The sequence below is a fragment of the Citrobacter sp. Ct235 genome, assembly GCF_030332305.1.
GTDB classification, from domain to species: domain Bacteria; phylum Pseudomonadota; class Gammaproteobacteria; order Enterobacterales; family Enterobacteriaceae; genus Citrobacter_A; species Citrobacter_A telavivensis.
Genome location: NZ_JAOWIC010000049.1, coordinates 306,578 through 421,920, shown reverse-complemented (window position 1 = coordinate 421,920; position 115,343 = coordinate 306,578). Strand labels below are relative to the sequence as shown.

Genomic DNA, 115,343 nt, shown 5'->3' with positions numbered 1-115,343 from the left:
GACCCGGATAAAATCACCCCGGTCTTCGTGCGTTTCTCCACCGTTCAGGGCGGCGCAGGCTCGGCGGATACGGTGCGTGATATCCGTGGTTTTGCCACCAAGTTTTACACTGAAGAAGGGATTTTTGACCTGGTCGGCAATAACACCCCTGTCTTTTTTATTCAGGACGCGCACAAGTTTCCTGATTTCGTCCACGCAGTGAAACCGGAACCGCACTGGGCAATCCCCCAGGGACAAAGTGCGCATGACACCTTCTGGGATTATGTTTCGCTACAGCCAGAAACCTTGCATAACGTCATGTGGGCGATGTCCGATCGCGGCATTCCACGCAGTTATCGCACGATGGAAGGGTTTGGCATCCACACGTTTCGCCTGATCAACGCAGCAGGCAAGGCCACCTTCGTTCGTTTTCACTGGAAACCCCTGGCAGGCAAAGCCTCACTGGTATGGGATGAAGCGCAGAAGCTGACCGGCCGTGACCCGGACTTCCATCGTCGGGAACTGTGGGAAGCCATTGAAGCGGGCGATTTCCCGGAATATGAGCTGGGGCTACAACTTATCCCGGAAGAGGACGAGTCGAAATTCGATTTCGACTTACTGGATCCCACTAAGCTGATCCCCGAAGAGTTGGTTCCGGTGCAGCGTGTCGGTAAAATGGTACTGAACCGCAACCCCGATAATTTCTTCGCCGAAAACGAACAGGTCGCCTTTCATCCCGGCCATATTGTTCCCGGCATAGATTTCACGAACGATCCACTTCTTCAGGGCCGCCTGTTCTCCTATACCGATACGCAAATTAGCCGCCTGGGAGGAGCTAACTTCCACGAAATCCCGATCAACCGTCCGACCTGCCCTTATCACAACTTCCAGCGTGACGGGATGCATCGAATGAGTATCGACACCAATCCGGCAAACTATGAGCCCAATTCCATCAATGATAACTGGCCACGTGAAACGCCGCCGGGGCCGAAACGCGGCGGCTTTGAGTCCTATCAGGAACGCATCGAGGGTGACAAAATCCGTGAGCGTAGCCCTTCATTTGGCGAATACTACGCCCATCCGCGCCTGTTCTGGTCAAGCCAGACGCCCGTCGAGCAGTTGCATATTGTCGATGCCTTTAGCTTTGAGTTGAGTAAAGTCGTTCGTACCTGGATCCGTGAGCGGGTGGTCGACCAGTTGGCGCATATCGACATTAACCTCGCACAGGCGGTTGGGAAGAATCTGGGTATTGCACTAACCGATGAGCAGACGCAAATTGCACCACCGCCGGAGGTGAACGGACTGAAGAAAGATCCTTCGCTCAGCCTGTATGCCGTACCGGACGGCGATATTAAAGGCCGCGTCGTCGGAATTTTGCTCAACGGCAAGGTGAAATCAGCCGACCTGATGTCCATCCTGCAGGCACTTAAAGCGAAGGGCGTACATGCAAAACTGCTCTACTCGCGGATGGGCGACGTTGTCGCCGATGACGGTTCACGACTGACCATCGCCGCCACCTTCGCCGGTGCGCCGTCTCTCACCGTGGATGCGGTGATTGTACCGTGCGGCGATATCGCCGATATCGAGGACAATGGCGATGCACAATATTACCTGCTGGAAGCGTATAAGCATCTCAAACCCATCGCGCTCGCAGGTGAAGCGCGGCGCTTTAAAGCGCAGTTGAATATCGACAATCAGGGTGAGGAAGGCGTTGTGGAAGGTAGTGACGCAGATAGCCGTTTTATGGATGAGCTGTTTACGCTGATGGCAGCCCACCGCGTCTGGTCGCGAACGGCTAAAATCCCGGCCATACCGGCCTGAGACAAATTGCAGGCAAAAAAAGCGGCGCACCACGCGCCGCAAACTCAGGAGTCAGACATCAAGAAAACTGCCCAGACGGTAGCCGCGTTCCGCAATCGCATACTTGAGCGATGCCGAGGTCAGTACGTCCAGCTCAGTCAAACGGGGGTAACAATAGGCGCTCTGACGGATGATATCGTCGATAAACGCCGGGTGACACATCACTTCCAGTGAGGATTCTCCACGCCTTGCGGATTCGTCGAGAACATGCAGAAACAGCGCTTCAGTAATTTCTTCCCCATAAAACTCGCTGCTGAATCCCTGTGAACTGCGCAACGTCGCCGGAAGATCCCCTGCCTGAAACACCGGCTGGCGATCGATGCGTAGCGCAATATTGTGCTCTGCGGCAAAACGCGCAACGAGGGGGAAGATCTGCGGGAACATATGCACATGGTGATGGCTATCCAGATGCGTAGGCTCCCGCCCGAACAGGTCGATGAAACGCTGATACTGACAGGCAAGCTCACGGGCGATTTCGTCCAGTGGCAACGTATCTTCCTCTGCCATCTGCCAGATCCATTTTCCCAGACGCCCTTCACGGGTTAATCCCGGCATCTCTGTCAGGGATTTTCCCAGCGTCAGAACAAAGTGCATACCCACCGCCAGCGTTGGCAGATCGCGACTTAACGTGACCGCATGCTCAATGGCATCACCGTTCACCAGCGCCGTGGTAGAGGTCACCACACCGTGGCGACAGGCCTCCACGATGCCGTAGTTTTGCCCTTTGCTCAGGCCAAAATCGTCCGCGTTTACAATCAATAAGCGTTCCATAGCCAACCTCTTTAGTGTTGTGCGCCTTTCAGCTTCGCAATGCACCCGGCAAAGTTTGGCAACCACTTTTCGTGTGCCAGTATCAGTTCACGCGCCAGACCTTCTGCGTCGTGATCCGAATGCACCAGCGGACTCAGGTTCAGCGCCAGCAGCACATCGTTAAACTCACCGCTCAGCGCCGCGTTGCTGGCAGCCACTTCAAAGCCTTTGATGGTATAAATCAATCCCAACACTTTCTCGTCAAAATGGGTGATGCGTGGCGTCGGCGTCGCCCCGTCGCGGCCCAGCGTGCAGGTCATCTCAACCGCCCAGTCAGCCGGAATATTATCAACATGACCGTGATGCGGAATGTTGACGTAATGCTCGGTCTGCTTGTCATTGAAAATCGCATTAATAACTTCACAGGCAGCGTCAGAGTAGTACGCACCACCACGCTGTTCCAGTTCCTTCGGCTTAACGTTCAGTTCCGGGTTCTTATACAGATCGAACAGCTGTTTCTCGACCTGCTGCACGACCTGTGCCCGCGCACCGCCCTTGTAGTATTCCCCCATCTCGATCGCCAGCATCTCTTTTTGCTTGAAGTAGTACAGCAGATACGAGCATGGCAGCAGATTCAGGGAGCGAATCAGCCCTTCGCTGAACGGCAGATCAAAAATGTTTTTCACCGTAGATGCTTTAAGCTGGCCCGAGGCTACGCCATCCAACAGTTCGGCAAAGCGTGACTGGCCATTAACGATCACATCTTTGATGAACACCATATGGTTGAGGCCGAACAGGTCGATAGACAGGTCGTCACTCTCTTTCAGCGCCAACACATCGTGGATGAACATCTTCATCCCTACCGGAATGTTGCACACACCAATAAAGCGTTTGAAGCTCGTATGGCGATAGACCGCCTCAGTCACCATGCCAGCCGGGTTAGTAAAGTTAATCACCCATGCATTCGGACACAGCGCTTCCACATCTTTAATGATGTCAAAAATCACCGGGATGGTGCGCAGTCCTTTAAACAGGCCACCAGCACCGTTGGTCTCCTGACCCAGATAACCGTGGCTCAGCGGAATACGCTCATCCAGTTCACGCGCTTTCAATTGTCCTACACGCAGTTGCGTGGTTACGAAATCGGCATCTTTCAGCGCTTCGCGGCGATCCAGCGTCTTAAACACCTTCATCGGTACGCCTGCTTTTTCAATCATGCGCTGGCAAAGTTGGTAAATAATATCCAGTTTTTCTTCGCCGCCTTCGACGTCAACCAGCCACAATTCGGAAACTGGCAATTCGTGGTAGCGCTTAATAAAACCTTCCAGCAATTCCGGGGTGTAACTGCTCCCGCCACCAATGGTGACGACTTTTAATTTCTGGCTCATCGTATCTCCCTTCAGTGCTTAACACTGGCGTGAATGATGCTCTGCCCTCTGTCAGGTATGACGCAAGCGTCCCGCGTCAATAATGGGCAAGCGTAAACCTGGTTATTGAGTAAAATAATTACTGATTATATTGCGTGAGTTTTTTTCTGTAGCTATTAGGCGTAAATGACGTCATTTTTTTAAACGTTTTAATAAACAGGCTTGGACTACTGTATCCCGCTTCATAGGCAATATCCGTTACGGAGTAGTTCGTCATCTCCAGCTGTTTCTTGGCAAAGTTGATGCGAATTTCATTAATCAATTGCATCGGCGTTTTGCTGTAATAACGCTGGGTCGCTCGCGTCAGGTATTCCTGAGATTTTGCGGACAGGGAAACCATATTTTCCAGAGCATTTTCACCAAACTGCGCTTTATTGTGCATGGTTTCCACGGTGGCTTTCAGCCACTGTGGAATATCATCAAGAACCTGTTCTTCACGATAATGACGCAGACGGTTGATAATGTAGAAGGTGACCACTTCGACAAACTCTTCCAGTCCGGTATCACGAAAGTTGAGCGACGCGATAACCGTCTCGACATAGGTTAAAAATGCGCTGTTGGTGCGATAGACCTGCGATGCCACAAAACAGAACGGCATGAGCGGGCTGTAGTGCTGTTCAAAAAAACGTTTACTGATGCCAACGTTGAGAATACGCGTCGCGCCGAACTCGTAGAAGCTCTGATGGTGCGAACCGAGCGGGACAAACACAAAATCACCCCGTTCCAGCAGCACGCGTTTACCGTTGATCTCCTGGTAATAGCGCCCCGTGAGCACTAGCGTAAATTCATAGTAATCGTGCTGATGCAGACCGCAGGCGCTCTCTGTCTTGTTGTAGATAAAGACATGGAAATTTTTACCGTTAAACAACTGCTGTTCGCGGGCAATGGTGATTTCCGGTGCGGTAGCCTGTAGTTGCATCGTCAACTCCTTACTATTTCAGCTTCTCGTGAAGCTCAATCAACTCTGCCACCAGTTCGCGTGCCAGCATTGACGTCATCAGGTGATCCTGCGCGTGAACCAGAACCAGACTGACTTTCATTTTACCTTCGCCCTGATCGCCTTCAATCAGTTTCGTCTGCACCAGATGCGCTTCATTCAGCGCCATGCGCGACTGTTCCATCATCGTTTTCGCCACGTCGAAGTCGCCCTGCTTCGCCTGCTTTAACGCCGCGTAGGCCAGGCTGCGCGCCTGCCCGGAGTTGATGATAAGCCCCATCACCACTTCTTCGAGCTCTTCGGCTTCGGCCTGCGTATCGGTAATATTATCGAGATCCATCATAAATCATTCCTCTTTGACGACCCGGCATGCGTCGCCACATGCCGGGTTAAACTTAAAATTTCAGTGCATTAGCGATATCTTCTTCGCTCTCTTCCTTGTCGATAGCGTTCTGCGCTTTGTTCGCAACCACTACGAACGGCAGGTAAATCAGCGTCGCTATCCCTAAGTTGAACAAGGCGACCAGCAGAGCAGCAACGCTGCCGTTGGTGTTAAAGAAGGCCCCCAGCCCGGTTGGCATGGTCCACGGCGCGATGTTAGTAATCGGCGGGATGATACCCAGGTAGTAAGCTATCAGCGTAATCGCGGCCAGAATCGGTTGGACCAGAATGAACGGGATGAACATCACCGGGTTCATGATGATCGGCAGACCAAACAGAATCGGTTCGTTAATCTGGAAGAGACCAGAAGGTAACGCCAGCTTCGCCACCTGGCGATAATCCGCACGGCGAGAGGCGATGAAAATCGCGATGATCAGACCCAGCGTTGCGCCGCTGCCGCCGAGGAAAATATAGGAGTCCAGCATCGGTTTGGCCCAGACGTGGAACGTCTTACCGGCAGCCAGCGCGGCATCCACTGAACCGTACTGCTGATAGATAGAGATGTTTTCCAGCGCCCACGGCGTCATGATGCCGCTGTCGAGCGCCGTCAGCGCAAGTGAACCGTGGATACCGAAGAACCACAGCAGCGGAACAAAGAGCACGTACGCCCAGCCAACCACACTGCCCAGCGATGCCAGCGGTGTAGAGATGGTGTCCATAATGATCTGGTGGAAGTTGGTTCCCCAGGTCGTCAGCGCCCAGGCAATGATCCCCATCACCGAGAGGATAATAAAGCCCGGAATCAATGCAGAGAATGAACGGGAGACGGATGCCGGTACGCTATCAGGTAATTTGATGACCCAGTTGCGATGAACAATAAAGGTAAACATTTCCGCGACGACCAGACCGATAATAATACCGGAAATGATATTCGCGCCGCCCAGCCAGTTCGCCCCTACCGCATAGGCTTCGCCCACGCTATAAGGCGTTACGGTCATAAAGGCCGCAACCGATAACAGACCGGCCGCCAGGGCGTCGACTTTGCGTTCTTCCGCCAGCGCCATGCCGATAAAGAATGGCGCCATCAGTGACATAATGCCCAGCGTACCGTTATAAACGTTTCCGCCGATGCCTTTCAGACTATTGAGGTTTTCAATGGTTGAAGCATCCAGCCGAACGCCGAGGGAATAAAAAAACGACCCCTCCCCAAAGCTCAGGAAAACGTTATTAATTAATACAAACATGGCCCCCGCGAGGGTTAATGGCATTAAGCGAATAAAGCCGTTTTTGATTGCATTAACGTGTGGCTGCTTTCCTATTTTGACAGCAAAAGGAAGGAGTACCTTTTCAAGTGAAGCAATGACGTTACTCATAGAAAAATACCCTTAAAGACCGCAATTAATTATTGCGGTATATGTAAATGAAATAACTCTTTGACGGGAAAATTTAAAATATTAATTTGCAGCGGCTTTTTTAATTGCTGCAACAGCAGCCTTAAGCACGCCTAAACCATCGACTTTGCCATACAGCAGCGAGTCAATCACTTCTACAGGTTTGTTCGGTAACAAACGCTGAATTTCGGGCAACATATAAGCAATTTGCGGACCTAATAATACCACGTCGGCGTTGGGTCCTTTTTCACCGGCAAGCGTTTCCGGGAATGCATCAATAATAACCGGGACTTCATACTTTTCCGCCTGCGCGCGCATCTTTGACACTAACAAAGAGGTAGACATACCCGCAGAGCAAAACAGATAAATGTGTTTCTTTTCCATTTAGACCTTCCTCATGTGCGATTATCTGTCAACCAGACACGCCGCAAGTCTCAACCTGCATCCATGCTCTGGACAACCTGCGTAACCGAAAAACTTATTTCTGTGTCTGAAATGAGTATACGGCATCGCACCCGCTGATGGTATTTCCTTGACCAACTAAATTGTCTCTCATTGACCTGGCGTTATGACCCCCCTCACACTTCGGGTAAATAATTCGCATCAATAAATAAGATCATCTTCGTTACAAAAAAACCGGCGCAGTGGCCGGTTTGTTGAGTTGTTCAGGCAGTAGACAGTTATGACTACTTCGCCGCCTGCGGGTCGGTGTCGTACTCAGCGCAGCTCTGGTAGCCTGAGTTGACAACATGACCGGTATCATCCAGCGCCACGAAATAGGTTTCAGCTTTACCATCACGTTGACCCAGGATGTAGGTCTGACAGGTACCGCGAGCATGGATCATGCTCACTTCAGACGACGGTTTCCCGGCAATCTGTGCAACCTGCGCGCGACTCATACCTTTTTTCACATCTTTGACCACAGGCTGGACAAATTGGTCTTTGGTACGATCGTACGCCGTACACCCTGCAAGCATGGTTAATACCGCCGCTGCACTGAAAACTCCTGCAATAGTCCTGTTCATTTTTCGTCCTCTTTTTAATCAGCATGTTATATAAGCCTGGAATAGAATCTGTTATTTTTCAAGCTAACGCTTAGCACGCGAATATTTCGCCAGATTCCGTTCAGGCGGCAGGATGTCGTTTTAAGCGCCACTCAGCCTGTGTTCTCTTGTCGTTTACACAGCAAAGGGTTAGCTTAAACACGGTCTGATTTTATTCTTTTATAGTGGGAGGGGGTAAATGACTCTGCAACAAGAGATCATCAAAGCGCTTGGCGCAAAACCGCACATTAATCCAGAAGAGGAAATTCGCCGCAGCGTGGATTTCCTGAAAGCGTATCTGCAACGCTATCCCTTCCTGAAAAGCCTGGTGCTGGGCATCAGCGGCGGGCAAGACTCGACGCTGGCAGGTAAACTGTGCCAGACCGCCATCAGCGAACTTCGTGCTGAGACCGGTAACGACGCGCTGCAATTTATCGCCGTTCGTCTGCCGTATGGCATTCAGGTTGATGAGCAGGATTGTCAGGACGCCATTGACTTTATCCAGCCGGACCGCGTGTTGACCGTGAATATCAAAGGTGCGGTGCTGGCGAGCGAACAGGCCCTTCGGGAAGCGGGTATTGAACTGAGCGATTTTGTCCGTGGCAATGAAAAAGCCCGTGAGCGCATGAAGGCGCAGTACAGTATCGCGGGCATGACCAGCGGCGTGGTGGTTGGCACCGATCATGCAGCAGAGGCCATCACCGGTTTCTTCACCAAGTACGGCGATGGTGGTACGGATATTAACCCGCTATTTCGCCTCAACAAGCGCCAGGGGAAACAGCTGCTGGCGGCATTAGGTTGTCCGGAGCATCTTTATAAGAAAGCGCCCACCGCCGATCTCGAAGACGATCGCCCTTCTCTGCCGGATGAAGCCGCGCTGGGCGTGACTTATGAAAACATCGATGACTATCTGGAAGGAAAAGCGGTGGATGCCGCCATCGCGAAAATCATTGAAGGCTGGTATTTGAAGACGGAGCATAAGCGTCGTCCGCCGATTACCGTGTTTGATGACTTCTGGAAGTAATAAGGCTGAACCAGCCAGAGGGCGCGTCCCTCTGGCCTGCACAAGGACGTCAGCCACGCGTCGTCATGATCATTGAACGGCGTCCGGGGAGTGCCCCTGCAGCCAGGTTATCTCACTAAACAACAGTTTCCCCTCCGCTTTCAGCAGCCGGAGCGTATGTTTTCCATCATGCCAGCAGGCGCCCTGATCGGCAGTCAATAATTTATCGCCCAGTTGCCAGGCACCGCTAATGACAAACACCACGCCGCCGCGCGAGCCAAACGTCGTGAAGGTGCGATCGGCCACCCGAACCTTCGCCTGGCAGGCGTCACGCCGGGTCATGATATTAAAATCCATCGACATCTGTCCTTCCGTGAGTTTGGCTTTCACCACGCGCTCGCCGGCAAAGGTAAACGGCTGATGCTGCTTGAGGGTGTGGCTGAACGCGCCCTGACTCTCCAGCGTCACTTCACTGCCTTCCAGTAGAGTGATCACCCGCTCAATACCGGGAAAGAGCGAAAACTCACCATTACCGGCGATAGAAGCAATGCTGGCTCGCCAGTGAAAGTCGCGGGTCGCCGGAGGAAAACAGCAAATTTCACGCGTTTCACCGGCACCGTTGCGCCAGAGATTGACCGGCATCTTGCGGATATCAAAGTATTCCATCATCGCTCCTGATAAACATCATGCAGCATAATAAGGCACAACGTCGTTATCGGCAGCCACGATGATTTTCCTTAGGGTCTGAAAAAGAAAAAACCGCCGATCCTGCCCATCGCCTCAGTGGAGGGGATGGACAAGACCGGCGGTCTTCGAATAGGTCTGCTCAGTGATTACTCAACAGGTACAGGCATTTTACCGTCACGCGCCGGACGTTCTGTCAGACGCTTCTCAAAATTGGCATTAAACTGCTTTTTCTGTTCCGGGGTCAGAATGTTGTAGATCTTATTCTGCGTTTCCATGTGCGCCAGCATGTTGGCTTTACGCTGTTCTTCCATTTTCGCAATCTGCGCTTCGGCCTTCGCTTTATCGAAGGTGTCGCTGGCGATGATGTCGTGCATTGCGCGGCGTTCTTCAACTGGTGGACGCTTCATCTGGTCACGTTTGTCCTTCATGATGTCGCGGATCTGCTGCTTCTGAGCATCGGTCAGATTCAGGTCTTTAAACATCATGTCATGATGTGGACCAAATTTGCCTTTATGCTGCATCATCGGTTTGGCGTCTGCCGGGGCGGCGGTAGTATCCGCTGCATGAGCCAGGTTCGCAGCGCCCAGCGCCAGGGTAGAAGCAACAAACAGTGCAGTTAATTTACGCATAATCTTTATCCTTCCTTTCAGTTATTTTACGGCTTTCTTGTCACCTCCGAAGAAGTACAGTGCCGTGTTGACGAGATTAACTTTAACGACTTAATCGTCAATTAGTCAGAGCATCGGTAAAACAATGAAAGTGTAAAAAACATTTTTTCGCCAATTGTGGAGAAAAAAAGAAATTAAGGTGAAAAGTTGAAAGGAAAAATGACAACAGCATGATTTTTCAGGGAATATGAAGAACCATACCTGATTACTGATGATAAATAAAGCTGTTCTCCAGGAATAATCCGGATTAATTCTCCGACGCACAAAAAAATAAAGCCCACAGGCCCTCGCCTGCGGGAAATACGTTAGTTCATTTTCTCCAGCATCAGACCTGCACGTAATCCCAGCGCCACGCCGGGATTAGGGAATAGAACGTACTCTACGTCATGTGTGACGACAAAACGCTCGGCGCCATCTTCCGCCAGTAGCGTCCCTGCGGCAAACGGCGTGAAGTTGAGCGTCTGGCTGTCCATGTGCAGCACAAACGCGTCGCTGCGCCGGGTTATCTGTGACGCGACCTGATAGCGGACCGGCGGAGTGCCGTCGGCCTGGTCAATTTGTCCCGTCAGTAAACAGGTCAGCGCGGCAGACGTCGGGGCAAACTGGCGAAGATCGTTGTGACCGAACGGCAACGCTTTGCCCAACTCCAGCGTGCAGGCGAGCGCGCCGAAGTGTTCAGCGCTGAAATGGGTAAAGGTGCCCCCCGGCGTTTGATGGAACACCAGCGCTTCCAGTCCTGCGGCACCCAGCCAGCCAAGAAACGCCTCATCCCAGGGGATGGGGCGTTGGGGCAACACGCCAAAGCGCAAATGGTGAGAGCCACGAATGGCGGTGTGCAGATCCAGATGCCAGCGAATCGACTCCGCGCCCGTCGTAAAGAAATCTTCCAGACACTGCTCAAGTTGACGTGCACGCTGTGTCTCGACGCTTTCGGCAAACAGTTGCCAGCGCCCGCCAAACATCCGGTTCATATCGCTGTGGCAGTAGCGCTGGCCGTCTGCCAGCGCCTGCGGATTGCCGAGGATCACCAGCAGTCGCCAGTGCAGCGTAATTTCCCCCGCCGACAGCGCCAGCAGCAAGGCATTAAGTATCTCGACTGGCGCGGTTTCGTTGCCGTGAATACCGGCGGAGATCACCAGTGCGCGATCGGTCGCGGTGAACGGCGTAAGTTCGAGGATACCGGCGTCAACCCAGCGCCAGCGAAAGCCCGCCCTTTGCCCCTCCCGGACATCCGGCATCGTACCCGCCAGCGTGGCGGCGAGGAAATCATCCATGTCCGCCTCCCGATTGCTGGAACGGATAGACAGAACCCAGCTGCAGCAGTTGTGTCAGCGTATCCAGCGCTTCGCGCCCTTCACGCAACAGTTGCGGATCGGCGAGATCCGCGGCGGTCAGGCGGTCGCGATAGTAGCGATCCACCCAGTCGTTGAGCGCATTAAACAGCACGTCATTCATCATCACGGCCGGATTGACCGCCTGGCGTTCTTCTGCGGTTAGCACCACCCGCAAGCGCAGACAGGCTGGCCCGCCGCCGTTTGACATACTTTCGCGCAGGTCAAATACCCGCATGTCGCGGATCGGATTATCCGTTTCCAGCAGGTTCGTCAGATAGCGCCATACGCCCGCGTGTTCGCGACACTCCTGTGGCAGAACCAGCATCATCGAACCGTCATCCCGGCTCAACAGCTGGCTGTTAAACAGATACGTCGCGACCGCATCCGGCACCGACACGTCAGCCGTTGGCACCACAATGGGGGTAAAACCGGACACCCGAGCGCGCAGTTGATTCATGACCTCGTTCTGTTTCGCAAAGGACTGCTCATGGCAGAACAGCACTTCCCGGTTCGAGACCGCAATGACATCGTTATGAAACACACCGAGGTCGATGACCTCCGGGTGCTGCTGGGCAAAAATACACTGCTGTGGATTCACCTGATTCAGGCGGGCCACCGCCTCGCTGGCCTCACGGGTCTGACGCGCCGGATAGCGGGAAGGCCGCGTATTACCGCCCTCTTCACGCCCGTAGACAAAGAGCTGCGTCCCCGGCTCGCCATATTCTCCACCGAGTCGATTATGGTTAGCCGCCCCTTCATCGCCAAGCATCGCCACCTGCGGCAGCGCGGAATGCACCGCGAAATAGCGTTCATCACGGAAGATCGCCCGCAGCAGCGTTTCTGTGGTGGGCGCTTCGAGAGAACGGTGGAACTTGTTATTGAGGTTGGCGACCGTCAGATGCACTTTGCCATCCAGCGTATCCGCCGACGGAGCAACCGTCGCCGCGTTTGCCACCCACATCGGCGATGCGGAGCTGACGCTGGAGAGCCAGTGTGGCACCTGACGCGCCACTTTCTCGATCACCTGCTCATCGCTGCCGCTAAACCCCAACTGGCGCAATGCAGGAATAAACGGCCGTTCATGCGGCGGGATCACCGCCTGCGGGTATCCTGCATCCGCCAGCGCCTTCATTTTAAGCAGCCCCTGCTTCGCCGCCAGACGCGGGTTCGAAACCTGAAAACGATGACGGGTGGACGCCTCGTTGCCGAACGACAGCCCGGCATAATGGTGCGTCAGCCCCACCAGTCCATCGAAGTTGACCTCGCGTGCTTTCATACGGACTCCTCACGCGAGAAGTCGAGGCCCGGACTCAACGTTGCAGGTAGCGTCAACGCCGGAGATTCCAGACTCGCCATCGGCCAGGCGCAATAATCGGCAGCATACCAGGCGCTGGCCCGATGGTTTCCGGAAGCCCCTACGCCACCGAACGGCGCGGTGCTGGCGGCACCGGTTAACGGTTTATTCCAGTTAACGATCCCCGCACGCGCTTCCAGCAGTAGCTGGTCGAACTGCGCGCGGTCAGGCGAGACCAGCCCACAGGACAGCCCAAAACGAGTGTTGTTGGCCATCGCGATCGCCTCGTCGAAGCGTTCATAGCGCCAGACGCCGAGCAGCGGACCAAAGACCTCCTCATCGGGAAGATTCGCCACGCCCGTCAGTTCAATAATACCCGGCGATAACAGCGAGGTACCTGCCTGCAGCAGGCGCGGCGCCAGCAGCGTCCGCCCGCCGAGCGACTCAAGTTGTTGCCAGGCCCCAAACACATGACGCGCCGCCTGTTCGGAGATAAGCCCGCCAATAAACGGTTGCGGCTCATCGTCCCAGCGGCCTGGCTGGATGCGCTGGCTGACGTCCACCAGTCGCGCGAGAAACGCATCGCCCTGCGCACCTTTCTTCACCAACAGCCGACGTGCGCAGGTACAGCGCTGACCGGCGGTGACAAACGCGGACTGAATAGTCAGGTGCACCGCCGCATCGATATCCGCCGGATCCTCGATAATCAACGGATTGTTACCGCCCATTTCGAGGGCAAGGATTTTTTCCGGCTGTCCTGCAAGCTGGCGATGCAGTTGATAGCCCGTGTTCGCGCTGCCGGTAAACAGCAGCCCGTCGAGGACGTCCAGCGCGCTCAGCGCCTGTCCCGTTTCCCGCCCACCCTGCAACAGATTCAGCACCCCATGCGGTAAACCGGCCTGTTCCCAGAGTCGGATCACCGCGTCTGCGGTCCACGGCGTCAGTTCGCTGGGCTTAAAGAGTAAGGTGTTGCCCGCCAGCAGCGCGGGCACAATGTGCCCGTTCGGCAGGTGTCCCGGAAAGTTATACGGACCAAACACCGCCAGCACGCCATGCGGACGGTGGCGAAGCGTTGCCGCGCCGTCGGGCAACGCACTCTGCTGCTCGCCAGTACGGGCGTGGTACGCATTAACAGAAATGGCGATTTTGTTAATCATCGCCGTCACTTCCGTCACCGCTTCCCAGCGCGGCTTGCCGGTTTCGCGGGCAATAATGGCGGTCAGTTCGGTTTTATTGCTCTCCAGCAATCCGGCAAATTTTTCGACAATCGCCTGGCGTTCGCTGAAGGGGCGTCGGGCCCAGGCCGGGAAAGCCGCGCGCGCGGCACAGGCCGCCAGCTTCACCTGCGCGGCATCGGCATCGTGACCTTCCCAGAGCACGTCACCCTGTACCGGATCTTTCTTCACCCGATGTTCACCCTGACCGGTCACCCAGTCGCCGTTAATCCATAAAGTCATAGCGTTTTCTCCTCAGCGCAGAGACGGACAAAACGAACCCGATCTCCTGCATGACATTTCAGGGCATCCAGTTGCGCGGCGGTCAGCACCAGACGTTGTGTATTCGGATCGGCGCGTACCAGCATGACGCGGAAGTGACGATAGTTCTCATTCGCCACCAGACAGGCCGGGAAATCACCGGTCGCAGGCTGTCCTTCGCCAACCTCTATCAGCCGACTTTTGCGGATCGCCCGCACCCGGTCAATGTCACACTCCAGCGTTGGACCGCCGTCGAAAATGTCGATGTAATGGCGATAGCGGAATCCTTCTTTCTCCAGTACGGCGCGCGCCGGGGCGGTTTGCGGATGAACTTCGCCAATCACCGCCTGCGCCTCGTCGGAGAGAAAGTGGGTGTAAATCGGATGCTTCGGCATCAGTTCAGCAATAAACGCTTTCTGTCCGGTACCGCAGAGAAAATCGGCCCGGGAAAACTCCATCGAGAAAAAGCGTTTCCCCAGGCTTTGCCAGAACGGGGAATAGCCGTGCTCGTCGATCACGCCGCGCATTTCCGCGACCACCTTTTCATTAAAATGGTCGCGAAACGCCGCCATAAACATGAAGCGCGATTTAGACAACAGGTAGCCGTTGCCCTCTTTGCGCCAGTCGGGGTCGAGGAATAACGTGCACAGCTCGCTACTGCCCGTATGATCGTTACTGAGAAACAGCGTCGGCAGCGCGTTATAGACGTTCAGCTCTTTTGAGGCATGCACCTGCGTCCCTACGCGATAGTTGTACCAGGGATCGTTAAGCCCCACGGCGACTTCGATCGCGCAAATTCCCGCCACGGTGCCACTGTCCAGATCCTCCAGCACAAAGACATAACCCTGTTCACTTTTCGGCAATTCGCCCCGCCAGGTTTTCAGGGAGCGGTCGATACGCGCCGCCAGCGTGGCTTCATTGGCCGGTAGCGAGGTCAGTCCACCGCCGGTTTTACTGGCCAGCTGCATCAGCGCGCTGATATCAGCGTGCTCGACAGGACGGATCACCATCATGATGAACCTCCGGCGGTAATCTGTTCGCAGGCAAGCGCAAAACGGTCAAGACCGGTAGCCACCTCTTCTTGCGTGACGTTCAGCGCCGGAGCGAAGCGCACCACGTTGCCCCCAGCAATCAGCACCATCACGCCCGCTTTCGCGGCTTCCTGAGAAATCTGTTTGGCTTTGCCGGCAAACTTATCGTTCAGTACACAGCCAATCAGCAGGCCCAGCCCGCGAATTTCACTGAACAGCCCGGTGTGCAGATTGATGGCGTTCAGACGCTCCACGAACCAGTCATGGCGCTGTTTCACACCGTTCAGCATCGCGGGCGTATTGACGATGTCGAGCAATTTTCCGGCGACGGCGGTTGCCAGCGGGTTACCGCCATAGGTGGTGCCGTGTGTTCCGACGGTCATCACGCTGGCGCATTTTTCACTGGCCAGCAGTGCCCCGATCGGGAAGCCGCCGCCCAGCGCCTTGGCGGTGGTCAGGAGATCTGGCGTAACGCCGTAGTGCATGTAGGCGTACAGCTCACCGGTACGGCCCACGCCGGTCTGCACTTCATCAAAAATCAGCAGCGCATTATGTCGATCGCACAGCTCGCGCAGCCCTTGCAGGAAGGCCTGAGTTGCCGGCAGCACGCCGCCTTCACCCTGCATGGGTTCGACGATGACCGCACAGGTGGTATCGTCGATCAGCGTGCTGGCAGAGTTAATATCGTTGTAGACGGCGTGACGGATCTCCGGCGGCAGCGGCGCGAAATCCTGCGAATAGGCAGGTTGTCCCCCGGCGCTGACGGTGAACAGCGTACGACCGTGAAAGGCATTCTTAAATGCCACGATGCCGCTTTTATTGCTGCCGTAGTGGTCGTGCGCATATTTGCGCGCCAGCTTCAGCGCCGCCTCGTTGGCCTCAGCACCGGAGTTGCAGAAGAAGATACGATCGGCAAAGGTGGCGTCGATTAACTTTTTCGCCAGTCGCAGCGCCGGCTCGTTGGTATAGCCATTGCCGGTGTGCCAGAATTTACTCGCCTGGTTATTCAGTGCGTCACGCAATTCTGGATGCGCGTGCCCCAGCGCATTCACTGCAATACCCCCCGCGAAGTCGATATACTCTTTACCCTGCTGATCCCACAAGCGTGAACCTTCGCCACGAACCGGAATAAAAGGCGCCGGTGCATAAACGGGCATCATCCATTCATCAAAATTTTCACGCGTAATTGACTGAGACATAGCGACCTCATCGGTAAATAAAAAGTTATTTATATGTTAATAAATAGTGGTGTTTGCGCTGTAAATGTAGATTGCAGTCTTCATGCCAGCCAGCGAAAAAAATGCATAAATGGCTGCCTTAGACGGAAAATCAATGCGTTACAACCCAGCGATATTCACTATGCGTGCATAAAAAGTGAATATGTTTGCGTAAAAGAGGAGTAAATAGAGGAAAAACCGCAATATTATGCACAGACCAAATATAATTCTGGAAATGTGATCCTATGCGAAATTTACAGGAAATTGCTGCGCCATTCTGACGCAATCTGCCCTAAAACCGGGCAAAGGTTGCCCCATTGTTAACACCATTCGCACTCATTGCCGGAATCTCACCATTATGAGCAGTCAGTTTGCGGAAATTCTGCTACCATCCATGCACTATTCATCCAGCAAAGTGGCAGCGACTATGAAATTTGTCTCTTTTAATATCAACGGCCTGCGCGCCAGACCTCATCAACTGGAAGCCATCGTCGAAAAACACCAACCCGATGTTATTGGCCTGCAGGAGACAAAAGTTCACGACGACATGTTCCCGCTCGAGGATGTCGCAAAACTCGGCTACAACGTTTTCTATCACGGTCAGAAAGGTCACTATGGCGTGGCGCTGCTGACCAAAGAGACGCCCATCGCCGTGCGACGGGGTTTTCCCGATGATGGCGAAGAGGCTCAGCGGCGCATCATCATGGCGGAGATCCCCTCTCCACTGGGCAACCTGACGGTGATCAACGGCTATTTCCCGCAGGGCGAAAGCCGTGACCATCCGATTAAGTTTCCGGCCAAAGCGCAGTTTTATCAGAACTTACAACACTATCTCGACAACGAACTGAAGCGTGACAACCCGGTACTGATCATGGGGGATATGAATATCAGCCCGTCCGATCGGGACATCGGCATTGGCGAAGAGAACCGCAAGCGCTGGCTGCGCACCGGCAAGTGTTCGTTCCTGCCGGAAGAGCGCGAATGGATGGACCGCCTGCTGGGCTGGGGTCTGGTTGACACCTTCCGCCATGCGCACCCGGAATCTGTCGACAAATTCTCGTGGTTTGATTACCGTTCGAAGGGATTCGATGATAACCGCGGTCTGCGTATCGATCTGTTGCTGGCAAGCAATCCGCTGGCGGAGCGCTGTGTGGAAACCGGTATTGACTATGACATTCGCAGTATGGAAAAACCGTCTGACCATGCGCCGGTGTGGGCAACGTTTAAGGTTTGATGTTCAGTCGTGAACGCCAGAAAGATGGGGTTAACAGGCGCACTGATCCTCTGTCTTGCCGGGGTGCTCTGGGCGTTGCCCCCCGGTCTGCTCACGCTGGAGACGCTTAAGCACCATCATTCACTGCTGGCGGACTGGCAGCGCCAGTCCCCTTTTCTTTGCGCCAGTCTCTATTTTCTGCTCTATACCGCTATCGCGGCGCTGTCGATTCCCGGCGCGGCGCTGCTGACGCTGCTCGGCGGTGCGCTGTTTGGCCTCTGGCAAGGTACGTTGCTGGTCTCTTTTGCTTCGACGCTTGGCGCGACGCTCGCCATGCTCACCAGTCGTTATCTGCTGCGTGACTGGGTGTCGCGGCGTTTTGCCCGGCACATGGCAACGGTGAATAATGGGATGGCGCGAGACGGCGCCTTTTATCTCTTTGCGCTCCGCCTGATGCCGTTGTTTCCGTTTGTTGTCGTCAACCTGCTGGCCGGCCTCACCGCCGTCGGCGTGCGCCGTTACTGGTGGGTCAGCCAGTTGGGGATGCTACCTGCCACCGTCGTTTATCTGAACGCCGGACGCCAGTTAAGCCAGTTAACATCGATACGCGACATTATCTCTCCCGCGATGCTGGCCGCGTTTGCCCTGTTGGGGTTATTACCGCTGGCCTCCCATTGGCTGGCAACACGTTTTTTTCAGGAGTAACGATGCGTTGGGGATTACTACTTGCGGGCCTGTTGCTGACCGCTCAGAGCCACGCCGAACAGAACTGGCAGCAGATCAAAGATGAAGCCAAAGGCCAGACCGTCTGGTTCAACGCCTGGGGCGGTGACACCGCCATTAACCAGTACCTTGACTGGGTCAGCGGCGAGATGAAAACGCACTATGCGGTCAATCTTAAAATCGTGCGCCTCGCCGATGCGGCTGATGCCGTGAAGCGTATCCAGACGGAAGCCGCCGCCGGGCGGAAAACCGGCGGTTCTGTCGACCTGCTGTGGGTCAACGGTGAAAACTTCCGCACGTTGAAAGAGGCAGGATTGTTGCAGACCCAGTGGGCGGAAGCGCTGCCCAACTGGCGTTATGTCGATACGCAAAAACCGGTACGTGAAGATTTCTCTATTCCCACTGACGGGGCTGAATCTCCGTGGGGCGGCGCGCAGTTGACGTTTATCGCGGACAGCAGCGTGACGCCACAACCGCCGCAGAGTCCGCAGGCGCTGTTGGCATTTGCCCAGGCGCATCCCGGCACCGTCAGCTACCCTCGACCACCGGACTTTACCGGCACGGCGTTCCTGGAGCAGTTACTGATCTCGCTGGCAGACTCTCCGCATGCGCTCACCGTCGCACCGGATGCCGCCACCTTCGCCCGGGTGACCGCGCCGCTGTGGCGCTACCTTGACGCGCTGCATCCCGCGCTGTGGCGCGAAGGCAAGGATTTCCCACCATCTCCGGCGCGGATGGACGCGTTACTCAACAGCGGGACGCTGCGCCTGTCGTTAACCTTTAACCCCGCGCACGCTCAGCAAAAAGTCGCCAGCGGTGAATTGCCGAAAAGCAGCTACAGCTTTGGCTTTAGCGAAGGAATGATTGGCAACGTTCACTTTGTCACCATTCCGGCTAATGCCCGTGCCAGCGCCGGAGCGAAGCTGGTCGCCAACTTCCTGCTCTCGCCTGACGCCCAGTTGCGGAAGGCCGACCCGACAGTCTGGGGCGATCCGTCGGTCCTGGATGCGAAAAAACTGCCCGCCGCGCAGCAGGCGGCGCTGGAAGCACGCATGCCGGATGGCCTGCCCGCCGTCCTGCCCGAGCCTCATGCGGCCTGGGTTAACGCGTTGGAGCAAGAATGGCTGCGCCGCTACGGCTCGCGCTAATGTTTCTTGCCTGGCTGGGCATGGCGACAATATACGCGCCAGTACTGCCGGCCAGCGTGCTGCTAATCGCCCCCGCGCTGTCGTTGGCGAACTGGCAGGCGCTTTTTGCCGATCCCCAACTGCCGCAGGCGTTGCTGGCAACCGTGGTTTCAGTGTTCATCGCCGCCGCTGGCGCGCTGTTTATTGCGCTAATGGTTGTGGTGGCGCTCTGGCCAGGCATACGCTGGCGGCGGTTGAGTACCCGCCTGCCGTGGCTGCTCGCCATTCCCCATGTCGCGTTTGCCAGCGCCGCGCTGCTGCTCTTTGCCGAAGGCGGACTGCTCTGGCGCGCGCTGCCGTTTTTCTCTCCCGCGCTCGATCGCTACGGCATTGGGCTTGGCGTGACGCTGGCGGTGAAAGAGAGCGCTTTCGTGCTGTGGATTTTATCGATTTTACTGAGTGAGAAACGACTGGCTCAGCAAGTCATCGTCCTGGATTCACTGGGCTACAGCCGCCGACAGGCGCTCTGCTGGTTGTTATTGCCCACCATTGCCCCCGGGCTGGGTATCGTGATGCTGGCCGTGGTGGCGTGGACGATTTCGGTGGTAGATGTTGCCATTATCCTGGGTCCCGGCAACCCGCCAACGCTGGCGGTCCTCTGCTGGCAGTGGCTTAGTCAGGGAGACAGTGAACAGCAGATCAAAGGCGCGCTGGCGAGCCTGCTTTTACTGGCGCTACTCGCCCTCTTTGTCCTCGCAGGCTACCTGCTCTGGCGCGGTTGGCGACGCACACTTCCCGACATCAACGGCGTGCGTCAACGCCGTATTCCGCCCGTGACGGGAAAAACGCTGGCGCTGTCGCTACCCGCAACGGGTGTGCTGTGCACGGTATTGTTGGCCCTTCTCGCACAGCAATCCGCGCTTAATCCCGAGGCATTAACCCACAGCGTAATGGCAGGACTGGCCGCCAGCGCGCTGGGGTTGGTCATTTTGCTGCTATGGCTGGAATGGGGGCCGCAGCGCGGACATCGTTGGGTCTGGCTGCCGATCCTCCTTCCGGCGCTGCCGTTGGTGATGGGGCAATATGCGCTGGCGCTACACCTTGAACAGGACGGCCAGTTTGCAACGATTGTCTGGGGGCATCTGCTGTGGGTAGCACCGTGGATGTTGTTCGTCCTGAAACCGGCCTGGCAACGCATCGATCCCCGTCTGCTGCTGATTGCCCGGACGCTGGGCTGGTCGCCGATGAAAATCTTTTGCACCGTAAAATGCCCGCAAATTATACGTCCTGCACTGGTGGCGCTGGCGGTGGGTTTCTCCGTCAGTATCGCACAGTACATGCCGACGCTGTGGCTGGGCGCGGGTCGTTTCCCGACGCTGACGACGGAAGCGGTCGCCCTCAGCAGCGGTGGCAGCACCGGCATCCTGGCCGCGCAGGCGCTCTGGCAATTGCTGTTACCGCTGTTAGTGTTCGCACTGATGGCCGGGCTTTCATCATGGGTCGGCCACCGCCGGCAAGGATTGCGCTAATGCTCACCGTTCGCCATCTTACTCTGTTTTTTAACCAGGCCCCGCTGTTTGGCCCGTTAACCTTTGATGTAGCAAAAGGTGACATTGTCACATTAATGGGCCCCTCCGGCTGCGGCAAGTCTTCACTACTGGCCTGGATGGTGGGTGCGCTGACACCGCCACTGCACGCCAGCGGTGAACTGTGGCGGGATGAACAACGTCTGGATGTGCTCCCGACGGCCCAACGCCAGACCGGCATTTTATTTCAGGATGCCCTGCTGTTTGATCATTTTACGGTGGGGCAAAACCTGCTGCTGGCGCTCCCCGCCGGTCTGAAAGGCCCGGCGCGCCACGATGCGGTTCATCACGCGCTTGAACGCGCGGGCATGGCGGGTTTCTCTTCTCGCGATCCCGCCACGCTGTCTGGCGGTCAGCGCGCGCGGGTCGCGCTGCTTCGCGCCCTGCTGGCACAACCCAGAACATTGCTGCTGGACGAACCCTTCAGCCGTCTTGATACTGACAGACGGGCAGACTTTCGTCAGTGGGTCTTTGACGAAGTGCGTCGACTGGACATCCCGGTCGTTCAGGTGACCCATGACGCGCAGGATGTTCCGCCGGGAGGCCACGTTTTGCAGTTATCTCCCGCGTCGTGAAACTGCGGACATACTGCGTTAACGCAAAGTTTTTCAGCTACAGCGAGCACAGAATGGCGCCTCCTTATCTCAACGTCGGGCAATTCGATGAAACGTGTTTCTCAAATGACCGCGCTGGCACTGGCTTTAGGGCTCGCTTGCGCTTCCACCTGGGCTGCTGATATGGCGCAGGCGCTCAACTTCAAACAACTGACGCAAAAACAGGGTACAGCCATCGATACCCGTCCAGGCGCGTTCTACAATGGCTGGCCGCCGTCGTTAAACGGCCCTTCCGGCCATGAACCCTCCGCCCTGAATCTCTCTGCAAGCTGGCTCGACAACATGAGCGACGAACAGCTCAACGCCTGGATCCAGCAGCATCAACTGAAATCCGCCGCCCCTGTCGCGCTGTACGGCAACGACAGCGATGTGCAGGCGGTGAAAAGTCGACTGCAAAAAGCGGGACTGCAACAGGTTGCCACGCTGAGCGACGCGCTGCAGGAGCCCGCCCGTCTGCAACGACTGCCGCATTTCGAACAGCTGGTTTATCCGCAGTGGCTGCATGACCTGCAACAGGGTAAAGAGGTGACCGCGAAACCCGCCGGTGACTGGAAAGTGATCGAAGCCGCCTGGGGCGCGCCGAAGTTTTATCTGCTCAGCCATATTCCGGGTGCGGATTACATCGACACCAACGAAGTGGAAAGCGAGCCGCTGTGGAACAAAGTCTCCGACGCCAGCCTGCAGGCGATGCTGGCGAAACACGGTATCCGTCACGACACCACTGTTATCCTGTACGGTCGCGATGTTTACGCCGCGGCACGGGTGGCGCAGATCATGCTGTATGCCGGGGTGAAAGACGTTCGCCTGCTCGACGGTGGCTGGCAGACCTGGTCTGATGCCGGGCTGCCGGTCGAGCGCGGCACACCCGCGAAGGTCAAACCGGAGCCCGATTTTGGCGTGACCATTCCGGCGCAGCCGCAGTTAATGCTTGATATGGAGCAGGCGCGCGGGCTGTTGCACCGTCAGGATGCGTCGCTGGTCAGTATTCGCTCCTGGCCGGAATTTATCGGCACCACCAGCGGCTACAGCTACATCAAGCCAAAAGGTGAAATTGCCGGCGCGCGCTGGGGACATGCCGGCAGCGACTCGACCCATATGGAAGACTTCCATAACCCGGACGGCACCATGCGCAGCGCGGAAGATATCGCCGCAATGTGGAAGCAGTGGCACATACTGCCGGATCAGCAGGTCGCCTTCTACTGTGGCACCGGCTGGCGCGCGTCAGAGACGTTTATGTACGCCCGGGCGATGGGCTGGAAAAACGTCTCCGTCTATGACGGCGGCTGGTATGAGTGGAGCAGCGATCCAAAAAACCCGGTCTCCACAGGCGAACGCGGCCCGGACAGCAGCAAATAATCTCACCCATTCTGACGCTGAAGCCCTTTCAGCGTCAGATAACCACTCCAGACGCGCGTCAGCGTCGTCATCCAGCACAGCGTGCCGAAGATCCACGCCAGTGCGGCGAAGTACGCCGGGAAAAGGCAGCAGAGCACAAAGAGTGCGATCGTTTCCGTTCCCTCCGTCAATCCGCCCAGATAGTAAAACGACTTGTGTGCGTAGCCGGGGTTATCGATATTGTGCTTTGCAGCCAGCGCAGCAAAGGCGAGAAAGCTGCTGCCGGTGCCGATAAACGCAAACAACAGCCAGCTTCCCGCCAGCGCGTTATGCTGCGGATCGGCCAGAATGAAGCCAAACGGCACCATCGCGTAAAACAAGAAGTCGAGCGCGATATCGAGAAAGCCACCCGCATCGGTGAGTCCTCGGCGTCGCGCCAGCGCGCCGTCAAGACCATCCAACAGCCGGTTCAGCGCAATCGCCACCAGCGCCGCCAGATACCACCCCAGGGCCAGAAACGGCAACGCCAGCACGCCGAGAGCAAATCCAACGAGCGTCAGCCCGTCCGGAGAAATCCCCGGCCTGTCGAGCACGCCCGCGCAGCGGTGGAGCAGCGGTTTGAGCCGGGGATGAAGATGCCTGTCAAGCACGCGGCGCTCCTTTGAAACTGTCGCACAGCCCCTGCGAAGGAATGTCCAGCGCGGCGTTGAAACGCGCCGAGAGGTTCTGGAAGGCCAGAAGCGCGGTCATCTCACTAATGACCTCATCGCTGAAATGCTGCTTCATTTGCGCTTTCAGGGCATCGTCTACCTGCGGCGGCGTGGCGGTCACGGCGTCAGCATAGGCCAGCGCAATGCGCTCTTCTGTCGTAAAAAGCGACGATGCCTGCCAGTTCGCCACCGCCAGTACTTTTTCCATCGCGCCACAGCGCTCTGCCAGACGCAGGCTGTTGGCGTCCACGCAGAATGCGCAATGGCAGACCTGCGACACGCGCGTCATCAGCAGCGCCCGCATCACCGGCGTCAGACGGGCACGTTTACGTTCGAGAAATCCCACAAACAGCGCCACCAGCCAGAACAAAAACGGCATCCGTCCCCACCAGCGCGTCGGATGTAGTACCTCGCCGTAGTGTTTTTTTTGCGTCATCACGAGAGGGCTAAGAGAGGCAGGGAGGCGGGTCAGCGGCGTTACCCACGATTGCGGATCGTTCAAGGGGGACTCCTGGGACTTCAGGTCAATCAAAGATGACGATAGTATGTCACTTTCTGCTGTTGAACATTGACGAATATGATGAAAACCCTCGACGTTGTTGCCGCGATCGTTGAACGTGATGGCAAAATTTTGCTCGCCCAGCGCCCGCCACAGGCGGACCAGGCTGGACTATGGGAATTTGCCGGTGGCAAGGTGGAAGCGGGCGAAACGCAGCCACAGGCGCTGGTCCGCGAACTGCGTGAAGAGCTAGGGATTGAGGCCACGGTAGGATGCTATATTGCCAGCCATCAGCGTGAAGTCTCCGGGCGGATGATTCATCTGCATGCCTGGCATGTCCCCGCGTTCAGCGGAGAGGTGATAGCGCATGAGCACCAACAGCTGGTGTGGTGCGAACCACAGGCCGCGCTGGACTATCCGCTCGCCCCCGCCGATGTTCCTCTGCTTAACGCCTTTATGATTTTACGCGCCGCCAGACCAGCGGATTCGTGCCGATCGTTTTCTCATCGCGCTGGCACTGCAACAATACGCCATCGGCTTTAATCACCGCCCCTTCTGAATAATTCTGATCCTGATAAATGCAGCACTGATTACAGGGCTGCGCGCGCTGCCCACCGGAGCTGAAGACCTCCGGCGGCACGTTCACCTGAACATCAGGGCGAATATTTTGATTCGCCAGGGTGGATAAAGAGAGTGTCATCAGCGCTGCCGCCATCGCGATAAAACGCATAGGATTTCCTTACTATTCCGGGACTGTTCTCAGTATAACGGTAACCCGCACGGGAAACTTTAATCTCTTGCGTCATCGCTTTTTGTTATGACAGCCGTTTCGTTATTAATTTGTCTGGCCCCGGCATTTTTTTCTTGCTATCCGTCACATTCCTGGTGGTATAGTCAAAATCTGCAAATGCACTTAATACAAACAACATAAATACAACCACATTAAAATATAAGAGGTTTTTATATCTATGGATCAGACACGCTCTCTGGAATCATTCCTCAACCATGTCCAAAAGCGCGACCCGAATCAAACCGAGTTCGCGCAAGCCGTCCGTGAAGTCATGACCACCCTGTGGCCGTTCATTGAGCAAAACCCGCGTTATCGTGAAATGTCGTTGCTGGAACGTCTGGTTGAGCCAGAGCGTGTGATTCAGTTCCGCGTCGTGTGGCTGGACGATCGTAATCAGGTCCAGGTTAACCGTGCATGGCGTGTACAGTTCAACTCGGCGATTGGCCCGTACAAAGGTGGGATGCGCTTCCACCCTTCCGTGAACCTGTCGATCCTGAAGTTCCTCGGTTTTGAGCAAACCTTTAAAAATGCGTTGACCACCCTGCCGATGGGCGGCGGTAAAGGCGGAAGTGATTTCGACCCGAAAGGGAAAAGTGAAGGCGAAGTGATGCGTTTCTGTCAGGCGCTGATGACTGAACTGTATCGACATCTGGGGCCGGATACTGACGTTCCTGCCGGAGATATCGGCGTGGGCGGTCGTGAAGTGGGCTTTATGGCCGGGATGATGCGTAAGCTTTCCAACAACAGCGGCTGTGTGTTTACCGGCAAAGGACTCTCCTTCGGCGGCAGCCTTATCCGCCCGGAAGCAACCGGCTACGGTCTGGTCTACTTCACCGAAGCGATGCTCAAACGTCATGGTCTGGGCTTTGAAGGGATGCGCGTGGCGGTTTCCGGCTCCGGCAACGTGGCGCAGTTTGCCATTGAAAAAGCGATGGAATTTGGCGCTCGCGTGGTGACGGCCTCCGACTCCAGCGGCACCGTCGTGGATGAGAGCGGCTTTACGAAAGAGAAACTGGCGCGTCTGTGCGAAATCAAAGCCAGCCGCGATGGTCGCGTGGCGGACTACGCCCGTGAGTTTGGCCTGACCTATCTGGAAGGTAAACAGCCGTGGTCAGTGCCGGTCGATATCGCCCTGCCGTGTGCAACGCAAAACGAACTCGATGTCGACGCCGCGCGTCAGCTTATCGCCAACGGCGTGAAGGCGGTGGCGGAAGGGGCAAACATGCCGACCACCATCGAGGCAACCGACCTGTTCCTCGAAGCCGGCGTGCTGTTTGCACCGGGCAAAGCAGCGAACGCCGGTGGCGTTGCCACCTCCGGTCTGGAAATGGCGCAGAACGCTGCGCGTCTGAGCTGGAAGGCGGAAAAAGTGGATGCCCGTCTGCACCACATTATGCTTGATATTCACCATGCCTGCGTCGAGTACGGTGGCGAAAGCAAGCAGACCAACTATGTCCGTGGGGCGAACATCTCAGCCTTCGTGAAGATTGCCGACGCCATGTTTGGCCAGGGTGTGATTTAATTCACCGCGGCACGAGCGTATTACACGCCCGCCTCTGCTTCTGCTGATGGCGGGCTTTTTTTCGCCGCGCGTTTGCGGGGCGCGCTCTTTTTCTTATCTGCGTCGCCGGGTGCCACAATGCCACGGAAGCGGCGTACCGGCGTACTCCGCGCCTGATCGATCAGTTGATACAGCGTCCCCACCAGCGGCTGCATAAAATCCTGATAGCGGCACTGCTTTTCGCTGATTTGCGTCAGTATCGACTCCCAGTGGGCGGTCATGTCAGGACGGGTCGCCATCTCCGGCAGCGAGTGGAACAGCGCTTTCCCGGCATCGGTGGAGTGAATATAACGCCCTTTTTTGACCAGAAAGCCGCGCTTAAACAGCAGTTCAATGATCCCGGCGCGGGTGGCTTCGGTGCCCAGCCCATCCGTTGCGCGGAGGATCTTTTTCAGATCTTTATCCTGTACGAAGCGCGCGATCCCGGTCATCGCCGACAGCAGCGTGGCATCGGTAAAGTGGCGCGGCGGCTGGGTCTGGCGTTCTACAACCTCCCCCTTTTCGCACAGTAATTCATCGTCTTTCGCCACCACCGGCAGCGGCGTGCCGTCGTTCTCTTCATCACGCTCTTTACTGCCGAGCAGCGTCCGCCAGCCCGCTTCTGCGAGGAACCGGGCTTTAGCAACGAATTTACCCTTCGCGATGTCCAGTTCAATCACGCATTTACGGAATACCGCATCCGGGCAGAACTGCATCAGGTACTGACGGGCGACCAGGTTGTACACCTTCGCTTCATTCTCCGTCAGATTGATGTTGTTACTGCGTGCCGTAGGGATAATGGCGTGGTGCGCATCGACCTTTTTGTCATCCCAGCAGCGATTGCGGGTATCGGGATTCACCGCCGGTTGCGGCAGCAGATCCGGCGCATGCACGCTGATGGCATTCATCACCGCATGACGTCCGGCAAAGTGCTCTTCCGGCAGATAGCGGCAATCGGAACGCGGGTAGGTAATGAGTTTATGGGTTTCATACAGTTTCTGGCAGATGTCGAGCACGTTCTGCGCGCTCAGACCAAAGCGCTTTGCCGCTTCAATCTGCAATGTGGAGAGCGAAAACGGCAGCGGTGCGGATTCTGATTCCCGTTTATCATTATAGCTGGTGACAATCGCTGGCTGCCCGTTGATGCGGTTGACCACATGCTCCGCCAGCGGACGATGTAGCAAACGCCCCTCTTCGTCCTGATACGGTTCACACGCTTCGCTTGGCTGCCAGATGGCGGTGAAACGTTCATCCGCAGGGGTCACGATATGCGCTTTCACTTCAAAGAAATCTTTGGCAACGAAGTTTTCGATCTCTTCGTCACGACGTACCACCAGCCCAAGCACCGGCGTCTGTACGCGTCCGACGGAGAGTACCCCCTGATAACCGGCATTACGTCCGAGGATAGTGTACGCCCGGGTCATGTTGATGCCGTACAGCCAGTCCGCGCGGGCGCGAGCCAGCGCTGACACGCACAATGGCACAAATTCACTGTTTGAACGCAAACGTTCAATGGCGCGCTCAACGGCCTGCGGGTTGAGATCGTTGATCAAACAGCGCTGCACCTGATGGCGCTTTTCCGGTGCCAGTTGCAGGTAATCCAGCACCTCATCGACCAGCAGTTGCCCTTCGCGATCCGGGTCGCCCGCATGAATAACCTCACTGGCCTCATGCAGAAAGCGTTTGATCACGTTGAGCTGTTTGGTTACGGAAGGACGCGGCTGCAATTGCCACTTTTCCGGCACGATCGGCAGGTCGGCCAGATTCCAGCGTGCATAACGGCTGTCATAGACATCGGGCTGCGCCTGTTCAAGCAGGTGACCAATACACCAGGTCACCACCTGACCATTACCGCATTCAATAAAACCATCGCCTTTGCGGTGCGGTTTAGGCAGCACATCGGCAATGGCACGTGCCAGACTCGGCTTTTCGGCAATAAACAACCGCATCGAATTAACGGATCTCAACCATGGCGCGTCCGCCACGGGCTTCAACCAGTTCGCCAATCGCCGTCAGTTCGATACCAAACTCGGCGGCTGTCGCTTTAACGTCCTCTTCGGCGTCTGGCATCACCGCCAGCAGCAGGCCACCGGAGGTTTGCGGATCGCACAGCAGGGAGCGCACCGCCTGCGGCATTTCTCCCATCAGGTGTCCATAGCTGGCAAAGTTACGCTCAGTGCCGCCCGGCACGGCGCCCAGGCGGATGTACTCTTCCACTCCCGGCAGTTTAGGGATGTCCTGATAACAAATCTGCGCCTGCACGCCTGCGCCCTGGCACATCTCGCTGAGGTGGCCCAACAGACCAAAGCCAGTCACATCGGTCATGGCTTTGACGCCGTCGATGTTGGCAAATGACGCCCCGGCAATATTCATCCGACACATCACTTCCGTCGCCAGCCCCTGATGTTCAGGTTTCAACAGCGATTTCTTCTCAGCGGTGGTCAGCACGCCGATGCCCAACGGCTTGGTCAGGAAAAGCTTACAGCCGGCCTGGGCAGTGCTGTTTTTCTTCACCCGTTCAGTGGGGACGATGCCGGTCACCGCCAGACCAAAGATCGGTTCCGGCGCATCAATCGAGTGACCGCCCGCCAGCGCAATGCCCGCCTGACGACAGGCAAAACGTCCGCCTTCGGTCACTTCGCGGGCGATTTCTGGTGACAGCTTACTGATTGGCCAGCCCAGGATCGCGATCGCCATAATCGGTCTGCCGCCCATCGCGAAAATATCGCTTATGGCGTTGGTCGCCGCAATGCGGCCAAAATCAAACGGATCATCGACAATCGGCATAAAGAAGTCAGTGGTACTGATGACGCTGGTGCCATTGCCCAGATCGTATACCGCCGCGTCGTCACGGGTTTCATTTCCCACAAGCAGGTTCGGGTCGACAAACTTCGCCTGCTCGCTGTGCAGGATGGTTTCCAACACTTTCGGGGAAATTTTACAACCGCAACCCGCTCCGTGGCTGTACTGCGTTAAACGAATAGCTTGCTCGCTCATGGACATCTCCTGTCATTGCAATCGGGCTATGGTAGCGCTCATTCCATGAAGTGATAAGAGAGAGTGTCCGAATTCCGGCGTCTTTGCTCAGAATCCAGACAGTTTTGCAGAATTAACTAAAATTTCGTCACAAACGGCGCGGTATCCGGCACGTTAATGGTGGTGGAGGCTTTCAGTTGCGGCGTACCAAGATAGAGGAAGCCGACGATCTTATCCTGCGTGCGGCAGTCAAACGCGTCGCGCACCACCGGGCTGTCGGTTAACGCCCCGGTACGCCAGATACCGCCGAAGCCTTGCGCGATAGCCGCCATTTGCATCGCCATCACCGCACAGCCGGCGGACATTTCCTGTTCCCAGACCGGGACCTTATGATTTTCGTCACATTTCGCGACCACGGTGATGATAAGCGGCGCGCGAAACGGTGCGGTGCGCGCTTTTTCGATCCCTTTTTCATCGCTCCCGGCGGCAATTGCCCCCTTCTCCAGCACCGCGCTGAAGCGTTCGCGCCCTTCGCCTTCAATGACGAAGAAATGCCACGGTTGCAGGGTCTTATGATCCGGCGCGCGCATCCCCGCGCGGAGAATATTTTGCAATTGCTCACCGGCAGGTGCAGGCTCGGCCAGGCGAGAAGCGCTGCGGCGGTTAACAAGTAATTCAAGTGCATCCATTTGGTTAACTCCTGTCAGGGTGAATATTCACAAAATTAACACGAGAGCAGATTTTGTTACAGCGTCGACGGTGATTCCTGCTGACAAGAGACGGCAGGGTCATTAGGATAGCCACATCTCTTACACCTGACCCAGGTGTAGTATTTGTAACGGTAGGGAGAATACATGCGAACCCTGTGGCGATTCATTGCCGGTTTTTTTAAATGGACGTGGCGACTGCTTAATTTTGTCCGCGAGATGGTGCTTAACCTGTTCTTTATCTTCCTGATCCTGGTCGGTGTGGGAGTCTGGATGCAGGTCAGCAACAATAATACCAGTGATAAAGTCGGTCGCGGTGCCCTGCTGTTAGATATTTCCGGGGTGATCGTCGATAAACCGTCCAGCACCAGCCGTCTTGGCGCGCTCAGCCGTCAACTGCTGGGCGCCAGCTCCGATCGTCTGCAGGAAAACTCCCTGTTCGATATCGTCAATACCATTCGTCAGGCCAAAGACGATCGCAATATCACCGGTATTGTGATGGATTTGAAAAACTTCGCCGGTGCCGACCAGCCGTCAATGCAGTATATCGGCAAAGCGCTGCGTGAATTCCGCGACAGCGGAAAACCGGTCTATGCCGTCGGCGATAACTTTAGTCAGGGCCAGTATTACCTCGCGAGCTTCGCCAATAAAATCTGGCTGTCGCCGCAGGGCTCGGTCGACATCCACGGTTTTGCCACCAACGGACTCTATTACAAATCCCTGCTGGATAAGCTGAAAGTTTCCACCCACGTGTTCCGCGTTGGAACCTATAAGTCTGCCGTCGAGCCGTTTATTCGTGACGATATGTCGCCTGCGGCGCGGGAAGCAGACAGCCGCTGGATTGGTGAACTGTGGCAGAACTACCTGAATACCGTTGCCGCCAATCGTCAAATCCCGGCAGGGCAAGTCTTCCCTGGCGCACAGGGCGTTCTGGATGCGCTGACGAAAGCCGATGGTGATACAGCGAAGTACGCGCTCGACAGCAAACTGGTCGACGCCCTGCTTTCCAGCGCCGAAGTGGAAAAAGCGCTGACCAAACAGTTTGGCTGGAGCAAAGCCGAAAATAACTATCGCGCGATCAGCTATTACGACTATACGCTCAATCCGCCTGCGGATACGGGCAGCTCCATCGGCGTCGTCTTCGCCAACGGGGCCATCATGGATGGTGAAGAAACGCCGGGGAACGTCGGCGGGGATACCACCGCCTCGCAAATTCGCGATGCGCGTCTGGATCCGAAAGTGAAAGCCATTGTCCTGCGCGTAAACAGCCCTGGCGGCAGCGTGACGGCCTCGGAAGTGATTCGTTCAGAACTGGCCGCCGCGCGCGCTGCCGGCAAACCGGTGGTGGTGTCGATGGGCGGAATGGCAGCGTCTGGTGGTTACTGGATCTCCACACCGGCCAGCTACATTGTGGCCAACCCGAGCACGCTGACCGGTTCGATTGGTATCTTTGGGGTGATTAACACCGTCGAAAATAGCCTTGATTCGATTGGTGTGCACACCGACGGCGTGGCCACCTCACCGCTGGCCGATATTTCGCTGACCAAGGCCCTGCCGCCGGAAGCGCAGCAAATGATGCAACTGAGCATTGAGAACGGTTATAAGCGTTTTATCACCCTGGTCGCCCAGGCGCGTAAATCTACGCCTGAGCAGATTGATAAAATTGCGCAGGGCCACGTCTGGACCGGCCAGGACGCCAAAGCGAACGGTCTGGTCGACAGCCTTGGTGACTTCGACGATGCGGTCGCTAAAGCGGCTGAACTGGCGAAGCTCAAGGCGTGGCATATCGACTATTATCAGGATGAGCCGACCTTCTTCGATATGGTCATGGACGGCATGTCAGGCTCCGTTCGCGCCATGCTGCCGCAGGCGATTCAGGCAATGCTCCCTGCGCCGCTGGCCTCAGCGGCCAGTACGGTCAAAGCGGAAGGCGATAAGCTCGCCGCATTCAACGATCCGCAAAACCGTTATGCGTTCTGTCTGACCTGCGCTAACGTGCGTTAATCCCCAATCCCCCTTCCTGCGAAGGGGGATTTTTCCTTGAGCGACAAGATATTAGCCATGCAGAAGAAATCGATTTACGTTGCCTATACCGGCGGGACCATTGGTATGCAGCGCTCCGAACAGGGTTACATCCCGGTCTCCGGACACCTTCAGCGGCAGTTGGCGCTGATGCCCGAATTTCACCGCCCGGAAATGCCCGATTTCACCATTCATGAATATGCCCCGCTGATGGATTCGTCAGATATGACGCCGGAAGACTGGCAGCATATCGCCGACGATATCAAAACCCATTACGACCAGTACGACGGTTTTGTTATCCTTCACGGCACCGACACGATGGCGTTTACCGCCTCCGCACTCTCGTTTATGCTGGAGAATCTGGGCAAGCCGGTCATTGTGACAGGGTCACAAATACCGTTGGCGGAGCTGCGTTCTGACGGACAAATCAATCTTCTCAATGCGCTGTACATCGCAGCAAACTATCCGATCAACGAAGTCACCCTGTTCTTCAACAACCGCCTGTTTCGCGGCAACCGCACGACAAAGGCGCATGCCGATGGCTTTGACGCTTTCGCCTCCCCTAACCTCCCGCCGCTACTGGAAGCGGGTATCCACATCCGTCGCCTGGGTACGCCACCGGCCCCGCGAAGTGAAGGCGAACTGACTGTTCACCCAATCACACCGCAGCCGATTGGCGTCGTCACTATTTATCCGGGGATCTCAGCCGATGTGGTGCGCAACTTCCTGCGCCAACCGGTGAAAGCGCTGATTCTGCGCTCCTATGGCGTGGGTAACGCGCCGCAGAATAAAGCGTTTCTGAAAGAGCTTCGCGAAGCCAGCGTGCGTGGCATCGTGGTGGTGAACCTCACGCAGTGCATGTCGGGGAAAGTGAACATGGGCGGCTATGCCACCGGCAATGCGCTGGCACATGCGGGCGTGATTGGCGGCGCGGATATGACCGTTGAAGCGACCCTGACCAAACTGCATTATCTGCTGAGCAAAGGGCTGGATACGGATGCGATTCGCAAAGCGATGACGCAAAATCTGCGTGGCGAACTCACGCCGGACGACTAAGGAGATACTGATGACGCATCGTGCGCTGTTACTGGTCGATTTACAAAATGATTTCTGCGCTGGCGGCGCGCTGGCGGTCCCGGAGGGCGACAGCACGGTTGATATCGCTAACCGCCTGATCGCATGGTGTCAGACGCGCGGCGATGCGGTGATCGCAAGCCAGGACTGGCATCCTGCGAACCACGGCAGTTTCGCCAGTCAACATCAGGCCCAGCCTTACAGCCAGGGGCAACTGGATGGTCTGGCGCAAACTTTCTGGCCCGATCACTGCGTGCAGGATACCGACGGCGCGGCGTTTCATCCACTGCTGAACCGCAAGGCGATAGATGCCGTTTTCCATAAGGGCGAGAACCCGCTTGTCGACAGCTACAGCGCCTTTTTTGATAATGGTCGCCGACAGAAAACCGGGTTGGACGCGTGGCTTCGCCAGCACAACGTGAATGAACTGATAGTCATGGGTCTGGCGACCGACTATTGCGTCAGGTTTACGGTTATGGATGCGCTGCAACTGGGCTATACGGTGAACGTGATTACCGACGGCTGTCGCGGCGTGAACATTCAGCCACAGGACAGTGCTCATGCCTTCATGGAGATGGCCGCCGCTGGTGCTACGCTCTATACCCTCGCCGACTGGGAAGAAACCCAGAATTAGCCCGCAGGAGGATGGCGATCCCCTCACCATCCTCCCACGTTAGTTCAGACTGGAAATTTCCTCGAGCGATACCATTCGCGTTTCAATACCAAAGAAAAACAGAATTAGCGCACAAACCACCAACATAGCGCCCAGCACAATAAATACGGTGACTGAGCCGTATTGCGTCAGTAATACCGCCACGCCATACGGGGTAAAAACCGCCACGATCCGGCCTACCGCATTTACAAATCCTGAACCGCGCAGGCGTAAATGCGTCGGCCACAGCTCCGGAACATAGACCGCAGAAGCAAAGCAGACGTACATATACAGGAAAAAAATCATCACCAGACCATAGCTCAGAATGGCCCATTCCGCAGTCTGAATCGAATAGAAATAGCCCAGCAGCGCAATGATGACCAGCAGCAACGAACCGAATAACCGCCGTGGATAACGGTCAATAATCAAAGCGGCGATAAAGATACCGACGGGTGCGCCAATCATAATGATGGCGGTCATAAAAATAGACCTGGTGACATCAATCCCTGAGTTAACAAAAATCGTTGGGATCCATACGGTAATGGTATAAAGCGAAATATTCATCGCGATAAGTACGGTAATGGCCACCAGCGTGCGGCGCAGCATCTGTCCTTTAAACAGCAGCCAGAATGACCCATGCTCCTCACTGACTGAATGCGATTCCGGTTTGCCCGGAGGTGGAGACAAGGTGATGTTCTTCTCTTTTTCAATCTGTATTTCAACGTCGCGCAGATGTTTTTCCGCAATACATTGTCGACCTTTGCCCGCCAGCCAGCGTGGCGATTCAATAAAGTATTTTCCGGAAAGGTACCATGCCAGCAGCATGCCAGCCCCACCAAGGAGAAACATCACTCGCCAGCTCAACAGGGCAATAACGACAACGCCAATGGCCGCAGACAGCATCGGTGCCCAGTTACCGACAAAAGAGAGCCTTGCAGACCATTTTCCTCTGACTGTCGCCGGAATGAACTCCGTAAATGACGCATAGCCCACCATGATAAGCGCCCCCATACCTGTCCCCATGAGACAGCGAAAGAAGATAAGCCAGTACATATTGGGAACAAAGGAAGCCGCGGTTGCGGAAATGCCCACAATCAGCAGATTCATTCGAAACGCTTTCCGGCGTCCAAGATAATCGCCAATAAACCCGCCGGTCAAAGAGCCGATGAAATAACCGAACATCAATGCCGAGGTAAATGCCGCATTGAGGAAATTATTTGACCATCCATTACTTACTAGTTTTGCCAGTACCACATTGCCGGAATAGCTGAGAAAGCCGGTCAATAATAAGCTAATACTGATAATGCCAAAAATGCGAAAATGAAACCGGGCTAAAGGCAAGCGGTCCAGTCTTGCACCGATATGATCATATTGTTCCATCTGGATACCTCAAACACTCATCATTCCCCGACAACCCGAAACTCGCAGAATATAATCTGTATTTTGAACCCGGAAGAGATGAGCATATTAAGTTGTGATTCAGCGGCAAGTTCGACGTTGCCGCATCATTCATCATCACTTTGTATTTAGCATTCACCAGGTGTGAACTAAAAATATTAGCCACATAAAACTAAAAAATGAGCTGAATATTATTTTTTTTGCAAAATGCAATCCATTCCGCACCGGGTGCTTTATTCGTTATGATATAATTGATATGGCTTAAATCTACTAACTGGACAAAGGCTTTGCGATCAAATTTCGAATGATCCACCAGCAGCGCCACTTCCGTCGCTTGCCGAATCATGGTTTTCTTGATCTCGGCTTCTGCCTCGTTAGAATCAAGCGCCCCACTTTCCCTGTCCAGACCTTTACAGCTCATCACCATAATGTCCACATGGTAACGACTGATAATTTCTTTGGTGATCCGTCCCTGTAATGAAAGCGTGTTCTTATTTAACTCACCACCGGTCGAAACCACATTAATATCCGATTGTGCCAACTCATGAAACGCTTCTGCTGAATTGGTTAATAACGTGAGATCGTTTCGTTCCTTTAATAGCTTCAACAATTCCATGGCAGTACTGCTGGAGTCTGCTGCCATCGTGGTCTTATTTTTAATAAATGGCAGTGCGTTACGCGCAATAATCTGCTTCTCCTCATAGAACGATTTTGCCCGCTTATAAAAATGGATATTGTCAGATAACGTCGTTGTATTTAATACCGCGCCGCCATAAGTGCGTGTTAAAAAGCCTTCATCCTCGAGTTTTTCCAGATCGCGGCGAATGGTCTCTTCGGTCACCTGGAATATCGTACTTAAATTAGAAACCACCACTTTCTTGTCATTGGCAACCATTTGCTTAATTGCCTGAATTCTGTCTTTTGCCGCCACAGTTACACCTCTGTTTCCTTCAAAGTCATGATAAGTGCTTAGTATCTCATAGGCCATGTTTATTTTCAAAAGAACATGTCTGAATCACAGATTTTCGTGTTCTTTTACACAGAAACAGAGGTGGTGCTTATCGCTCTTACTTATTATTTAATGCTTCCGCCATTTCCCTCATCAATAATGCGTCGTCATCTGTTAAGGCGATAGTTAGCGCTTCAACATTCTCACGGACCTGCTCCGGTGCGGTTGCTCCACTGAGTATTGAAATTAAATCACTCTGTTTCAATATCCATGCCAGCGCCAGCGTGGGTACAGAACAGTGATATTTGTCGCACAGCGGCCGCCACTGTTCCAGCATATCGATAACACGTAGCATATTCTCACGCTGGAACCAGACTTTATTCGCCCTTGCGCCGCCAGGGATGTAGTCGCGCGTTATCGTGCCGGTGAGTAATCCCTGCTCCAGCGGGGAGTAGACCTGTACCACGATGCCATGCTCACGACATAGCGGCAGCAACTCGATTTCCAGCGCCCGATCCAGAATGCTGTACTTCGCTTGCACAATATCCAGCTCACCGTGTTTAAGGTATTCGCGGATATGAGAGGCATCCACATTCGCCGCTCCAATTGAACGAATCTTCCCTTCGGCCTTTAGTTCGTTAAGTACAGCGACAGTTTCCGCAATCGGGGTAAAAAATGGCGGTACCGACTGCCAGTGGGTCATATAAATATCGATGCAATCAATCCCCAGACGTTGCAGGCTGGACTCAACCTCTTCACGGATAGAATCCGGGGAGAGATTTTTATACAACTGACGATCGCCGACCTTGTTGAATAAGCTTCCTTCGCGCTCCCACACAATACCGCACTTGGTCTCAACAACGATTTCTCTGCGCGGTAACTGCTTCAGCGCCTGACCGACAATCACTTCGCTATTGCCAAAATTATATCCTGGCGCAGTATCAATCAGGTTGATACCACAGCGGTGCGCTTCAATGATGGTATCGATACATATCTGTAGATCGAGATCGCCATTCCACGCCGGGCCGCCGCCGATGGCCCATGTGCCCAGCCCCATTCGCGAGAGCGTAATATCAGTACTGCCTAAAGGTATCATTTTCATCTGCCGCTATTATCCTTCGTATTCATCCAGGAGTTGTTCCACCAGCTTTCTGTTTTGCACACCCGTTGTCGCCCCTACGCTTAAGACCGATATCGCTGCCGTCGCGTTAGCAAACAGTGCGCATTCACGCAGCGTTTTTCCCTCAAGTAGTGCAGAGATAAATCCCGAGGCAAAATTATCGCCGGCTCCGATCGTGTCGATGGCGGTAATCCCGGAAACGGCAGGTACCTCCATTCTCATATCAGCACCTTTGATAAAGCAGCCTTTCTTGCCGGTTTTTATCACCACCGTTTTTACGCCGCACTGGAGAAAGCGATCGGCGATTTCATCCAGCGTCTCTTTCCCGGTGAGTTTTTTAGCCTCATCAAAATTAGGGAACAGATAATCGACAAAACTCAACGCTTCCTGAATATCCTCCAGCGTTTCATTAAGCCGGGGTTTGATCATGTCAGCACAAATAATCAACTGCTGCGCCTTCGCCCGGGTAAAAATTTCCGTTAATGCTTTGCCATCCAGCAAAGGGCTATTGAAAATGCTTGCCAGCGATAACAGCTTGACCTGAGAAAAACGGTCAAAATCGATATCGTTGATATTCAACTTCCACAGGCTGCCATTGCGGTTGGTGACAAATGTCCGTTCACCATCCGCAGTAACCAGACCAACGTTAATCGAGGTATCAATTTCAGCGTCCAGTTTCAGGCTTTGAATATCAATATGCTCTTTGCGACAGTGCTCGAGAATAAAATGGCCTGCCGCATCATCGCCAATGCGACTCATCAATGCCGTACGATGTCCAAGGCGGGAAATAATGGTGGCCTCATTGATGGCATCCCCTCCTGTGGTCATGGCGATTCGTTCTAAAGGATAAGAATCTACATCAAAGATATTTTTACTGACCGGTTGCAAAGGAATATCGACAATTGCCGCACCGATGCAAAGCACTTCGATCTCGTCCATATCATCATTCCGCTTTGCCGTCTGAACCAAACAATTTGATTTTTTCCAGCGCTCGCGCTTTGACGGCTCTGCGCACTTCGCGCTCCAGGTGCAGGAACGGTTGATCCTGATTCTCTTTCACCGCCACCATCGCCGCCTGGCACAGCTCAGTATGAATATTGATCTTGGCAATACCGAGTGAAATGGCCTTTTTAATATCAGCATCGCTGATACCCGAAGCCCCGTGCAGTACCAACGGCACAGAAACGGCCTGACGTACGCGTTCAACCACTTCGAAGTTCAGCTTTGGTTCGGAGGTATAGACACCATGCTGATTACCGATGGCGACAGCCAGTGAATCACAGCCGGTCCGTTCAACAAACTCTGCCGCCTGGCTGGGATCGGTATAATGGTATCCTGCCAGCGCTTCCTCATAGACCGTTTCATTCCCCACGTGTCCCAGCTCGGCTTCAACCGGAATACCCAACGGATGAAAGAAATCAACGGCCTCTTTGGTCAGGCGGATATTTTCTTCAAAGTCAAAAGCGGAGGCGTCACGCATTAGCGAATTCATCCCGTGAGTCCAGGCATTATGGATAATCTCCATGCTGCGCCCGTGATCCCAGTGGGTAATCACCGGTACCGATGCCTTTTTCGCCATCGAAACCATCATATGCGAAAAGTCTTCAAATGATGTATTCCCCACAAACCCGGTGCCAAAAGAAATAATCACCGGTGATTTAGCCTCTTCCGCCGCATCGATTACGCCCATCAACATTTCTGCGTTCCACACGTTAAAGTGGGCAATCGCATAATGTTTATTTTGTGCGTCGTTTTCCCAATATTTAATATCTGCCAGCATTGTTATTTCTCCCGTTTAAATTAATCACTATCTCCGCCATAATTCAGGTTGCAGATGTGTTGGCTGCGACTCGAATTATTTAGGGCATAACCTTAATCACACCCTTAATAATGTCGCGTTTGTTATTTACCGACTCATCAAATGCTCGCTGAACCTCTTCATAGTCATAAATATGCGTCACCATCGATTTCACATCGAAACGACCTGAGGAAATCGCTTCAATAGTGACCGGATAGCGGTTGGCGTAGCGGAAAACGGTCTGAATTGAGACTTCACGGTTAATTTTGAGGAAATTAATCGCAGAGTCTCCCGGCACCGTGCCAACAATCATGATTTTCCCGCCGCGCATCACCAGATACGGCGCCTGCTTAACCGTGACGGCGGAACCTGCAGTTTCAAAAACGATGTCAGCCCCCATCTCCCCGGAAAATTGCTGACAGCGGGCAACGGTGTCTTCTTTGGCGCCATTGACGACGAGTGTTGCGCCAAGCTGTTCAGCCATTGCCAACCGTTTTTCCAGGACATCGACCACGGCGATGTCAGTAGCGCCAAGGCATTTACAGGCCTGCAATGTCATCAGACCAATGCAGCCCGCACCGAGAATGACGATTTTCTTCCCGGGCTTCACGTCCGCCAGCATTGCTGCATGCATCCCAACGGCAGCAGGCTCCACCAGTGCCCCCTCCATGGTGTCCATGTTGTCCGGGAGCTTATAGGTGAAGCTTTCCGGATGGCACAGGTAGTGCGTTAAGGCACCGCGATAGTTGGGCTGGGTCGCCATAAAGTCGACATCCGGGCAGATGTTGTATTTGCCTTCCAGGCAGTAGCGACAGTGACCGCAGGGTACGCCCGGCTCAATATTCACCCGATCGCCCGGTTTAAACTTACTGACACGGTTACCCACGGCCACCACCGTCCCGGCACACTCATGACCCAGACCGATTTCCTGATTCGGGTCTTTTGGCGGAATAAATGGCCCCGATTCAAAACCGTGAACATCCGAACCGCAAATCCCGACATACTCGACTTTGATCAGGACTTCATGCTCTTTTGGCACCGGCATATCGGCGGCAATAATGTTCATCGTCCCCGGTGTTTTTAATATCGCTTTAGAGTTTTGCATTTTCATTCCTTTATTTATTCGTTACCGCATCAATACCAAGACTCTCGACCGAGACACCTTTTGTTTCTATTCCAATAGTGGCAATAGCAACAGCGACAATAATTGAGACGGCGCCCAGCAGGATGAAGACACCCGTCACACCATAACCGTTAAGCAACACCGCGACGGCGTAAGGTGCGGCAATCCCGCTGATTCGACCAACGGCATTCGCCAGGCCTGATCCTCTAAGCTTCGCTTCCGTAGGCCAGATTTCCGGTACATAAACGGCCGAAGCGTAGCAGACATACATATAGACAAAGGTAATCAGGAAAAAGCCAATTAAGGTAATCAGCAACATGCTGGTTTGCAGTGAATAGATATACCCGAGGACGGCAATCAATATTAATAAACCTACGCCCATTGTTTTACGGGGGATTTTATCCATCACCAGCATGGCGATGAAAATACCAAACGGCGCGCCGAACATACTCATCGTATTTAATACAATGGAGTCTTTCAGATTGATTCCCTGGGTCATAAATATTGTCGGCAACCAGTTAATTAACGTGTATTGCACGACGTTCATGGCAATCAGCACACAGGAACCCAAAATAACGCGCTTCAGTAATACACCGGTCAGCAATGCGGAATACGGTACTGAACGCGGCGGCTTACCGTTGTCTTCGATAATGACCAGTGGCAACGGCTTACCCGTTTGACGCATCACCCCCTCTTCAATCGCCTGCATGACTTTTTCGGCGTCCTGATAGCGTCCGTGTGACTCCAGCCAGCGGGGTGATTCAGGGAACCAACGCCAGGCAAGTGCAGTGGCAATAAGTGATAATACGGCCGGGATTAACAACTGCACGCGCCAGTTCCACTCTGCGCTAATCAGCGGTGTGAGTCCCATCGCGATGAGCGAACACAGCGGATACGACCAGTTACCGATAAACGAAACCCGACTTGACCAGGTGCCCCGGTTTCTTCCCGGCATATACTCCGTAAATCCGGCAAAGAGAGTAACCAGCAACGCCCCTAACCCGACGCCCATAACAAAACGGCAGGCGATCAGGAAATCCATATTTGGCGAAAATGCGCCAACCACCATGGCGGCAATATGAATCGCTTCGTAGAGGATAAACGCATTTCTGCGTCCGGTTTTATCACCGATGATCCCACCAACCAGGGCGCCGAGGAACATCCCCGCCGTGGTAATCGCGGAAAAAGTGGCGGTTGTGGAATTATCAGTCCAGCCTAACTCTTTTAGCTGCGCGAGGATCAACCCACCAACGGCATTACTCCAGCAGACAAGTAACCCAAAGGCGACCATCGCAAACATTGATGTATGCCAGCGACAATCCGGCAGGCGATCCAGTCGGGCGCCGCAATGTGGCTTTGTTATCTGTTCCATTCGATAACGTTCCTTTAGCAGAAGGGTTATTCATCAAAGTCGTAGGTCATAATCACTTTGATCGCCGTTTTATCGACCATCGCGTCGAAACCGTCACGCCACTGTGACAGGCCAATACGATGCGTAATCATCGGTTTGACCTGGATTGCGCCACTGGCGAGTAAGCGAATGGCATTACGCCAGGAGGTGGAATCGTAGGCCATATGCCCGATAATGCTTTTGTTCCACGCAGTGATGTCGTTAATGGAGAAATCGAGCGGTTTGAACCCCATACCAACGCGCACCACTTCACCGTTAGGACGCAGCATTTCGATGGACTGCTTCAGGGCAATGTTGGCGCCAGAACACTCGATCACCAGGCCAAGATTGTCTTTGCCGCAGATTTCCTGACAGCGTGCGACCACATCTTCCGTGGAGCCGTTAACGACCGCCGTCGCACCCAATTCTTTCGCCACCGGGAAACGAACAGGGACATCCTCTTCCAGGCCGACCATCACAATATTGACCGCGCCCATGATGCGAGCCATCTGCACAGAGAACAGCCCTAGCGGACCCGTGCCGATAACCACCACGTCCTGACCCGGTAAAAATTTGGATTGCTGAGCAATAGATTTATAGGCGTTGCAGATGGGATCCAGCACTGCGGCCTCTTCGTAATCAACGTTTTCCGGGATCTCCCACAGGGCATGGCGATGAATTTTCAGGATTTCACCCGGCACCAGGCAGTATTTCGAAAATCCACCCCCCCAGGTGTTATTATCCAATCCCAGATTCACTTTTTCTGTGCAACACAGAAAATCCCCCTGCTCACAGGCCGGGCAGACGCCGCAGACATGCCCACTGTTGTCTGAAACCACGCGCTGACCCACCTTCCAGTCTTTAACCTTTTCCCCAACCTGCGTAATACGTCCTGCAAACTCATGGCCACGAATGGAGTTAAACCGATCGGAACCGCTATCAACGTTGTAATGTTTCATGTCTGCGCCACAGATTGCTGCCGCTTTGATTTCAATCACCACATCGTCAGGTCCGCATACAGGTTGCGGAACGTCAATCATCTTGTAGCCACCAAAGGCCTTACCAAATCTTGCCAGTGCTTTCATTGCTTTTTCCTTTGTGTTTAGTTTTGCATCAATGCCCATCATACTTACCCACAAAATCTTTGAGGTCAACATTGAATCTTTAAAACACAGACAAACATCTGCATTTCGCAACTCAGATCACAAATACGAAGAAACTGATCCGTGAAAACAAAGGAATGTGGAAGAGGCTTTGCAAAAATGGCGTGAACACCTTCGTAGTTTTTCCTGCACGAAGGTGCTAGTTTGTTCAGGTTGTTTTTTCGCCACGCCATTTCCGTGGCGTGTTTGTTTTTTTTAATGTCAAAGAGGATCGCTATGAAACGTTTGCCCTTGTTGGCAGCATTACCCCTGTTATGCGCGTCTGTCGCGTCCGCCAGTTCTATGATGTCCGTCGGCTACTTCAACGGCGGCGGAGATGTCACCGCCGGACCGGGCGGCGATATCAACAAACTGGATGTCCGCCAGATTACCCACCTCAACTACTCATTCGGCTTGATTTACAACGCTGAAAAAGACGAAACCAACGCCGCGCTAAAAGATCCGACGAAGCTTCATCAGATCTGGCTGTCGCCGAAAGTGGAGTCTGACCTCGCCCTGCTCCCGGTACTGCGTAAACAGAACCCGCGTCTGAAAGTCCTGCTTTCTGTCGGCGGCTGGGGCGCACGCGGATTCTCGGGTGCCGCCGCGACGCCGGAAACACGTGCCGTGTTTATTCAGTCCGCCATGGAGATAGTGAAGAAATACGGACTCGACGGTATCGATCTGGACTGGGAATACCCGGTCAACGGTGCCTGGGGACTGGTTGCCAGTCAGCCCGCCGATCGTGAGAATTTCACGCTGCTGCTGAAAGAACTGCGTCAGGCGGTCGGCAACCAGAAACTGGTGACAATTGCCGTCGGGGCGAATGCGGAAAGTCCGAAAAGTTGGGTGGATGTGAAGGCGATTGCGCCACTACTCGACTACATCAACCTGATGACTTACGACATGGCCTACGGAACGCAATATTTCAACGCCAACCTGTATGATTCGAAAGACTGGCCAACCGTGGCAACTGCCGATAAGTACAGCGTCGACTTTGTGGTCAACAACTACCTTGCCGCTGGCCTAAAACCCCAACAGATGAATCTGGGGATCGGTTTTTATGGTCGCGTCCCCAAACGTACGGTGGAGCCGGGAATTGACTGGACGAAGCCGGACGCACAAAAAAATCCGGTCACTCTGCCCTACTTTGGCGAACCGGAAATCACACTGTTTAAATCGCTGGGGGTCGATCTGACCAAAGACACCTACGTGAAGTACAACGACATTGTCAAAACGTTTCTCAACGATCCGCAGAAGCGTTTTACCGAACACTGGGACGCTCAGGCGATGGTGCCGTGGCTGTCCGTTCAGTCGGCTGACGGTAAGCCTCTGTTTGCCCTCTCTTACGAAAACCCCCGCTCGGTGGCAATCAAAGCGGAGTACATTAAGAAGCGCGGACTGGCCGGCGCAATGTTCTGGGAGTACGGTGCGGACGACAATAACCAGCTTGCGAAACAGCTGGCGGAATCCTTAGGCATTCAACACTAAGCGCCACCCATTGCTGATAATGCCCTGTGCGCCCGCACAGGGCATTTTTTTCACAAGCTGCGGGATCGGTGTGTTACGCGAAACGGAATCGGTTATGATGGCCCCAGGCCGTTGCGTCAGTGTTTGACGTCACGTTTCATTTTCAACTGGAGGCATGGGATTGTATGGCTTTTATCCCTAAAAATTACGCCCGTCTGGAAGTTGGCTACCGGGAAAAGGCGCTGAAACTCTTCCCGTGGGTCTGCGGCCGCTGTTCCCGCGAATTTGTCTATTCAAATCTTCGCGAACTGACGGTGCATCATATCGATCACGATCATTCCAATAATCCGGAAGACGGCAGCAACTGGGAGATGTTGTGCCTGTACTGCCACGATCATGAGCATTCCAAATACACGGAAGCCGATCAATATGGTTCCACAGTGGTGGCTGGAGAGGATGCGCAAAAGAGCGTCGGCGAAGCCACGTACAACCCTTTTACCGACCTGAAGGCAATGCTGAATAAAAAATAATCCGCCGCGTTAGCCCGGCAAAACTGTAGAATGCCGGGCCTCACTGCGCGCTATCAGGATTTAAACGTCGCAATCGGTTCTGGCGTAATGCCAAAATCGACCTTCAGTTGCTGCTTGCTCTTCATCACCATCTGCCCGTTGGTATCAATCGTCATATGCTGAGCGTCAGTATTGTGGCGCGCCTGCCAGAGCATCACCAGTTGCAGACTGTTATCTTTTTGCTCCGGAGTCAGCGCCACGCCATCCGGCCATTTTCCCAGCTCAACGGCGGTTGATAAGCGCTGATACACTTCCGGCGTCATGCTGTTAACTATCTCATCAAGATTCATGATAAGTCCGCTCCTATGGAATAAATTGCTGAATCGTTTTTTCAACCTTTGGTCTGATCACCGTTTTCATCATCGGTAAAGCTCAGAGAAGCTGAATTGACACAGTAGCGTTCGCCGGTAGGTTGCGGACCATCGGGGAAAACGTGTCCCAGATGCGCGTCGCAGTTTCCACAGCGAATTTCAATACGTTGCATGCCGTGCGAGAAGTCCTTGATGTAGCGGATCGACTCTTCACTCACCGGTTCGTAAAAGCTGGGCCAGCCGCAGCCGGAATCGTATTTAGACTGGGAGGTAAACAGTGGCGCATCGCAGATCAAACAGTGATAAACGCCGTCTCGCTTGTTATGCAGCAACTGCCCGGTAAATGGCGGTTCTGTGCCGTGATTCTGCGTCACGTAGAACTGCATTTCAGACAGGTTTTTTTTCAGATCTTCCGTAGAAGGTTTGTTCGCCATTTGCTCACATCTCACTTTTCATGACGCTGACATTGCACGACAGATTCTAACAAAACATTAACACCTGAGTGCAGACTTTTGTTCTAAACTTGATCCTTGCGAAATGGCAGCTTGTGAATCGTGATGCAAATCACGTTTTTATCTCAGTTGCCCTTTAAAATTCGGGGCGCCGCCCCCATGTGGTTTCAAGCCCAATGGAAGAGTGAGGCGAATCAGCTGCGCAAAGCTTGTGCAGAGGATTGATTTGTCGCAATGATTGACACGATTCCGCTTGACGCTGCGTAAGGTTTTTGTAATTTTACAGGCAACCTTTTATTCACTAACAAATAGCTGGTGGAATATATGACTATCAAAGTAGGTATCAACGGTTTTGGCCGTATCGGTCGCATTGTTTTCCGTGCTGCTCAGAAACGTTCTGACATCGAGATCGTTGCAATCAACGACCTGTTAGACGCTGAATACATGGCTTACATGCTGAAATATGACTCCACTCACGGCCGTTTCGACGGTACCGTTGAAGTGAAAGACGGTCATCTGATCGTTAACGGTAAAAAAATCCGTGTTACCGCTGAACGTGATCCGGCTAACCTGAAATGGGACGAAGTTGGTGTTGACGTAGTGGCTGAAGCGACCGGTATCTTCCTGACCGACGAGACTGCTCGTAAGCACATCACTGCTGGCGCGAAGAAAGTCGTACTGACTGGTCCGTCCAAAGATGACACCCCGATGTTTGTTAAAGGCGCTAACTTTGACAAATATGCTGGCCAGGACATCGTTTCCAACGCATCCTGCACCACCAACTGCCTGGCTCCGCTGGCTAAAGTTATCAACGACAACTTCGGTATCATCGAAGGTCTGATGACCACTGTTCACGCAACCACCGCAACTCAGAAAACCGTTGATGGCCCGTCTCACAAAGACTGGCGTGGCGGCCGTGGCGCGGCTCAGAACATCATCCCATCCTCTACCGGTGCGGCTAAAGCTGTTGGTAAAGTACTGCCAGAACTGAATGGCAAACTGACGGGTATGGCGTTCCGCGTTCCGACTCCGAACGTATCCGTTGTTGACCTGACCGTTCGTCTGGAAAAAGCTGCTTCTTACGAAGACATTAAGAAAGCGATCAAAGCTGCTTCCGAAGGCCCGATGAAAGGCGTTCTGGGTTACACCGAAGACGACGTTGTTTCTACCGATTTCAACGGCGAAGTTTGCACTTCCGTGTTCGATGCCAAAGCCGGTATCGCACTGAACGACAACTTCGTGAAACTGGTTTCCTGGTACGACAACGAAACCGGTTATTCCAACAAGGTTCTGGATCTGATTGCTCACATCTCCAAATAAGTTGAGATGAAACAGTAATCTGTAAGAGCGACTTCGGTCGCTCTTTTTTTTGCCTGAAGAGAAAGGATTACATCATGATCAATAAAATTTTTGCACTTCCGGTAATCGAACACATTACCCCTGTCCTCTCCCGTCGTCAGCTCGACGAACTCGATGTGATTGTCGTCGACCACCCGCAGGTGAAAGCGTCTTTCGCGTTACAGGGCGCGCACCTGCTCTCCTGGAAACCAGCGGGAGAAGAAGAGGTTCTGTGGCTGAGCAACAACACACCGTTTAAAAATGGCGTCGCACTGCGCGGTGGCGTGCCAATCTGCTGGCCGTGGTTTGGTCCGGCGGCCCAGCAGGGTCTACCGGCGCATGGATTTGCCCGTAACCTGCCGTGGACGCTGAAGGCGCATAATGAAGACGACAACGGTGCGGTGCTGACCTTTGAACTGCAAAGCAGTGAAGCGACTCGCCAGTACTGGCCGCATGACTTCACCCTGCTGGCGCGCTTTAAAGTGGGTAAAACCTGTGAGATCGAACTGGAAGCGCACGGCGAATTTGAAACAACCTCCGCGCTGCATACCTATTTCAACGTTGGCGATATCGCGGCGGTGAAAGTCAGCGGTCTGGGCGATCGTTTTATCGATAAAGTGAACAATGCAAAAGAAGATGCGCTGACCGATGGCGTACAGACTTTCCCGGATCGTACCGACCGCGTCTATCTGAACCCGGAAGCCTGCAGCGTGATTCACGATGCTGCACTGAACCGCAACATCGACGTCGTGCATCATCACCACCTTAACGTCGTCGGCTGGAACCCGGGCCCGGCGCTGTCCGTAAGCATGGGCGATATGCCTGACGATGGCTACAAAACCTTTGTGTGTGTGGAAACGGCATACGCCACTGCGGCACAGAAGACCACCGAAGAGAAACCGTCCCGCCTGGCGCAGACCCTTAGCGTCGCCAGACGTTAAGTAATAAGTGATGCCGGAGTTTCTGTAGGCCGGATAAGATGCGTGAGCATCACCATCCGGCAATCAATGCCAGATGGCGGCTAACGCCTTATCTGGCCTACAAAAATAACATCCGGCATCGTCACACCATGTCCAGCGCCGTTTTCCCCTTCGGCGCGGGATACGCCTTATCCAGTGCGGCGAGTTCCTGGGCTGAAAGCGTAATGCTCAGCGCCGCCGCATTTTGCTGCACATGCTCGACACTTGCCGCTTTCGGAATTGCCATCACCCCCTGATGACTGATGACCCACGCCAACAGGATCTGCACCGCTGACGCACTGTGCGCATGCGCAATCTCATTGACCACGGGATGGTTCAGCAAGCCGCTGCGAAGTCGTCCGGCCTGCGCCAGCGGGCTGTAGGCCATCACGGGGAGTTGATGTTGCTGACACCACGGCAGCAGATCGTATTCAATGCCGCGTGAAGCCAGATGATACAGCACTTGATTGGTCGCGCACTGCCTGCCGCCCGGGACCTGCCACAGCGCCTGCATCTCGTCAACGTCGAGATTGGACACTCCCCAGCGACGAATTTTGCCCTGGGCAATCAGTGTTTCCATCGCCTCAACCGTCTCGGCAAAGGTGAAGTTACCCGACCAGTGCAATAAGTAGAGATCCAGATAGTCGGTTTTCAGGCGGCGCAGGCTGGCCTCGCAGGCGGCAATCGCTTTTTGTCCCCCCGCGTTCCACGGATAGACCTTCGACACCAGAAAAACGCGTTCACGTAAGCCGTTCAGCGCCTCACCGACCACTTCTTCCGCTCCGCCATCGGCATACATTTCGGCGGTGTCGATGAGCGTCAGTCCGAGATCGACGCCCGCACGGAGTGCAGACACTTCCGCCCGGCGATGGCCGGGATTCTCACCCATATACCACGTCCCCTGCCCGATCGCGGGCAGAACAACCCCACCGTCAAAGACAACCTGTTTATCTGTCATCACATCCTCCTTTGTTGTGCACCACCGTAATGCAAAACAGGGCGCAAGCGCCCTGTTTTGATGCACAAATTGCACAGTAATAATGCACAATCAGAACTTATAGGTGATCCCGGTCGAAATCAGGCCAGTCCAGGATTTGTCGATCATCGGGCTGTCGGTAATTTCATCCGACAGACGGGTGTAACGTGCAGTACCGTAAACGCTCCAGTCACCGAGGAAGTTGTAATTCGCGCTCAGCTCCAGGTACGGGTTCCAGCTGTCGTTCGGGTTATAGCCACGCATACCGCTTCTTGCGGACTCTTTACGAGACACACCGTAGTAGTAGTCGTTCTGATTCTCACTGTTCCACTCAACACCAATACCCGGCGTCAACGTCAGGCCGCCATTGGTGTAGCGATACAGCCAGGCCAGATCCCAGACGATACCGTTGCTGTTGTCCAGCGTATCCCCGGCGAGCGTGGTACGCAGAAAACCGTATTCGGTATTATGGACGTAAGATAAACCCGCCATCATGGTGCTCTTACGCTTATCCAGACGACGCATCTGACGATCGTCGCTGTCGCCCGGTTTGAAATACATCGGGGACCAGTAGGCCGTGATCGACAACTTGTCTGCAGTGTCGTTCCATAGATAGTATCCACCGCCCAGACCACGGAACCAGAAGTTGTCGCCTTCGTAGTTGATCACCGGAACCGGGTAAACATCTGCGTCGTAATCTTTATAAGGGTGTTCAACCACACCAACGCCAGCGCCAAGCGTCAGGTTGCTTTCAGCGTGCACCACGGTAGCAGACGATGCGATAAACACGCCAAGTGCCAGAAGTTTGAGTTTGGTCACAATCCATCTTTCCTTATTCAATTGTTCAGCGGCAAAAGTGTAACCGCCAATACGTTACAACCCAACCATTTTACAAATTAATGAAAGAATGTAACCGTCTAATTTTGCAGGCTGAGATGACACGCGGCTTACAGTGGGATGAAAACGGTGTGATCTCCTGCCACATTATTTACATTAACTATGCATTTTTTGCGGATGAGTTATTGATATGCCATTGAAAATCATTTGCGAGCGCATGCAAGTTTTGCAAATGCCATCTACGCTTTAATTTAGAAGTTGTATCGCCGGGCACGTTGGTCTCACGCTGTACAAGCTGGCATGAGAGTTGCTGTTTTTTTGATACGAGACAGTAAATGACGTCGTTCAGTCTACCTCTTCCGGGAGCCTCTACTATTCATATGAACGGCTCTTAACCTGTGCTAAAAAACGAAAGGACGGCATATCATGAATATATTCGATCACTATCGCCAGCGTTATGAAGCTGCCAAGGACGAAGAGTTCACACTGCAGGAGTTTCTTACCACTTGTCGGCAAGATCGCAGTGCTTATGCCAACGCGGCAGAACGGCTATTGATGGCTATTGGTGAACCCGTCATGGTTGATACTGCCCAGGAACCCCGACTTTCTCGCCTCTTCTCCAACCGGGTTATCGCTCGTTACCCGGCGTTTGAAGAGTTTTACGGCATGGAAGACGCGATCGAACAGATTGTCTCTTATCTGAAACACGCGGCTCAGGGGCTGGAAGAGAAGAAACAGATCCTGTATCTGTTGGGGCCTGTTGGGGGCGGGAAATCGTCGCTGGCCGAACGACTGAAGTCGTTGATGCAGCGCGTCCCGATTTATGTCCTGAGCGCCAACGGTGAGCGCAGTCCGGTGAACGATCATCCACTGTGTCTGTTTAATCCGCAGGAAGATACCCAGATACTGGAAAAAGAGTACGGCATTCCGCGCCGTTATCTCGGCACCATTATGTCGCCGTGGGCTGCCAAACGCCTGCATGAGTTCGGTGGGGATATCACCAAGTTCCGCGTGGTAAAAGTCTGGCCGTCAATCCTTGCACAAATCGCGATTGCCAAAACGGAACCCGGCGATGAGAACAACCAGGATATCTCCGCGCTGGTCGGGAAAGTGGATATTCGTAAACTCGAACACCATGCCCAGAACGATCCGGACGCGTATGGCTATTCCGGCGCGCTGTGCCGGGCGAACCAGGGGATTATGGAATTTGTCGAGATGTTTAAAGCACCGATTAAAGTGCTGCATCCGCTGCTGACCGCCACTCAGGAAGGGAATTACAACGGCACCGAGGGGATCTCCGCCCTGCCGTTCAACGGTATTATTCTCGCCCACTCAAACGAATCGGAATGGGTGACTTTCCGTAACAATAAAAACAACGAAGCCTTCCTCGACCGCGTTTATATCGTGAAGGTACCGTACTGCTTACGCATTTCTGAAGAGATTAAAATCTACGAGAAATTGCTTAACCACAGCGAGCTGACCCACGCGCCCTGCGCGCCGGGAACCCTGGAAACGCTGGCGCGCTTCTCGATTCTTTCCCGTCTGAAAGATCCGGAAAACTCGAGTATCTACTCGAAAATGCGCGTCTATGACGGTGAAAGTCTGAAAGATACCGATCCGAAAGCGAAGTCATATCAGGAGTACCGCGACTACTCCGGCGTTGACGAAGGGATGAACGGTCTGTCAACCCGCTTCGCGTTTAAGATCCTCTCGCGCGTCTTTAACTTTGACCATGTCGAAGTTGCCGCTAACCCGGTTCATCTGTTCTATGTACTGGAACAGCAGATCGAGCGTGAACAGTTCCCACAGGAGCAGGCAGAACGCTATCTCGAGTTCCTGAAAGGGTATCTGATCCCGAAATACGCCGAGTTTATTGGCAAAGAGATCCAGACCGCCTATCTGGAATCCTACTCGGAATACGGACAGAACATTTTCGACCGTTATGTCACGTATGCCGATTTCTGGATTCAGGATCAGGAGTACCGCGATCCGGATACCGGTCAGTTGTTTGACCGTGAATCGCTGAACGCTGAGCTGGAGAAAATTGAGAAACCCGCGGGGATCAGTAATCCGAAAGATTTCCGTAATGAAATCGTCAACTTTGTGCTGCGCGCGCGCGCCAACAACAGCGGACGGAATCCGAACTGGACCAGCTATGAAAAACTGCGCACGGTCATTGAGAAGAAAATGTTCTCCAATACCGAAGAGCTGCTGCCGGTCATTTCGTTCAATGCCAAAACCTCGACCGATGAGCAGAAGAAACACGACGACTTTGTCGACCGGATGATGGAAAAAGGCTATACCCGTAAACAAGTGCGTTTACTGTGCGAATGGTATCTGCGCGTACGTAAATCGTCTTAACAGCAAACGGCCCGGCGACGCATTGTGCCAGCCGGGCCCACAACGACAGCGAACCGTAGGCCGGATAAGCGAGGCGTATCTGGCACTACAGGTGCCGCATAAAGTTGGCAAATGCAGTACGGGGGACATATGACCTGGTTCATTGACCGACGACTTAACGGTAAAAATAAGAGCACGGTTAACCGCCAGCGCTTTTTACGCCGTTATAAAGCACAAATTAAACAGTCGATCTCCGAGGCCATTAACAAGCGTTCGGTGACCGATGTAGACAGCGGTGAATCTGTCTCCATTCCGACGGAAGATATTAGCGAACCGATGTTTCATCAGGGACGCGGCGGCCTGCGCCATCGCGTTCATCCGGGAAACGACCATTTCGTGCAGAATGACCGCATTGAGCGCCCACAGGGTGGCGGCGGGGGTTCAGGAAGTGGACAGGGTCAGGCCAGTCAGGACGGTGAAGGCCAGGATGAATTCGTCTTTCAGATCTCCAAAGATGAATACCTGGATCTGCTTTTCGAAGACTTAGCGCTGCCTAATCTGAAGCAAAATCAGCAGCGTCAGCTTACGGAGTATAAAACGCATCGTGCGGGCTATACCGCCAACGGCGTTCCGGCCAATATCAGCGTCGTGCGGTCGTTGCAAAACTCCCTCGCCCGGCGTACGGCCATGACGGCAGGCAAACGACGCGAACTGCACGCGCTGGAGCAGGATCTCGACACCATCAGCAAGAGCGAACCGGCGCAACTTCTGGAGGAGGAACGGCTACGCAAAGAGATTGCCGAACTGCGGGCCAAAATCGAGCGCGTGCCGTTCATCGACACCTTCGACTTACGTTATAAAAATTATGAGAAGCGTCCCGATCCTTCCAGCCAGGCGGTCATGTTCTGCCTGATGGATGTCTCCGGCTCCATGGATCAGTCGACGAAGGACATGGCCAAACGCTTTTATATTCTGCTCTATCTGTTCTTGAGCCGAACGTATAAAAACGTGGAAGTGGTCTACATCCGTCATCACACTCAGGCGAAAGAGGTCGACGAGCATGAGTTCTTCTACTCTCAGGAAACCGGGGGAACCATTGTCTCCAGCGCCCTGAAGCTGATGGATGACGTCGTGAAAGAGCGTTACGATCCTGCGCAGTGGAACATTTACGCGGCACAGGCATCCGATGGTGATAACTGGGCGGATGACTCCCCGCTGTGCCATGAAATTCTGGCGAAAAAACTGTTGCCCGTGGTTCGCTATTACAGTTACATCGAAATTACCCGCCGTGCGCATCAGACATTATGGCGCGAATATGAGCATCTGCAGTCCACTTTTGATAATTTTGCGATGCAGCATATTCGCGACCAGGATGATATTTATCCGGTGTTCCGCGAGCTTTTTCAAAAACAAGGTACCACCAGCGTCAATTAAACCGCAACCAGCCAGGTAAATAATCTCCTGGCTGGTTCATTTCATGCCTTTTGTACTCACTATTCCCGTTGGTCGGTAGGTTGCACCTGTGACGTGTGATAAAATAGATTATCTGACCAGGAGGGTTGCTGTTCATCATGAAATTGCCTCATAAAGCGCTCAGGCTCTTTATTTCCGCAAGCGTTGTCGTTCTGACATCCTCCTTTTTGATCTACGAACTTATTGCCAGTCATAAGGCAATGAATGGCTATATGCGCTATATCATCGAAAAAGCAGACTCCTCGTTTCTGTATGATAAATACCAGAACCAGAGTATTGCCGCCCATCTGATGCGCACGCTAGCCTCGCCGGAGAAAACGGTCTCTGTCGCGGCGCGCAATACCCTTTGTCAGGCGTTTGAAAGTGCCAACTCGGTGTATGGTCTGAATCTGACGAGGCATAATTATCCCGCGCTCAACGGCACGTTACAGACTTCTGTTGCGGACTGCGCGCGCATCGCGGACGATGTACTCCTGCTCCCTGCCTTTGACCAGGCTGTGAAGGTTAACCGGGAACAGGTTGATTATGGAAAAGGACTCGCCATCTCAGAAGAGAAATTTCATTATTATCTGGATTTACAGAATCAATATATTTACTTCTATGATTTGATCAATACGCATCAGTTTGCCATGCATCATTGGGCTTTTTTACAGAAAGGCTCATTAGGTATTCATCAGGCTGATATTGATGAATTGTTTTCTGGCCGGACCGTGCTGTCGAGTATCTATCAGGACGATCGTACTGAACTTAATGTGATGAGTTTTTTAACACCGGTCTATCTGAACGGTAAGCTAAAAGGCATCGTGATGGTGGATATTAACAAACACAATTTGCAAAATATTGTGTTTACCCACGATCGTCCCCTGGTCTGGCGTTATCTCAATGCCAGCGTCACCGATACCGACTCAGATAAAACAATTATTATTCATCAAAGCGAAAATAACCTTTTCCCGTACGTCAATTATGTCAGCAATCTTCCCGGTGGCCTGCACGTCGAGCTGTCACTCGATATTTTGTATTTCATTGTCTCTTCCTGGAAATTGTTTCTGTTTTACCTGCTGGCGACCGCCCTGCTCCTCAATATGGTCAGACTGCATTTCCGCCTTTACCACAATGTCACCCGCGAAAATATCAGTGATGCGATGACGGGGCTGTATAACCGTAAAATTTTAACCCCGACGCTTGAGCAACGATTACAACGGTTGGTCAGCGCCGGTGTGCCGGTGACCTTTATCGCCATCGACCTCGATAAGCTGAAGATGATAAACGATACGCTGGGGCATCACGCGGGCGATCGGGCGATCACATTGCTGGCGAAAGCCATCGAGGCGTCGGTACGTAAAAGTGATTACGCCATCCGCCTGGGCGGTGATGAGTTTTGCATCATTCTGATAGACGCCGAGCCAGACATGGCTGCTCGTCTGCCGGAACGGATTGCCAGCCATCTGCGAACCGTCGCGCCGGAGAGGGATATTCGTTTTTCATCAGGAAGTTACAGCATGCAGCCGAACGATACGCTGCATGATGCCTACACCGCGTCTGACGAGCAGCTTTACCTCAACAAGCACCAAAATCGCCAGCGTTCGTGATAATCTGTCCCGTGTTTTTTTCGCGCGAACAGGAGTGAAAGATGAGCGAAATGGAAAAAGGCAGCGACACCCATCAGCGTTTACTCGATTTATTATCTCTGGAGGGCGCCCGTTATCGCATCGTCAGCCATGAGGCCGTGGGCAAATGCGAGGCAGTGTCAGAAATTCGGGGCACCGCACTGGGTCAGGGAGCAAAGGCGCTGGTCTGCAAAGTCAAAGGCAATGGAGTGAATCAGCATGTACTGGCGATTTTGCCCGCCGATCAACAAGCCGACCTCGGTCAACTGGCTACCTGTCTTGGCGGCCTGCGTGCCTCTCTCGCCAGCCCGGCAGAGGTAGACGCGCTCACCGGTTGCGTGTTTGGTGCGATTCCGCCCTTCAGTTTTCATCCGCAGCTAAAACTGGTTGCCGATCCGCTGCTCTTCGAGCGCTATAGCGAAATTGCCTTTAACGCTGGTGTGCTCACGAAGTCGATCATTCTCAATACTGACGATTATCTGCGCATTGCTCAGCCTGAACGGGTGGCATTTCACCGCGTATCGTAGACATTCAGCTACCGCGTTCGAGAATTAACACAGAGATCACAATAACGGCGGCAATGGCGAAAAAGGATGAGCTAATAATTAGCGTCTCAATAAACATGTGATCGTTCATGGCTACACCTCATAATGAGAGATACCTGCTCACCTGTTATTGATAGCCCGCGATAATGGCAATTTGATGACAAAACACCAAAATCGTCTGTTTTTTCGCCATCATGCATTTGCCTGAAAATAGCGGCCTGATTCTAAAAAAGTCTGTTCTGCATTGCGTTTGAGCGTAAAGTAAACAGGCTTAACTTTTTTTGGCAAGGAAACAACGATGTTTGATGTCACTCTGCTGGTTCTGCTTGGACTGGCAGCTCTGGGCTTTGTCAGCCATAACACCACTGTCGCCGTTTCAATTCTGGTGCTGATTATTGTCCGCGTTACTCCGCTCAATACCTTTTTCCCGTGGATTGAAAAACAAGGGCTAACCATCGGGATTATTATCCTGACGATTGGCGTCATGGCGCCGATCGCCAGCGGGACGCTGCCGCCTTCTACATTGATCCACTCTTTCCTTAACTGGAAATCACTGGTGGCGATTGTGGTTGGCGTGGTGGTGTCGTGGCTCGGCGGTCGCGGTGTGACGCTGATGGGTAGCCAACCCCAACTGGTCGCCGGGTTGCTGGTCGGTACGGTGCTTGGCGTGGCCTTGTTTCGCGGTGTGCCTGTCGGGCCGCTTATCGCCGCCGGTCTTGTCTCGCTTATTGTGGGAAGGCAGTAGTCAACCCCGCCAGATAACGGCCTGGCGTCTGGCCCAGGCCTTTTTTGAACATGGTGATGAACGCGGTGGTTGAGTCGTATCCCAACAGTTGCGCTGCCTGCTGCACGTTGTGCCCCCCGACAAGGGCCTGTAAAGCCAGAATAAGCTGGAGCTGATGACGCCAGCGACGAAAGCTGAGCCCCGTCTCCCTGACGACCAGCCGGGCGAGATTGCGCTCGCTCATCGCAAATACACTGGCCCACTGCCCAAGCGTCTGCCACTGCGCCGGTTCGCGCGCCATCGTTTCAACCATCCGGCGGATCTTCGGATGCGCAGAAACCGGCAGTTGCATCTGCTCCTGTGGCTGCTGCGGGAGTTCATCGAACAACACCTGCGTCAGGCGCTGCGTCTGCGGTTCTGCCCGCTGACCGTCGCTACGCGTCGCCAGAGAAAGGATCAGTTCCCGACAAAGCGGAGATATTTTTAACGTACAACATCTTCCCGGCAAAGTGACCGCATCCGGTTCGATAAACAGAAAGCAGAGCTCCGCGCCTGCCGTCACATGGTTGCTGTGAGGAACGCCGCCGGGGATCCAGACTGCGTACTGCGGCGGCACCATCCACATAGCGCACTCAACATCACAGGTGACGGCCCCGTGCAGTGCCATAATCAGTTGCCCTTTACGATGCTGATGCTGTGCACTGAACAGCTCGTCCGGGCGGGCGCGGATACGAAACGCCACGGCGGCATCGTGGTGAAGATCGGGGTCGTAACCGTCGAGTCGCAGGCTGTACATTATTTTGTCCGAAATTAGCGATAAACTGTCATTTTAGCTTGATTCGTTACGCAGATAAACGCGGTAAGGTACGGCCTCACCTGTTGATATGAGAGAACAATGACTTCTTCACCACCACGCGGCAACCACGGAGCCCTGCTGATTGCGGGTATCCTGATGATTGCCACCACGCTACGCGTGACGTTTACCGGCGCCGCCCCTTTGCTGGATGCGATTCGCACGGATTATGGTCTCACGACGGCCCAGACAGGGCTATTAACCACCCTGCCGCTGCTGGCGTTCGCGCTGGTTTCTCCCCTTGCCGCAGGCATTGCCCGCCGTATTGGTATGGAACGCAGCCTCTTTGTCGCGATGTTACTGATTTGCGCCGGGATTGCCGTGCGTTCTCTGTCATCCGCCTCATTGCTGTTTCTCGGCACCGCCATCATCGGTTGTGGTATCGCCCTCGGCAACGTGTTGCTGCCGGGTCTGATCAAGCGCGATTTTTCGCAGCACGTCGCCAGACTGACCGGCGCTTATTCCCTGACGATGGGGGCCGCCGCCGCGCTGGGCTCTGCGCTGGTGGTTCCACTGGCGCTGAGCGGATTCGGCTGGCGCGGTGCGCTGCTGCTGCTGATGGTGTTCCCACTGCTGGCATTTCTGGTCTGGCTGCCGCAATGGCGCAATACCGCCCGCGCGAACGTGACCACCTCGCGCACTTTGCATGCGCGCGGCATCTGGCGTTCGCCGCTGGCCTGGCAGGTGACGTTATTTCTTGGGATTAACTCGCTGATTTATTATGTGATCATCGGCTGGCTGCCGGCTATCTTAATCAGCCACGGTTACAGTGAGGCACAGGCCGGCTCGCTGCACGGTTTGCTCCAGTTGGCGACCGCCTCTCCCGGTTTACTCATTCCGCTGGTGCTGTACCGTTTTCACGATCAGCGCAGCATCGCCGCGCTGGTGTCGTTCATGTGCGCAGTGGGTGCGGCTGGGTTCTGGTTTATGCCGGGTCAGGCGGTGCTGTGGACGCTGCTGTTTGGATTTGGCTCCGGCGCGACGATGATTCTGGGGCTGACCTTCATCGGCCTGCGCGCCAGTTCAGCACATCAGGCGGCAGCACTTTCCGGCATGGCGCAATCCGTCGGCTATTTATTAGCCGCTTGCGGGCCGCCCCTGATGGGCAGGATCCATGACTCCCAGGGAAGCTGGCAGATCCCGCTGCTGGCCGTTGCAGCGTTGGCGGTCGTGATGGCGGTCTTCGGCCTCTATGCCGGGCGTAATAAAGAGATAACAGACTGAACGATTCAGGGCAGACTCACCGCTCTGCCCTGATGATTAGCCTTGCGCGGCGCGCAGCATCGCCTGTACAAGAGGAACCGGTTTACCCGCCAGCGCGCCCCGTTCGTGCTGAAACAGGGTCGCCACATAGAAGGGATGCGTGACCAACTCCACCGCCCGAATCTCGCCGTTATCATCCCAGCCTGTCACGCGCAGATCGCCGCTTTCCAGTTCAGTTGCAAACGCCTCGGCAATACCATAGTTGCAGTGATAGGCTTCTGAAATCACCGGCTGGCCATACGCTTTGGCAATCAGAGTGTTGGGTCGCAGTTCGATAGCGTCGGTTTTTTCCACCAGCGAACAGGTGAGTGGCGCGATGACCATCCGGCCTGTCGTGTCAGTTTCCGCATGGGCGGCATCCGACCACCCCAGCACGTTACGGGCGTATTCGAGGATGGCATGTTGAAAACCGCCGCAGGTCCCCAGGAAGGGAATGCTGTTTTCGCGGGCATAACGGATGGCAGTCAGCGCGCCTTGCGTATTTTTGTATGGACTACCGGGTACTACCCAGATGGCGTCATAGCCGACCAGATCTTCTGCGCTGGTGATTTCAGTGCTGGCCAGCCAGTCGTAATCCGCCACCAGTTCCAGAACCGCAGCGGCGTCGTCGATGGCCAGAGGAATCGCCTGATGCGCCGTGATGCCAGCGTTGTAATCACCCACCACCGCAATCCGCAGCGTATCTTTTACAGAGGATATTTCCATGGAGAATTCCTTACGTCAGAACAATTGGGGACAACATAAGGAACCTCAGCCTACCGATCTTTTACTGCCATCACAATACCTTAATTTAAGGATGGGCACGCGCAAAGTGATATAGTGATCGGGTGCTGTTTTTCTGCTTGTCGAGGCAAATGCAATGAAAAGTAAGGTTCTGGTGAGCGCCTGCCTGATGGGGCTGAAGGTGCGTTATAACGGCAGCGAGAAAGCCCGGCCAACGGCGATGTTAGCTCACCTACAGGCAGAACAGCGCCTGGTGATCCACTGCCCGGAACTGGCCGCAGGATTGCCGACGCCTCGCCCACCGGCGGAGATTGTTCAGGCCGATGGCAACGACGTCATGCAGGGGCGTGCAGCCATTGTCGAACAGAGTGGTCATGATGTCACGGCGCACTATCAGCTTGCCGCCTGGTTGGCCCTTCGTACTGCGCAAGAGACCGGCTGTGACGTTGCGCTACTCACCGACGGCAGCCCAACCTGCGGCAGTCAGTTTATTTACGACGGCAGCTTCAGCGGTCAACGTCATCCCGGAACGGGTGTTGCCGCAGCGCTGTTACGCCAGCACGGGATAACGGTTTTTTCCGACCATCAGCTCGATGAGTTTTGCGCCTGGATTGAGGAGAGAGACAATCATGAATATTCAGTGTAAACGCGTCTACGACCCGGCAGAAAACAGCGACGGCTACCGGGTGCTGGTTGACCGGCTGTGGCCGCGCGGGATCAAAAAAACGGATCTCGCGCTGAATGAGTGGGTCAAAGACCTCACCCCTTCAACAGAACTGCGCAAAGCCTTTCACGCAGAAACGATCGATTTTCATCATTTTACTGAGTTGTATCGCGCAGAACTCGCCACGCAGAAGCAGGAAGGTGAGCGACTGGCGCAGATTGCCCGCCAGCAGACGCTGACGCTGCTGTATGCCGCCAAAAACAGCGAACAGAATCACGCCCTTGTGCTGGCGGACTGGCTACGTGAGTTGTAATTTGCGGATATTCGTCGTTTCAGGCTGAATATCCGGCAGCAGCGGCATCAGGTGTTCCGCTCTCACCCAGGCAAAACCCTGCTGCCCGCTTGCCGACACCACCTCCCCCGTCACCAGCCAGAGCGCACGCGGCGTCTCTTTCGGTAGCATCGTGGTAAATCCATTCACTGGGTTAATAAATACCTCACCCGGTTGGCAGAGATGAAATAATTCAACCGACTTGCCAATGTTGCCGCGCCCGGCAGGCGTTTTCGCACCAATGATTAGCGCCAGGGTGCCCGGCTTTAGCTGGAACATACTTCTCTCATTGCGCTCTCGCGACTCTGGTTAAGACAATTCCGAGAAATAATAGCCTGCCGGGTGCCTGCGTGTCACGCCCTGGCCGCTCGCAGAATAAGCGAAAAGCGCGAGGATAAAACCCCTTTTGTCACCCATTAACCCCTGCTATCCTTGCAGCTCTTTGCATAATTCAGACAGGTGATCGCATGAGACTGGGTGTACTGTTTCCCGTCGTCATTTTCATTACGGCCGTGGTTTTTTTGGCCTGGTTTTTTATCGGTGGCTATGCCGCACCGGGGGCGTAAATCATGAAAAAAACGACGCTGATTATGATTGTCGTTGCGGTAGTTGTGGTGCTGGGTACCGAACTGGGCTGGTGGTAACACCTGGCCCAAAATGACAAAGGCCACCCTCAGGTCGCCTTTTGTCAGTCAATTTTTGCGTCTTAGCTTTTGATTTTTCTGTAGATAAACAGCACTACGATAGCACCAATAATCGCCACCGCGAAGCTGCCGAAATTAAAGCCGTCCACTTTCCCAAAGCCAAGCAGGGTACTGATCCATCCCCCCACCACGGCACCGACGATCCCCAGGATGATCGTCATAAAGAATCCACCACCATCCTTACCAGGCATAATCCACTTCGCCAGAATACCTGCAATCAGACCAAAAATAATCCATGAAATAATGCCCATTTTTTCCTCGCTTATCGATTTTACGTTAGCGGTTTATTCGCCGTTAAAAAGGATAGCACATCGTCAGGAAATTGAAATTTGTGATGTACATCACCTAATTGAGCTTTCTGATTTCTCCCACAAAAGATGGGGTTGCAAGTTTAGATGATAAAGATTATCTTTCTCATCACTGAATAGTTGAGTAAATAACTCAGGTATTTAGTACGACATTGCTCACATTGCTTCCAGTATTTCTTGCCCGCCTTCGTGCGGGCTTTTTTTTGACGCCAGCTCGTCATTTATGTCGAATTCACTGTCATTTTTTCTGTCGGCTCTGCCTGGAGCCGCGTCAACGCTGACTTTGCCACTCTGGCACGTATTGTGCTTATCCTCTGCGTCATGACGACAACCCGAAGCTTCAGCGGCTCCGCGCTGGCTTCGTCACAATTTGCGCTATTTCAGCTTTTAACAGGTCTGTTATTGATGAAAAAAATCACCAGTGTCTGTCCCTACTGTGGGGCCGGGTGCAAGCTTAAGCTTGTTGTTGAAAATAACAAAATCATCCGCGCCGAAGCGGCTGAGGGCGTTACCAACCAGAACCAGCTTTGTCTGAAAGGGTACTATGGCTGGGACTTTCTCAACGATACCCGCCTTCTGACCCCCCGCCTCACCCGTCCGATGATCCGCTACCAAAAAGGCGGCAAATTTACCCCGGTCAGTTGGGATGAAGCGATCCGCTATACCGCCCGTCGTTTACTGGAAATTCGCGACAGCGAGGGCCCGCGCGCCATTATGACTACCGGTTCCTCACGCGGCACCGGCAATGAAACCAACTATGTAATGCAGAAATTCGCCCGAGCGGTCCTCAACACCAACAACGTCGACTGCTGCGCCCGCGTGTGTCACGGACCTTCAGTGGCCGGACTCCAGGAAACGCTGGGCAATGGCGCGATGAGTAATTCCATCAGCGACATAGAAAACTCCAAATGCCTGCTGATCTTCGGCTACAACTGTGCAGACTCTCACCCGATTGTGGCGCGTCGGGTGATCAACGCGCGTCAGAATGGCGCGAAGATTATTGTTTGCGATCCTCGCCGCATAGAAACCGCCCGCATTGCTGACCAGCATCTGCAACTGAATAACGGTTGCAATATGGCGCTGGTAAACGCCTTTGGTTACGTTCTCGTTGAAGAACAGCTTTACGATAAAGAATACGTACACAAGCATACGCAAGGGCTGGATGCCTATTGGCAGACGGTTAAGGACTATTCGCCGGAAGCCGTCGAGCACTTAACCGGCGTTCCGGCCTCACAGGTGCGTCAGGCGATGCGGACCTTTGCCGCAGCCCCTTCAGCAACCGTAATGTGGGGGATGGGCGTGACGCAGTTTGGTCAGGCCGTCGATGTGGTCCGCGGATTATCGAGCCTTGCGCTGTTGACCGGTAACCTCGGTCGTCCTCACGTGGGTGTCGGCCCGGTTCGAGGACAGAACAACGTCCAGGGAGCCTGCGACATGGGCGTATTACCTAATCTCTTTCCCGGATATCAGGATGTTACCGATGCGGCCGTCAGAGAGAAATTCGCCAGCGCCTGGGGAATCGACGCCAGCCGGATGGACGACAAGGTCGGCACACGCATCACCGAAGTTCCGCATCTGGCGCTGGAAGGCAAAATCAAAGCCTACTACATCATGGGGGAAGATCCGCTGCAAACAGAAGCCGATCTGGGACTGGTGCGCGACGGTTTCGCGGCGCTGGATTTTGTCGTGGTACAGGATATTTTCATGACCAAAACCGCCGAGATGGCGGACGTTATTTTACCCGCCACCTCCTGGGGGGAGCACGGCGGCGTATTCACCTGTGCCGATCGGGGCTTCCAGCGCTTTGAAAAAGCCATTGAACCTACCGGTGACGTGAAGCGCGACTGGGAAATTATCAGCCTGCTTGCCAGCGAAATGGGCTACCCCATGCACTATGAAAACAATCAGCAAATCTGGGATGAGATGCGTGAGCTGTGCCCACTGTTCTATGGTGTGACTTACGAAAAGATGGGCGATATGGGACATATCCAGTGGCCCTGCCCCGACCTTGACCACCCCGGTACGCCATATCTGTATGAAAACAGCCGCTTTGACACAAAAGACGGTAAAGGCAAGTTGTTTGCCGCACCGTGGCGCGCCCCTGCGGAAGTCCCTGACGAGGTGTATCCACTGGTCTTGTGTACGGTGCGCGAAGTCGGTCACTATTCCTGTCGTTCTATGACCGGTAACTGTGCCGCGCTGCAGGCGCTTGCCGATGAGCCCGGCTATGTGCAAATCAGCTTGCAGGATGCGCAAAAGGCGGGCATTCGCCATCGCGATCTGGTGTGGGTTAGCTCGCGCCGGGGAAAAGTGATCAGTCGGGCGGATGTCTCCGAACGTATTAATCACGGGGCTGTGTATATGACCTATCAATGGTGGATTGGCGCGTGTAATGAATTAACGCAGGATAATCTCGACCCTATCTCAAAAACGCCGGAAACCAAGTATTGTGCGGTTAAGGTCGAGAAGATTGTCGATCAGCAGTGGGCCGAACGCTATGCTGCGCAGACCTACCGTGACATGAAGACGCGACTTTGCGAGGCGATTGAATAGCGTAACGACATCACGTAGCGGGTGAAATGAACGGGAACCACCTCCAGTGGAGGTGGTTTGAGTTTGATAATAAAAAAGCACCCTCTCTTTATAAGATGATGCTTTCATTAGCGCTGGTTGTCGATGACCGCTAGATCAAATTAATTTTGATGTCATAGCTTTCCAACCCAGTCATTTTCTCTCGCGCCGTAAACTGGATATCAGAGACTTCTTTACCTGTCTTTTTTTTGAGCTCAACTATTTTTTTGGTAATAAAATCAGAAATATCCGCTTCAGTTTTTCTCTTTAACTCTTCGATTTTCATTATGCACCTCTTGGTCTGTAACGGCATCGATGCCCCCAGCAGATCCCATGATTCATGTGAAAACGTATACAACCACTGATATCTATAAACGATATGAAGTAAAGTTTCAATAATCAAGAGGTTAGTGGATATGGTTTATACCAAACCTGCTCAAGAAGCAAACAGCAATCCGCAGTTTTACTGGCGTTCATGGAGGACTATGAGTCGTTATTTAAAGAGCTTTGATGCCGCCGCAATAATTTCTTCCGAAGTGACAGCCCGATCAGAGGCAACATGAACTATTTTATGATCTCCAGTGAGAGACGGGAAACCTGCGGACATGACTTGCAGGTGTGCCTTTTCCCCATTAGGGTACTCACGCATTATTGTAGTAATACTCTTCATGACTGATACGACTACTGCCGATTCTGAATTAAAAAATACTATCACTTTTTTCATAATTATTCCGTGATGATTCCGTTAATAAGAATAGCTTAAAAATAAAAAAGGCTCCCAAAGGAGCCTGAGTTTTATTTTCTGAAATCCAATGGAGACTGACCAGAACGAATGTACATTGCAATATTATCGAATGTTATCATTGTAGTTTTGCAAAAAATACATTTCGCGCCGAAAGGATTTCTATCAGTGACATCGAAAGACGACGTTCTGTACTGAGACCCATGGCAACAAGGGCATCTGAAGTGAATATTATTAGTAATAGCAGTTTCCTTAAAGCGCCACGACGTTAACTGCCGAGGGACCTTTTGGACCTTGCTCGATACCGAACTCGACTTCCTGATTCTCATTCAGCGTCTTAAAATCGTTACTCTGGATAGCAGAGAAATGGACGAATACATCCTTACTGCCATCTTTTGGAGTGATAAAACCAAAACCTTTTTCAGGATTGAACCATTTAACTAAACCAGTCATTTTGTTAGACATAATCATTACCTTTTTGAGTAAGCCCTTGGGCAGAATGGTCCGAAAAAAAATTATCAGAGAGGAAAAACCAACAAGGAAGTCTCAACAGGAACAAATAATAAAACTATTCTAGTGACTGCTTCAGATAAATTCATAACAAACCAGAACTCCATTAACGCATGATTAACGCGACATAGCAAGGTATAGTTTTGTAAGTCAGTTAACCCGCTACTAACGAACAAAAAAATAATATAAATAGCTTTAACCAGAAATTATGCCATGCTGATTCTGACCTTTATCTATCGCCCTAAGTTGTGAGGGATTTTGGCTCATGGAAGAGTCTCATTTTCCCCCTCCGCTTTTCTGTTTTTCAGCGACAGAACATACTGTTACGTTAATCGACGATATTTTTTCTGACTCTTCTCCCGGCAATACACTTTTAGTGTTTCTTCAGGACTCATATGTCTTTGAAAAGTCACTCCTGCCATGTCGCGTTCATCAGCAATGACAACCTAACGTTCATGCTTCTGGTGCAATATCTACGAGCATGTTGCGTACAATCCGGCGTTGGCTACGGTTGTTTTTCTTGTGACGACAGCGACAAGATCTGCGGTGTGCTTTGCGGCATCAGTCCAGGGCTACGCACCGATGGTCCATAAAAATGGTGTCTGGGGACTGGCAACTGCGCGGCTTTTTAATGAAGCACCCAGGCAGTTAGCGCAGCGACAAAGCGCGGACAAAATAGGTGGTAACAAGCGTATTGCGTTATATACTTTTCGCGCGCGCCACGGCATGAACAACCTGGCCGTTGCTGCAGTTCGTTATCCTAAACGATATGGCTGCGGCATCCTCCGTTTTGACCATGCGAAAAGGAGTGAGTAATGGACTATGTACAGCAGATGCGCAGCATGATTGGTCATCGTTTGCTTTTACTGGCGGGTTCTAATGTCGTTCTGACAGACCAAAATCAGCGTATCCTCCTGCAACATCGACGGGACGGAACATGGGGCCTGCCCGGTGGGCTTCTTGAACCGGGTGAGTCTTTGGAAGAAACTGCCATACGTGAAGTTAAGGAAGAAACCAATCTTGATGTCCACAACCTGACTTTACTGGGTGTTTTTTCCGGTCCGGAATATACATTTACACTTCACAACCAGGACAAAATCAACGTCGTTACATCCCTTTTCTGGTCTGGTGACTGGAGTGGAGAAATAGTGAATGACCCCGAAGAAGGGCTGGGGCTTGCTTTTTTTTCTCCAAATGATTTACCTGACAATATGGACAAAGAATATCAGGTTTATATAAGCCATTATCTGGCATGGGTAAAATGAACCAGCCGAATGTGTGATAGCTCATGCCTGCATAGACTGTAACTGTATTTCCCGTTCACTTACCCGTCGTAACAGTTGCGGCGCGACAGGGACGAGATATGCAGCGCCGAAGACGTTCGAAGTCATCGGTCGCGGTCTTCGCGGCGATCGCGCCTTCCATCTCTTTGACGATCAGGTCCGCGGCTTCGAACCATTGCATGTGGCCCAGTAGTGCATAGAATTTTTTCAACTCTATGATAAATATCAATTTATTCAACTTTCAGTCTGTAAAAAAGACTCAATCACTCATGACGCAGCACCTTGATTAACAAAATTGTATTTGTCGTTTTGGGAAAGTTTTCTGCTCTGTTTTGAAGCACTTAGTTTTCTTTTGGTTAGTATTTTGTGGTGTGACATGCCTCGAATAAACATCAGGACTCGGGGCCAGTTATGAGCGAATAGCGAACATAGTTTCGTCGATACAGCCGGCTTTTATTGCGTGTCAGTGTCTCAATCCGTAATAGATTTACTCATATTGATACCCGTCACTCCGAATCCGCTGGTTTCATAAACATGCCGGGCGCGAGCATTATCACCTGCAACACGCAATCTGATCTCTTTAAAACCTTTCGCCAGCAGATACTCTTCGAAAGCACGTAGAGATTGTTTGCCAAGTCCTAATCCCTGACAGGAGTTGAAAATATGAAAATCGTAGATAAAAACAGTGCGCTTAGTCGAGTCTGGTTTGTACCAGAGATAACCTACATGATTGTTAGTATTGTCCGAATGGGCAACAATACACATTAATACTTGCCCATGTGTATTAATTCCATCGGGAAGCATTTCCGCTATTTCCTGCTTCGCTCTGGCAAGAGAATCACGAGGGGAGATCACGTAGTTTGATTCGATCTCATATGCATAATCATTAACGAAATATTCGAGATAAGCAGGATACTCATCTTTTGTCATCGCTCGAAAAGAAATCATATCGGAATCCTCAACCTTATCATGCTGAAAAATATGAATATATTAATAACAACGCAGATCTCTATCGTCAATTGTATTCACGTCTAAATATGCGTTCAGGCCAGGTGATTAGCATAAAATTGACGGGGCATTCCTATCTGAGATAGCGCCATTTATGGCGTTCTCTGGCATCAAATTCTTCAATTCAGGGATCAGAACGTTTTTTTCTTTATCCTGAATTCATCTATTACCCACCAGACGGGAATAAAGATAATGATGGTTTTGTATGGATTATCCACAGAGAGCGACTCCGGCCTGCTCGCTGATAAAGGTAGAATGTAGAATAGATAAACAACCTTCACGTAGCCATCACTAAATATGGTGGTAGTGCTCCCTGCCCTCATCGCGTTAGTCTGTCTGCGTCAAAAAGACCACGAACAAGAAGCTATGTATGGAAATTATTTTGATGCGTCATGGAAAGCCTGCTTTCACAGCTTCTTCGAGAGTAACGAGCCTCAAGATGGCCGAATGGATTTCACAATATAATCTCTGTGATACGGGCAGCGATATGCCCCCACAGTTCAGTAAAACATTAGCATCCTGCGCACTGCACATCATAAGTAGTCCACTTCCCAGAGCGCGTTCTTCCCTGACCGCATTAGGGCGTGAACCTGACCTCATTGATGAAGTTTTCAGAGAAGCTGACTTGCCCGTATTCCACATTCCAGCTTTTAGGTTACCCCCCATCTTCTGGGCGTCTGTTTTTCGTATCATGTGGTTTTGTGGCATCTCCCGCAATGTAGAGTCCCTGGGAATAGCTAAACAACGCGCCGTTCAGGCTGCGGATATCCTGGTGACATCGGTAAAAGTAGTAAACGGGCCTGTTCTGCTTATGGGTCATTGGGTGATGAATCGACTGATTGCAAAGGAACTCGTATCGATGGGCTGGAAAGAGTATCGTCGACAGGGCAACGGTTACTGGAACGCTGTTATCTACAGCTTACTGTAAGTAAAAATCTTGATTAAACATTCAATATATCCAACCTCTTGAGTCTACCAGGCCCGCTTCTGGCTCTGACCAGCCCTTCAGGCTGGAATTACACGTAAAGAGCCTTGTACCATTTTTAATGAAGGAGTTCGCATGCTAAAGGTCATCGCCGAAGATTTTATCAAACTTGAGTGTGTCGAAGCCGTTCTCCCTTTCTACCGCGAACTCATCGCCGCAACGAAGAAAGAGCCTTTGTGTATTGCTTATGATTTGTACCAGGATGAAAAGGATCCGGGGCATTTTATTTTCATTGAAGAGTGGCCTGACCGGGCAGCACTCGATGCACACTGCGCCAGCGAGCATTTCACTCGGCTTGTTCCTTTGATTGATCAATACGCGCGTAAAGCGGCGCAGTACATTCTGATGGATGGTCGGGTGGATCCAGAGAGATAACGTTCGATTCTGGCATGAAGTGGACTAACCCAGAGTGGAAGCCAATTCTACGCAAGACCTAAAGTAATCCTCTATCCATTTAACGATTTTCCAGCGAACGTTAAAAGGGGTAAAAAAAACGGGAACCCATCGGCTCCCGTTCTTGTTCAACCCAGAATCTGGATTACATGTTTTTGATGATCGCGTCACCAAACTCTGAACATTTCAGCAGTTTAGCGCCTTCCATCAGACGCTCGAAGTCATAGGTCACGGTCTTCGCGGCAATCGCGCCTTCCATGCCTTTAACAATCAGGTCGGCGGCTTCGAACCACTGCATGTGGCGCAGCATCATCTCAGCGGACAGGATGATAGAGCCCGGGTTAACTTTGTCCTGACCGGCGTATTTCGGCGCCGTACCGTGCGTTGCTTCGAACAGCGCGCACTCGTCACCAATGTTTGCACCAGGGGCGATACCAATACCACCTACCTGTGCAGCCAGAGCGTCAGAGATGTAGTCACCGTTCAGGTTCATACAGGCGATCACGTCGTATTCAGCCGGACGCAGCAGGATCTGTTGCAGGAACGCATCGGCGATCACATCTTTAACCACGATCTCTTTACCGGTGTTCGGGTTCTTGATTTTCATCCACGGGCCGCCATCGATCAGTTCAGCACCGAATTCTTCACGCGCTAACTGGTAACCCCAGTCTTTGAACGCGCCTTCGGTGAACTTCATGATGTTGCCTTTATGAACCAGGGTCAGAGAGTCACGGTCGTTAGTGATCGCGTATTCGATCGCCGCACGAACCAGACGCTTGGTACCGTCTTCGGAGCACGGTTTGATACCGATACCGCAGTGTTCAGGGAAGCGAATTTTCTTCACGCCCATCTCTTCACGCAGGAATTTAATCACTTTTTCTGCATCTGCAGAGTCCGCTTTCCACTCGATACCGGCGTAGATGTCTTCTGAGTTTTCACGGAAGATAACCATGTCGGTCAGTTCCGGATGTTTAACCGGGCTTGGGGTGCCCTGATAGTAACGAACAGGACGCAGGCAAACGTACAGGTCAAGTTCCTGACGCAGTGCAACGTTCAGAGAGCGAATACCGCCACCAACCGGGGTGGTCAGCGGGCCTTTAATCGCCACGCGGTAGTCACGAATCAGATCCAGGGTTTCCGTCGGCAGCCAGACGTCCTGACCGTATACCTGGGTGGATTTCTCACCGGTGTAAATCTCCATCCAGGAGATTTTACGCTCGCCTTTATAAGCTTTCTCAACGGCAGCGTTGACAACTTTGATCATCGGAGGGGTAACATCAACACCGATGCCGTCGCCTTCAATGAATGGGATAATCGGATTGTGCGGCACATTTAGCTTGCCGTCTTTCAGGGTGATTTTTTGACCTTCTGCCGGAACAACTACTTTGCTTTCCATTCACCTCTCCTTCGAGCGCTTCTGGTTGCTCGTCTGTCATCGCGCTGCATGTGCTTTTGCGTCCTGCTGCACGACTGCGTTAGAGCAATTTTTTGTTAATGTTTTGTAATGAGCATGTCAATACTACCCTAATGTTCGCTGCCATGAAAGACACTCGTTATTAGGCTATAATGCGGCAATTGATAAGATCTGAAAATACCATGCAAAAAACTTCTTTTAGAAATCACCGGGTTGAGCGATTCAGCCAACGACAAGTCACTAAGCGTCGGAAAGAAAACCAGCCAAAACGCGTGGTTTTGTTCAATAAACCTTACGATGTTTTGCCACAATTTACCGACGAGGCTGGACGCAGCACGTTGAAAGATTTCATCCCTGTGCAGGGCGTTTACGCCGCGGGTCGCCTCGACAGAGATAGCGAAGGGTTGCTGGTGCTCACCAATGACGGCACATTACAGGCGCGACTGACACAGCCCGGCAAGCGTACCGGGAAGATTTACTACGTGCAGGTAGAAGGTGAACCGACGGCGGAGGCGCTGGAGGCGCTGCGCAATGGCGTGACGTTAAACGATGGGCCCACCCTGCCCGCCGGTATTGAAGTGGTCGCGGAGCCCGAGTGGCTGTGGCCGCGCAATCCGCCCATTCGCGAACGTAAGAACATCCCGACCTGCTGGCTAAAAGTGACCTTATATGAAGGCCGTAACCGCCAGGTCCGACGAATGACCGCACACGTTGGTTTTCCCACATTGCGCCTGATCCGTTACGCGATGGGCGATTACACCCTGGAGAACCTGGCCAACGGTGAATGGCGAGATGCCACTGAAGAAGAAAATAAAGGATAGGTCATGTTCAAACCGCACGTCACGGTCGCCTGCATCGTTCATGCAGAGGACAAATTTTTAATCGTTGAAGAAACCATCAACGGCAAAGCGCTATGGAATCAGCCCGCCGGGCATCTGGAAGCAGATGAAACGCTGATGCAGGCCGCTGCTCGGGAGTTGTGGGAAGAGACTGGCATAAAAGCGCAGCCTCAGCACTTCATTCGCATGCATCAGTGGATTGCACCGGACCGCACGCCGTTTTTGCGGTTTCTGTTTTCCATTGAACTTGCCAATATGTGCGACACCGAACCCCATGACAGCGATATCGACTGTTGCCGTTGGGTGAGCGCTGACACCCTCCTCAACGCCCCAAACCTGCGTTCTCCGCTGGTTGCCGAAAGCGTTCGCTGCTATCAGAGCGGAATGCGTTACCCGCTGGAGACGATCGGCGCATTTAACTGGCCGTTTACAGAGGGTGTCAAGTAAGGGGCTGCGTGCTAGAATATGCCGCCTTGAAGTTCAATGTCGTGAGTATTCCAATGTCAGAAAGCCCAAAAAAAGTGATCGTCGGCATGTCCGGCGGTGTCGATTCCTCCGTTTCCGCCTGGCTGTTGCAACAACAGGGTTATCAGGTAGAAGGCCTGTTCATGAAGAACTGGGAAGAGGACGACGGTGAGGAATATTGCACAGCGGCAGCCGATCTGGCCGACGCTCAGGCCGTCTGCGACAAGCTCGGCATTGAACTGCACACCGTAAACTTTGCGGCAGAATACTGGGATAACGTCTTTGAACTGTTCCTTGAAGAGTACAAAGCGGGCCGTACGCCGAATCCGGATATTCTGTGCAACAAAGAGATCAAATTTAAAGCCTTCCTGGAGTTCGCAGCAGAAGATCTGGGCGCAGATTACATCGCTACCGGACACTATGTTCGTCGGGCGGATGTCGACGGTAAGAGCCGCCTGCTGCGCGGAGTAGATAGCAATAAAGACCAGAGCTACTTCCTCTACACGCTGGGTCATGAGCAGATCGCGCAAAGTCTGTTCCCGGTTGGCGAGCTGGAAAAACCGCAGGTGCGCAAAATTGCCGAAGACCTGGGGCTGGTAACCGCGAAGAAAAAAGATTCTACCGGCATTTGCTTCATCGGCGAGCGTAAGTTCCGCGAGTTTCTGGGCCGCTATCTGCCGGCACAGCCGGGTAAAATCATTACCGTGGACGGCGAAGAGATTGGTCAGCATCAGGGGCTGATGTACCACACGCTGGGTCAGCGTAAAGGTCTGGGCATCGGTGGTACCAAAGAAGGAACGGAAGATCCGTGGTACGTGGTGGACAAAGATGTTGAGAACAACATTCTGGTGGTTGCTCAGGGTCATGAGCATCCGCGTCTGATGTCTGTCGGTCTGATTGCGCAGCAGCTGCACTGGGTCGATCGCCTGCCGTTCACCGGCACAATGCGCTGCACGGTGAAAACCCGCTACCGCCAGACCGACATTCCGTGCACCGTTAAAGCCCTGGATGCCGAACGCGTCGAGGTGATGTTTGACGAGCCGGTGGCCGCCGTCACCCCAGGCCAGTCAGCGGTCTTTTACCGCGGCGAAGTATGCCTCGGCGGCGGTATTATCGAGCAGCGACTGCCCCTGCCGGTATAATTATTCTCTCTGGACTGATACAAGGAAGCAGTGATCGTGGCAAAGAATTATTATGACATCACCCTCGCACTGGCTGGAATCTGCCAGTCAGCACGCCTGGTGCAACAACTGGCGCACCAGGGACATTGTGATGCCGATGCGCTCCACGTCTCACTGAACAGCGTTATCGATATGAACCCCAGCTCAACCCTGGGCGTGTTCGGCGGCAGCGAGGCCAATCTGCGCCTCGGTCTGGAAACCCTGCTCGGCGTGCTGAATGCCAGCAGCCGTCAGGGGCTGAATGCGGAACTGACTCGCTATACGCTTAGCCTGATGGTGCTCGAGCGTAAACTCACCGCCGCCAAAGGCGCACTCGATACGTTGGGCGAGCGGATCAACGGCCTGCAACGCCAGCTCGATCACTTTGATCTGCAGTCTGAAACGCTGATGAGCGCGATGGCCGGTATCTATGTCGATGTTATCAGCCCGCTGGGTCCGCGCATTCAGGTGACCGGTTCCCCTGCCGTGTTGCAAAGCCCGCAGGTACAGGCCAAAGTTCGCGCTTCGCTTCTGGCCGGCATTCGCGCCGCCGTGCTCTGGCATCAGGTCGGCGGGGGCCGTCTGCAGTTAATGTTTTCTCGTAATCGCCTGACGACTCAGGCAAAACAAATTCTTGCTCATTTAACCCCGGAGTTGTGATCTATGGAATTATCCTCACTGACCGCCGTTTCCCCTGTCGATGGACGCTACGGCGATAAAGTCAGCGCGCTGCGCGGGATTTTCAGCGAATATGGTTTGCTGAAATACCGTGTACAAGTAGAAGTACGCTGGCTGCAAAAACTGGCCGCGCACGCAGCGATCAAGGAAGTTCCTGCTTTTGCTGCCGACGCAATCGGTTTCCTCGATACTATCGTCGCGAACTTCAATGAAGAAGATGCGACACGTATTAAAACCATCGAGCGCACCACTAACCACGACGTCAAGGCGGTCGAGTATTTTCTGAAAGAGAAAGTGGCGAATGTCCCGGAACTGCATGCGGTGTCCGAATTCATTCACTTCGCCTGCACCTCTGAAGACATCAACAACCTGTCTCACGCGCTGATGCTGAAAACCGCCCGTGATGAAGTGGTGCTGCCTTACTGGCGTCAACTGATTGACGCGGTCAAAGATCTGTCCGTGCAGTATCGCGATATTCCCCTGCTCTCCCGCACCCACGGCCAGCCGGCTACGCCGTCAACCCTGGGCAAAGAGATGGCTAACGTGGCTTATCGTATGGAACGCCAGTTCCGCCAGCTTAACCAGGTGGAAATCCTCGGCAAAATCAACGGTGCCGTCGGTAACTATAACGCCCACATTGCCGCTTATCCGGAAGTGGACTGGCATCAGTTCAGCGAAGAGTTCGTCACTTCGCTGGGTATTCAGTGGAACCCGTACACCACGCAGATTGAGCCGCACGACTACATTGCTGAGCTGTTTGACTGTATCGCCCGCTTTAACACCATTCTGATCGACTTCGATCGCGACGTCTGGGGTTACATCGCGCTGAACCACTTCAAGCAGAAAACCATCGCTGGTGAAATTGGCTCTTCCACCATGCCGCACAAAGTGAACCCAATCGACTTCGAAAACTCCGAAGGCAACCTGGGCCTGTCTAATGCGGTGCTTCAACATCTGGCGAGCAAACTGCCGGTTTCCCGCTGGCAGCGCGATCTGACCGACTCCACCGTTCTGCGTAACCTGGGCGTGGGTATCGGCTATGCGCTGATCGCCTACCAGTCCACCCTGAAAGGGGTGAGCAAGCTGGAAGTGAACCGCGACCGTCTGTTGGACGAGCTGGATCACAACTGGGAAGTACTGGCCGAGCCGATCCAGACCGTGATGCGTCGTTACGGCATTGAAAAACCGTACGAGAAGCTGAAAGAGTTAACCCGTGGTAAGCGCGTCGACGCTGAAGGTATGAAGCAATTTATCGATAGCCTGCCGTTGCCGGACGACGAGAAAATCCGCCTGAAAGCCATGACCCCGGCCAACTATATTGGTCGTGCGATCACTATGGTTGACGAGCTGAAATAAATACCTGGCCCGGTGGCACAACGTCACCGGGCCGATTTCCTGCACATCGCTTGCGCCGCCATCCGGCACTTCCCTCCCTCTTTCCCCCGGTTTATGAAATGTTTATCCCCGCAACTCCATAATCAGCGTTAAACTATTCATATCGTAAATACAGTGAGAAAAGATGATGCGTGTACTGGTTGTTGAGGATAATGCGTTATTACGTCATCACCTGAAAGTTCAGCTTCAGGATGCCGGACATCAGGTTGACGATGCCGAAGATGCCAAAGAAGCCGATTATTACCTTAACGAACACCTGCCTGACATCGCGATCGTCGATTTGGGTCTCCCGGATGAAGACGGACTTACACTGATTCGCCGCTGGCGGAGCAACGACGTTTCCCTCCCGGTCCTCGTCCTGACCGCCCGTGAAAGCTGGCAGGATAAAGTGGAGGTACTGAGCGCGGGTGCGGATGACTACGTCACCAAACCGTTCCATATTGAGGAAGTCGCCGCGCGGATGCAGGCGCTAATGCGCCGTAACAGCGGCCACGCTTCGCAAATTATTTCTATTCCCCCTTTCCAGGTTGATCTCTCGCGCCGTGAACTTTCGGTCAATGATGAGGTGATTAAGCTGACCGCGTTTGAGTACACCATCATGGAAACGCTGATCCGCAATAATGGCAAAGTGGTCAGCAAGGACTCGCTGATGTTGCAGTTGTATCCGGACGCCGAGTTGCGTGAAAGTCACACCATCGACGTGCTGATGGGGCGCCTGCGTAAAAAAATACAGGCACAGTATCCGGACGACGTCATTACCACCGTGCGGGGTCAGGGATATCTTTTCGAACTGCGCTGATGAATAAACTGTTGCGTCATCTTTTCCCGCTGTCTCTGCGCCTGCGCTTTCTGCTGGCCACCGCCGGCGTGGTGCTGGTGCTCTCTCTTGCCTATGGCATGGTTGCGCTGGTCGGCTATAGCGTAAGCTTTGATAAGACGACATTTCGCCTGCTGCGCGGAGAAAGTAACCTCTTCTATACTCTCGCCAAATGGGAAGACAATAAGATCCACGTCGAACTTCCCGAGCACCTCGACATGCAAAGCCCCACGATGTCGCTTATCTATGATGAGAGCGGCAAACTGCTGTGGGCCCAGCGTGATGTGCCCTGGCTGGTGAGACTGATTCAGCCTGACTGGCTGAAAAGCAACGGTTTCCATGAGATTGAAGCCGATATCCGCGCCACCAGCACGCTGCTTAATGACGATCACTCTGTTCAGGAACAGCTGAAGGAGGTACGGGAAGATGACGACGACGCCGAAATGACTCATTCGGTGGCGGTGAACGTCTACCCGGCCACGGCACGAATGCCGCAACTGACGATTGTGGTGGTGGATACCATTCCGATTGAGCTTAAACGCTCCTATATGGTCTGGAGCTGGTTTATCTATGTGCTCGCGGCTAACCTGCTGCTGGTCATTCCTCTACTCTGGGTCGCGGCCTGGTGGAGCCTGCGCCCTATCGAAGCGCTGGCGCGCGAAGTACGGGAACTGGAAGAACATCATCGCGAACAGCTAAACCCTGCGACAACGCGTGAGCTGACCAGTCTGGTTCGCAACCTGAACCGCCTGCTGAAAAGCGAGCGCGAACGTTATGACAAGTATCGCACTACGCTGACCGACCTCACCCACAGCCTGAAGACGCCGCTGGCCGTGCTGCAAAGTACGTTGCGCTCAATGCGCAGTGAAAAGATGAGCGTCAGTGACGCTGAGCCGGTGATGCTCGAACAGATCAGCCGGATTTCTCAGCAAATCGGCTACTATCTGCATCGCGCCAGCATGCGCGGCGGCGGCGTCCTGCTGAGTCGCGAGCTGCATCCGGTCGCGCCGCTACTGGATAGTCTCACGTCGGCGCTGAACAAAGTGTATCAGCGTAAAGGGGTGAACATTAGCCTCGATATCTCGCCGGAAATCAGCTTCGTCGGTGAGCAAAACGACTTTGTTGAGGTAATGGGTAACGTTCTGGATAACGCCTGTAAGTACTGCCTGGAGTTTGTCGAAATTTCTGCCCGTCAGACCGACGATCATCTGTACATTGTGGTGGAAGATGACGGTCCGGGGATCCCACAGAGCAAGCGCGATTTGATATTCGACCGCGGTCAACGAGTGGATACGATGCGTCCTGGGCAAGGCGTCGGGCTGGCGGTGGCGCGAGAGATCACCGAGCAATACGACGGTAAAATTGTTGCCAGCGACAGCCTGCTCGGCGGCGCGCACATGGAGGTGATTTTTGGTCATCAGCAGCCGGGGCCGAAAGACGACTAAACCAAAATGTAATAAATATGAGCCAACTGCACGCATCTGGTTAAGCATCCGTTATAATCGGTGACAGATACCCGCCCCAGCCTGTGGAAGCTCAATATGGAATACCAATTAACACTCAACTGGCCCGAATTTCTTGAACGTCACTGGCAAAAGCGCCCGGTGGTGTTAAAACGCGGCTTTAATAACTTCATCGATCCCCTCTCTCCTGACGAACTGGCAGGGTTGGCGATGGAAAGCGAAGTCGATAGCCGTCTGGTAAGCCATCAGGATGGTAAATGGCAGGTCAGCCACGGTCCGTTCGAAAGCTATGACCATCTCGGCGAAAATAACTGGTCATTGCTGGTACAGGCGGTGAACCACTGGCATGAGCCGACCGCCGCGCTGATGCGCCCCTTCCGCGCCCTGCCCGACTGGCGTATTGACGATCTGATGGTCTCATTCTCCGTACCCGGCGGTGGCGTAGGTCCGCATCTCGATCAGTATGATGTGTTTATCATTCAGGGAACCGGTCGCCGCCGTTGGCGGGTGGGGGAAAAGCTGCAGATGAAACAGCACTGCCCGCATCCGGATCTGCTGCAGGTAGATCCTTTTGAAGCCATCATTGATGAAGAACTGGAGCCGGGCGATATTCTCTACATTCCGCCGGGATTCCCGCACGAAGGCTATGCGCTGGAAAACGCGATGAACTATTCGGTTGGCTTTCGCGCACCGAATACCCGCGAACTGATCAGCGGTTTTGCCGACTATGTCCTGCAACGTGAACTGGGCAGCACGTATTACAGCGACCCCGATATGCCGCCTCGCGATCATCCTGCCGACGTTCTACCGCAGGAAATGGACAAACTGCGCGCCATGATGCTGGATCTCATTAATCAGCCGGAGCATTTCAAACAGTGGTTTGGCGAATTTATCTCCCAGTCGCGTCATGAACTGGATATTGCACCGCCGGAGCCGCCGTATCAGCCTGATGAGATCTACGATGCCCTGAAACAAGGCGATGTGCTGGTGCGTCTGGGAGGATTACGGGTACTGCGTGTGGGCGATGACGTTTATGCCAATGGCGAAAAAATTGATTCCCCGCACCGTCCGGCGCTGGAAGCGCTCGCCAGCCATATCGTGCTGACCGCGGAGAATTTTGGTGACGCGCTGGAAGATCCCTCGTTCCTCGCCATGCTGGCGGCGCTGGTCAACAGCGGATACTGGTTCTTCGAAGGGTAACATGGAGATTATGCCGGATGGCGACGCTAATGCGTCTTATCCGGCCTACGGTTCAAATGTCCTGCAGGCCGGATAAGCGTCACGCCATGCGGCATCAGCCACGCTACGACTGCTTCGCCGTTAACTCGGCAATCCGTACAATCACCTGCACCGCTTTTTCCATGCCTTCCAGCGTCACAAACTCATGCTTGCCATGATAGTTGTAGCCACCGGTGAACAGATTCGGGCACGGCAATCCCATGAAAGAGAGTTGCGCGCCGTCGGTGCCGCCGCGGATCGGTTTCATATCCGGTTGAATGTCACAGTCACGCATCGCCTGCTGAGCGATATCCAGTACATGCGGATGCTCAGCCACTTTTTCACGCATATTGTAATAACTGTCTTCAATCACCAGTTCAATGTAACAGTCCGGGTGTAACCCTTTCCCGACCTTCCTGGCTATCTCCATCATCTTACGTTTGCGCGCTTCAAACTGCTTGCGGTCGAAATCGCGAATGATGTAGTGCATGTCCGCGCGATCCACGGTGCCCTTCATGCTCGCAAGATGGTAGAAACCTTCATAACCTTCGGTCATTTCCGGGCTTTCATCCGCCGGAACCTCGGCATGAATACGCGCCGCCAGAGATAATGCGTTTACCATGACGCCTTTCGCCGTCCCCGGATGCACGTTGTTGCCGACGATTTTGATATTCACCGAGGCGGCATTGAAGTTCTCAAACTCCAGTTCCCCCACGCCACCACCGTCAACGGTATAGGCCCATTTGGCGTCAAAAGCCGCAACATCAAAGTGCTTCGCCCCTTTGCCGACCTCTTCATCCGGCGTAAAAGCGACGCGAATATCACCATGGGGAATATTTTTATGCTTCAGCACCGCCAGCGCGGTCATAATTTCCGCCACACCCGCTTTGTCATCCGCACCCAGCAACGTTTTGCCGTCGGTGGTGATCAGCGTTTGTCCGAGCAACTGATGCAGCACCGGGAACATCACCGGTGACAGCACTTCATCGCCAATGCCCAGGGCGATATCACCGCCGCGATAATTCTCAACAATCTGCGGATTCACGTGCTTACCGCTAAAATCCGGTGAGGTATCCACATGGGAAATGAAGCCAATAGCAGGGATATCGCCAGGGACATTCGCTGGAAGCGTTGCCATCAGCGTCCCTTTGTCACTTAATGTCACATTGACCAGCTCCATCTCTTCGAGCTGCTGTTTGAGCAAATTTAATAACTTCCACTGTCCCTCAGTACTGGGAACCTGTCTCACACCCGCTTTCGATTGGGTATCCAATGAAACGTAGTGCAGAAAACGCTCAAGTAGTTTATCCATGCAGTCACCCTCACTATTTGTGACAACATTATCAGTAAGCCACAAAAGACAAATATTGCGTCAGGTCACTTTTATCCCCGCAAACGAGAATATTTCGCTTCCGAACCCCTTACTGACTATAAGACTACGCCAGTTATTGGCAACAAACATTGGCGATGACAGCGGTTTGCCGTAGAATTACGGCCCTCATTAAGAGTCACCAAGGTGGTCAACCACAAACCCCGCATCGGTCAGCCATCCGTTGCGTTTACAAGGGACAGAGTAAGAAATTGAATAAACAACCGCGTTCGCTTTCACCGCTGGTTCTGTTGTCAGGTATCAGCAAAAGCTTCGATGGAAAAGAGGTCATTTCCGAGCTGGATTTGACAATCAATAATGGCGAGTTCCTCACGCTGCTTGGCCCTTCTGGCTGCGGTAAAACAACCGTTTTGCGCCTGATTGCCGGTCTGGAAACCGTAGATTCCGGGCACATCATGCTCGATAACCAGGACATCACCCACGTACCGGCTGAAAACCGCTATGTGAATACCGTCTTTCAAAGCTATGCGTTATTCCCCCACATGACCGTCTTTGAAAATGTGGCGTTCGGATTACGTATGCAGAAAACCCCCGCCGCCGACATCACCCCGCGCGTCCTGGACGCACTGCGAATGGTGCAACTGGAAGAGTTCGCTCAGCGTAAACCGCATCAACTCTCCGGGGGACAACAGCAGCGCGTGGCGATTGCCCGTGCGGTGGTCAACAAACCGCGTCTGCTGCTGTTGGATGAATCCCTCTCCGCGCTGGACTATAAGCTGCGAAAGCAGATGCAGAACGAACTGAAAGCCTTGCAGCGTAAGCTCGGCATCACGTTCGTGTTCGTGACGCACGATCAGGAAGAAGCCCTGACCATGTCCGATCGTATCGTCGTTATGCGCGATGGGCGCATTGAACAGGACGGCACACCGCGTGAAATCTACGAAGAGCCGAAAAACCTGTTTGTCGCCGGATTCATTGGCGAGATTAACATGTTTAACGCCACGGTAATCGAGCGTCTGGACGAACAGCGTGTTCGTGCTAACGTCGAAGGCCGTGAATGCAATATCTACGTCAACTTCGCCGTCGAGCCTGGACAGAAACTGCACGTTCTGCTGCGCCCGGAAGATCTGCGCGTGGATGAAATCAACGACGACAACCACATTGACGGCCTGATTGGCTACGTCCGCGAGCGTAACTATAAGGGCATGACGCTGGAGTCGGTGGTTGAACTGGAAAATGGCAAGATGGTGATGGTCAGTGAATTCTTCAACGAAGACGATCCGGACTTTGACCACTCCCTCGACCAGAAAATGGCCATTAACTGGGTAGAAAGCTGGGAGGTCGTACTGGCTGATGAAGAACACAAGTAAATTCCAGAATGTGGTGATTGTCACTATCGTCGGTTGGCTTGTGTTGTTTGTCTTTCTGCCCAACCTGATGATCATTGGCACCAGCTTTTTGACCCGCGACGATGCCAGCTTCGTCAAAATGGTCTTTACGCTGGACAACTACGCACGCCTGCTCGATCCGCTCTATTTTGAAGTACTGCTGCACTCGCTGAATATGGCGCTGATCGCCACGCTCGCCTGCCTTGTGCTCGGCTATCCTTTTGCCTGGTTTCTGGCGCGACTGCCGGAGAAAGTCCGCCCGCTGCTGCTGTTTCTGCTGATTGTCCCCTTCTGGACCAACTCGCTGATCCGCATCTATGGGCTGAAAATTTTCCTCAGCACGAAAGGTTACCTGAACGAGTTTCTGCTCTGGCTGGGGGTGATAGAGACGCCAATGCGCATCATGTTCACCCCGAGCGCGGTGATTATCGGTCTGGTGTATATCCTGCTGCCATTTATGGTGATGCCGCTGTATTCCAGCATTGAGAAGCTCGACAGACCTTTGCTGGAAGCGGCGAAAGATCTGGGTGCCAGTAAGTTGCAGACTTTTATCCGGATAATCATCCCGCTGACCATGCCGGGCATTATTGCCGGTTGCCTGCTGGTGATGCTGCCCGCGATGGGGCTGTTCTATGTCTCCGATCTGATGGGCGGCGCGAAAAACCTGCTGATCGGTAACGTTATCAAGGTTCAGTTCCTCAATATCCGTGACTGGCCGTTCGGCGCTGCCACCAGCATTACGCTGACGATTGTGATGGGTCTGATGCTGCTGGTTTACTGGCGCGCCTCCCGACTGCTGAACAAAAAGGGAGAACTCGAATGATCGGTCGACTGCTTCGCGGCGGTTTTATGACCGCTATCTACGCGTACCTGTACATTCCCATCATTATTTTGATTGTGAACTCCTTTAACAGTTCGCGCTTTGGCATCAACTGGCAGGGTTTTACGACCAAATGGTATGGCCTGCTGATGAACAACGACAGCCTGCTGCAAGCGGCGCAACACTCGCTGACGATGGCCATTTTTTCCGCAACGTTCGCCACTCTCATCGGTTCATTGACTGCCGTTGCGCTGTATCGCTACCGTTTTCGCGGTAAACCGTTCGTCAGCGGAATGCTGTTTGTGGTGATGATGTCGCCAGATATCGTGATGGCCATTTCACTGCTGGTGCTGTTTATGCTGCTGGGCATCCAGTTGGGCTTCTGGTCGCTCCTGTTCTCGCATATCACTTTCTGCCTGCCTTTTGTGGTGGTGACAGTCTATTCGCGGCTGAAAGGGTTTGACGTACGGATGCTGGAAGCGGCAAAAGATCTGGGAGCCAGCGAAATCACCATCCTGCGCAAAATCATTCTGCCGCTGGCAATGCCCGCAGTCGCCGCCGGCTGGCTGCTGAGCTTTACCCTGTCAATGGACGATGTGGTGGTTTCGTCGTTCGTGACCGGGCCTGGCTATGAAATTCTACCGTTGAAGATCTACTCAATGGTGAAAGTCGGCGTTTCACCGGAGGTGAATGCGCTGGCGACCATTCTGTTGGTGTTATCGTTGGTTCTGGTGATCGCCAGCCAGCTTATTGCTCGTGATAAAACGAAAAGCCTGTCTCGCCAGGCGTAATTGTTGACGTCATTCTGGCTGCGGACAACACGCAGCCAGAATGATGAATAAAATAGCCTGGAGGGTCAGGCGCTAATCTCAGGGGACGTTAAAATGATGAAATGGTCACGCCACCTGCTCGCGGCAGGCGCTCTTGCAATAGGAATGAGCGCCGCGCACGCGGACGACAGTAAAACACTCTATTTCTACAACTGGACCGAGTATGTTCCGCCAGGACTGCTGGAACAGTTCACTAAAGAGACCGGCATTAAGGTCATCTATTCGACCTACGAGTCGAATGAAACCATGTATGCCAAGCTCAAAACCTACAAAGACGGCGCCTACGACCTGGTTGTGCCTTCCACCTATTACGTCGACAAAATGCGTAAAGAGGGCATGATTCAGAAGATCGACAAGTCAACGTTAACCAACTTCAACAACCTCGATCCTGAGATGCTGAACAAGCCATTCGATCCAGGCAACGACTACTCCATTCCATACATCTGGGGAGCAACGGCTATCGGTGTGAACAGCGACAGCATTGACCCGAAAACGGTCACCCGCTGGGCTGATCTGTGGAAGCCGGAATACAAAGGCAGCCTGCTGCTGACCGACGATGCGCGCGAAGTGTTCCAGATGGCGCTGCGTAAGCTGGGCTATTCCGGTAACACCACCGATCCGAAAGAGATTGAAGCGGCCTATAATGAGCTGAAAAAGCTGATGCCTAACGTCGCCGCGTTTAACTCTGACAATCCGGCGAATCCTTATATGGAAGGTGAAGTCAATCTGGGCATGGTGTGGAACGGCTCCGCCTTCGTCGCGCGCCAGGCCGGTACGCCGCTGGAGGTAGTCTGGCCGAAAGAAGGCGGCATCTTCTGGATGGACAGCCTCTCAATTCCGGCAAACGCCAAAAACAAAGAGGGCGCGTTGAAGCTGATTAACTTCCTGCTGCGCCCGGACGTGGCGAAAGAAGTCGCGGAAACCATCGGCTATCCGACACCAAACCTGGCGGCACGTAAGCTGTTAAGTCCGGAAGTCGCCAATGATAAATCGCTCTACCCGGATGCGGAGACTATCAGCAAAGGCGAATGGCAGAACGACGTCGGCCCCGCCAGCGCAATTTACGAAGAGTACTATCAGAAGCTGAAAGCAGGACGCTAATTCAGCACCATGCCGGATGACGCTGCGCTCATCCGGCCTACAAGCCGTTCATCCGTAGGCCGGGTAAGGCGAAGCCGTCACCCGGCACACATCTCCGTCACAATCCTTTCAATAATTTATCCACAAACTCAGGCACCACCTGACTTGCCGGACCGTAATATTTCTCCTGGAACTCGCTACCGACCTGGCTCGGTTCCAGATTCAGCTCAACGGTATGCGCACCGTGCAGTTTCGCTTCATGGACAAAACCGGCCGCCGGATAGACGTGGCCTGAGGTACCAATCGCGATAAAGACATCCGCCATGGCCAGCGCCATATAGATCTCATCCATGCCGAGCGGCATCTCACCAAACCACACCACGTGCGGACGCAGCGGTGCCGGGAACTGGCAGCAGTGGCATTTGTCTTCTGGTGTCACATCGCCCGTCCACTCCAGGATCTGCCCGCTCTGCGAACAATGCACTTTCAGCAGTTCGCCATGCATATGGATGATATTCTGGTTACCCGCCCGCTCATGCAGGTTGTCAATATTCTGCGTCACCAACAGAAAACGGTCGCCCAGCGCCTCTTCCAGTTTTGCCAGCGCGATGTGCGCCGGGTTAGGCTGGATTTCAGGCTGCTGTAATTGACGACGGCGGGCATTATAGAAAGACTGCACCAGCGCAGGATTACGGGCGAAGCCTTCCGGCGTCGCGACATCTTCAACCCGGTGCTCTTCCCACAGTCCGTCTGCGGCGCGGAAGGTACGAATACCAGACTCCGCTGAGATCCCTGCCCCTGTAAGCACCAAAACTCTTGGTTTTTCCATCACTTCCGGTACCACTCTGTCTCTGAAAAAAATCCGTTGACGAAGGCGTTCGCGCAGATGGCGTTTGTTTTTCCGAAATCGACTTAACCGATGACCCCGACGCGACAGCATAGCAACCTCTTTTGATTAATCGGTAAGATGTAGGAAGGCGGCGCCACGCATCCCGCCCGCATCACCGTGTCGTGCTCGCTCAATGCGAGGAACACGTGCCACGGGAAGCAGATGACGCGGCAATCTGTCTGCCAGGTTGGTGGTGATGGCCGTAAAGTTCGACAATCCCCCTCCGATGACGACCAGATCCGGATCGACGATGGTCAGGATATTTCCCAGACACACCGCCAGCAAATCCAGATAACGCTCAACGTGCGCCCGCGCCCGCTCATCCCCCTGCTCCCACAGTGAAATGATTTCAGGCGCCTGTAAGGGTTGATGATAGTAATGCTGATACAACCAGGCAAATCCCCGTCCGGACAGATAGTTTTCAATGCAGCCAAGTTGACCGCAGCCACAGCGGCGCAGCGGAAAATCGAGGCCCATCAGCGTGAGCGCATCGACCGGCAGACGCATATGACCGAACTCGCCGGTGATGTAGCTGCGCCCGGTGATCGGTTTTCCGTTAAGGATCAAACCGCCCCCCACGCCCGTGCCCAAAATCAGCCCCATCACCAGCGGATAACGGGTAAATTCATCATCCCAGGCTTCAGACAGGGCAAAACAGTTCGCATCGTTATCGAGGCGAACGTCGCGATCGAGCCGTGCGCTAAGATCGGCACGCAAGGGTTTGCCACTGGCAGCAGGGACATTCGCGGCGTAGAGCGTGCCATCTTCCGTTTCCGGCATACCGGGGATGCCAATACCCACCGAACCTTTCACGCCAAATCGCTGGTCGGCTTCCACCACCAGTCCGCACACGGCTTCTAAAAAAGCGTCATAGCTGTCGCGCGGAGTGGGAACACGCTTTTCCCACTGTAATTTCCGCTCGTTATCAAAGACGCCCAACGCAATTTTTGTCCCACCAATATCAAACCCGTAATACATTGCCGCTCCTTGTTTTATACACTTCACCCTTCAGGCGGCCGCTGTTCTGGTCACATGAATGAGTTTGTGTATCTCTCACGCCATTATGGTTACTGGCCGCTGAGTACTCTCGCAGGATCGATGTTACTGGCGCGCCGCGCCGGATACCAACTCGCCAACAGACTCAGCAACAGTGCGGTGACCAGCACGTAAATCACATCCAGCCAGTGTAATTCCGATGGCAGGAAGTCAATAAAATAGATATCCCCGGAGAGGAACTGATGGCCAATCAGCTTTTCGATACCATTAATGATTGGCGTCAGCTGTAGCGAAACCACCACGCCAATTACCACCCCGATCAAACTGCCAAACAGCCCCGCCAGCAGGCCGTACCAGACAAAAATGGCGCGGATCAGGCCATCTTTCGCCCCCAGCGTTCTTAATACCGCAATATCACCGCTCTTGTCTTTTACCGCCATCACTAATGTTGAGACAATGTTAAAACAGGCGACGCCGATCACCAGCACCATCGCCAGATACATAATGGCGCGGATCATCTGAATATCGCGGTACATGTAGCCGTAAGTACCAATCCAGCTCTTGATATAGACATAGCTGTTGGTCACTTCGCCTGCGTCACGCACCAGTTTGTTGGCGTTGAAGACGTCGCTGACCTTCAGCGCAATCCCGGAAACCGTGTTGTCCATCTCCAGATACTGCTGCGCATCGGCCATCGGGATCATCGCGAAGCTATGGTCAAGCTGACCACTCAATTGCAGAATACCGGCAACGTGCAGGCGTACACGCTTTGGCTGCATCAATTTATGATCGGCATTCGAATTGGGGATCATGATGGAAACCCAGTCGCCCTGCTTCACCTTAAGCGCGTCGGCGACGCCCTTGCCGATAATAATTTGCTGTTCACCCGCTTTGAAATCAGCCCAGGCGTTATTTTGCACAAATGAGGGGAGCGCGCTCAGACGCTGTTCCTGCTGCGGATCCACGCCTTTCACCTGGATAGCGCGCAGATTCGCCCCGCTCTCAATCAGTCCGGTAAAGTTGATATACGGCGCCGCGGCCGTAATACCCGGCACCTTCTGTACCTTCTCCAGCGCTTCACGCCAGTTGGTCCACGGCGGGTTGACCGCTTCAATCTCACCGTGCGGCACCACCGCCAGAATGCGGTTGTTCAGTTCGCGTTCAAAGCCGTTCATCGCGCTTAAACCGACGATCAAAACCGCCACGCCCAGCGCGATACCGATGGTCGAGATCACCGAAATCAGCGACACCATGCCGCCGCGCCGCCGTCCCCGGCTAAAGCGCAGGCCAATTAATAACGATAAAGGCGAGGCCATTACTCCGCCCCCATCAGGCTCAGTTCCGCCGTCAGACGTCCATCTCGCATTTCCAACTGGCGGCTCATGCGCTTCGCCAGTTGCAGGTCGTGGGTGACGACCAGAAACGCAGTGCCCTGCGCGCGGTTCAGCTCACCCAGAAGCTGGAAGATGCTGTCGGCGTTGCGCGCGTCCAGGTTACCGGTCGGTTCATCCGCCAGCACCAGGCGCGGGTTGTTGACCAGCGCACGGGCAATCGCCACGCGCTGACGCTCACCGCCAGACAGTTCAGACGGACGATGACTGGCGCGGTGATCCAACCCTACCGCTTTCAGCATCTCACTCGCCCGGACAGTAATTTCGGCGGGTTTGTGTTTACCAATCAGCAGCGGCATCGCCACATTTTCCAACGCGGTGAAGTCCGGCAGCAGGTGGTGAAACTGATAGATAAAGCCGAGCTTCTGGTTACGCAGTTCCGCTTTCGCCGCTGACGACAGTTTGCTCATCGGCTGACCGCTAAAAATCACGTCGCCGGAGGTTGGGGTATCCAGCCCGCCCAGCAGGTGCAACAAGGTACTTTTGCCGGAGCCGGAGCTACCGACAATCGCCATCATTTCGCCTTCGCCCACGCTGAAGCTGACATCGTGCAACACATCAGTTTGCACGGAACCTTCCTGATAGCGTTTGCACAGTTTGTCGCATTGCAACAGGATCTTATTCATAACGTAAAGCCTCAGCGGGTTGAGTGGCGGCAGCGCGCCATGAAGGATAAAGCGTGGAAAGCAACGCGATGGCCATCGCCACCAGCGCAATCACAATGACCTGCAGCGGCTCTATCGCCACCGGCAGCGCCGCACCGTCCAGCAGGATACCGATAACCGGCATCAGGGTATTAAGTTGACTGGCCAGCAGCGCGCCCAGCGCGGCGCCCAGCAACGCGCCGATAATCCCGGCACTGGCTCCCTGCACCATAAAGACCATCATGATCTGTCGCGGCGTCAGCCCCTGCGTTTGCAAAATAGCCACTTCTCCCTGCTTCTCCATCACCATCAGACCTAACGAGGTAATAATATTGAACGCAGCAACGGCCACGATCAGGCTCAACAACAGCCCCATCATGTTCTTTTCCATCCGCACGGCCTGGAACAGCTCGCCTTTACGCTCGCGCCAGTCCTGCCATTTCGTTCCTTCCGGCAGCGTCTGCTGACTGAGCGAGTCCACCTTCAGCGGCTCATTTAACCACAAGCGCCAGCCGGTGATATTCCCTGCCGGGTAGCGCATGAGGCGCGAGGCGTCCTGAATATTGGTCAACATCTGGTAGCCATCAACTTCGCTGTTCGCCGCAAAGGTGCCGATCACCGTAAACAGGCGCTGGCTCGGCAGACGCCCCATCGGAGTGAACTGGCTGGCTGATGGCACCATCACGCGGATCTGATCGCCACGATTAACGCCCAACTGGCCCGCGAGCTGCTCGCCGAGGATGACATTATACTTGCCAGGCTGGAGATCGGTTTGCTTCACATTGACCAGATACGGCGTCAGCGGATCTTTTTGCGCCGGATCGATACCCAGCATCACCCCAACCGCCACGCTGCGCGCACTTTGCAGCACGACATCACCGGTTGTCAGCGGCGCAATGCGATTCACCCCGTTCAGTTTTACGGTGTTTTCCGGCAGTTGTTGAGGATTCAGGGAGCCTTGCTCCGCAGAAAGGATGGCCTGAGGCATCAGCCCCAGGATGTTATTTTGCAGTTCACGTTCAAAACCGTTCATCACTGACAAAACCGTGACCAGTGCCATCACCCCAAGGGTAATGCCAATGGTGGAAAGCCAGGAGACAAAGCGACCGAAGCGATCTGCTGCACGCCCGCGCATGTAACGCAGGCCGATGAATAGAGCGACAGGTTGGTACATGAAATCCGTCTGGTTGCTGTTAGCAAAGTCACGAGTATATAAGCGAAAGCCGCATGGGTAAACGCCTGAACCGTAAGTGTTCGTCAGTACGCAGAGGAAAAGGATCCGCAGCTCAGCAGGCTCGTGAGATAGCCCCTGTCGACCCTGATCCTTTTCTTAAAAAATCAAAAAGCAGAATGTTACGCATTACAACACCCGCATCACCCCGCAGGATCACAGGCTATGTTGACGAATACAAGCACAGGGTCCTGATGAAACAGAAAGAACTATGGATTAACCAAATCAAAGGGTTATGCATCTGTCTGGTGGTAATCTATCACTCAGTCATCACCTTCTACCCCCACCTGACCCACTTCCAGTTACCTCTCTCGGAACTGCTGTCCAAGTGCTGGGTTTACTTTAATCTCTACCTCGCTCCGTTTCGTATGCCAGTATTTTTCTTTATCTCTGGCTTTTTAATTCGCCGCTATATCGACAGCGTGAGCTGGAAAGAGAGCGTCAACAAGCGGGTCTGGAGTATTTTCTGGGTGCTGGCGCTGTGGGGCGTGGCCCAGTGGCTGGCGCTCAGCGCACTGAACAACTGGCTGGCGCCGGAGCGCTCCCTGCTTAACGCCTCCAACGCCGCCTACGCCGGTTCCATCGGTCAGTTCCTTCACGGCATGCTGACCGCCAGCACCAGCCTGTGGTATCTGTATGCGCTCATTGTCTATTTTGTGGTCTGTAAAGTGTTCAGCCGCTGGGCCGTGCCGCTGTTCGCTCTGTTTGTTTTGCTGAGCGTGGCAATCAACGTTGTTGCCACCCCGTGGTGGGGAATGAACAGCGTGATCCGCAACCTGCCGTATTACAGCCTCGGCGCCTGGTTTGGCGTCTCGCTGATGGCGTGGATCAAAGAGGTCCCGCTACGTCGCTATGCGCTGCTCTGCGCGGCCGCCTTCGCGCTGGCTATCGCGGCGTGGTTGTTTAACGTCTCATTGCTGCTGTCGTTGGTCTCTATCGTGCTGATCATGAAGCTGTTTTATCAGTATGAACAGCGCTTCGGCATGCGTGAGTCCAGTCTGCTTAACGTGATCGGCTCGAACACTATCGCGATTTATACCACGCATCGCATTCTGGTGGAGGCGTTCAGCCTGCTGCTCATCCCACAGATCAATACCGCGGTCTGGTCCCCCGCACTGGAATTGACTCTGTTGCTGGTCTATCCATTTGCCAGCCTGTTGATCTGCACACTATTGGGTCTTGCCGTGCGTAAACTGTCGCAGGGTCTGTTCGGTGATATCCTCTTCTCCCCCCCTTCCCGCGCGCAAACCGTTGGCTATTCCCGCTAAGTTTTTCGCCCTCATCTGAGGGCGATTCAATTTGCTAATGAGGAGCGATCACGGATAATACAGGGCATTGCTTATCAGACGAATACCTAAAAGAGATTCTGACAACCGAATGCCTGAACAACAACGTTACACGCTGCCCGTGAAAGCGGGCGACCAGCGCCTGTTAGGTGAACTGACCGGGGCTGCCTGTGCCACACTGGTGGCAGAAATTGCCGAACGTCATGCCGGTCCTGTAGTACTCGTAGCGCCCGATATGCAAAACGCGCTGCGCCTGCATGATGAAATCCGCCAGTTTACCGATCAGATGGTGATGAACCTCGCGGACTGGGAAACCCTGCCCTACGACAGTTTCTCTCCGCATCAGGAAATTATCTCCTCGCGTCTCTCCACGCTGTATCAGCTACCGTCGATGCAGCGTGGCGTGCTGATCGTGCCGGTCAACACCCTGATGCAGCGCGTCTGCCCGCACAGCTATCTGCACGGTCATGCGCTGGTGATGAAAAAAGGCCAGCGTTTATCGCGCGACGCCCTGCGTTTACAGCTCGACAGCGCCGGTTACCGGCATGTTGATCAGGTCATGGAACATGGCGAATACGCCACGCGCGGCGCGCTGCTGGATCTCTACCCGATGGGCAGTGAACAGCCCTATCGTCTGGATTTCTTCGACGATGAAATTGACAGTTTGCGCCTGTTTGACGCTGACACCCAGCGCACGCTGGAAGAAGTCGACGCCATTAATCTGTTGCCCGCGCACGAATTTCCGACCGACAAAACGGCGATCGAACTGTTTCGCAGCCAGTGGCGCGATACCTTCGAGGTAAAACGCGACGCGGAGCATATCTATCAGCAGGTCAGTAAGGGCACCTTGCCTGCGGGAATCGAATACTGGCAGCCACTGTTTTTCAGCGAGCCACTGCCGCCGCTGTTTAGCTATTTCCCGGCCAATACGCTGGTGGTCAACACCGGTGATTTAGAAAACAGCGCCGAACGTTTCCAGGCCGATACGCTGGCGCGTTTCGAAAACCGTGGCGTGGATCCGATGCGACCGCTGCTGCCGCCAGAATCGCTCTGGCTACTCGTCGATGCGCTCTTTTCTGAACTCAAACGCTGGCCGCGCGTACAGCTTAAGACCGATCATCTTCCCGCCAAAGCGGCAAATACCAACTTAGGCTTCAAGTCGCTGCCGGACCTGGCGGTTCAGGCGCAGCAAAAATCGCCGCTGGATGCCCTGCGCAAGTTCCTGGAGTCCTTCGACGGACCGGTGATTTTCTCGGTTGAGAGTGAAGGTCGTCGTGAGGCCCTTGGTGAACTGCTCGCCCGCATCAAAGTCGCGCCGAAGCGCATTATGCGTCTTGATGAAGCCGCGGATGTTGGACGCTACCTGATGATTGGTGCCGCCGAGCACGGGTTTATCGATACGACGCGCAATCTGGCGCTAATCTGTGAAAGCGACCTGCTGGGCGAGCGCGTGGCGCGCCGTCGTCAGGATTCACGCCGCACGATTAACCCGGACACGCTGATTCGTAACCTGGCGGAGCTGCATCCGGGTCAGCCGGTGGTACACCTGGAGCACGGCGTCGGTCGCTATGCCGGGATGACCACGCTGGAAGCGGGCGGGATCAAAGGCGAGTACCTGATGCTCACCTACGCCAACGACGCCAAACTGTACGTCCCGGTCTCCTCTTTGCATCTGATCAGCCGTTACGCCGGTGGCGCTGAAGAGAACGCGCCGCTGCATAAACTCGGCGGCGATGCCTGGTCGCGCGCCCGGCAGAAAGCGGCAGAGAAAGTGCGCGACGTGGCGGCCGAACTGCTGGATATCTACGCCCAGCGTGCGGCAAAAGAGGGATTCGCCTTCAAACACGATCGCGAACAGTACCAATTGTTCTGCGACAGCTTCCCGTTCGAAACCACCCCCGACCAGGCGCAGGCGATTAACGCCGTGCTCAGCGATATGTGTCAGCCGCTGGCGATGGACCGTCTGGTATGCGGCGACGTCGGATTTGGCAAAACCGAAGTGGCAATGCGCGCCGCATTCCTCGCGGTCGAAAACCACAAGCAGGTGGCGGTTCTGGTGCCGACAACCCTGCTTGCCCAGCAGCACTTTGATAACTTCCGCGACCGCTTTGCCAACTGGCCGGTGCGCATCGAAATGATCTCCCGATTTCGCAGCGCCAAAGAACAGGCGCAGATCCTGGAACAGGTTGCCGAAGGGAAAATTGATATTCTGATTGGTACACACAAACTGCTGCAAAGCGATGTGAAGTTGAAAGATCTGGGACTGCTGATCGTCGATGAAGAGCACCGTTTCGGCGTGCGCCATAAAGAGCGCATTAAAGCGATGCGCGCCGATGTGGATATTCTGACGCTGACCGCCACGCCGATCCCGCGAACGCTGAATATGGCGATGAGCGGCATGCGCGATCTGTCGATTATCGCCACCCCCCCTGCGCGTCGTCTGGCGGTCAAAACCTTTGTTCGTGAATACGACAGCCTGGTGGTACGCGAGGCGATTCTGCGTGAAGTGCTGCGTGGCGGCCAGGTTTACTATCTCTACAACGATGTGGAAAACATCCAGAAAGCCGCCCAAAGGCTGGCGGAACTGGTGCCGGAAGCGCGGATTGCCATCGGTCACGGGCAGATGCGCGAACGCGAACTGGAACGCGTGATGAACGATTTCCACCATCAGCGTTTTAACGTTCTGGTCTGTACCACTATTATCGAAACCGGTATTGATATCCCGACTGCCAACACGATTATCATCGAGCGAGCGGACCACTTCGGTCTGGCGCAGTTACATCAGTTGCGCGGTCGCGTAGGGCGTTCACACCATCAGGCGTATGCCTGGCTGCTGACCCCACACCCCAAGGCGATGACGACCGACGCGCAAAAACGTCTGGAAGCTATCGCCTCGCTGGAAGATCTGGGCGCGGGCTTTGCGCTGGCGACTCACGATCTGGAGATCCGCGGCGCGGGTGAACTGCTCGGGGAAGAACAGAGTGGTTCGATGGAGACCATCGGCTTCTCGCTGTACATGGAGCTGCTGGAAAACGCCGTCGATGCACTGAAGGCCGGACGCGAGCCGTCGCTGGAAGATCTCACCAGCCAGCAAACGGAAGTCGAACTGCGTATGCCGTCGCTGCTGCCGGATGATTTCATCCCGGATGTGAACACCCGCCTGTCGTTCTATAAGCGTATCGCCAGCGCGAAAAGCGAGAATGAACTTGAAGAGCTCAAAGTGGAACTGATCGACCGCTTCGGTCTGCTGCCCGACCCGGCGCGTACTCTGCTGGATATCGCCCGGTTGCGTCAACAGGCGCAGAAACTGGGCATTCGCAAGCTGGAAGGCAACGAGAAAGGCGGCACCATCGAATTTGCTGAGAAGAACCATGTCAATCCGAACTGGCTGATCGGACTGCTGCAAAAACAGCCGCAGCACTACCGTCTTGACGGACCGACCCGACTGAAGTTCATCCAGGATCTGACCGATCGGAAAACGCGGATGGAATGGGTGCGTCAGTTTATGCAGCAACTGGAAGAAAACGCCGTGGCATGATTGTGGTGTGCCGGATAGTGGCTTCGCCTTATCCGGCCTACAAATCGATGCCTGACCGTAGACCTGATAAGCGCAGCGCCATCAGGCAAGGGTCCACGATCTTTACAACTCTTTGCACTTCCCTTGCAATTCAAGACACACCACCCCGCCATAATTATCATTGGACTGCTCTGGCATAATAACCCTTTGATTTGTGATGATAATGAACAATATGCGATTCTCCCGCTGGCTGGCCTTTTTTGCACTCGCCGCCAGCATTACGCTTGCGCTTCCCGCGCAGGCGAATACCTGGCCTCTTCCTCCACCGGGCAGCAAGCTGGTCGGGGAAAATAAGTACCACGTTGTTGAAAATAACGGGGGTTCACTGGAAGCCATCGCGAAAAAATACAACGTCGGTTTTCTTGCCCTGTTGCAGGCGAATCCGGGCGTGGATCCCTACGTCCCCCGCCCGGGCAGCGTGTTGACCATCCCATTGCAGACGCTGCTGCCGGATGCGCCGCGTGAAGGCATTGTCATCAACCTGGCTGAGCTGCGTCTCTACTACTACCCTCCAGGGAAAAATGCGGTCACGGTCTACCCTATCGGCATTGGCCAACTGGGCGGCGATACTCTGACCCCGACGATGGTCACGACGGTTTCCGACAAGCGCGCTAATCCAACCTGGACGCCGACGGCGAATATCCGGGCTCGTTATAAAGCGCAAGGGATCGACCTTCCTGCGGTGGTTCCTGCCGGACCGGATAACCCGATGGGACATCATGCCATTCGCTTAGCTGCTTACGGTGGTGTCTATCTGCTGCACGGCACCAACGCCGATTTCGGCATTGGCATGCGCGTCAGCTCAGGCTGTATCCGCCTGCGCGATGGCGATATCAAGACCCTGTTCAGACAGGTTACGCCAGGCACCAAAGTGAATATCATCAATACGCCTGTCAAAGCTTCGATTGAGCCGGATGGTACGCGTCTGGTCGAAGTCCACCAGCCGCTGTCGAAAAATATTGATGATGACCCGCAGGTTCTGCCTATTGTGCTGAACAGCACCTTGCAGGCGTTTAAAGATTCTGCGCAGACGGACGCGGCGGTGATGCAGCATGTGATGGATGTTCGCTCCGGGATGCCGGTCGATGTCAGACGCCATCGTGAGGTGGATCAGCAGTCGATGTAATAACCGTTCCGGACATGAAAAGCCCCGCTGAAAATAGATTCAGCGGGGCTTTTTTTATGTCGCGTTATTTTGCAGTAGCAGGCATCAATGAGGGGGGGATGCTTATTTATAAATTACCGCAGTACCGTGCAGGTTGTTCGGACCCGTCACAGAAGTAATGCGGAAAGATTTCGCACCCATCGCATCCGCTTTCTGCGCCAGTTCGTCCTGCAGCGAACTCAGGTTAGTCCCTGCGTTTGCAGAGATGGTGCCGACTTTTTGCTGACCAGCAGGCGTTGACTGCACTTCAACAGCCGCGACGCTTGCGAATGACAGAGAACTGAGAACAGCAGCAGCGATGAGAGTTTTTACGTTTTTCATAATTGTGACCTTTTGCAGATGATTGGGCGTCGTAAGTATTTACTTAACGATCGATAGGTAAATAATAGATGTGATCCAGGTCACACGTCAACCCATTTTTTATAACGATCGTTATATAAAATGAAAAGCGCTTATCTTTCATGTGACTAGGCTAAAAATATTTTTCTCGCGAATGCGCTGGAGCCCGTGCGGGTTTATTTTTATAATAGGTGTTCACTAACTCCATTAAGGTACAACGGCACCATGACAACTGAATCGACAAGTTGCGTAAAAAAAAGCCGTGGCCGACCAAAAGTGTTCGACAGGGAAGCCGCGCTTGATAAGGCCATGACACTCTTCTGGCAGCACGGTTATGAGGCGACATCGCTTTCTGACCTTGTTGAAGCAACGGGCGCGAAGGCGCCAACGCTGTATGCGGAATTTACTAATAAAGAAGGACTGTTCCGCGCGGTGCTGGACAGATACATCGCTCGCTTCGCGGCAAAACACGAAGCGCAGTTGTTCTGCGAAGAAAAAAGCGTTGAGGCGGCGCTGGAGGATTACTTCACCGCAGTAGCAAGCTGTTTCACCAGCAAGGACACCCCCGCAGGCTGCTTTATGATTAACACCTCCGCGACGCTTGCCGCGGCATCACGCGATATTGCGCATACGGTGAAATCGCGTCACGCCATGCAGGAGCAGACCCTGACGCAATTTCTGCGCCATAGGCAGGAACGCGGTGAAATTCCGGCACACAATAACGTACAAAATCTTGCCGAGTATCTGAGCTGCATTTTGCAGGGCATGTCCATCAGCGCCCGCGAAGGCGCCAGTTTTGAGAAGCTGATGCAAATCACCCGCACTACCCTGCGCCTGTGGCCTGAGCTGCTTAAGGCCTGATCGTTTTTTCTGACCGGGAAACACCGTTTCCCGGCTCTTCTTCGACGAAATTCCCACATAATAATTAATGTTATCATTTAGTTAGGTTCAATTTTTCACAAAAATCTATTGATAATAGAAATTATTATCAGCAATATTCGCATTTGATTTTACATCTGTTTCACAATGTAACAGCTGGCACCGACCGGCTAAAACACCATCACCTGCACAGATATTTTCAGAAAGGAATGCGAATGAATAAGCGTCTTTGGGTCCTCAACCCGATCCTGTTGGCCCTGACTCTGCCCGCTGCGGCGGCACAAACAGAAGAAGAAAACCTCATCGTCAGCGCCAACCGCAGCCAGAAAACCGTCGCCGAAATGGCGCAGACCACCTGGGTGATTGAAGGCCAGGAAATTGAGCAACAGGTTCAGGGCGGAAAAGAGTTTAAAGACGTGCTGGCGCAACTGATCCCCGGCATTGACGTCAGCAGTCAAGGGCGCACCAACTACGGTATGAACATGCGCGGTCGCGCGATTGTCGTGCTGATCGACGGCGTACGCCTGAACTCATCGCGTACTGACAGCCGCCAACTGGATGCAATTGACCCTTTTAACATCGCACACATAGAGGTCATTTCAGGCGCAACGTCGCTGTATGGCGGCGGCAGTACCGGCGGCTTAATTAACATCGTCACTAAAAAGGGCCAGGCGGAACGCCAGGTAGAGCTTGAACTGGGCGGTAAATCTGGCTTTAACAACAGTAACGATCGCGACGAGCGCGTTGCCGCAGCGGTCAGTGGCGGAACGGATCGCGCGTCTGGCCGACTGTCCGTGGCTTATCAGCGCTTTGGCGGCTGGTACGACGGCAATGGCGACGCCCTGATGCTCGACAACACGCAAACCGGTCTGCAACACTCCGATCGTCTGGATGTAATGGGAACCGGGACTCTCGACATCGATGACCAGCGCCAGATACAGTTGGTCACCCAGTATTACAAGAGTCAGGGGGATGAGGATTACGGACTGTACCTGGGTGAAAATATGTCCGCCGTTACCGGCAGCGGCACCGCCAGCACCCACAGCGGACTCAGTTCTGACCGTATTCCAGGGACTGAACGCCATCTGATCAGTCTGCAATACTCCGACGCGGACTTCTTCGGTCAGAATCTGGTCAGCCAGATCTATTACCGCGATGAGTCGCTGAAATTCTACCCTTTCCCGACGCTCAGCAAAGGTCAGGTGACCAGCTTCTCAGCCTCGCAGCAGGACACGGACCAGTACGGCGCCAAAATCACGCTCAACAGCCAGTTGATGGATAACTGGGAGCTGACGTGGGGCGTCGACGCGGACCATGAAACCTTCGACTCCAACCAGAAGTTCTTCGATCTGGGCTGGTCTGTGCCGTCAGGCGGAATGGACAACCGCACGGCTTATACGACAGGGCGCTACCCCGGCTACAGCATCACCAACTTCGCCCCGTTCCTGCAAAGCAGTTATGACATCAATGACATCTTCACCCTGAGCGGCGGCGTGCGCTATCAGTGGACGGAAAATCGGGTTGATGATTTTGTGGGCTATGCGCAGCAGCAAGGGATCGCCAATGGCTTAGCGAGCTCTGCCGATGTCATTCCTGGAGGTAAAACCGATTACGACAACTTCCTGTTCAACGCCGGACTGTTGGCGCATCTCACCGAGCGCCAGCAGGCGTGGTTTAACTTCTCCCAGGGCGTTGAGCTACCGGATCCCGGGAAATATTACGGCAACGGCACTTACCAGTTGGTGGGCGATCGTTACCAACTCCAGCGCAGCGTGAACGTGGCGGATTCGCGTCTGGAAGGCATCAAGGTCAATTCGTATGAGCTGGGCTGGCGCTATACCGGCGATAATCTGCGTACCCAACTGGCGGCATACTATTCGACGTCCGATAAGTCGATTGTGATTAACCGTAGCGATATGACGATCCGCGTGGAACCTGACGATCGCCGGATTTACGGCGTGGAAGGCGCGGCGGACTACTTCATCCCTGACAGCGACTGGAGTCTGGGGGCGAACTTTAACGTGCTGAAATCCGAAGTGAAACAGAACGGGAAATGGGAAAAATGGGATGTGACGCTGGCGTCACCGTCCAAAGCCACCGCCTGGGTCGGCTGGGCGCCAGAGCCGTGGTCGTTGCGGGTTCAGACCCAGCAATCGTTCGATCTCAGCGATGCCAGCGGCAACAAGCTGGACGGCTATAACACCGTGGACTTTATCGGCAGCTATCAGCTCCCGCTGGGTAAACTGACCTTCAGCATTGAAAACCTGCTGGATGAAGATTACACCACCTTGTGGGGTCAGCGCGCGCCATTGCTGTACAGCCCAACCTATGGCAGCCCGTCGCTGTACGAGTATAAGGGTCGGGGTCGTACCTTTGGTCTGAACTACGCCTTAACCTTCTGATAAAAAAAGCCCCTCAGCCTGAGCGAATGAGGGGCTAACGTGCAGAGTACAGCTTTTTTACGCTTTGTTATTCAGAATCAACTGGCCGTTGTTATCCAGCGGGATCTGCGTGCCAGGATCTTTATCCATGCGGATCTTGCCCTGCTGGTCGCCAATTTTGTAGGTGACGTCGTAACCGAGCATTTTTTCCGATTTGTCATAGACGGTTTTGCAGCGTTGCTGTGTGGACGTATAAGTGTCGTTTTCCTGCATTGAGCCCTGGATTTGGTTACCGGCGTAACCGCCCCCCAACGCCCCGACCACCGTCGCCACGTCTTTACCTCGTCCGCCGCCAAACTGATGACCAATCACGCCACCGGCAACCGCACCCAGCACCGAACCGGTTATGCGGTTCTCATCCTGAACAGGTTTGCGATGCGTCACCGTCACGTTGCGACACGCCTGACGCGGCGTCTTAATCGTCTCTTTGATCGGTGTTGCAGAAACCACCTGAGCATACTGTGGGCCACGATCAAACACGTTCAGACTGGCAACCGCCGCCACACCCAGCGCAGCAGCTACGCCAATCCCTATACCCGCCAACATCGATTTATTCACGGGAGATCCTCCTTCTTTGCTATTGGTTACAATTTTGCAACCAATGCAATAAGACGCCCATCAGACAGTGGATGAAAATATCGCTGATCGCGGCTAAAACAGGATGATTCAGAGAACTCTGAAGGTAGAAGAAGAATGATGATGAAGGCGCTCAGCACCGCCAGCAGACGGTGCTGAGCCAGGCAGGATTAATGCAGTTTCAGACGCGGACGGATCACACGGTTAATGCTGCCCACCAGCATCATCAGACCGGTTTTGAAATAGCCGTGCAGCGCGATCTGGTGCATACGGTACAGAGAGATGTAGACAAAGCGAGCGATACGCCCTTCCACCATCATCGACCCTTTCGTCAGGTTGCCCATCAGACTGCCGACGGTCGAGAAGTTAGAGAGCGAAACCAGCGAACCGTGATCTTTGTACTGATACGCTTTCAGCGGCTTGCCGCTCATCTGTGCCAGAATGTTGTTCATCGCGCAGGTCGCCATCTGATGCGCAGCCTGAGCACGTGGCGGCACAAAGCCCCCTTCCGGACGCGCGCAGGAGGCACAGTCGCCAATCGCGTAAACATCAGGATCGCGGGTTGTCTGCAACGTCGGTTCTACCACCAGTTGATTAATCCGGTTGGTCTCCAGGCCGCCAATCTCTTTCATAAAGTCCGGCGCTTTGATCCCTGCCGCCCAGACCATCAGGTCGGCTTCAATATATTCACCGTCTTTGGTATGCAGGCCGCCCGCATCCGCACTGGTCACCATCGTCTGGGTCAGGACGCGAACGCCAAGCTTTGTTAACTCGTTATGCGCCGCTGCAGAGATACGCGGCGGCAGCGCAGGCAGAATGCGTTCACCAGCTTCCACCAGCGTCACGTTCAGCGCGTCGTTGGTCAGCCCTTTGTAGCCGTAGCTGTGCAACTGTTTCACTGCGTTATGCAGTTCCGCTGACAGCTCTACGCCAGTGGCGCCGCCGCCGACGATTGCAATATTCACCTTGCCGTTCGCGCCAAGATTCGCGGAATATTTCAGGAACAGGTTCAGCATTTCCTGATGGAAACGACGTGCCTGATGCGGGTTATCAAGGAAGATACAGTTCTCTTTCACGCCCGGCGTGTTGAAGTCGTTGGAGGTGCTGCCCAGCGCCATCACCAGCGTGTCCCAGGCAATTTTGCGCTCAGGCACCAGCAGCTCACCCTTCTCATCGCGCAGTTCTGCGATGGTGATAGTTTTCGCTTCGCGATCGATATTCATCACAGAACCCAGTTGGAACTGGAAGCCGTGGTTACGGGCATGCGCCAGATAGCTCAGCGCGTCCACGCCTTCATCGAGCGATCCGGTCGCGACTTCGTGCAGCAGCGGTTTCCACAGGTGGCTGTGATTCCTGTCAACCAGCGTAATTTTCGCTTTTTTCTTGCGACCCAGCTTGTGCCCTAACTGCGTCGCCATTTCCAGTCCGCCAGCTCCCCCGCCGACAATCACGATCTTTTTCAGTGGTGTAGTCAACGTGCCCCCCTTAAAATGATTAACCAATTGTTAATTAAAAGTTATAAACATAGCCTTTAATTAACAACAAGTTACGACAATGAAAATGTCCTTCGAGAGTGAGAATAACACATGCGGTGCATTGGTCATACCAAAATTGATGTGTATCAAGTTTTGCTGCTGAAAAGATAGACAACGCCGGAAAAACAGGCAAAAAAAACCAGCCCGAAGGCTGGCTTGATCCGACGATTCCGGCTGACACAGCTTTTAGCCCAATGTCTTAAACGCCTTGATTCGCTGCAGGTGCGGCGAAATATTCTTAAACTTATGCGTCTGCTCTTCGTCCCACACGATCTCATAGAAATGGTGTAGCTCTTCAGAAGCGCGCTGACTGTTCAGGGCTTCGTCATGACGCGAGAGAATGACCAGGCAACGATCGCGATTTTTCTCGCGGAAATTGGTCACACACTTGGTCGCAATATCCGCATACTCTTCCGGACGATCGATCTTGCCTTCCATATTTTCATACGGGAACAGGTTCGGATTAAACACCACCTGGCGAACATCACAAAGAAAACCAATGCGTTCAGCCCAGTAGCCGCCGAGGCCAACGCCGCAAATCAACGGACGCTCATCAACATTGAGCTGCAACATTTTGTCCACTTCTTTCAGCAGATGCTGCATGTCATGTTTCGGATGACGCGTGCTGTAGCTAATCAGTCTGACGTCCGGGTCGATAAACTGCAGCTGCAAGACTTTTTCGTGGTTTCCCGGACTGCTGGAGTCGAAACCGTGTAAATAGATAATCATCGCATCCTCACCAAACGTGCGTTAATGACCTGCTTTCTCTTCCTGCCAGCGTTCATGTAACTGGTTGAGCTGCGCGCTGACAGTTTTCCAGCGTGCCGTGTCCATCAGTTCCTGACGCGAAAATGAACCTTTATGATACAAACGTGTAACACGCTCTGCATTGATCGGCGACAGATTATCTAACACACTGACCGCCCCTTTACGATTATTGCAGACCAGAATCATATCACAACCCGCGTCCAGCGATGCCTGCCCGCGCTCGGCATAGCTGCCCATGATTGCCGCCCCTTCCATCGACAGGTCATCAGAGAAAATAACGCCGTCAAAACCTAGCTCCTGGCGCAAAACCGTTTTCAGCCAGTGCGGGGATCCGCTCGCCGGACGCGGATCGACAGCGCTGTAAATGACGTGCGCCGGCATGATGGCGTCCAGCTTGTTTTCCGAGATTAGCGTACGGAAAACCGACATATCTTTTGCACGAATTTCCGCTTCAGGACGCAGATCGGTCGGCGTCTCTTTATGCGAATCCGCGGTAACCGCGCCGTGGCCCGGGAAATGTTTGCCGGTGGTTTTCATTCCCGCCGCATGCATGCCGTCAATAAAACGGGTCGCCATCGCCAGCGCGTTGAGTGGGTCAGCATGATAAGAACGTTCACCAATGGCGGCGCTGATATGCCCGACATCCAACACCGGCGCAAAGCTGATATCGATGTCCATCGCGATCATTTCACTGGCCATCAGCCATCCGGCCTCTTCTGCCAGCCTGCCGCCCTCTTCCAGCCCGTGCAGCGCCGCAAAGGACTGCGCGGCTGGCAGCCGGGTAAATCCTTCACGGAAACGCTGTACGCGCCCACCTTCCTGATCGACGGCGACCACCAGATGGTTGTGCGACGCCGCGCGGATCTGGCGCACCAGTTCACGTAACTGCGCCGGGTCGTGGTAATTGCGCGCAAACAGAATCAAACCGCCCACCAGCGGATGAGCCAGAATCTCCCGCTCTTCCGCATCCAGCTCAAACCCTTCGACATCCAACATTACTGGACCCACACTGCTCTCCTTAATCCTTCGTTGCCAGCTGCCGCCAGGTTGCATCAGCCAGACTGATAAATTGTCGTTCGCCGGTCTGTTGCCAGCGGTATTCAAACCAACCGGCCTTCAGCATCAGTATCCACGAATACCAGCGTCTGACCTGTTGCCATAATTGTTGCCCGTCCATGCGCGCGCGAACGGCATAGGCCTGCACCAGTTGCCAGTGTTGCTGAACATCCTCCACCCACACCGCCGCCAGCTCAAGGGCGATATCGCCGTCCCCGGCGTATTCCCAGTCAATCAGCCGCAGGCCTGCTGGGCCGTGAACGATGTTCGCGGCATGGACATCCATATGCAGCGGCGCGAGGCGCAGCGGACGCGGCTCGCGCTGCTTGCGCAGACGTTTCAGCGCTCTCAGCCAGTTCGGGGTTCGTCGTGCCGGATCGCTCCCCTGCCAGTATTGCTCCAGCAACGGTAGCAGATGGATACGCCAGCCGAAGCGAGGCTGCTGATGAAGATAATACAGTAAGCCCGCCAGTTCGTCGGCATCCGGCAGCCCCGATTTTATCTCACCAGGGACGTAGTCCACCACCATCCAGCCGGGTATATAAAAACGCGGCTTCGGCGCAAGGTGTTCAGGTAACCGCGATAAGGCGTGATACTGGCGTAAAAAATGCGCTTGCGGCGCATCGGGATCGTGATGACGGCGAAGAACCAGCCGCTGGGTTGAGTTTTCAATAATCACGCTCCCGCCGCTAAGACCACGCTGGCCTTCGGCGACGGGACGATAGTGCGGAAAGTAGCGCAACAGCACTGCGTCGCGCCCTGGTATGTTATTGCTGCTGAACGGCACCTTTACCTGACCAGATTATCTCGCCAGTTTGTACCAGCATTAATTGCATTTGCAGCGATGGCGCGTTGACGTTACCCGAAGCACTGGAATACAACACATAGTGCGCGCCGACGTTACGGGCAATACCAATCGCTTTACTGCGCGTTCCCAGACTGTCCAGCGGCGACAGCCCTAACTGCTGTTTTGCCAGCGACAGCTGTTGCGCGGAGACCAGGGTAAATTTGCCATTGTTCGCCAGCGCATTACGCAGCGTTTCAGTGGCTTCGCCTGCGTTCAGCGAACCGTTAGTGCGGTTATTGACGCTATCGACCAGCAGTACGCTCCCCGCCGTGACACCGTCGGCCTGCAGCATTTTGCCTACCATCGGCTGCATCGCGCTATTCCAGTCGTAATGACGTATGCGCGGTGCCGGTGCCGCGGTCTGATCTTCATGTTCAATAGGACCCGGCTGTCCCGGGATCGTGGGAACCGAAGGTACCCCCGGAGCGGGTTCTTGCGGCTGCGCGGGCTGTTCCGGTGTGGGTTTCACCTCATCAACCGGTGCAGGTTCACGTTGCACCACACAACCGGACAGGAACATCGCCAGCGCGGCTATCAATGCGTAGCGACTCATTTTTGTCTTCAAGATTCACCCCTTACAAATAAAGATAAAGTCTGACTTTGTGCGCCCCCAGATAATTGGCGCTGCCATACAACGTGACCGACGAATGCGCCGGTATCGTCACGCTGCGTGGCGCTTCCAGAGGGTGCATCTCCAGCCCTCTGGCGTCATACCAGTAAAAGCGATAATGAACGGTAACGGGTTCTTGCCTTTCGTTATACAGCGTTGAGGATGCAGAGGGCTGAATATCAGACGTGGTCAACGTCGGCTCTTGCGCGGTGATCCCCGCCGCCAGTAGCGTCGACTCCATCACCAGCGACTGCTCATCGCTTACCGGGATCTCAGGATGAGAACGGCACCCGGCAAGTAAGAGCAGACCCAGCGAAAGCGCAATGCATCCTCTGATCATCATTACAGCCCTTTGTGCGCGAGCATAGGACCAAGCGCGCGACCGCCCAACAGATGCATATGGATGTGATACACCTCCTGGCCGCCATGACGATTGGTGTTCATGATCAAGCGGTAGCCATCTTCGGCAATGCCTTCCTGTTCGGCAATTTTTGCCGCAACGGTAATCATCCGTCCCAGCGCTTGCTCATGCTCAGCGGTAACATCATTAACCGTCGGGATCAGAACGTTGGGGATGATCAGAATGTGTGTAGGCGCCTGCGGTGAAATATCCCGGAATGCCGTCACCAGGTCATCCTGGTAAACGATATCGGAAGGGATTTCACGACGAATAATCTTGCTGAATATAGTCTCTTCTGCCACGACGTTTTCCTTTTCTAAAAATAGCCATGCGTGATGTCATGCTACGCTGAGCCACACTGCGAGTATAGAGTATTAGCGACTTAACCCCGCTCTTTCAACCTTAACCCACGATTTCTTAAGCAAAAAATCGCCTCAGTGATGCGCTTATCGCCATTTGTCCCCTCTCCTGCGCAAAAAAGTAGTGAAACAAGATTTCAGAAAGCAAGTTACATCTGTTTACAGAGATAATATGAATGCGTATATTTCGCATTTGCATTTTCATGCGCATTTAATGGTTAGAAAAATAAAAAGGGGCTCATCGCCACCTCTTACGGCCTGAGCCAGGACTCGTTCACGATTAAGGGCTTTCTGATGTCTTTCACAACACACAACAGGGATGAACAATGTCAGGCTGCTGCAACACCATCGTTGCTGGCAGCCTGCATCGCTATGGCACTGATGCCATCCATGAGTTTCGCGGCGACCACGCCAGAAGAGACCGTCATTGTCGACGGTTCTGCGCCAACGACCACCTCGGACAGTGACGAACGGGATTACAGCGTCAAATCCACTACCGCCGGAACCAAAATGATGATGACCCAACGCGATATTCCGCAGTCGGTCAGCATCATCAGCGAGCAACGCATGGATGATCAGCAGTTGCAAACGCTGGGCGACGTGATGGACAGCACGCTCGGGATCAGCAAAAGCCAGGCGGACTCTGACCGCGTCAGCTACTTCTCCCGTGGTTTCCAGATTGATAACTATATGGTCGATGGTATTCCGACCTATTTCGAATCCCGCTGGAATCTGGGTGATGCCCTCACCGATATGGCACTCTACGAGCGCGTGGAAGTGGTGCGCGGCTCAAACGGCCTGATGACCGGCACGGGCAACCCGTCGGCCTCCATCAATATGATCCGTAAACACGCGACCAGTCGTGAGTTCAAAGGCAATGTATCGGCGGAATATGGCAGCTGGAACAAACAGCGCTACGTGATGGATCTGCAAAGTCCGCTCACCGATGACGGTAATGTGCGCGCACGCATTGTGGCGGGTTATCAGGACAACGACTCCTGGCTCGATCGCTATCACAGCGAGAAAAACTTCTTCTCGGGCATTATTGATGCTGACCTGGGTGAAACCACCAGCCTTGCCGCCGGCTATGAATATCAGAAAATCAAAGTGGACAGCCCTACCTGGGGTGGTCTGCCACGCTGGAATACCGACGGCAGCAAAAACAGCTACGACCGCGCCCGCAGCACCGCGCCAGACTGGGCGTATAACGATAAAGAGATCAACAAAGTCTTTGTCACACTCAAACAGCGTTTTGCCGACACCTGGCAGGCGACGATGAATGCGACCCACTCAGAAATCAAATTCGACAGTAAAACGATGTATGTCGATGCGTACGTGAATAAGGCAGATGGCATGCTGGTCGGTCCTTACGGCAGCTACGGACCGGGCTATGACTACGTTGGCGGCACGGGCTGGAACAGCGGCAAGCGTAAGGTTGATGCGCTGGATCTCTTTGCCGACGGTGGTTATGACCTGTTCGGTCGTCAGCACAACCTGATGTTTGGCGGCAGCTACAGCAAACAGAACAACCGCTATTTCAGCTCCTGGGCAAACGTCTTCCCGGCTGAGATTGGCAGTTTCAATAACTTCAATGGCAACTTCCCGCAAACCGACTGGGCACCCCAGTCGCTGGCCCAGGACGACACCACGCACATGAAGTCGCTGTACGCTGCGACGCGTATTTCGCTGGCTGACCCGCTGCACCTGATCCTCGGCGCGCGCTACACCAACTGGCGTGTCGATACCCTGAGCTACAGCATGGAGAAAAACCACACCACGCCATATGCCGGTCTGGTTTACGACATCAATGATAACTGGTCAACTTACGCCAGCTACACCTCCATCTTCCAGCCGCAGAACAAACGCGACAGCAGCGGGAAATACCTCACGCCGGTCACCGGCAACAACTATGAGGTAGGTCTGAAGTCCGACTGGATGAACAGCCGACTGACCACCACCCTCGCCGTGTTCCGCATTGAGCAGGATAACGTTGCCCAGTCGACAGGTGCCCCAATTCCGGGTTCCAATGGCGATATCGCGTATAAAACGGCGAACGGAACCGTCAGCAAAGGGGTTGAATTCGAAGTTAACGGGGCGATCACCGATAACTGGCAGATGACCTTTGGCGCAACGCGGTACGTTGCGGAAGATAATGAAGGCAACGCCGTCAATCCGAATCTGCCGCGTACCAGCGTCAAGCTGTTCACCAGCTACCGTCTGCCGGTAATGCCCGACCTGACCGTGGGCGGCGGCGTGAACTGGCAGAACCGCGTGTACACCGACACCGCGACGCCATACGGCACCTTCCGCGCTGAACAAGGCAGTTACGCGCTGGTGGATCTGTTCACCCGCTACCAGGTGACCAAAAACTTCTCTGTGCAGGGTAACGTCAACAACCTGTTCGATAAAACCTACGACACCAACGTCGAAGGATCGATTGTTTATGGTGAGCCGCGCAACGTGAGCATCACCGCAAACTATCAGTTCTGATCGCCCTGTCGATGACGGCGTTGGCGCTTTACCCGGTTATCAGCGCGTCATCAGATGTTCCAGAATGTAAAAAAGGCAGCCATTTGGCTGCCTTAGTTCTCCCCAACTTATTCGGTCTTAGCTGTTACGGATGTATTCATCCATCTCAGTTTTCAGGTTATCGGACTTCGTACCGAAAATCGCCTGAACACCGGAACCGGCAACCACCACACCTGCCGCACCCAGTTTCTTCAGGCCAGCCTGATCCACTTTCGCCACGTCAGCCACGCTGACGCGCAGACGGGTAATGCACGCATCCAGGTTAGTGATGTTTTCTTTACCCCCAAACGCCGCAATCAGCGCCGGTGCCATTTCACTGGTCGCGCCCGCTTTCGCGTCGTCGGTATTATCTTCACGACCCGGAGTCTTCAGATCCAGCGCTTTAATCAGCACGCGGAAGATGGTGTAGTAAACAATCGCATAGCCCGCACCAACAATCGGGAACAACCACAGCTTGCTGCTGTTACCGGACAGCACGATAAAGTCGATCAGACCGTGTGAGAACGACGTACCGTCACGCATACCCAGCAGGATACAGATCGGGAACGCCAGCCCAGCCAGAATCGCATGGATAACGTACAGGATCGGCGCAACGAACATGAAGGAGAACTCGATCGGCTCGGTGATACCGGTCAGGAACGAGGTCAGCGCTGCGGAGATAATGATGCCGCCCACTTTGGCGCGGTTTTCTGGTTTAGCGGAGTGCCAGATAGCAATGGCAGCAGCCGGCAGACCATACATTTTGAACAGGAAGCCGCCAGACAACATACCCGCAGTCGGGTCGCCCGCCATGTAGCGAGGAATATCGCCGTGGAAGACCTGACCTGCCGCGTTGGTGTACTCGCCAATCTGCATCTGGAAAGGAACGTTCCAGATATGGTGCAGACCAAACGGTACCAGGCAGCGTTCAATGAAGCCGTAAATACCGAACGCCACGACCGGGTTCTGGTAAGCAGCCCACTGAGAGAACGTCTGGATAGCAGTACCGATCGGCGGCCAAATGAAGGACAGGACCACACCGGTAAAGATCGCCGCCAGACCAGAAATGATCGGCACGAAGCGCTTACCAGCAAAGAAGCCCAGATACTCAGGCAGCTTGATACGGTAGAAGCGGTTAAACATGTACGCTGCAATCGCACCGGAGATAATCCCCCCGAGTACACCCGTATCCGCAAGGTGTTTTGCTGCGATTTCTTCAGCAGGTAAATGCAGAACCAGCGGCGCGACCACAGCCATGGTTTTCACCATGATGCCATAGGCGACAACCGAAGCCAGAGCCGAAACGCCATCATTGTTGGTAAAGCCAAGCGCGACACCAATAGCGAAAATCAGCGGCATGTTTGCAAAAACAGAACCGCCGGCTTCTGCCATCACGTGCGATACAACGGCTGGCAGCCAGCTGAAGTTTGCGGAACCGACGCCCAGCAGGATACCTGCGATAGGCAATACGGATACCGGCAGCATCAGCGATTTACCGACCTTTTGCAGGTTAGCAAATGCATTCTTAAACATAATTGAGAGTGCTCCTGAGTATTTGTGCTTTCTACGTTCACACGCATTGGCGAGGGGGGAGAACCCCGCCGTGGACAGGGCATCTAAGTGCCCTTTATTTATTACACAGAGTAAAATAAATCGGCGAAATATAGTTTGACGGCTATCACGTTTCAACTCTGGAGAGCGCATCAAGTTGCACATTTTGCCAAAAAGGGTATCAGAATGTGTCAGATTGCTCATTCACCGCCCACTTTGTGGCGGTGAACTTTACTCGCTTTAATTATTAATTACGAGCTTTAAAAAAACTCAACTACGAGGCTGACTGCAGACGGGAAGCGTTGATATGGAACAGGCGGGCAAAGTTGTCGGTGGTTATCTGCGCCAGTTCTTCAACCGCCACACCTTTCAATACGGCCATGTATTCTGCCACGTCGCGAACCATCGCAGGCTGGTTCTCTTTCCCCCGATGCGGCACCGGCGCGAGATACGGGGAATCCGTCTCCACCAGCAGTCGATCCAGCGGCACATACCGCGCGGCGTCACGTAACTGTTCAGCATTACGGAAGGTCACAATGCCGGAAAAGGAGATATAAAAGCCCAGATCCAGTAGTTTACCCGCCGTTTCTCTGTCTTCTGTAAAACAGTGTAGTACGCCGCCACAATCCGTCACGTTTTCATGGCGAAGAATCGCCAGCGTATCAACGCGGGCATCGCGCGTGTGGACGATAACCGGCTTGTTCAGTTCACGACCGATCTGGATATGCTGAATGAACGACTCCTGCTGGCGCACTTTCGTCTCAGGGGTATAAAAATAGTCCAGCCCCGTCTCTCCCATCGCCACAACACCCTCGTCAGCCGCCAGATGACGCAGTTCTTCCACATCATAGGGTTCGTCCTGATTTAGCGGATGCACGCCGCAGGAGAAAACGACGTTATCGCGCTGACCAACCAGTTCCCGCATGCCGCGGTATCCCGGCAGCGTCGTTGCCACCGCCAGACAGAATTTCACATCGCGCGCGGCCGCCTTCGCCAGCACGTCATCCACATCCTTATGCAGAGATTGATAATCCAGGCCATCAAGATGGCAGTGCGAGTCGACTAAAAACATAATGTTTCTCTTACAGGTGGGGAACAGGCAACACGGTGCCTGGTTGCAGATAATGTTCGATTTGCAGAAGAAGATCGGTTAACACCAGTTCACGGTTTATTCCGGTCACGTTAAGCAGCTGTTCGCGACAGTGGCAAATGGCGTTAAGGATTGCCTGAATACGCATCTGAGACAACTGGCCGGCAATCGTGGCGATAAGTTGCCCGGCATCCGCGTTGGTCATCGCGGTGGCCCCGTGCTGACGTTTAAGCGCATCCATCATTAATGTCGCCAGCCAGTGTAGTCTGGCAGGCGCCTGTTCGTGATTCAGCACCGTCAATAATGAATACCAGTCACCCGCAGGGATGCTGCTTGCCAGCGCCTGACACAGCGCGTCGCGCTGGGACCAACTTTCGGCGTCCAGTAATGTCAGCGCCGCGCCCGGAGAACCGGCGCTCAGGCGCAACGCGGTCAATAACGCGTCTTGTGACGCTGTCACTTCTCGCGCAAGCCACGATACCGCGTACTGTTCCGCCGGTGGCGCGAGATGGTGTAAACGGCATCGGCTACGCAGTGTCGCCAGTAATCGCGCGGGTTCACGACTGGCGAGAAAGAACCAGGTTTGCGCGGGCGGTTCTTCCAGCGTTTTAAGCAGCGCATTGGCAGCGGCATCCGTCATCAGTGCCGCATCCGGGATCCAGACCACTTTTGCTCCGCCCAGCCGCGCACGCTCATACAGTTTTTCACTCACTTCACGTACCGCATCAATGCCCAGCGTGTTTTTCCCTTTTTCAGGGAACAGAGAATAGTAATCCGGATGCGTGCCTGCCTGCATCAACTGGCAGCCACGGCAGTGACCACAGCTTTTGTGCCCTTCCGGTTGCTGGCAAAGCAGATAACGGCTCAGCGCATAGATCAATGCGTCGTCGCCCATCCCCGGTAAAGCCTGAATCAGTAGCGCATGGTGACCCCTTCCCGCCTGATAGCTGGCTACCAGTTTTTCGAAATCAGGTCGTAACCATGGATACCATTTCATTCGCCCTGCTCCTTCACCCACTCGGTGATGGTGGTACGGATATCGTTCATCACGGTATCCAGCGGTTGCGTCGCATCAATTGTCCGGATGCTGGGATCCTGGGCTGCGAGCTCCAGATAGCGGGCGCGGGTACGATTGAAGAAATCAAACGATTCCTGTTCGATGCGGTCCAGTTCACCGCGGGCACGGGCGCGTTTCAGACCCACCTCTGGCGTGACGTCCAGGTAAAGCGTTAAATCCGGGCGAAAGTCCCCCAGCACGGCATCGCGCAGCGTCGCCAGCATCTGCTGATCGACCCCACGCCCACCGCCCTGATACGCCTGTGTGGACAGGTCGTGACGGTCGCCAATCACCCATTTACCCTCTTCGAGCGCAGGTTTGATCACCGTTTCAACCAGTTGCACGCGCGCGGCGTAAAACATCAGCACTTCGGCCTTTACGGTAATGGTTTCGTCACCGACCGAACGGATATCCAGCACCAGGCTACGCAGTTTTTCTGCCAGCTGTGTACCGCCCGGCTCGCGGGTAAAAACCATGTCGCGAATACCGAGTTGTTCAAGCGTCTCAACCACAACATTTTTTGCGGTCGTTTTTCCGGCGCCTTCCAGCCCCTCGATGACGATATAATTACTGCGCATTTTTTTCCTTAAGCACTTTCAGGTAGTCCTGCACCGACCGGTTATGGCTGGCAAGATTAGTATTAAAAGTATGGCCGCCTTTACCGTCGGCCACAAAATAGAGATACGGTGTTTTAGCCGGGTGCGCCGCCGCTTTCAACGAGGCTTCACCTGGCATCGCAATGGGTCCCGGCGGGAGCCCGGTGATAGTGTAGGTATTATAGGCCGTTGGCGTCTCCAGGTCCGCGCGCGAGATCTTGCCATTATAACGCTCCCCCATCCCGTAGATCACGGTAGGATCGGTTTGCAGACGCATCCCGACGCGCAGGCGGTTAATAAAGACGGAGGCGACCCGATCGCGTTCGCTGGCAATGGCCGTCTCTTTCTCAATGATCGAGGCCATCGTTACCAGTTGATTTTGATCTTTATAGGGCAACCCTTCCACTCGCCCTTCCCAGATGCGCTCAACCGCCTTCACCATCTTTTGATGCGCGCGCTTGAGCAAGGCAATATCTGTGGTGTTGGCGGTATACATCCAGGTATCAGGCCAGAACCAACCTTCCAGCTCCTCTGTATTCTCCAGGCCCAGCGCTTTTGCGACGGTTTCGTAGTTATCATCACTCAGAGTGTGTTTGATGTACGGCGCGTCACGCAGTTGCTTGAGATAATCACTTAACCGCATGCCTTCCACCAGTCGTAGAGGGAACTGTGCCTCTTTCCCGCTTTCCAGCAGTTGCAGCATCTCGCGCACGCTCATGCCCGGCATTAAACGATAGGTTCCCGCCTTAAAGTGGGAAAGATCCGGCTCGACCCGTAGCAGCCATTGAAACACACGAGGACGATTAATGACCCGATCCGCATACAGTTGCTCGCCCAGGGCCAGACGACCGGTTCCCGGTTTGAGGGTAAAAATGGTCTCTTCTGTAATCAGGATTTTACTGTCCGCCAGATGGCGAACTTTCCACATTCCCGCGCCTGCGGCAATGCCCAATACAACGACCAGTAAAAGGACAACACGAAACAATTTTTTCATGACTAATTCGGATGCTCACACAATGGGGCCAGAAACTCAAATAATGCACGTGAAGACAACGTGTTAGCGGCATAAGCCCGAACAGGCGCGATCGGCATCAGCGCATTACAGACCACAATTTCATCGGCATGTTGCAGCGCTTCTTCGCGGGCATTCGTTTCGACAACCTGAAAAGACGATTGTGCCAGTTTCCGGATACAGAATTGTCGCATAATACCGTTCACTCCCGCCTGATCGAGGCGCGGCGTGTAGACCACATTGTCTTTTCGCCAGAATAAATTAGCCGCACAGCATTCCGTAACCCAGCCCTCGCTGTCAAGAACCAGCGCCTCATCGGCGTCCGTCTGCTCAAGATGAGAGCGGATCAGCACCTGTTCGAGACGGTTCAGGTGCTTAATACCGGCGAGCAGAGGGTTGCGGCCCAGACGAACCGGGCTTAAGGCGAGCACGATCCCCTGCTCGCGCCAGAGGTCATAATGTTGTGGATACGCAAAGACGGAGAGAATGCGGGTGCTGTCATGGCAATTCGCGCCGCTGTATCCTCGTCCCCCACTGCCACGACTGATGATCACCTTCAGAACCGCGCGCGAATGACCAGCGGCCAGCGTGGTCATTTCCCGTTCAAGCGCGTCCCAGTCATCAAAGGCGATCTGCAATGTCGTGCAGGCCACCTGCAAACGCCGCAGATGCGCCGCCAGCAGCGAAACCGCGCCGTCGAGAATACGCGCAGTGGTAAAACAACCATCGCCAAACTGGATAGCGCGATCGCTTGCGGGAAGAGATTCCTGTTCACGGCCATTGATCAAGAACATAGTGGCTCCTTATGAGTGGCACGTTAGTGTCGCAGGATGGATGGCGCAGGACAAGGGAAGTGCACGCAATAAAAAAGGCCCGACAAGCGGACCTCTTTTAGCCAGGAAGCAGAACGGCGGTCAGACCTTTTTAAAGATCAATGAACCGTTAGTTCCACCGAAACCGAAGGAGTTACACAGCGTGTACTCCATTCCGCTGACCTGACGCGCTTCGTGAGGAACGAAGTCCAGATCACAACCTTCATCCGGGTTATCCAGGTTGATGGTCGGCGGAACAGCCTGATCGCGCAGCGCCAGGATAGAATAAATCGACTCTACCGCGCCCGCTGCACCCAGCAGGTGACCGGTCATGGACTTAGTGGAACTCACCATCACTCGGCTTGCCGCATCGCCAAAGACGGATTTAACAGCCTGCGCTTCCGCTTTATCGCCAGCCGGCGTGGATGTCCCGTGGGCGTTAACGTAACCAATCTGACCCGGTTCAATTGCCGCATCACGCAGCGCGTTGACCATCGCCAGGGCCGCGCCAGCACCGTTTTCCGGCGGTGACGTCATGTGGTAAGCGTCACTGCTCATCCCGAAGCCAACGACTTCAGCATAAATTTTTGCACCGCGCGCTTTTGCATGCTCATACTCTTCCAGTACGACCATGCCCGCACCGTCACCCAGTACAAAGCCATCGCGCTCTTTGTCCCACGGGCGGCTGGCTGCTTGCGGGTTTTCATTGCGGGTAGACAGCGCACGTGCTGCGCCAAAGCCGCCTACGCCCAGTGGCGTACTGGCTTTTTCAGCACCGCCCGCGACCATCGCGTCCGCATCGCCGTATGCAATGATACGCGCGGCTTGACCGATGTTATGTACGCCTGAGGTGCAGGCGGTCGCGATAGAGATGCTCGGCCCACGCAGGCCATACATGATGGTCAGGTGACCTGCCACCATGTTAACAATCGTCGACGGAACGAAGAATGGGCTGATTTTACGCGGTCCACCGTTCACCAGAGAACTATGGTTTTCTTCAATCAGTCCGAGACCGCCAATACCAGAGCCGATAGCGGCGCCAATACGGGATGCGTTCTCTTCCGTTACTTCAAGGCCAGAATCCTGCATGGCCTGCCAGCCTGCAACAATTCCATATTGTATGAAGGCATCCATCTTGCGCTGTTCTTTGCGCGAGATAATGTCATCACAGTTAAAATCCTTTACTAAGCCAGCAAATTTCGTTGCATAGGCGCTAGTATCGAAATGGTCGATCAGGCTGATGCCACTCTGACCGGCAAGGAGAGCTTTCCAGGTAGACTCTACGGTATTGCCGACAGGAGACAACATGCCCAGTCCGGTCACAACTACACGACGCTTAGACACGGTTGTCCTCCAGGGAGGGATAATTGATTCAAGTGGGACAAAAAGATAAAACTCAGGCGGTCGAATGACCGCCTGGAGATGTTCACTTACGCCTGGTGGCCGTTGATGTAATCAATGGCAGCCTGAACGGTGGTGATTTTCTCAGCTTCTTCGTCCGGAATCTCAGTATCAAACTCTTCTTCCAGAGCCATTACCAGCTCAACGGTGTCAAGAGAATCTGCGCCCAGGTCTTCAACGAAAGAAGCATTGTTGGTAACTTCTTCCTGCTTAACGCCCAGCTGTTCGCCGATAATTTTCTTAACGCGTTCTTCGATAGTGCTCATACTCTTAAATTTCCTATCAAAACTCGCTTTCGCGATGGTTTTCGTAGTGTATAAAATGTTGAAAAATTTGCAACTAAATCCCGGCAGGTCTTACCACGATTTTACGTTATTTTGAGGCCAAGACCTATAATAACGCAAATATTTTTCTACGCGTCACCCTTCAAATTGTCTCTGTGTTGGCTGCATCCTCAATGCCTGGTCACATAGTCATCTATGCTCGCAGGCTTTTCGGTCTTGCCGCCTTGATACAATTTGGATGA

Annotated in this window: 115 protein-coding genes and 1 pseudogene (1 of these 116 cut by a window edge); 49 read left to right on the top strand and 67 right to left on the bottom strand. The window is 53.9% G+C overall.

Annotated elements, in window-relative coordinates:
- Positions 1-1,800 carry the 3' portion of a catalase HPII gene (katE, locus tag OGY35_RS19150; RefSeq protein WP_286633150.1) on the top strand. Its footprint begins 459 nt before the window's first position, so 1,800 of the gene's 2,259 nt are visible here — the last part of the coding sequence; the start codon falls outside the window, past its left edge; its stop codon occupies positions 1,798-1,800.
- 51 nt (positions 1,801-1,851) lie between these two features.
- Here the strand turns inward: katE and chbG are convergent, their stop codons facing one another.
- The 7 genes from chbG to osmE all read right to left on the bottom strand — a co-directional run bounded on the left by chbG (position 1,852) and on the right by osmE (position 7,750).
- The gene (chbG, locus tag OGY35_RS19145; RefSeq protein WP_286633149.1) at positions 1,852-2,610 is read right to left on the bottom strand and encodes a chitin disaccharide deacetylase; all 759 of its coding nucleotides are present in this window, start codon (positions 2,608-2,610) and stop codon (positions 1,852-1,854) included.
- Positions 2,611-2,621: 11 nt separating this feature from the next.
- The gene (locus OGY35_RS19140; RefSeq protein WP_152404918.1) at positions 2,622-3,977 is read right to left on the bottom strand and encodes a 6-phospho-beta-glucosidase; all 1,356 of its coding nucleotides are present in this window, start codon (positions 3,975-3,977) and stop codon (positions 2,622-2,624) included.
- Between the two features lie 118 nt (positions 3,978-4,095).
- Entirely contained in the window at positions 4,096-4,935 is an 840-nt protein-coding gene (gene chbR / locus OGY35_RS19135; RefSeq protein WP_042319407.1) for a transcriptional regulator ChbR, read from the bottom strand.
- Between the two features lie 13 nt (positions 4,936-4,948).
- The gene (chbA, locus tag OGY35_RS19130) at positions 4,949-5,296 is read right to left on the bottom strand and encodes a PTS N,N'-diacetylchitobiose transporter subunit IIA (RefSeq protein WP_286633148.1); all 348 of its coding nucleotides are present in this window, start codon (positions 5,294-5,296) and stop codon (positions 4,949-4,951) included.
- Between the two features lie 52 nt (positions 5,297-5,348).
- The gene (gene chbC, locus OGY35_RS19125; RefSeq protein WP_152404920.1) at positions 5,349-6,707 is read right to left on the bottom strand and encodes a PTS N,N'-diacetylchitobiose transporter subunit IIC; all 1,359 of its coding nucleotides are present in this window, start codon (positions 6,705-6,707) and stop codon (positions 5,349-5,351) included.
- A gap of 81 nt (positions 6,708-6,788) precedes the next feature.
- Positions 6,789-7,109 (bottom strand): PTS N,N'-diacetylchitobiose transporter subunit IIB, encoded by a 321-nt coding sequence (gene chbB / locus OGY35_RS19120; protein WP_152404921.1) that lies wholly within the window; start codon positions 7,107-7,109, stop codon positions 6,789-6,791.
- A 302-nt stretch (positions 7,110-7,411) separates the two neighbouring features.
- A complete protein-coding gene (gene osmE / locus OGY35_RS19115; protein ID WP_178823806.1) occupies positions 7,412-7,750 on the bottom strand; it encodes an osmotically-inducible lipoprotein OsmE in 339 nt (112 codons plus the stop codon).
- A gap of 217 nt (positions 7,751-7,967) precedes the next feature.
- Between osmE and nadE the strand changes: the two genes are divergently transcribed.
- Positions 7,968-8,792 (top strand): NAD(+) synthase, encoded by an 825-nt coding sequence (gene nadE, locus OGY35_RS19110; RefSeq protein WP_286633147.1) that lies wholly within the window; start codon positions 7,968-7,970, stop codon positions 8,790-8,792.
- Between the two features lie 69 nt (positions 8,793-8,861).
- On the opposite strand, the gene ves is transcribed toward nadE, so the two are convergent.
- From ves to astC, 7 genes are all read right to left on the bottom strand, one after another.
- Positions 8,862-9,437 (bottom strand): environmental stress-induced protein Ves, encoded by a 576-nt coding sequence (gene ves, locus OGY35_RS19105; RefSeq protein WP_152406338.1) that lies wholly within the window; start codon positions 9,435-9,437, stop codon positions 8,862-8,864.
- A 167-nt stretch (positions 9,438-9,604) separates the two neighbouring features.
- Positions 9,605-10,087, bottom strand: coding sequence for an ATP-independent periplasmic protein-refolding chaperone Spy (gene spy / locus OGY35_RS19100; protein ID WP_286633146.1), 483 nt, complete (start codon positions 10,085-10,087; stop codon positions 9,605-9,607).
- A 344-nt stretch (positions 10,088-10,431) separates the two neighbouring features.
- Entirely contained in the window at positions 10,432-11,400 is a 969-nt protein-coding gene (astE, locus tag OGY35_RS19095; RefSeq protein WP_286633145.1) for a succinylglutamate desuccinylase, read from the bottom strand.
- Complete coding sequence (gene astB / locus OGY35_RS19090; RefSeq protein WP_286633144.1) at positions 11,393-12,736, bottom strand: N-succinylarginine dihydrolase; 1,344 nt, start codon at positions 12,734-12,736, stop codon at positions 11,393-11,395. Before astB ends, astE begins: the two co-directional genes overlap by 8 nt.
- The gene (astD, locus tag OGY35_RS19085) at positions 12,733-14,211 is read right to left on the bottom strand and encodes a succinylglutamate-semialdehyde dehydrogenase (protein ID WP_286633143.1); all 1,479 of its coding nucleotides are present in this window, start codon (positions 14,209-14,211) and stop codon (positions 12,733-12,735) included. The genes astB and astD overlap by 4 nt, the downstream gene beginning before the upstream one ends.
- Positions 14,208-15,242, bottom strand: coding sequence for an arginine N-succinyltransferase (gene astA / locus OGY35_RS19080; protein ID WP_286633142.1), 1,035 nt, complete (start codon positions 15,240-15,242; stop codon positions 14,208-14,210). The genes astD and astA overlap by 4 nt, the downstream gene beginning before the upstream one ends.
- On the bottom strand, positions 15,239-16,459 hold the full coding sequence (gene astC / locus OGY35_RS19075; protein WP_286633141.1) for a succinylornithine/acetylornithine transaminase: 1,221 nt from the start codon (positions 16,457-16,459) through the stop codon (positions 15,239-15,241). Before astC ends, astA begins: the two co-directional genes overlap by 4 nt.
- A gap of 445 nt (positions 16,460-16,904) precedes the next feature.
- Here astC and xthA point away from each other — a divergent pair, with 445 nt between their 5' ends.
- The 6 genes from xthA (at position 16,905) to OGY35_RS19045 (ending at position 23,096) form a co-directional block, all read left to right on the top strand.
- A complete protein-coding gene (gene xthA, locus OGY35_RS19070; RefSeq protein ID WP_286633709.1) occupies positions 16,905-17,711 on the top strand; it encodes an exodeoxyribonuclease III in 807 nt (268 codons plus the stop codon).
- Positions 17,712-17,720: 9 nt separating this feature from the next.
- Positions 17,721-18,395: a TVP38/TMEM64 family protein gene (locus OGY35_RS19065; protein WP_502872704.1), complete on the top strand. Its 675-nt coding sequence runs from the start codon at positions 17,721-17,723 to the stop codon at positions 18,393-18,395.
- 2 nt (positions 18,396-18,397) lie between these two features.
- On the top strand, positions 18,398-19,561 hold the full coding sequence (locus OGY35_RS19060) for an ABC transporter substrate-binding protein (RefSeq protein ID WP_286633139.1): 1,164 nt from the start codon (positions 18,398-18,400) through the stop codon (positions 19,559-19,561).
- Positions 19,534-21,069 carry an ABC transporter permease subunit gene (locus OGY35_RS19055; protein WP_286633138.1) on the top strand — a complete coding sequence of 512 codons (1,536 nt, stop codon included), beginning with the start codon at positions 19,534-19,536 and terminating at the stop codon, positions 21,067-21,069. The genes OGY35_RS19060 and OGY35_RS19055 overlap by 28 nt, the downstream gene beginning before the upstream one ends.
- The gene (locus OGY35_RS19050) at positions 21,069-21,701 is read left to right on the top strand and encodes an ATP-binding cassette domain-containing protein (RefSeq protein WP_286633137.1); all 633 of its coding nucleotides are present in this window, start codon (positions 21,069-21,071) and stop codon (positions 21,699-21,701) included. Before OGY35_RS19055 ends, OGY35_RS19050 begins: the two co-directional genes overlap by 1 nt.
- 87 nt (positions 21,702-21,788) lie before the next feature.
- Positions 21,789-23,096: a rhodanese-like domain-containing protein gene (locus tag OGY35_RS19045; protein ID WP_286633136.1), complete on the top strand. Its 1,308-nt coding sequence runs from the start codon at positions 21,789-21,791 to the stop codon at positions 23,094-23,096.
- 2 nt (positions 23,097-23,098) lie between these two features.
- Here the strand turns inward: OGY35_RS19045 and OGY35_RS19040 are convergent, their stop codons facing one another.
- Both OGY35_RS19040 and OGY35_RS19035 read right to left on the bottom strand, forming a co-directional pair.
- Positions 23,099-23,725, bottom strand: a complete 627-nt coding sequence (locus OGY35_RS19040) for a CDP-alcohol phosphatidyltransferase family protein (RefSeq protein WP_286633135.1) — start codon at positions 23,723-23,725, stop codon at positions 23,099-23,101.
- Positions 23,718-24,287 carry a carboxymuconolactone decarboxylase family protein gene (locus OGY35_RS19035; protein WP_286633134.1) on the bottom strand — a complete coding sequence of 190 codons (570 nt, stop codon included), beginning with the start codon at positions 24,285-24,287 and terminating at the stop codon, positions 23,718-23,720. The genes OGY35_RS19040 and OGY35_RS19035 overlap by 8 nt, the downstream gene beginning before the upstream one ends.
- Before the next feature lie 75 nt (positions 24,288-24,362).
- Between OGY35_RS19035 and OGY35_RS19030 the strand changes: the two genes are divergently transcribed.
- Positions 24,363-24,827, top strand: coding sequence for a pyrimidine (deoxy)nucleoside triphosphate diphosphatase (locus OGY35_RS19030; protein ID WP_286633133.1), 465 nt, complete (start codon positions 24,363-24,365; stop codon positions 24,825-24,827).
- On the opposite strand, the gene OGY35_RS19025 is transcribed toward OGY35_RS19030, so the two are convergent.
- Positions 24,739-24,999: a YnjH family protein gene (locus tag OGY35_RS19025; RefSeq protein ID WP_187696667.1), complete on the bottom strand. Its 261-nt coding sequence runs from the start codon at positions 24,997-24,999 to the stop codon at positions 24,739-24,741. The genes OGY35_RS19030 and OGY35_RS19025 overlap by 89 nt on opposite strands.
- 253 nt (positions 25,000-25,252) lie before the next feature.
- On the opposite strand from OGY35_RS19025, the gene gdhA reads away from it, so the two are divergent.
- Entirely contained in the window at positions 25,253-26,596 is a 1,344-nt protein-coding gene (gdhA, locus tag OGY35_RS19020) for an NADP-specific glutamate dehydrogenase (RefSeq protein ID WP_286633132.1), read from the top strand.
- Positions 26,597-26,616: 20 nt separating this feature from the next.
- Here gdhA and topB read toward each other — a convergent pair whose 3' ends face one another.
- The 3 genes from topB to OGY35_RS19005 all read right to left on the bottom strand — a co-directional run bounded on the left by topB (position 26,617) and on the right by OGY35_RS19005 (position 30,279).
- Positions 26,617-28,563: a DNA topoisomerase III gene (gene topB, locus OGY35_RS19015; RefSeq protein ID WP_152404940.1), complete on the bottom strand. Its 1,947-nt coding sequence runs from the start codon at positions 28,561-28,563 to the stop codon at positions 26,617-26,619.
- 4 nt (positions 28,564-28,567) lie between these two features.
- Positions 28,568-29,611, bottom strand: coding sequence for a selenide, water dikinase SelD (selD, locus tag OGY35_RS19010; protein ID WP_286633131.1), 1,044 nt, complete (start codon positions 29,609-29,611; stop codon positions 28,568-28,570).
- Between the two features lie 116 nt (positions 29,612-29,727).
- Positions 29,728-30,279 (bottom strand): NAD(P)H nitroreductase, encoded by a 552-nt coding sequence (locus OGY35_RS19005; protein ID WP_286633130.1) that lies wholly within the window; start codon positions 30,277-30,279, stop codon positions 29,728-29,730.
- 165 nt (positions 30,280-30,444) lie between these two features.
- Between OGY35_RS19005 and sppA the strand changes: the two genes are divergently transcribed.
- The 3 genes from sppA to pncA are packed head-to-tail and all read left to right on the top strand — an operon-like array spanning position 30,445 to position 34,027.
- A complete protein-coding gene (gene sppA, locus OGY35_RS19000) occupies positions 30,445-32,301 on the top strand; it encodes a signal peptide peptidase SppA (protein ID WP_286633129.1) in 1,857 nt (618 codons plus the stop codon).
- Between the two features lie 57 nt (positions 32,302-32,358).
- Positions 32,359-33,375: an asparaginase gene (ansA, locus tag OGY35_RS18995; protein WP_286633708.1), complete on the top strand. Its 1,017-nt coding sequence runs from the start codon at positions 32,359-32,361 to the stop codon at positions 33,373-33,375.
- A gap of 10 nt (positions 33,376-33,385) precedes the next feature.
- Positions 33,386-34,027, top strand: coding sequence for a bifunctional nicotinamidase/pyrazinamidase (pncA, locus tag OGY35_RS18990; protein ID WP_286633128.1), 642 nt, complete (start codon positions 33,386-33,388; stop codon positions 34,025-34,027).
- Between the two features lie 39 nt (positions 34,028-34,066).
- Here pncA and OGY35_RS18985 read toward each other — a convergent pair whose 3' ends face one another.
- The 8 genes from OGY35_RS18985 to OGY35_RS18950 all read right to left on the bottom strand — a co-directional run bounded on the left by OGY35_RS18985 (position 34,067) and on the right by OGY35_RS18950 (position 42,908).
- Positions 34,067-35,425, bottom strand: coding sequence for an MFS transporter (locus OGY35_RS18985; RefSeq protein WP_284554116.1), 1,359 nt, complete (start codon positions 35,423-35,425; stop codon positions 34,067-34,069).
- Positions 35,426-35,615: 190 nt separating this feature from the next.
- On the bottom strand, positions 35,616-36,374 hold the full coding sequence (locus tag OGY35_RS18980) for a DeoR/GlpR family DNA-binding transcription regulator (protein WP_286633127.1): 759 nt from the start codon (positions 36,372-36,374) through the stop codon (positions 35,616-35,618).
- 136 nt (positions 36,375-36,510) lie between these two features.
- Positions 36,511-37,494 carry an NADH-dependent methylglyoxal reductase gene (gene ydjG / locus OGY35_RS18975; protein WP_152404953.1) on the bottom strand — a complete coding sequence of 328 codons (984 nt, stop codon included), beginning with the start codon at positions 37,492-37,494 and terminating at the stop codon, positions 36,511-36,513.
- A gap of 9 nt (positions 37,495-37,503) precedes the next feature.
- Positions 37,504-38,451: a carbohydrate kinase family protein gene (locus OGY35_RS18970; RefSeq protein WP_286633126.1), complete on the bottom strand. Its 948-nt coding sequence runs from the start codon at positions 38,449-38,451 to the stop codon at positions 37,504-37,506.
- A 4-nt stretch (positions 38,452-38,455) separates the two neighbouring features.
- Positions 38,456-39,292, bottom strand: coding sequence for a ketose-bisphosphate aldolase (locus OGY35_RS18965; RefSeq protein WP_286633125.1), 837 nt, complete (start codon positions 39,290-39,292; stop codon positions 38,456-38,458).
- Between the two features lie 79 nt (positions 39,293-39,371).
- The gene (locus tag OGY35_RS18960) at positions 39,372-40,415 is read right to left on the bottom strand and encodes an NAD(P)-dependent alcohol dehydrogenase (RefSeq protein WP_152404956.1); all 1,044 of its coding nucleotides are present in this window, start codon (positions 40,413-40,415) and stop codon (positions 39,372-39,374) included.
- 10 nt (positions 40,416-40,425) lie between these two features.
- Positions 40,426-41,805, bottom strand: a complete 1,380-nt coding sequence (locus OGY35_RS18955; RefSeq protein WP_286633124.1) for an MFS transporter — start codon at positions 41,803-41,805, stop codon at positions 40,426-40,428.
- A 26-nt stretch (positions 41,806-41,831) separates the two neighbouring features.
- Positions 41,832-42,908, bottom strand: a complete 1,077-nt coding sequence (locus tag OGY35_RS18950; protein ID WP_286633123.1) for a zinc-binding dehydrogenase — start codon at positions 42,906-42,908, stop codon at positions 41,832-41,834.
- Between the two features lie 294 nt (positions 42,909-43,202).
- Between OGY35_RS18950 and chiD the strand changes: the two genes are divergently transcribed.
- On the top strand, positions 43,203-44,456 hold the full coding sequence (gene chiD, locus OGY35_RS18945; protein ID WP_286633122.1) for a chitinase ChiD: 1,254 nt from the start codon (positions 43,203-43,205) through the stop codon (positions 44,454-44,456).
- 164 nt (positions 44,457-44,620) lie between these two features.
- Entirely contained in the window at positions 44,621-44,965 is a 345-nt protein-coding gene (yajD, locus tag OGY35_RS18940; RefSeq protein ID WP_286633121.1) for an HNH nuclease YajD, read from the top strand.
- 53 nt (positions 44,966-45,018) lie between these two features.
- On the opposite strand, the gene OGY35_RS18935 is transcribed toward yajD, so the two are convergent.
- Positions 45,019-45,294, bottom strand: a complete 276-nt coding sequence (locus tag OGY35_RS18935) for a YeaC family protein (protein ID WP_046479650.1) — start codon at positions 45,292-45,294, stop codon at positions 45,019-45,021.
- 41 nt (positions 45,295-45,335) lie between these two features.
- Positions 45,336-45,749 carry a peptide-methionine (R)-S-oxide reductase MsrB gene (gene msrB, locus OGY35_RS18930; RefSeq protein WP_152404960.1) on the bottom strand — a complete coding sequence of 138 codons (414 nt, stop codon included), beginning with the start codon at positions 45,747-45,749 and terminating at the stop codon, positions 45,336-45,338.
- A 342-nt stretch (positions 45,750-46,091) separates the two neighbouring features.
- Between msrB and gapA the strand changes: the two genes are divergently transcribed.
- Complete coding sequence (gene gapA, locus OGY35_RS18925; RefSeq protein WP_042319484.1) at positions 46,092-47,087, top strand: glyceraldehyde-3-phosphate dehydrogenase; 996 nt, start codon at positions 46,092-46,094, stop codon at positions 47,085-47,087.
- Positions 47,088-47,161: 74 nt separating this feature from the next.
- On the top strand, positions 47,162-48,046 hold the full coding sequence (locus tag OGY35_RS18920; RefSeq protein ID WP_286633120.1) for a D-hexose-6-phosphate mutarotase: 885 nt from the start codon (positions 47,162-47,164) through the stop codon (positions 48,044-48,046).
- 121 nt (positions 48,047-48,167) lie between these two features.
- Here the strand turns inward: OGY35_RS18920 and OGY35_RS18915 are convergent, their stop codons facing one another.
- Positions 48,168-49,022 carry an aldo/keto reductase gene (locus tag OGY35_RS18915; protein ID WP_286633119.1) on the bottom strand — a complete coding sequence of 285 codons (855 nt, stop codon included), beginning with the start codon at positions 49,020-49,022 and terminating at the stop codon, positions 48,168-48,170.
- A 90-nt stretch (positions 49,023-49,112) separates the two neighbouring features.
- The gene (locus OGY35_RS18910) at positions 49,113-49,859 is read right to left on the bottom strand and encodes a MipA/OmpV family protein (RefSeq protein WP_046479642.1); all 747 of its coding nucleotides are present in this window, start codon (positions 49,857-49,859) and stop codon (positions 49,113-49,115) included.
- Between the two features lie 444 nt (positions 49,860-50,303).
- Here OGY35_RS18910 and yeaG point away from each other — a divergent pair, with 444 nt between their 5' ends.
- The 4 genes from yeaG (at position 50,304) to OGY35_RS18890 (ending at position 55,824) form a co-directional block, all read left to right on the top strand.
- Complete coding sequence (gene yeaG / locus OGY35_RS18905; RefSeq protein ID WP_043000926.1) at positions 50,304-52,238, top strand: protein kinase YeaG; 1,935 nt, start codon at positions 50,304-50,306, stop codon at positions 52,236-52,238.
- Positions 52,239-52,367: 129 nt separating this feature from the next.
- A complete protein-coding gene (locus tag OGY35_RS18900) occupies positions 52,368-53,651 on the top strand; it encodes a YeaH/YhbH family protein (RefSeq protein ID WP_152404963.1) in 1,284 nt (427 codons plus the stop codon).
- A 137-nt stretch (positions 53,652-53,788) separates the two neighbouring features.
- Positions 53,789-55,279 (top strand): diguanylate cyclase DgcJ, encoded by a 1,491-nt coding sequence (dgcJ, locus tag OGY35_RS18895; protein ID WP_286633118.1) that lies wholly within the window; start codon positions 53,789-53,791, stop codon positions 55,277-55,279.
- A gap of 41 nt (positions 55,280-55,320) precedes the next feature.
- Positions 55,321-55,824 carry a YbaK/prolyl-tRNA synthetase associated domain-containing protein gene (locus OGY35_RS18890; protein ID WP_286633117.1) on the top strand — a complete coding sequence of 168 codons (504 nt, stop codon included), beginning with the start codon at positions 55,321-55,323 and terminating at the stop codon, positions 55,822-55,824.
- Between the two features lie 4 nt (positions 55,825-55,828).
- Here OGY35_RS18890 and yoaI read toward each other — a convergent pair whose 3' ends face one another.
- Positions 55,829-55,933 carry a small membrane protein YoaI gene (yoaI, locus tag OGY35_RS18885; protein WP_094465381.1) on the bottom strand — a complete coding sequence of 35 codons (105 nt, stop codon included), beginning with the start codon at positions 55,931-55,933 and terminating at the stop codon, positions 55,829-55,831.
- Between the two features lie 207 nt (positions 55,934-56,140).
- Here yoaI and OGY35_RS18880 point away from each other — a divergent pair, with 207 nt between their 5' ends.
- Complete coding sequence (locus OGY35_RS18880; protein ID WP_042319499.1) at positions 56,141-56,587, top strand: DUF441 domain-containing protein; 447 nt, start codon at positions 56,141-56,143, stop codon at positions 56,585-56,587.
- On the opposite strand, the gene OGY35_RS18875 is transcribed toward OGY35_RS18880, so the two are convergent.
- Positions 56,568-57,362 carry an AraC family transcriptional regulator gene (locus OGY35_RS18875; protein WP_152404966.1) on the bottom strand — a complete coding sequence of 265 codons (795 nt, stop codon included), beginning with the start codon at positions 57,360-57,362 and terminating at the stop codon, positions 56,568-56,570. The two genes, OGY35_RS18880 and OGY35_RS18875, sit on opposite strands and share 20 nt — an antisense overlap.
- Positions 57,363-57,461: 99 nt before the next feature.
- On the opposite strand from OGY35_RS18875, the gene OGY35_RS18870 reads away from it, so the two are divergent.
- Positions 57,462-58,643: a CynX/NimT family MFS transporter gene (locus OGY35_RS18870; RefSeq protein ID WP_286633116.1), complete on the top strand. Its 1,182-nt coding sequence runs from the start codon at positions 57,462-57,464 to the stop codon at positions 58,641-58,643.
- A gap of 36 nt (positions 58,644-58,679) precedes the next feature.
- On the opposite strand, the gene OGY35_RS18865 is transcribed toward OGY35_RS18870, so the two are convergent.
- Complete coding sequence (locus OGY35_RS18865; RefSeq protein ID WP_286633115.1) at positions 58,680-59,387, bottom strand: CTP synthase C-terminal region-related (seleno)protein; 708 nt, start codon at positions 59,385-59,387, stop codon at positions 58,680-58,682.
- Positions 59,388-59,541: 154 nt separating this feature from the next.
- Between OGY35_RS18865 and OGY35_RS18860 the strand changes: the two genes are divergently transcribed.
- Together OGY35_RS18860 and OGY35_RS18855 are read left to right on the top strand one after the other, a co-directional pair.
- Complete coding sequence (locus OGY35_RS18860; RefSeq protein ID WP_152404969.1) at positions 59,542-60,051, top strand: 2-thiouracil desulfurase family protein; 510 nt, start codon at positions 59,542-59,544, stop codon at positions 60,049-60,051.
- A complete protein-coding gene (locus OGY35_RS18855) occupies positions 60,035-60,382 on the top strand; it encodes a DUF488 domain-containing protein (RefSeq protein WP_178825456.1) in 348 nt (115 codons plus the stop codon). Before OGY35_RS18860 ends, OGY35_RS18855 begins: the two co-directional genes overlap by 17 nt.
- Here OGY35_RS18855 and OGY35_RS18850 read toward each other — a convergent pair.
- Positions 60,368-60,679 carry a hypothetical protein gene (locus OGY35_RS18850; RefSeq protein ID WP_178825454.1) on the bottom strand — a complete coding sequence of 104 codons (312 nt, stop codon included), beginning with the start codon at positions 60,677-60,679 and terminating at the stop codon, positions 60,368-60,370. The two genes, OGY35_RS18855 and OGY35_RS18850, sit on opposite strands and share 15 nt — an antisense overlap.
- A 188-nt stretch (positions 60,680-60,867) precedes the next feature.
- On the opposite strand from OGY35_RS18850, the gene OGY35_RS18845 reads away from it, so the two are divergent.
- Entirely contained in the window at positions 60,868-60,966 is a 99-nt protein-coding gene (locus tag OGY35_RS18845; RefSeq protein WP_152404972.1) for a YoaK family small membrane protein, read from the top strand.
- 140 nt (positions 60,967-61,106) lie between these two features.
- Here OGY35_RS18845 and OGY35_RS18840 read toward each other — a convergent pair whose 3' ends face one another.
- A complete protein-coding gene (locus OGY35_RS18840; protein WP_046479627.1) occupies positions 61,107-61,355 on the bottom strand; it encodes a GlsB/YeaQ/YmgE family stress response membrane protein in 249 nt (82 codons plus the stop codon).
- 462 nt (positions 61,356-61,817) lie between these two features.
- Here OGY35_RS18840 and fdhF point away from each other — a divergent pair, with 462 nt between their 5' ends.
- Positions 61,818-63,965, top strand: coding sequence for a formate dehydrogenase subunit alpha (fdhF, locus tag OGY35_RS18835; protein ID WP_286633114.1), 2,148 nt, complete (start codon positions 61,818-61,820; stop codon positions 63,963-63,965).
- A gap of 130 nt (positions 63,966-64,095) precedes the next feature.
- Here the strand turns inward: fdhF and OGY35_RS18830 are convergent, their stop codons facing one another.
- The 4 genes from OGY35_RS18830 to cspI form a co-directional block, all read right to left on the bottom strand.
- The gene (locus OGY35_RS18830) at positions 64,096-64,269 is read right to left on the bottom strand and encodes a GnsA/GnsB family addiction module toxin (RefSeq protein WP_152404974.1); all 174 of its coding nucleotides are present in this window, start codon (positions 64,267-64,269) and stop codon (positions 64,096-64,098) included.
- Between the two features lie 207 nt (positions 64,270-64,476).
- Positions 64,477-64,707, bottom strand: a complete 231-nt coding sequence (locus tag OGY35_RS18825; RefSeq protein ID WP_152404975.1) for a hypothetical protein — start codon at positions 64,705-64,707, stop codon at positions 64,477-64,479.
- Between the two features lie 71 nt (positions 64,708-64,778).
- Positions 64,779-64,967, bottom strand: coding sequence for a cold shock small protein YmcF (gene ymcF, locus OGY35_RS18820; RefSeq protein ID WP_080950054.1), 189 nt, complete (start codon positions 64,965-64,967; stop codon positions 64,779-64,781).
- 10 nt (positions 64,968-64,977) lie between these two features.
- Positions 64,978-65,190, bottom strand: coding sequence for a cold shock protein CspI (cspI, locus tag OGY35_RS18815; RefSeq protein ID WP_152406342.1), 213 nt, complete (start codon positions 65,188-65,190; stop codon positions 64,978-64,980).
- 627 nt (positions 65,191-65,817) lie between these two features.
- Here cspI and OGY35_RS18810 point away from each other — a divergent pair.
- Both OGY35_RS18810 and OGY35_RS18805 read left to right on the top strand, forming a co-directional pair.
- Entirely contained in the window at positions 65,818-66,051 is a 234-nt protein-coding gene (locus OGY35_RS18810; protein WP_286633113.1) for a hypothetical protein, read from the top strand.
- Entirely contained in the window at positions 66,051-66,500 is a 450-nt protein-coding gene (locus tag OGY35_RS18805; protein ID WP_286633112.1) for an NUDIX hydrolase, read from the top strand. Before OGY35_RS18810 ends, OGY35_RS18805 begins: the two co-directional genes overlap by 1 nt.
- A gap of 55 nt (positions 66,501-66,555) precedes the next feature.
- On the opposite strand, the pseudogene OGY35_RS24600 reads toward OGY35_RS18805, so the two are convergent.
- Positions 66,556-66,711, bottom strand: a pseudogene (locus tag OGY35_RS24600) (hypothetical protein); the annotation flags it as partial.
- Between the two features lie 278 nt (positions 66,712-66,989).
- On the bottom strand, positions 66,990-67,466 hold the full coding sequence (locus OGY35_RS18800) for a GNAT family N-acetyltransferase (RefSeq protein ID WP_286633111.1): 477 nt from the start codon (positions 67,464-67,466) through the stop codon (positions 66,990-66,992).
- 430 nt (positions 67,467-67,896) lie between these two features.
- Between OGY35_RS18800 and OGY35_RS18795 the strand changes: the two genes are divergently transcribed.
- Together OGY35_RS18795 and OGY35_RS18790 are read left to right on the top strand one after the other, a co-directional pair.
- Positions 67,897-68,454: a histidine phosphatase family protein gene (locus OGY35_RS18795; protein ID WP_286633110.1), complete on the top strand. Its 558-nt coding sequence runs from the start codon at positions 67,897-67,899 to the stop codon at positions 68,452-68,454.
- A gap of 132 nt (positions 68,455-68,586) precedes the next feature.
- Positions 68,587-68,886 (top strand): putative quinol monooxygenase, encoded by a 300-nt coding sequence (locus OGY35_RS18790; protein ID WP_286633109.1) that lies wholly within the window; start codon positions 68,587-68,589, stop codon positions 68,884-68,886.
- 163 nt (positions 68,887-69,049) lie between these two features.
- On the opposite strand, the gene icd is transcribed toward OGY35_RS18790, so the two are convergent.
- On the bottom strand, positions 69,050-70,300 hold the full coding sequence (gene icd, locus OGY35_RS18785; RefSeq protein ID WP_286633108.1) for an NADP-dependent isocitrate dehydrogenase: 1,251 nt from the start codon (positions 70,298-70,300) through the stop codon (positions 69,050-69,052).
- A gap of 200 nt (positions 70,301-70,500) precedes the next feature.
- Here icd and rluE point away from each other — a divergent pair, with 200 nt between their 5' ends.
- From rluE to roxA, 8 genes are all read left to right on the top strand, one after another.
- Positions 70,501-71,139 (top strand): 23S rRNA pseudouridine(2457) synthase RluE, encoded by a 639-nt coding sequence (gene rluE / locus OGY35_RS18780; RefSeq protein ID WP_207105392.1) that lies wholly within the window; start codon positions 70,501-70,503, stop codon positions 71,137-71,139.
- Between the two features lie 3 nt (positions 71,140-71,142).
- Positions 71,143-71,604 (top strand): NUDIX hydrolase, encoded by a 462-nt coding sequence (locus OGY35_RS18775; protein ID WP_286633107.1) that lies wholly within the window; start codon positions 71,143-71,145, stop codon positions 71,602-71,604.
- Between the two features lie 53 nt (positions 71,605-71,657).
- Positions 71,658-72,764: a tRNA 2-thiouridine(34) synthase MnmA gene (gene mnmA, locus OGY35_RS18770; protein ID WP_286633106.1), complete on the top strand. Its 1,107-nt coding sequence runs from the start codon at positions 71,658-71,660 to the stop codon at positions 72,762-72,764.
- Positions 72,765-72,800: 36 nt separating this feature from the next.
- Positions 72,801-73,442, top strand: a complete 642-nt coding sequence (hflD, locus tag OGY35_RS18765; RefSeq protein ID WP_042320078.1) for a high frequency lysogenization protein HflD — start codon at positions 72,801-72,803, stop codon at positions 73,440-73,442.
- Between the two features lie 3 nt (positions 73,443-73,445).
- The gene (purB, locus tag OGY35_RS18760) at positions 73,446-74,816 is read left to right on the top strand and encodes an adenylosuccinate lyase (protein WP_286633105.1); all 1,371 of its coding nucleotides are present in this window, start codon (positions 73,446-73,448) and stop codon (positions 74,814-74,816) included.
- A 166-nt stretch (positions 74,817-74,982) separates the two neighbouring features.
- Entirely contained in the window at positions 74,983-75,654 is a 672-nt protein-coding gene (gene phoP, locus OGY35_RS18755) for a two-component system response regulator PhoP (protein ID WP_187696627.1), read from the top strand.
- Entirely contained in the window at positions 75,654-77,117 is a 1,464-nt protein-coding gene (phoQ, locus tag OGY35_RS18750; RefSeq protein ID WP_152405045.1) for a two-component system sensor histidine kinase PhoQ, read from the top strand. The genes phoP and phoQ overlap by 1 nt, the downstream gene beginning before the upstream one ends.
- A 96-nt stretch (positions 77,118-77,213) precedes the next feature.
- Positions 77,214-78,335 (top strand): [50S ribosomal protein L16]-arginine 3-hydroxylase, encoded by a 1,122-nt coding sequence (gene roxA, locus OGY35_RS18745; protein WP_152405046.1) that lies wholly within the window; start codon positions 77,214-77,216, stop codon positions 78,333-78,335.
- Positions 78,336-78,438: 103 nt separating this feature from the next.
- Here roxA and pepT read toward each other — a convergent pair whose 3' ends face one another.
- Positions 78,439-79,665, bottom strand: coding sequence for a peptidase T (pepT, locus tag OGY35_RS18740; protein WP_152405047.1), 1,227 nt, complete (start codon positions 79,663-79,665; stop codon positions 78,439-78,441).
- Positions 79,666-79,901: 236 nt separating this feature from the next.
- Between pepT and potA the strand changes: the two genes are divergently transcribed.
- The 4 genes from potA (at position 79,902) to potD (ending at position 83,822) form a co-directional block, all read left to right on the top strand.
- Positions 79,902-81,053 (top strand): spermidine/putrescine ABC transporter ATP-binding protein PotA, encoded by a 1,152-nt coding sequence (gene potA / locus OGY35_RS18735; RefSeq protein ID WP_286633707.1) that lies wholly within the window; start codon positions 79,902-79,904, stop codon positions 81,051-81,053.
- Positions 81,037-81,894 carry a spermidine/putrescine ABC transporter permease PotB gene (gene potB, locus OGY35_RS18730; protein WP_152405048.1) on the top strand — a complete coding sequence of 286 codons (858 nt, stop codon included), beginning with the start codon at positions 81,037-81,039 and terminating at the stop codon, positions 81,892-81,894. The genes potA and potB overlap by 17 nt, the downstream gene beginning before the upstream one ends.
- Positions 81,891-82,682: a spermidine/putrescine ABC transporter permease PotC gene (gene potC, locus OGY35_RS18725; RefSeq protein ID WP_152405049.1), complete on the top strand. Its 792-nt coding sequence runs from the start codon at positions 81,891-81,893 to the stop codon at positions 82,680-82,682. The genes potB and potC overlap by 4 nt, the downstream gene beginning before the upstream one ends.
- A gap of 93 nt (positions 82,683-82,775) precedes the next feature.
- Positions 82,776-83,822 (top strand): spermidine/putrescine ABC transporter substrate-binding protein PotD, encoded by a 1,047-nt coding sequence (potD, locus tag OGY35_RS18720; RefSeq protein ID WP_152405050.1) that lies wholly within the window; start codon positions 82,776-82,778, stop codon positions 83,820-83,822.
- Between the two features lie 97 nt (positions 83,823-83,919).
- Here potD and cobB read toward each other — a convergent pair whose 3' ends face one another.
- The 5 genes from cobB to lolC form a co-directional block, all read right to left on the bottom strand.
- On the bottom strand, positions 83,920-84,741 hold the full coding sequence (cobB, locus tag OGY35_RS18715) for a Sir2 family NAD+-dependent deacetylase (RefSeq protein WP_152405051.1): 822 nt from the start codon (positions 84,739-84,741) through the stop codon (positions 83,920-83,922).
- Positions 84,742-84,756: 15 nt separating this feature from the next.
- The gene (gene nagK, locus OGY35_RS18710) at positions 84,757-85,668 is read right to left on the bottom strand and encodes an N-acetylglucosamine kinase (RefSeq protein WP_286633104.1); all 912 of its coding nucleotides are present in this window, start codon (positions 85,666-85,668) and stop codon (positions 84,757-84,759) included.
- A gap of 89 nt (positions 85,669-85,757) precedes the next feature.
- Positions 85,758-87,002 carry a lipoprotein-releasing ABC transporter permease subunit LolE gene (gene lolE / locus OGY35_RS18705; protein WP_152405053.1) on the bottom strand — a complete coding sequence of 415 codons (1,245 nt, stop codon included), beginning with the start codon at positions 87,000-87,002 and terminating at the stop codon, positions 85,758-85,760.
- Positions 87,002-87,703, bottom strand: a complete 702-nt coding sequence (gene lolD / locus OGY35_RS18700) for a lipoprotein-releasing ABC transporter ATP-binding protein LolD (protein ID WP_286633103.1) — start codon at positions 87,701-87,703, stop codon at positions 87,002-87,004. The genes lolE and lolD overlap by 1 nt, the downstream gene beginning before the upstream one ends.
- Positions 87,696-88,895, bottom strand: a complete 1,200-nt coding sequence (gene lolC, locus OGY35_RS18695) for a lipoprotein-releasing ABC transporter permease subunit LolC (RefSeq protein WP_286633102.1) — start codon at positions 88,893-88,895, stop codon at positions 87,696-87,698. The genes lolD and lolC overlap by 8 nt, the downstream gene beginning before the upstream one ends.
- 251 nt (positions 88,896-89,146) lie before the next feature.
- Between lolC and OGY35_RS18690 the strand changes: the two genes are divergently transcribed.
- From OGY35_RS18690 to ldtC, 3 genes are all read left to right on the top strand, one after another.
- Positions 89,147-90,220, top strand: coding sequence for an acyltransferase family protein (locus OGY35_RS18690; RefSeq protein WP_286633101.1), 1,074 nt, complete (start codon positions 89,147-89,149; stop codon positions 90,218-90,220).
- Between the two features lie 109 nt (positions 90,221-90,329).
- A complete protein-coding gene (gene mfd / locus OGY35_RS18685; protein WP_286633100.1) occupies positions 90,330-93,776 on the top strand; it encodes a transcription-repair coupling factor in 3,447 nt (1,148 codons plus the stop codon).
- A gap of 199 nt (positions 93,777-93,975) precedes the next feature.
- Positions 93,976-94,941: a L,D-transpeptidase LdtC gene (gene ldtC, locus OGY35_RS18680; protein ID WP_286633706.1), complete on the top strand. Its 966-nt coding sequence runs from the start codon at positions 93,976-93,978 to the stop codon at positions 94,939-94,941.
- Between the two features lie 102 nt (positions 94,942-95,043).
- Here the strand turns inward: ldtC and bhsA are convergent, their stop codons facing one another.
- Complete coding sequence (gene bhsA, locus OGY35_RS18675) at positions 95,044-95,301, bottom strand: multiple stress resistance protein BhsA (RefSeq protein WP_152405058.1); 258 nt, start codon at positions 95,299-95,301, stop codon at positions 95,044-95,046.
- Between the two features lie 243 nt (positions 95,302-95,544).
- Here bhsA and comR point away from each other — a divergent pair, with 243 nt between their 5' ends.
- Positions 95,545-96,180: a TetR family copper-responsive transcriptional repressor ComR gene (gene comR, locus OGY35_RS18670; protein WP_286633099.1), complete on the top strand. Its 636-nt coding sequence runs from the start codon at positions 95,545-95,547 to the stop codon at positions 96,178-96,180.
- Positions 96,181-96,413: 233 nt separating this feature from the next.
- A complete protein-coding gene (locus tag OGY35_RS18665; protein WP_286633098.1) occupies positions 96,414-98,600 on the top strand; it encodes a TonB-dependent siderophore receptor in 2,187 nt (728 codons plus the stop codon).
- Positions 98,601-98,657: 57 nt separating this feature from the next.
- On the opposite strand, the gene OGY35_RS18660 is transcribed toward OGY35_RS18665, so the two are convergent.
- From OGY35_RS18660 to hinT, 8 genes are all read right to left on the bottom strand, one after another.
- Complete coding sequence (locus OGY35_RS18660) at positions 98,658-99,197, bottom strand: glycine zipper 2TM domain-containing protein (RefSeq protein ID WP_152405061.1); 540 nt, start codon at positions 99,195-99,197, stop codon at positions 98,658-98,660.
- A 188-nt stretch (positions 99,198-99,385) separates the two neighbouring features.
- The gene (gene ndh / locus OGY35_RS18655; protein WP_286633097.1) at positions 99,386-100,690 is read right to left on the bottom strand and encodes an NADH-quinone dehydrogenase; all 1,305 of its coding nucleotides are present in this window, start codon (positions 100,688-100,690) and stop codon (positions 99,386-99,388) included.
- Between the two features lie 246 nt (positions 100,691-100,936).
- Complete coding sequence (gene ycfP / locus OGY35_RS18650) at positions 100,937-101,479, bottom strand: alpha/beta hydrolase YcfP (protein WP_152405063.1); 543 nt, start codon at positions 101,477-101,479, stop codon at positions 100,937-100,939.
- A 21-nt stretch (positions 101,480-101,500) separates the two neighbouring features.
- Positions 101,501-102,526, bottom strand: coding sequence for a beta-N-acetylhexosaminidase (nagZ, locus tag OGY35_RS18645; protein WP_286633096.1), 1,026 nt, complete (start codon positions 102,524-102,526; stop codon positions 101,501-101,503).
- Between the two features lie 10 nt (positions 102,527-102,536).
- Entirely contained in the window at positions 102,537-103,361 is an 825-nt protein-coding gene (gene thiK, locus OGY35_RS18640; protein WP_286633095.1) for a thiamine kinase, read from the bottom strand.
- The gene (gene lpoB / locus OGY35_RS18635) at positions 103,342-103,974 is read right to left on the bottom strand and encodes a penicillin-binding protein activator LpoB (protein WP_286633705.1); all 633 of its coding nucleotides are present in this window, start codon (positions 103,972-103,974) and stop codon (positions 103,342-103,344) included. The genes thiK and lpoB overlap by 20 nt, the downstream gene beginning before the upstream one ends.
- A gap of 22 nt (positions 103,975-103,996) precedes the next feature.
- Positions 103,997-104,371 (bottom strand): YcfL family putative periplasmic lipoprotein, encoded by a 375-nt coding sequence (locus tag OGY35_RS18630; protein WP_152406350.1) that lies wholly within the window; start codon positions 104,369-104,371, stop codon positions 103,997-103,999.
- A 2-nt stretch (positions 104,372-104,373) separates the two neighbouring features.
- Positions 104,374-104,733, bottom strand: a complete 360-nt coding sequence (hinT, locus tag OGY35_RS18625) for a purine nucleoside phosphoramidase (protein ID WP_046479571.1) — start codon at positions 104,731-104,733, stop codon at positions 104,374-104,376.
- A gap of 351 nt (positions 104,734-105,084) precedes the next feature.
- Between hinT and fhuE the strand changes: the two genes are divergently transcribed.
- Complete coding sequence (gene fhuE, locus OGY35_RS18620) at positions 105,085-107,280, top strand: ferric-rhodotorulic acid/ferric-coprogen receptor FhuE (protein ID WP_286633094.1); 2,196 nt, start codon at positions 105,085-105,087, stop codon at positions 107,278-107,280.
- A gap of 117 nt (positions 107,281-107,397) precedes the next feature.
- On the opposite strand, the gene ptsG is transcribed toward fhuE, so the two are convergent.
- The 8 genes from ptsG to acpP form a co-directional block, all read right to left on the bottom strand.
- Positions 107,398-108,831 carry a PTS glucose transporter subunit IIBC gene (gene ptsG / locus OGY35_RS18615; protein WP_286633093.1) on the bottom strand — a complete coding sequence of 478 codons (1,434 nt, stop codon included), beginning with the start codon at positions 108,829-108,831 and terminating at the stop codon, positions 107,398-107,400.
- 292 nt (positions 108,832-109,123) lie between these two features.
- Entirely contained in the window at positions 109,124-109,921 is a 798-nt protein-coding gene (locus OGY35_RS18610; RefSeq protein ID WP_286633092.1) for a metal-dependent hydrolase, read from the bottom strand.
- Between the two features lie 10 nt (positions 109,922-109,931).
- The gene (gene holB, locus OGY35_RS18605) at positions 109,932-110,936 is read right to left on the bottom strand and encodes a DNA polymerase III subunit delta' (RefSeq protein WP_286633091.1); all 1,005 of its coding nucleotides are present in this window, start codon (positions 110,934-110,936) and stop codon (positions 109,932-109,934) included.
- Positions 110,933-111,574 (bottom strand): dTMP kinase, encoded by a 642-nt coding sequence (gene tmk, locus OGY35_RS18600; protein WP_178828241.1) that lies wholly within the window; start codon positions 111,572-111,574, stop codon positions 110,933-110,935. The genes holB and tmk overlap by 4 nt, the downstream gene beginning before the upstream one ends.
- Positions 111,564-112,586, bottom strand: a complete 1,023-nt coding sequence (yceG, locus tag OGY35_RS18595; RefSeq protein WP_286633090.1) for a cell division protein YceG — start codon at positions 112,584-112,586, stop codon at positions 111,564-111,566. The genes tmk and yceG overlap by 11 nt, the downstream gene beginning before the upstream one ends.
- A gap of 2 nt (positions 112,587-112,588) precedes the next feature.
- A complete protein-coding gene (pabC, locus tag OGY35_RS18590; RefSeq protein WP_286633089.1) occupies positions 112,589-113,398 on the bottom strand; it encodes an aminodeoxychorismate lyase in 810 nt (269 codons plus the stop codon).
- A gap of 120 nt (positions 113,399-113,518) precedes the next feature.
- Positions 113,519-114,760, bottom strand: coding sequence for a beta-ketoacyl-ACP synthase II (fabF, locus tag OGY35_RS18585; RefSeq protein ID WP_152405072.1), 1,242 nt, complete (start codon positions 114,758-114,760; stop codon positions 113,519-113,521).
- 86 nt (positions 114,761-114,846) lie between these two features.
- A complete protein-coding gene (gene acpP, locus OGY35_RS18580; protein ID WP_000103754.1) occupies positions 114,847-115,083 on the bottom strand; it encodes an acyl carrier protein in 237 nt (78 codons plus the stop codon).
- Positions 115,084-115,343: the final 260 nt, after the last annotated feature.

Bases quoted from the DNA above. Each gene is read 5' to 3' on its own strand.
- chbG (WP_286633149.1), bottom strand. From the start codon at position 2,610: ATGGAACGCTTATTGATTGTAAACGCGGACGATTTTGGCCTGAGCAAA.
- OGY35_RS18960 (WP_152404956.1), bottom strand. From the start codon at position 40,415: ATGCAAAACTCTAAAGCGATATTAAAAACACCGGGGACGATGAACATT.
- spy (WP_286633146.1), bottom strand. From the start codon at position 10,087: ATGCGTAAATTAACTGCACTGTTTGTTGCTTCTACCCTGGCGCTGGGC.
- ansA (WP_286633708.1), top strand. From the start codon at position 32,359: ATGCAGAAGAAATCGATTTACGTTGCCTATACCGGCGGGACCATTGGT.
- OGY35_RS18965 (WP_286633125.1), bottom strand. From the start codon at position 39,292: ATGCTGGCAGATATTAAATATTGGGAAAACGACGCACAAAATAAACAT.
- lolE (WP_152405053.1), bottom strand. From the start codon at position 87,002: ATGGCCTCGCCTTTATCGTTATTAATTGGCCTGCGCTTTAGCCGGGGA.
- purB (WP_286633105.1), top strand. From the start codon at position 73,446: ATGGAATTATCCTCACTGACCGCCGTTTCCCCTGTCGATGGACGCTAC.
- OGY35_RS18690 (WP_286633101.1), top strand. From the start codon at position 89,147: ATGAAACAGAAAGAACTATGGATTAACCAAATCAAAGGGTTATGCATC.
- OGY35_RS18865 (WP_286633115.1), bottom strand. From the start codon at position 59,387: ATGGAAATATCCTCTGTAAAAGATACGCTGCGGATTGCGGTGGTGGGT.
- pncA (WP_286633128.1), top strand. From the start codon at position 33,386: ATGACGCATCGTGCGCTGTTACTGGTCGATTTACAAAATGATTTCTGC.
- ydjG (WP_152404953.1), bottom strand. From the start codon at position 37,494: ATGAAAATGATACCTTTAGGCAGTACTGATATTACGCTCTCGCGAATG.
- OGY35_RS18935 (WP_046479650.1), bottom strand. From the start codon at position 45,294: ATGAATCTTGATGAGATAGTTAACAGCATGACGCCGGAAGTGTATCAG.
- astC (WP_286633141.1), bottom strand. From the start codon at position 16,459: ATGTCTCAGTCAATTACGCGTGAAAATTTTGATGAATGGATGATGCCC.
- acpP (WP_000103754.1), bottom strand. From the start codon at position 115,083: ATGAGCACTATCGAAGAACGCGTTAAGAAAATTATCGGCGAACAGCTG.
- bhsA (WP_152405058.1), bottom strand. From the start codon at position 95,301: ATGAAAAACGTAAAAACTCTCATCGCTGCTGCTGTTCTCAGTTCTCTG.
- sppA (WP_286633129.1), top strand. From the start codon at position 30,445: ATGCGAACCCTGTGGCGATTCATTGCCGGTTTTTTTAAATGGACGTGG.
- mfd (WP_286633100.1), top strand. From the start codon at position 90,330: ATGCCTGAACAACAACGTTACACGCTGCCCGTGAAAGCGGGCGACCAG.
- OGY35_RS18860 (WP_152404969.1), top strand. From the start codon at position 59,542: ATGAAAAGTAAGGTTCTGGTGAGCGCCTGCCTGATGGGGCTGAAGGTG.
- lolC (WP_286633102.1), bottom strand. From the start codon at position 88,895: ATGTACCAACCTGTCGCTCTATTCATCGGCCTGCGTTACATGCGCGGG.
- xthA (WP_286633709.1), top strand. From the start codon at position 16,905: ATGAAATTTGTCTCTTTTAATATCAACGGCCTGCGCGCCAGACCTCAT.
- OGY35_RS19060 (WP_286633139.1), top strand. From the start codon at position 18,398: ATGCGTTGGGGATTACTACTTGCGGGCCTGTTGCTGACCGCTCAGAGC.
- fdhF (WP_286633114.1), top strand. From the start codon at position 61,818: ATGAAAAAAATCACCAGTGTCTGTCCCTACTGTGGGGCCGGGTGCAAG.
- OGY35_RS19030 (WP_286633133.1), top strand. From the start codon at position 24,363: ATGATGAAAACCCTCGACGTTGTTGCCGCGATCGTTGAACGTGATGGC.
- OGY35_RS18805 (WP_286633112.1), top strand. From the start codon at position 66,051: ATGGACTATGTACAGCAGATGCGCAGCATGATTGGTCATCGTTTGCTT.
- fhuE (WP_286633094.1), top strand. From the start codon at position 105,085: ATGTCTTTCACAACACACAACAGGGATGAACAATGTCAGGCTGCTGCA.
- OGY35_RS19005 (WP_286633130.1), bottom strand. From the start codon at position 30,279: ATGGATGCACTTGAATTACTTGTTAACCGCCGCAGCGCTTCTCGCCTG.
- OGY35_RS18870 (WP_286633116.1), top strand. From the start codon at position 57,462: ATGACTTCTTCACCACCACGCGGCAACCACGGAGCCCTGCTGATTGCG.
- OGY35_RS18840 (WP_046479627.1), bottom strand. From the start codon at position 61,355: ATGGGCATTATTTCATGGATTATTTTTGGTCTGATTGCAGGTATTCTG.
- OGY35_RS18800 (WP_286633111.1), bottom strand. From the start codon at position 67,466: ATGATTTCTTTTCGAGCGATGACAAAAGATGAGTATCCTGCTTATCTC.
- mnmA (WP_286633106.1), top strand. From the start codon at position 71,658: ATGTCAGAAAGCCCAAAAAAAGTGATCGTCGGCATGTCCGGCGGTGTC.
- OGY35_RS18850 (WP_178825454.1), bottom strand. From the start codon at position 60,679: ATGTTCCAGCTAAAGCCGGGCACCCTGGCGCTAATCATTGGTGCGAAA.
- chbB (WP_152404921.1), bottom strand. From the start codon at position 7,109: ATGGAAAAGAAACACATTTATCTGTTTTGCTCTGCGGGTATGTCTACC.
- nadE (WP_286633147.1), top strand. From the start codon at position 7,968: ATGACTCTGCAACAAGAGATCATCAAAGCGCTTGGCGCAAAACCGCAC.
- pepT (WP_152405047.1), bottom strand. From the start codon at position 79,665: ATGGATAAACTACTTGAGCGTTTTCTGCACTACGTTTCATTGGATACC.
- gapA (WP_042319484.1), top strand. From the start codon at position 46,092: ATGACTATCAAAGTAGGTATCAACGGTTTTGGCCGTATCGGTCGCATT.
- OGY35_RS18630 (WP_152406350.1), bottom strand. From the start codon at position 104,371: ATGATCAGAGGATGCATTGCGCTTTCGCTGGGTCTGCTCTTACTTGCC.
- rluE (WP_207105392.1), top strand. From the start codon at position 70,501: ATGCAAAAAACTTCTTTTAGAAATCACCGGGTTGAGCGATTCAGCCAA.
- OGY35_RS18775 (WP_286633107.1), top strand. From the start codon at position 71,143: ATGTTCAAACCGCACGTCACGGTCGCCTGCATCGTTCATGCAGAGGAC.
- selD (WP_286633131.1), bottom strand. From the start codon at position 29,611: ATGAGCGAGCAAGCTATTCGTTTAACGCAGTACAGCCACGGAGCGGGT.
- dgcJ (WP_286633118.1), top strand. From the start codon at position 53,789: ATGAAATTGCCTCATAAAGCGCTCAGGCTCTTTATTTCCGCAAGCGTT.
- OGY35_RS18915 (WP_286633119.1), bottom strand. From the start codon at position 49,022: ATGACAGATAAACAGGTTGTCTTTGACGGTGGGGTTGTTCTGCCCGCG.
- icd (WP_286633108.1), bottom strand. From the start codon at position 70,300: ATGGAAAGCAAAGTAGTTGTTCCGGCAGAAGGTCAAAAAATCACCCTG.
- yoaI (WP_094465381.1), bottom strand. From the start codon at position 55,933: ATGAACGATCACATGTTTATTGAGACGCTAATTATTAGCTCATCCTTT.
- lpoB (WP_286633705.1), bottom strand. From the start codon at position 103,974: ATGAGTCGCTACGCATTGATAGCCGCGCTGGCGATGTTCCTGTCCGGT.
- OGY35_RS18795 (WP_286633110.1), top strand. From the start codon at position 67,897: ATGGAAATTATTTTGATGCGTCATGGAAAGCCTGCTTTCACAGCTTCT.
- osmE (WP_178823806.1), bottom strand. From the start codon at position 7,750: ATGAACAGGACTATTGCAGGAGTTTTCAGTGCAGCGGCGGTATTAACC.
- OGY35_RS18875 (WP_152404966.1), bottom strand. From the start codon at position 57,362: ATGTACAGCCTGCGACTCGACGGTTACGACCCCGATCTTCACCACGAT.
- chbA (WP_286633148.1), bottom strand. From the start codon at position 5,296: ATGATGGATCTCGATAATATTACCGATACGCAGGCCGAAGCCGAAGAG.
- nagK (WP_286633104.1), bottom strand. From the start codon at position 85,668: ATGTATTACGGGTTTGATATTGGTGGGACAAAAATTGCGTTGGGCGTC.
- OGY35_RS18845 (WP_152404972.1), top strand. From the start codon at position 60,868: ATGAGACTGGGTGTACTGTTTCCCGTCGTCATTTTCATTACGGCCGTG.
- potC (WP_152405049.1), top strand. From the start codon at position 81,891: ATGATCGGTCGACTGCTTCGCGGCGGTTTTATGACCGCTATCTACGCG.
- chbR (WP_042319407.1), bottom strand. From the start codon at position 4,935: ATGCAACTACAGGCTACCGCACCGGAAATCACCATTGCCCGCGAACAG.
- OGY35_RS18790 (WP_286633109.1), top strand. From the start codon at position 68,587: ATGCTAAAGGTCATCGCCGAAGATTTTATCAAACTTGAGTGTGTCGAA.
- OGY35_RS19140 (WP_152404918.1), bottom strand. From the start codon at position 3,977: ATGAGCCAGAAATTAAAAGTCGTCACCATTGGTGGCGGGAGCAGTTAC.
- tmk (WP_178828241.1), bottom strand. From the start codon at position 111,574: ATGCGCAGTAATTATATCGTCATCGAGGGGCTGGAAGGCGCCGGAAAA.
- OGY35_RS18610 (WP_286633092.1), bottom strand. From the start codon at position 109,921: ATGTTTTTAGTCGACTCGCACTGCCATCTTGATGGCCTGGATTATCAA.
- chiD (WP_286633122.1), top strand. From the start codon at position 43,203: ATGAAACGTTTGCCCTTGTTGGCAGCATTACCCCTGTTATGCGCGTCT.
- cobB (WP_152405051.1), bottom strand. From the start codon at position 84,741: ATGCTGTCGCGTCGGGGTCATCGGTTAAGTCGATTTCGGAAAAACAAA.
- OGY35_RS18950 (WP_286633123.1), bottom strand. From the start codon at position 42,908: ATGAAAGCACTGGCAAGATTTGGTAAGGCCTTTGGTGGCTACAAGATG.
- OGY35_RS19050 (WP_286633137.1), top strand. From the start codon at position 21,069: ATGCTCACCGTTCGCCATCTTACTCTGTTTTTTAACCAGGCCCCGCTG.
- OGY35_RS18985 (WP_284554116.1), bottom strand. From the start codon at position 35,425: ATGGAACAATATGATCATATCGGTGCAAGACTGGACCGCTTGCCTTTA.
- ves (WP_152406338.1), bottom strand. From the start codon at position 9,437: ATGGAATACTTTGATATCCGCAAGATGCCGGTCAATCTCTGGCGCAAC.
- OGY35_RS18855 (WP_178825456.1), top strand. From the start codon at position 60,035: ATGAATATTCAGTGTAAACGCGTCTACGACCCGGCAGAAAACAGCGAC.
- astB (WP_286633144.1), bottom strand. From the start codon at position 12,736: ATGAAAGCACGCGAGGTCAACTTCGATGGACTGGTGGGGCTGACGCAC.
- cspI (WP_152406342.1), bottom strand. From the start codon at position 65,190: ATGTCTAACAAAATGACTGGTTTAGTTAAATGGTTCAATCCTGAAAAA.
- OGY35_RS18900 (WP_152404963.1), top strand. From the start codon at position 52,368: ATGACCTGGTTCATTGACCGACGACTTAACGGTAAAAATAAGAGCACG.
- OGY35_RS18810 (WP_286633113.1), top strand. From the start codon at position 65,818: ATGGTCCATAAAAATGGTGTCTGGGGACTGGCAACTGCGCGGCTTTTT.
- OGY35_RS18830 (WP_152404974.1), bottom strand. From the start codon at position 64,269: ATGAAAATCGAAGAGTTAAAGAGAAAAACTGAAGCGGATATTTCTGAT.
- yeaG (WP_043000926.1), top strand. From the start codon at position 50,304: ATGAATATATTCGATCACTATCGCCAGCGTTATGAAGCTGCCAAGGAC.
- holB (WP_286633091.1), bottom strand. From the start codon at position 110,936: ATGAAATGGTATCCATGGTTACGACCTGATTTCGAAAAACTGGTAGCC.
- gdhA (WP_286633132.1), top strand. From the start codon at position 25,253: ATGGATCAGACACGCTCTCTGGAATCATTCCTCAACCATGTCCAAAAG.
- lolD (WP_286633103.1), bottom strand. From the start codon at position 87,703: ATGAATAAGATCCTGTTGCAATGCGACAAACTGTGCAAACGCTATCAG.
- ptsG (WP_286633093.1), bottom strand. From the start codon at position 108,831: ATGTTTAAGAATGCATTTGCTAACCTGCAAAAGGTCGGTAAATCGCTG.
- ycfP (WP_152405063.1), bottom strand. From the start codon at position 101,479: ATGATTATCTATTTACACGGTTTCGACTCCAGCAGTCCGGGAAACCAC.
- phoP (WP_187696627.1), top strand. From the start codon at position 74,983: ATGCGTGTACTGGTTGTTGAGGATAATGCGTTATTACGTCATCACCTG.
- OGY35_RS18880 (WP_042319499.1), top strand. From the start codon at position 56,141: ATGTTTGATGTCACTCTGCTGGTTCTGCTTGGACTGGCAGCTCTGGGC.
- OGY35_RS18665 (WP_286633098.1), top strand. From the start codon at position 96,414: ATGAATAAGCGTCTTTGGGTCCTCAACCCGATCCTGTTGGCCCTGACT.
- OGY35_RS18890 (WP_286633117.1), top strand. From the start codon at position 55,321: ATGAGCGAAATGGAAAAAGGCAGCGACACCCATCAGCGTTTACTCGAT.
- OGY35_RS19055 (WP_286633138.1), top strand. From the start codon at position 19,534: ATGGCTGCGCCGCTACGGCTCGCGCTAATGTTTCTTGCCTGGCTGGGC.
- comR (WP_286633099.1), top strand. From the start codon at position 95,545: ATGACAACTGAATCGACAAGTTGCGTAAAAAAAAGCCGTGGCCGACCA.
- OGY35_RS19045 (WP_286633136.1), top strand. From the start codon at position 21,789: ATGAAACGTGTTTCTCAAATGACCGCGCTGGCACTGGCTTTAGGGCTC.
- potD (WP_152405050.1), top strand. From the start codon at position 82,776: ATGATGAAATGGTCACGCCACCTGCTCGCGGCAGGCGCTCTTGCAATA.
- chbC (WP_152404920.1), bottom strand. From the start codon at position 6,707: ATGAGTAACGTCATTGCTTCACTTGAAAAGGTACTCCTTCCTTTTGCT.
- phoQ (WP_152405045.1), top strand. From the start codon at position 75,654: ATGAATAAACTGTTGCGTCATCTTTTCCCGCTGTCTCTGCGCCTGCGC.
- OGY35_RS18920 (WP_286633120.1), top strand. From the start codon at position 47,162: ATGATCAATAAAATTTTTGCACTTCCGGTAATCGAACACATTACCCCT.
- pabC (WP_286633089.1), bottom strand. From the start codon at position 113,398: ATGTTCTTGATCAATGGCCGTGAACAGGAATCTCTTCCCGCAAGCGAT.
- roxA (WP_152405046.1), top strand. From the start codon at position 77,214: ATGGAATACCAATTAACACTCAACTGGCCCGAATTTCTTGAACGTCAC.
- msrB (WP_152404960.1), bottom strand. From the start codon at position 45,749: ATGGCGAACAAACCTTCTACGGAAGATCTGAAAAAAAACCTGTCTGAA.
- astD (WP_286633143.1), bottom strand. From the start codon at position 14,211: ATGACTTTATGGATTAACGGCGACTGGGTGACCGGTCAGGGTGAACAT.
- OGY35_RS18955 (WP_286633124.1), bottom strand. From the start codon at position 41,805: ATGGAACAGATAACAAAGCCACATTGCGGCGCCCGACTGGATCGCCTG.
- astA (WP_286633142.1), bottom strand. From the start codon at position 15,242: ATGATGGTGATCCGTCCTGTCGAGCACGCTGATATCAGCGCGCTGATG.
- potB (WP_152405048.1), top strand. From the start codon at position 81,037: ATGAAGAACACAAGTAAATTCCAGAATGTGGTGATTGTCACTATCGTC.
- OGY35_RS18825 (WP_152404975.1), bottom strand. From the start codon at position 64,707: ATGAAAAAAGTGATAGTATTTTTTAATTCAGAATCGGCAGTAGTCGTA.
- yajD (WP_286633121.1), top strand. From the start codon at position 44,621: ATGGCTTTTATCCCTAAAAATTACGCCCGTCTGGAAGTTGGCTACCGG.
- OGY35_RS19025 (WP_187696667.1), bottom strand. From the start codon at position 24,999: ATGGCGGCAGCGCTGATGACACTCTCTTTATCCACCCTGGCGAATCAA.
- OGY35_RS18970 (WP_286633126.1), bottom strand. From the start codon at position 38,451: ATGGACGAGATCGAAGTGCTTTGCATCGGTGCGGCAATTGTCGATATT.
- yceG (WP_286633090.1), bottom strand. From the start codon at position 112,586: ATGAAAAAATTGTTTCGTGTTGTCCTTTTACTGGTCGTTGTATTGGGC.
- astE (WP_286633145.1), bottom strand. From the start codon at position 11,400: ATGGATGATTTCCTCGCCGCCACGCTGGCGGGTACGATGCCGGATGTC.
- topB (WP_152404940.1), bottom strand. From the start codon at position 28,563: ATGCGGTTGTTTATTGCCGAAAAGCCGAGTCTGGCACGTGCCATTGCC.